The sequence below is a fragment of the Rhizobium sp. IY2 genome, assembly GCF_047532935.1.
Classification (GTDB): Bacteria; Pseudomonadota; Alphaproteobacteria; order Rhizobiales; family Rhizobiaceae; genus Rhizobium; species Rhizobium anhuiense.
Map to the genome: position 1 here is coordinate 228,861 of NZ_JBLKNU010000001.1, position 110,986 is coordinate 339,846.

The following is a 110,986-nucleotide window of genomic DNA, read 5'->3' on the forward strand; positions in this document are numbered from 1 at the left end:
GGTACAAGCTGTTCTACTGGCTGTTCGTGATCAATGCGATCATCCTCGGCTGGCTCGGTTCGCAGCCGGCGGAAGGGCTGTTCACCACGATCTCGCAGATCTGCACACTCCTCTACTTCGCTTTCTTCCTGGTCGCGATGCCAGTTCTAGGCCTGGTGGAAACGCCGCGCCGTATCCCGAACTCGATCACCGAAGCGGTGCTCGAAAAGCGCAACAAGACAGCTGCCGCCAGTGCAGCGGCCAATGCGTAAGCGCGCGACGGAAGGGAATAGAAATATGAAAACGCTTGTTGCAAGCATTCTGCCGCTCGCCGTCGCTGTCGTTCTCGGCAGCGCAGCTTTCGCCGAGGAAGCGGCGCCCGCGAATGGAGCAGCACCTGCCCATCACGAGGAAGGCGCGACGCCGCACTATCCGCTGAAGGAGCCGAAAGAGGAAGAATGGAGCTTTGCCGGACCGTTCGGTCATTACGACAAGGCTCAGCTTCAGCGCGGCCTCAAAGTTTATACCGAAGTCTGTTCCGCCTGCCATTCGATGAACCTTGTGCCTTTCCGCATGCTCGACGAGCTCGGTTATTCCGAGGCGCAGGTGAAGGCTTTCGCCGCGAATTACGAGGTCCAGGATGGCCCGAACGCCGCCGGCGAGATGTTTACCCGCAAGGCGGTCCCTTCCGATCACTTCCCGTCGCCTTTCCCCAATGCGGAAGCGGCGGCTGCTTCCAACAATGGCGCGGCTCCGCCCGACTTTTCGTTGATCGCAAAGGCCCGCGAGGTCGAGCGCGGTTTCCCGCAATTCGTCTTCGATATCTTCACCCAATATCAGGAAAGCGGACCGGACTACATCCACTCGCTGCTGACCGGCTATGAAGAGCCGCCGGCCGGTTTCCAGGTGCCTCAGGGTGGACATTATAACCCTTATTTCCATGCCGCCGCCGTCCTCGCCATGCCGAAGCCGCTCTCCGACGGCCAGGTGACCTATGACGACGGCGCGCCGGCGACCGTCGAGCAGTATTCCAGGGACGTTTCCGCCTTCCTGATGTGGGCCGCCGAGCCGCATCTCGAAGAGCGCAAGCGCACCGGCTTCATGGTCATGATCTTCCTGGCGATCTTCACGGTGCTGATCTACCTGACGAAGCGCTCGGTTTACGCCAACAAGGAACACTGAGCGTTCCCTACCGGAATTCGAAAGGCGGCTTGCAGGCCGCCTTTTTTGTTGGTTCCATTCCTGTCAATTGATAGGGTGCGGCCAGTTTCATGCGCTCGCAGATATGGATTTTCCATGGACAATACGACTTCGGAGCTCGCAGCCAGCATCCGCTCCATTCCCGACTATCCCAAGCCGGGCATCATCTTCCGTGACATTACCACGCTGCTCGGCAACCCCCGCGCTTTCCGCCGAGCAGTCGACGAACTCGTGCAGCCCTATGCGGGCATGAAGATCGACAAGATCGCCGGCATGGAGGCGCGCGGCTTCATCCTCGGCGGCGCGGTGGCGCACCAGCTTTCCTCGGGCTTTGTGCCGATCCGCAAGAAGGGCAAGCTGCCGCACGAGACCGTGCGCATCGCCTACAGCCTGGAATATGGCGTCGACGAGATGGAGATGCATCGCGATGCGGTGCAGCCCGGCGAGAAGGTGATCCTGGTCGACGACCTTATCGCTACCGGCGGCACGGCGGTGGGTGCCACGAAGCTGCTGCGCCAAATCGGCGCCGAAGTGGTCGGCGCCTGCTTCGTCATCGATCTGCCGGATCTCGGCGGCCGCAAGAAGCTGGAAGAGCTCGGCGTCGTCGTGCACACGCTGGTCGAATTCTCCGGTCACTGAGTCCGTGGCTACTATGCGGCAGCGTTAGTCGAATTCGAGCACACTGCTTTCGAAGCGGATGACGGCATCGCCGTTTTGATTGACGCCCTCGCAGAGGATGGTGTTGAGGTGCCAGCCCGGCCGCGACGCGAGCGGCCGGCTGGCGAGGAAGGCGACGGAATAGGTGACGACGTCGCCTGCGAAGACCGGCCGCAGCCATTGCAACTTCTGGAAGCCGGGCGAGGGGCCGAGGTTCGGCGACGTCAGGCCCTTTTGCGCGAGTGCAGCGCTCTGCCTTTCCCAAAAGGCGAGGAAGGTCCGCATCCAGGCGGCCGTGGTGTGCCAGCCCGAAGCGCAGAGGCCGCCGAAGAGCGTGTCTTTGGCGGCTTCCTTGTCGATGTGGAAACGCTGCGGATCGTAGCGCGTCGCGAATCGGATGATGGTTTCTTCGGTAAATGCGTAGCTGCCGATCTCGACCTTCTCGCCGACGGCGTAAAGTTCCGACATTCTCATGCTGACAGCTCCGAGGTGGGACGCATACGGATCATCACCGAATTCTCCGAGACGCAGACGAGTTCGCCGCTCTGGTTTCCGACCTCATGACGAAACTTGACGATGCCCATGCCGAGGCGCGAGCGCATCGGCCGGGCTTCGAGGACGATCGAATGGCCAGACAGCGTGTCGCCGGCAAGCACCGGCTTGCGCCATTCCATCAGATCGACGCCCGGTGCACCCTCGCAGAGCGAATGCAGCACATAGCTGTCGGCCATCATGCGCATGAACATCGAAGAGGTGTGCCATCCGGACGCGGCGAGCCCCCCGAGAATGCTGGCGCGGCCGGCCGCCTCATCGAGATGCATCGGCTGCGGGTCGAATTCGCTTGCGAACTCAATGATTTCCTCGGCGATTACCAGCTTCGGACCGAGCGCGAAGCGGCGGCCGGGCTGGAAATCCTCGAAGGAAAGCTTTTCTGCCGACATTCGCTCCTCCCGCCATATGCAGCGCACAATGCTTACAATAGCATCCGCGCGGGCTCAATGATTCCGGGGAGATAAACCGGCATGACGGAACTGAGGTCGATACTCGATGAAGCGGTGCGCCAGGGACTGATTTCGCCGGAGGCCGGAGAGCGGCTTCTGCCGTTTCTGATCGCGCACGGTGTGGCCGTCGCCGAGGCGCAGCCGGCAATGGCGGCTGAAGGACAGGCCTGGTCGGATACGGAGACGCCGCGTTTCGTGCGCGGCTTCCACGACGTGCTGATCACCATCGGCGTCGTCGTGGCGCTCGGCGGCCTCTGGGGGCTTGCGCCGCTTTACGCGGTGCCGCCCGCTATCCTCGTGCTTTCGGAAATTCTCGTGCGGCGTCAGCGGCTCGCCCTGCCGGCCGTCGGCTTGACGATCGCGCTGTTCTGCTGGACATTTTTGCTGATGTCCCGTGTCTTTACGCCGTGGACCTTCGAGATAGGGGCGGACCTCACGCAGTTCATTGCCGGCTTCCCGATCCTTCTCGGCATCTACTATGCCCGCTATCGCGTGCCCTTGACGCTGGCGCTCGCCATCATGTCGATACTTGCCCTGGTGCTCACCCTGCTTTTACGTTTAGCGCAATGGCTAAGCGGCAATCCCGCATTTTTCGTCGACCATCTTGCCCTGCTGGCTGCGGTGTCCCTCGTCTGCGCGCTCGGCCTCTTCGCGATGGCGCTCTGTTTCGATCTCGGCGACCGGCTGCGCCGGACGACGCGCTCGGATATTGCTTTCTGGCTGCATCTAGGTGCGGCGCCGGCGCTGCTCTACAGCACCGTTTCTCTGCTGTCTCTAGGAGAAGGCGGCCGTATCTTCGACCTGGCGAACATGTCGGCCCGGACCCCCGTGGTCGTCGCGACCGTGGCGGCGCTGATGCTGATCGGTCTGATCATCGATCGCCGCGCTTTCGTCACCTCGGGGCTGCTATCACTCGGTGTTGCGATCTTCAGCGTCTTCCGGCACGGAAGCGCGACTGTCGACACCTACATCTTCACGACGCTGATCGTCGTGGGCGCGATCGTTCTCATTATCGGAACAGGCTGGATGCCACTGCGACGGCTGGTGCTGCGGGCACTGCCCCCTGCAATCGCAAACAGGCTGCCGCCTGGTTAGGGCGGCAGCATTTCTTATTTAGGTGTTGAAGCGGAAATGGATGACGTCGCCGTCCTGGACGACGTATTCCTTGCCTTCGTCACGCGCCTTGCCGGCATCCTTGGCGCCGACTTCGCCGTTGTATTTGATGTAATCGTCATAGGCGATGGTGTTGGCGCGGATGAAGCCGCGTTCGAAATCCGAATGGATAACGCCGGCGGCCTGCGGCGCCTTGGTGCCGCGCTCGATCGTCCAGGCCCGCGTTTCCTTCGGGCCGACGGTGAAATAGGTGATGAGGTGGAGCAGCTTGTAGCCGGCGCGGATCAGCCGGTCGAGGCCCGCCTCGTCAAGGTCGAGGGCGGAGAGGAATTCCTTGGCTTCATCCTCGGGAAGCTGGGCGACCTCGGCCTCGATCGCCGCCGAGATGACGACGGTTTCGGCACCCTGTTCCCGAGCCATAACGGCGACAGCCTCGGTGAATTCATTGCCTGTCGAAGCCTCGGCCTCAGCGACGTTGCAGACATAGAGGACCGGATGCGAGGTCAGAAGGTTGAGGCCCTTGAGGATGGCGATTTCCTCGGCATCGAGCGTCGACAGCAGCGTGCGTACCGGCTTGCCCTCGTTGAGCAGTTTCAGCGAGGCTTCCATGATCGGCAGCATCGCCATCGAATCCTTGTCCTTGCTGGTGGCGCGCTTGCGCGTCTGCTCGGTGCGGCGCTCCAGGCTTTCGAGATCGGCGAGCATCAGCTCCGTCTCGATCGTCTCGGCATCGGCGACGGGATTGATGCGGCCTTCGACATGGGTGATGTCGCTGTCTTCGAAGCAGCGCAGCACGTGGACGATGGCATCGACCTCGCGGATATTGGCGAGGAACTGGTTGCCGAGACCTTCACCCTTCGAGGCGCCGCGCACAAGGCCGGCAATGTCGACGAAGGAGATGCGGGTCGGGATCAGTTCCTTCGACTTGGCGATGTCGGCAAGCTTGCGCATGCGCGGATCGGGCACGGCGACTTCGCCGGTGTTCGGCTCGATGGTGCAGAAGGGATAGTTTGCCGCTTGCGCAGCCGCCGTCTTGGTGAGCGCGTTGAAGAGGGTCGATTTGCCGACGTTCGGCAGACCGACGATGCCGCATTTGAAGCCCATGGCTAAAACCTGCTGTTCTTGAATTCCTTGCTGGTGCCTATGGGATAAAGGAGCAATATGGTCAAGTCTTAGAGAGCTTTTACCGCTGCTCACTTGCCGATGGACCGGTGCTGGCCTATTTTTGAATGCGACTGAGATTTTCGACGCATTGCGGATTTCACCAGAATGCCAGGTCACTCCCACGCAGATGCAATTGCTTCTCTCTGCGCCGAAGCCGGGGACTAGATCCTGCCTGTTTGAGGCCGGGAGCTGTGGCGGCTGACCGTCGAAAATTCGTCATCGACACTGATTAGCTGGTTTGAACATTCCTGACCCCATGTCATCAACGGCTGGATTTTTCCGATGAGTGACAATGACATTGCCCTGAAACCGAAGACCAAGGTGAGGCCGAAGCTGGATAAGCCGAAGCTCTACAAGGTCATTCTCGTTAATGACGATTATACGCCGCGCGAATTCGTCATCGTGATCTTGAAGGCCGTGTTCCGCATGAGCGAGGAGACGGGCTACCGGGTGATGATAACAGCGCACAAGCTCGGTTCCTGCGTGGTCGTGGTCTGCGCCAGGGATATCGCCGAGACCAAGGCCAAGGAGGGCATCGACCTTGCCAAGGGCATGGGCTTTCCACTGATGTTCACAACGGAGCCGGAAGAATAGATGCTGCGGATTCAGGTTCTGCGGATCTGATAGCCGGTCTTGTCCTGCACGAAGCCGCAATTCTCGTAGAAGCGCAGGGTCGCCGGGTTTTTCGAGCCGGTGAGCAGCATCACCTTGTAGCAGCCAGCTTTCCAGGCCTCCGTCACGGCATGGCCGATGACGGCGCCGGCATAACCGCGCCGACGGTGATCGGCGTGGGTGACGACGTTTTCAATCAGGGCATAGGAGGCGCCGTTCCGCGTCAGGTTCGGCACGACGATCAGCGTGACGGTGGCCGCAGCGAGATCGCCGGCAAAGCCGATGAAGAGGGTCATGCCGGGTTGGGCGAGGATGGCGGAGAAGCGCTCTTCGGCCATGGCCTTGTCGAGAACCGGATCGGTCGAATTCAAATGCTGGTAGAGGGTGATCAGCCCGGGAAGATCGCCGACGGCGGCCGGGCGGATGGCGAAATCCTGGTCCTGGTCGTGATCCGTCACCGGCCTCATTCCCCCTTGTTGCCGAACATCTTCTTCAACATGTCGGCCATCGGGCCGCTGGCCGGCAGCTTCGGCTGATTGTGGTTGCGAGCCTGATGGATATGCGACTGGCCGGCCGGCTTCTTTTCGGTATTCTTGTTTTCCTTCCGCGGCTTCTCTTCCTCGGCCTTGCTGCCGAGCGCCAGCGCGATCTTGTTCATCAGCTGCGAATCCTCGTTTCGCACCAGCATGTCGGCATTGTCGGCGAGGGTGTCGAGAAGCGGCTCCAGCCAGACCTTGTCGGCCTTGGCGAAATCGCCGAGCACGTGGTTCTGCACCATTTCCTTGACGCCCGGATGGCCGATGCCGAGGCGCAGCCGCCGGTACTCCCGGCCGCAATGGGCGTCCAGCGACCTGATGCCGTTATGGCCGCCATGGCCGCCGCCGGTCTTAAGCCGCGCCTTGCCCGGGGCAAGATCGAGTTCGTCGTAGATCGCGACGAGGTCGGCGGGCTGGAGCTTGTAGAAGCGCATCGCCTCGCCGACGGATTCGCCGGAGAGATTCATGAAGGTCTGCGGCTTGATCAGCAGCACCTTCTTGCCGCCGATCTCGCCCTCGGCGATCTCGGCCCTGAATTTCTTCGACCAGGGCGAGAAGCTGTGGCGCCGATGAATGGCGTCGACGGCCATGAAGCCGATATTGTGGCGGTTGCCGGCGTATTTGCCGCCAGGATTGCCGAGACCCGCGATGATCAGCATGGTCTGTTTTTCCTTGCTAGAATTTCCCGCCGTTCACCACCTGTAAATGACCGCAAAGTCAAGCGGAAAGGGCAATATCCGTCGCAGTCACTGCGACAGATTCATGCCGTATTTCAGGAAGATCTGCTTCTGGTCGCCATCGGCGATCAGCTTGTCGAGGGCAGCTTGCATCTTGACGAGCAGATCGTCCGGAAAGCTCTTCTCGCAGGCGATGCTCATCGGCTGGGCGGAGAGCACGGTCACCATCTCCACCGGCTGGTCGGCCTTCAGCTTTTCGAAATAGAGTTCGGAGATCGGCATCATGTCGATGCGTCCGCCGAGCAGCTTGCGCAGCGTCGCGTTGAAGTCGCTGGCGACATCGAGCTTGGTGAAGCCTTTCTCTTTCAGGATCGTCTCGGTGTAATCCTCACGCTGAGTGCCGACCGTATATTTCTTTGCCTCTTCCAGATTGTTGGCGATGACGCCCGAGCCCTTGCGGGTGATCAGGATGTTGCGGTCGATGAGCAGCGGCTCGACCCATTTGAACAGCGGGTCGCGTGCGCCGTTGTGGGCGGTTGCGAAGACACAGGTCATCGGCGCCGTGCGGGCAAGGCCGAAAGCGCGCGCCCAGGGCATGATCTCGATCGTGTAGTCGACGCCGATCGCGGCCATCACCTTTTCGACCTGCTCGACGGTGGCGCCCTTGATCTCCTTGCCTTCGCGATAATTGAAGGGGGCATAGTCCTCAGTCGTGAAGGTCACGGTTTGCGCATGAGCGGCGCAGGGCAGCGCCAGGCATGCGAGAAGCAGGAGCTTTTTCATCATATCATCTCCTTCGTTCTTCATTCACGAGGCGCGTGCCACGGCCGATTGTGAGCCTACCAGTTGCTCGATGAGCGCGGTTGCATGCTGCGGACGATGGAAGAGGTAGCCCTGGCCGTAGTCAAGCCCCATCTGATGGAGCGTGCGGCATTCCTCTTCGGTCTCGATGCCCTCGGCAATGACGGTGCAGTTCATTTTGTGCGAAAGCGTGGTGATGCCTTCGATCAGCATGCGGCTCTTCTGGCGTACGTCGTCGTCGCCGTCGTTGATCGCACGGGTGAAGGACTGGTCGATCTTGATGATGTCGACGGGGAAGCGGTTGAGGTAGCTCAGCGACGAATAGCCGGTCCCGAAGTCGTCGAGCGCGATGCGGCAGCCGAAGCGACGGAGTTCCGTGACGATCATGCGGATCTGCGGGTTGTCGTGCATCAGCACGGCTTCGGTGATTTCGACGACAATGCGCTCAGGACGGATGCCGTGGCGGCCGACAATGGCGGCAAGACGGGCCGGCAGCGCCGGCTCGAACTGCAGCGGCGAGAAGTTGATGGCGAGATAGGTATCCTGCATGCCCGATATGCGGGAAATCTTCGCGAGGTTGGCGATCGCCTTTTCCATGATGACGTTGCCGACCCGGACGATCTTTGCCGTCTCCTCGGCGACGCTGATGATCTCGGCCGGCGGCATCAAGCCCTTCTGCGGATGGTTGAGGCGCATCAGCGCCTCGAAACCGGCAATGCCGCGGCCGTTCAGGTTGACGATCGGTTGCAGGAAGGCCTCGAACCAGTTGTCGACGAGGCCGGCTTCGATATTGGCCTCGATCTCGGCGCGGCTGCGGGCCCGGTCGAGCATGGCGTTGTCGAAGAGCTGCGCGCCGTTCTTGCCGTCGCGTTTCTTGGCATACATCGCCATGTCGGATTTCTGCAGCAGTTCGGCCGCGGTCGCCGCATGGTGCGGATAGATGGCGATGCCGACGGAAGCGCTCAGATGCATGTCCGGGGTGAAGGGCGTTTCGAAGATCGAGGCGATCTGTTCGCACATCACCTTGGCGCGTTTTGCGGCGTCCTTGGCCGGCAGCAGGATGGCAAATTCGTCGCCGCCGAGACGGGCCGCTTCGTCGGAGGGGGCAAGATGGGTCTTCAGACGCTCGACGAGTTCGATCAGCGCCATGTCGCCGGCGGCATGGCCCATATTGTCGTTGATCCACTTGAAGCGGTCGAGATCGACGAAGAGACAGGCGAGTTCCTGGCCGGCGGCGTCGGCGGCGGCGATCTTGTTGTCGAGGACGGCTTCGAAGCCCTGGCGATTGAGAAGGCCAGTCAGGTGATCGGTGATTGCCTGGCGGTGGTTGCGGTCCTCGGAGGCCTTGAGTTCGGTCACATCGGTCATGACCGAGAGCGACAGGCGGTCATGAGCGCCGGCTCCCGCTTCCGATTCCATGATGAGGACGTCCATAGTGCGGCCGTCCAGGCAGACAAACTTGACGGTGACGGTCATGCCGCTTTCGGCCAGCCGGCGCTTGACGAATTTGTCGCGGGTGTTTGATGTGACGAGATCGGCGAAGTTGCGGCCGATAACGGCGGCGCGGTTATACCCAGTGGCCAGCAACCAGTAATCGCTGACGGCGGTGATGCGATCCTCCTCGTCGAGCGAGAAGAGCATGGCGGGCGTCAGATTGTAGATGTCGGTGGCGCGGCGGTGGGCAAGCTTCAGCTCCTTTTCCTCGCTTTCAAGCTTGGTCTGCATCTCGTTGAAGCTGCGGGCCAACCGTCCCATCTCATCATTCGACTGCCAGTCGACATGATGGCGGGAGCCCAGCTGGCGGGTGGCCTCGATCGCCGCCGTCAGCCGCATCAGCGGCTGGATCACGAAGAAACGGTTGCCGATCAGCGCCGTGCCGAAAACGGTCAGGACCGCGAAAATGAAGATCGAGATGAAGACGACTTCTTCCTGCTTCAGGCCGGAAAACAGGCCGAGTGCGGGATAATAGACGCTGATGCTGCCGAGATTCTTCGGACCGTCGACGGTGTTGTAGATGATGGCGCGCGACACCTGCACGAGCTGGCCGTCGAAGGAGCGCGGAATGGTGGACTGGCTGACGTCGAGCTGGCCTGACTGATCCCGCACCTCGACCTTGACGATGGCGCCCTGGGAAACGACCGTCGCGCTGATCTGGGTGACGCTGTCCTCATCGAGGTCCCACAGGGGTTTGGCCAGCGCCTGGGCATTGGCGACAAGAAGAACGGAGATATGGTCGCGTATTTCCTTATCGGCCCGTTCCGAGGAAAGAAAAAGGAAGAGAACAAAAAGCGGAGCGACAAAAACAAGCAGCGCACCGCAAACTATCGCAAAAAATCTGTTCTCAACGGAATTGTTCATGGTTCCGTTTACTCCCCCAGGCCGGCCATATTTCCTGTCGCGCGTCAAGGCGGGCTTCTTCGCAGCTGACGAAGCATGCTTTCACGAATTTGTTAAATGTTGCTGAAACGGGGCAGTTGCCGGCAATGAAAAGCCCGCTTTCCAGGGGAAAGCGGGCCATATGCTTTACAAATTGGTCGAAGCGATCAGGCTTCGGCTTCGCCTTCGGCAGCAGTCTCGTCGATGCCGGCAGCCGGGGCAATGATGGTCGCGATCGTGAAGTCGCGGTCGATGACCGGGGTGACGCCCTTCGGCAGGGTGACTTCCGAAATATGGATGCTGTCGCCGATCTTCTTGCCGCTGAGGTCGACATTGAAGAATTCCGGGATCGCATCGGCCGGGCAATGAACTTCGACTTCATGGCGAACGATGTTCAGAACGCCGCCGACCTTGATGCCCGGGGATTTCGCTTCGTTGACGAAGTGAACCGGGATTTCGACGCTCACCTGGGTGTTACCGGAGACGCGCAGGAAATCGACATGCATCGTGAAGTCGCGGACCGGATCGAGCTGATAGTCCTTCGGCAGAACCTTGTACTTCTTGCCGCCGACTTCGATCGTCGCCACGGTGGTCATGAAACCACCGGCATGAATGCGCTTCGTCACCTCATTGGTGTTGAGAGCGATGGCAATGGGGGCCTGCTTGTCACCATAGATGACAGCGGGAATCAAACCGTTGCGGCGAAGTTCACGGGCGGACCCCTTACCAACCCGTTCGCGCGCCTCGGCCTTGAGCTCGTAAGTTTCCTGGCTCATGGCTATTCCTTTCGAGGTTATTTGGAGAGTTCGGCGGGCGGGCAATGCCTTGCTCCGTCGAACCGGAGGCGGGTATAACCCAACCTCATCCGCGTTGCCTCCAAGGGTGTCTACGCGGACCGGTGGCCTATATTATAAGTCGATCGGAAACGCAAGTTGCGGTTTCAGGCTGTTTTCCGGCGAAATACGCGCTTCGGCAAGCCGAAACCGCAGCCGACTTCGCAGCGATCGTATTCCCGGTCCAGCAAGCGGCAAAATTCAGCATTCCCGCTGCGGCCGAGGTTGACATCGGCGCGCTTCACCTCTTTGGATGCCGCATTCAAAAAGCGGCTGAGGAGAAATCGGACTATGCGTCTTAAACTTGTCACGGCAACGAGCTTGCTGGCACTTTGCCTTGTCACTACGGCCCAGGGTGTCGAGATCAATCAGGGCGGCGCCGACGCGCTCAAAGGTACCCTGACGAAGCTGCTTCCGGAGGATCTGGCAAAGAGCGGCCTGATCACCGTCAATCCGGCAGGCACGCGCTACGAGATCATCTACGATCTGGCGAAGCTGCTTGCCAAGGCCGATCCCGCGACATTCGCGATCAACGGGCTGGCGCCGTTCTCGACGTTCGCTACACCGCTCGATAGCGGGCTTTGGAATATCGAAGGCGACAACAAGTTCAACGTCTCCGGCCATTTCAAAGGCAAGGACGAGAAGCCGACGGATTTCTCCTATTCTATCGCATCGCTTGTTTACAGCGGCGTCTTCGATCCCGCGATCAGCTATCTGCGCTCCGCCACTTCTACGGCCAAGGACATCAAGCTCACCAGCAAGTCCGAGACTGAGGAAGTCAGCGCCAGCATCGCCAGCATGGATCAAAAGCTGAGTTCGACGGACAGCGCAGACGGCAACGGGCGTATCGATCTTACGGGCAGCGGTTCGATGTCGGCTTTCGTCGAGCAGATTTCCGGCGCGCAAATGCCGCCCGTTGAAATCCGTGCCGACTCGGTCGATGTCGAGGCCAAGGTGAACGGCCTGCCGGCGAAGCAGATCCGCGAGATGGTTTTCTTCATTCTCGATCATGTCGAGGAGAAGGAGTTGAGCCCCGAAAACAGCGACAGGATCAAGGGAATCCTCAAGGAAGCCTTCCCGCTTCTGGCCTCGTTCAGCGAGACGATCGGGGTCAACAATTTGACCGTCAGCACCCAGGTGGGCAGCGGCGGCGTCAAGGCCTTCGGTTATAACGTCGCCATCGATGGGCCGACCAACGCGATGCGCTTCGGCTTCGGCATGAATGCGCAGGAGATCAGCTTCGACAGCCCGCTGATGCCGGCAAGCTATTCGCCTTTCCTGCCGACCAGCTTCGATCTGCAGCTCGCCATGCCGAATCTAGACTTCGCAAGTTTCGGCGACGCCTTGATGGCGATGGATTTCAATGAGAAGGCGCCGGAGACGAGCGGTGAGGAGATGGGCAAGAAGCTCTTCCGCGATGGCCGGCTCGCCGTCGAGTTTCCGAAGATCAGCGCCAAGTCGGATGTCTATGACATCGACATGACGGGCAAGATCGAGGGGCGCGTCGATACCCAGAAGGACTATTCGATGGAGGCGACGATCCTCGCCCGCGATCTCGACAAGACGATCGCCGCAGTTCAGGAGCTTGCCAAGACCGATCCCGATCTCAACCAGGTCTCCTTCGGCATCATGATGGTGAAGGGCTTCGCCAAGACCGATGCGGATGGACGCTCGCGGTGGGACATCAGTGTCAGCCGCGATGGTGCGGTCGCCGTCAACGGCCAGCAGATCAAGGGGCCGGATGGTCCGGATCAGGATCAAGATCAAGGGCTGGAGCCAGATCAGGAGCAGGAACCGGATCAGGGTCAGGATGCGGTACCTGCGCCGCCGCAGCAGCCTTGAGCGTTATCAATTGGGATCAGACATGAAGAGGCCGGCCTTGTGCCGGCCTCTTTGTTTTAAGTCACACGCTTCACCGAGGCCAACGATCGGGACGACGATTTATTCTGGGCTTTCGCTGTCAACGAAGGCGGCTCCGCGACGATCAACGGCCAGCAGTTGACGCGGCTCGGAGGGCCTGCCCGGCAATAGCTTGGTCCATCTGATGCAGAAATTAAAAAGAGCCGGTCGATGCCGGCTCTTTTTTATTGAAGAGGCTGGTCAATCGAAGCGGCCGGTCAATCGAAGAGGCTGGAGACGGACTCTTCCTGGGCCGTTCGGCTGATGGCTTCGCCGATCAGCGGCGCCGTCGTCACGATGCGGATATTGTGGGCCGAGAGCACGGCGGTGGTCGGCTGGATCGAATCCGTGATGACGAGTTCGCGCAGCTTCGAGGAGGTCACGCGGGTGACTGCGCCGCCCGAGAGAACGCCGTGGGTGATATAGGCGGTGACGCTGGATGCGCCCTTGGCCAGCATCGCGTCGGCCGCGTTGCAGAGCGTTCCGCCGGAATCGACGATGTCGTCGATCAGCAGGCAGTCCTTGCCGGCAATGTCGCCGATGATGTTCATGACTTCGGATTCACCCGGCCGATCGCGACGCTTGTCGACGATGGCCAGAAGACAGTCCAGCCGTTTGGCGAGCGCGCGGGCGCGAACCACGCCGCCGACGTCAGGCGAGACGACCACGACGTTGCTGAGATCATAGTGGCTCTTGATGTCGCGGGTCAGCACCGGCAGCGCAAAGAGGTTGTCTGTGGGTATATCGAAGAAGCCCTGGATCTGACCTGCGTGGAGATCGAGCGTCATGACGCGGTCGGCGCCGGCTTCGGTGATCAGGTTTGCCACCAGCTTGGCGGAGATCGGCGTACGGCCGGAAGCGCGGCGGTCCTGACGCGCATAACCGAAATAGGGAAGCACGGCAGTGATGCGACGGGCTGACGAACGACGCATCGCATCGATCATGATCAGCAGTTCCATCAGGTGGTCGTTGGCCGGGAAGGCAGTCGGCTGCACGAGGAAAACGTCCTCACCGCGGACATTTTCCTGGATTTCCACAAAGATTTCCTGATCGGCAAACCTTCGGACGCTGGCTCTCCCCAAGGGAACATTGAGATAGGTGCAGATCGCTTCGGCGAGTTGCCGGTTCGAATTGCCTGCGAAAACCTTCATTTTGGTCCGCCTGTTATGCGCTGATAGCCGCGCTTTTTAGTCAGCTTCCCGATGAATGCAAGGGCAAAGGTGCCACAGGCTTTCATATTTGCAAAAAGTTTGTGACTAACCGCCCCGAGTCTGCCGCCAGGAGGAGAATTCCGCGATGGTTTTCGAGGCGATCTGCTGCATGACCGAGGCTGGAACGCCTGCCCAGGGATCGGCCGCGGCCGCCGGCACGCTTTCCTGTCCCTGGATGCGGTGCAGGCGGCCGCCGGCGCTGTCGAGAATGTCCCAGACATAGACCACGGTGACCTTGCCGTCGTCGCTGAAGGCCGAGAGATAGCCTTTGAGGATGTAATCACTGCTCGCATCGGTCGAGCTCTTGATGGAAAGGCCGTGTGCGCGCGCCTCGGCGCCGAGCTGGCGTGAGAGCGGTGTCACGGCCTGCACCGGCGCGCCGATGATCGGCAGGAAGCGCACGGTATTGCCGCGGGCGGAGGAGGAACTGGGCGGCAGGGCCGCGGTCTGCTGCGGCTGTTGCGCCTCGGCCGGCTGAGCCGGCTGTGCGGGAAGTCCACCACCGGCCGTCGGCGGTGGCAGCGATTGTCCCTCGATCGGGGTGGAGGCGGCCGGCGAGGCGCCGCTCCGCGACAGGGCGTCCGCCTGCTGTTGCATCGTCGTCGGCGGCGCGCCGCTGCCGGGCCGATAGGCCTGCTGCGACTGATCATAGGCTGGATGGTAGCCGCCTTGCTGCGAGCTTCCCGAGAAAGCCGGCTGCTGGGCACCCGCCAAACGCTCGGCTTCGCTCTGCGTCACCGGGCTCGACGATGTCGCCCCGGAGGAATCGTCGATGTCGACCTGCGGCGTCAGCGCATCGGTGGTATTGCAAGCGGCCAGCAGAGCCATGACGAACAGGAGCGTGGGCACAATCGCAGCTCGCGTCATCCCTTGAACCGTCCTTCCCACAATCGCAATCAGCCCCACCCGAATTTATGCGGGCGGGGACTGTCGTCTGTCAATTCCGGATTCTCACCGGTCAGAGCCCGATGAAATCGAGCGGATGCCGGGACAGCGCGCGGGGTGCATCCGCTGTCGTCAGATAGGTCTGGCCGAGCGTCATGGCCGTGCCCGTATCGGAATCGGCGATGATCATGTGAACGAAGAGCGACATGTTCGGCTCGATCGGCTGCGGATTGCCGACATGGAACATCTGGTGCTCCATCCAGGACGGCGAGAAGCGGGCGCCGAGCGAATAACCGCAGGCATTCAGCCGGTGGCGGGCGAGGCCGCGCTCATCGATGATCCTGGCATGCATGTCGAAGACATCGCCGAAGGTATGGCCGGGCTTCAGCACGGTCTCGATCGCCTCGATGGTTTCGCGGCAGGCGTTGTAAAGCTCACGGTGGCGGTGCGTCGGCTCGCCGACGACGATCGTGCGCATCATGGCGGCGTGGTAGTGCGCATAGGCGCCGGCCCATTCGAGCGTCAGTTGGTCGTTGGCGTCGAGCTTGCGCCGGCCGGCCTTATAGCGGCAGAGCAAGGCGTCGGCGCCGGAACCGATGATGAACTCGTTGGCGGGATAGTCGCCGCCGCCGGAAAAGATTGCGCCCTGCATGGCGGCGAGGATATCGGCCTCGTCGGCGCCGGGCTTCGTCAGCCGGATTGCGGCATCGAGCGCATCGTCGGCCAGAACGGCAGCGCGCTCGACATAGGCGACCTCGGTCGGGCTCTTGATCAGGCGCAGGCGGCTGACGAGGTAGGAGGCGTCGACGATCTGGCCGAAGGTGGTCAGTTGCGCGTCGAGCAGGCGGGCGACGCGGCCGGTCATGCCGTGCGTATCATATTCGACGCCGATGCGGGTGCCGAGCAGATCCATCTCGACCAGCAGGTTCTTCAGGTCGAGCGTCGGATCGGCATTGACCCGGTCGACCCAGATATGGATGTCCTCGAGGATCGAGGTGTGCCTGGCCTGGCGAAGATCGGCCGAGCGGGTGATCAGCGCCATGGTGCCGTCACTCTTGACGACCAGCGTCTGGAAGAAGCAGTAGCCGAAGGTGTCGTAGCCGGTCAGCCAGTACATGCTTTCCTGGGCGAAGAGCAGCAGGGCGTCGAGCTTTTCTTCCTTCATCTTCTCGGTGAGGCGCGCAAGCCGGCTTGCGAATTCGGCCTTTTCGAAATGCAGTGCCATTCTGCTCAAGTCTCCCTGATTGATATCGCGGAAATCTGGCGGCCGTAATCCGGCTCCTTGCGATGTGTCATTCTGCGATAGGAAAAGAAGCGCTCGCTGTCCGGATAGGTGCACAGGCCAAGGCTTTCAGCGCGCACGCCGGCTTTCGTCAGTCGATCGACGGTCAGCCCCGGCAGGTCGAACATGGCGTGGCCTGATGTTGCGGAAGGCACGAAAAAGCGCTCGTCGTCCGGGTTTTCGGCGACGAAACGCTCGACGAACTCGGGACCGACTTCATAACTTGACTGGCTGATCGAGGGGCCAAGGCAGGCGACGATGCTGCCGCGGTCCGCCCCCAGCGCCTCCATGGCGGCGATGGTATTTTCGAGCACGCCCGTCAGCGTGCCCTTCCAGCCGGCATGGGCGGCGCCGATGACGCGGTTGTCGGGGTCGGCGAAGAGGATCGGCCCGCAATCGGCAGCGAGGACGCCAAGCGCAATGCCAGGGGCTGCCGTCACCATCGCATCGGCGTCGGGACGGGCGCCGTCATAGTCGGCGCGGATCGTCACGACATCGGGGGAATGAACCTGATGCACGGTTGCCAGCCGCTCGACCGGCAGGTCGAACCAGGCGGCGACACGGCGGCGGTTCTCCAGGACCTTGTCGCGTTCGTCGCTGGAGCTGAGGCCGACATTGAGGCCGCGATACAGCCCTTCGGAAACGCCGCCGGCCCGAGTGAAATAACCGTGGCGGATGGTGCTGCCCGCCGCTTCGTTCAGCAGCGTGCTTTCGATCGGTGCGGGAGAGGCCGCGTCCTGCATCTGTGATTCCGGGGTTTTTAAGGGGTTTGTTATTATCCCAAGCGCATCGCATATGCGGCGCGCTTCAAGTTCTTGTTTCGCTGGGATGTTGAACCAGCCGCGTGCGCCCTGTCAATCCACCGGACGAAAGGGCATGAGATCGACGGCGGGATGGGAGACCGCCATCACCTTGAAGAGTTCGCCCATCCGGCCTTCACCGGCGCCGGCGAGCCTTTCGACCGCCGTCTGGATGACTTGCTGGGTTTGCGGCTCGCGGTCGCGGCCGAGGGCGGCCGCGCGCTCAAGGATGCCGAGGCCGGTCAGAAAATCACCCTGATGCAGGGCGCCGTTCAAATGGACGCCGGATGCAAGCGCCGTTTCGGCGAGCTGCTGGAAGTCGACATGGCTCGTCAGATCGGCTTCACCGGGATGGGCGAGCGGCGGGTCGAATTCATGCATGCGCACGGCTTGCAGCGTATCGCCGAAGCCGGTGACGAGATGACCGTAGTCGATCGCGAGCGCCGTGCCGCCGAAGGCGCGCAGCCGCTCGCAGATCGCCATCATCACCGCCTGGCGGGCCGGCGAGATCTCGAAGAGCGTACCGACCGGCACGTTCTGCACCGGTTCGGGAAGAAGCGCGGGATCGAGGCCGGCGACGCCGGCGGCGAAGGTCAGTTCGCCATCGGCGTCGATGCCGACCATGCGTTCGCGGAAACCCGTCGGCATGCGGACGAACTGGCGGATCGGGATGGCGTCGAAGAGTTCGTTGGCGGCAATCAAGGTGAAGCCTGATGGTACTTCGTCGAAGCCATCGTGCCAGGAAATCTTCTCGCCGTGGGGTTCGAGCGTCTGGCTCTGGACGTCGCGCAGGCGCTCACTGGTTTCGACGAGATGCACGGTCATGGCGTCGAAAAGCGGTGGAGCGATGCGGGAGATGACGCGCAGCATGTCTGCCATCATCGTGCCGCGGCCAGGGCCGATCTCGACGAGGCGGACGTCGGCCGGCGTGCCGTGACGCTGCCACGCATGGACGATGAAGACGCCGATCATCTCGCCGAAAATCTGGCTGACCTCGGGCGCGGTGACGAAGTCGCCGGAACGGCCGAAGGGCTCGCGGGTGCGGTAATAGCCGTGTTCGGGATCGGCGAGGCACAGCGAGAAATAATCGGTGACGCTGATCGGGCCGTTCGCCTGGATGATCGCCTTGATCTTTTCGCCTAGAGCGGTGGTCATGTCGCGCGTCCTGCCGTTTCAGAGCTGCAGCGCAGCCTGGCGGCGGGCCCGCAGCATCGCCCAGAGGCCAAGCAGGATCATCGGGAAAGAGAGCACCATGCCCATGGTCAGCCAGTTCGTGCCGATGAGGTAACCGATCTGGGCGTCAGGCTCGCGGAAGAATTCGACGAAAATGCGCGACAGCGCATAACCGCAGACAAAGACACCCGTGATGAAACCGGGGCTTTTCAGCGCCCGCATGAAATAGACGAGGGCGGCCAGCACCAGCAGCAGAACGATGCCTTCGAGGCCGGCTTCGTAAAGCTGGCTCGGATGGCGGGCGAACGGGCCGCCGGTCGGGAAGACCACGGCCCAGGGCACGTCGGTCAATCGACCCCAGAGCTCGCCATTGATGAAATTGGCGATGCGGCCGAAAAACAGCCCGAAGGGAACGACAGCAGCGACGATGTCGAACAGGCTCCAGATAGGGATGGCGTTGCGGCGGGCAAAGAGGATCATGGCAATCGTCGTGCCGGTCAGGCCGCCATGGAAGGACATGCCGCCGTTCCAGATCTCGAGCGCACGGACGGGACTGCGCATGACGGCGGGGAGATCATAGAAGAAAATATAGCCGAGACGACCGCCAAGCACGACTCCAAGCGCTGCCCAGACGATGAAATCGTCGAGCTGCGTCCTTGATATCGGCGAGACGTTGCCGGGCCAGAGACGGTCATTGGCGGCGATGCGGCGCGCATAGGCCCAGCCGAGCAGGATGCCGGCGACATAGGCAAGACCATACCAGTGAATCGCCACCGGACCGATCGAAAAGGCGATCGGATCGATATCCGGGAAAGGCATGATGGCAAGGAGATTGGCTGCTGTCGGCAAGGTTTTCCCACCTGTTTGGTTGCGCGGAACATGCCGCTGCGATCCCGGACGGTCAAGTCCATTGTTCGTGATGGCCCGTTTGCGGCCGCTTCCCGAGGCCTGTCCCGTGCAAAGCGCTTGCATCGTCGATGGTGAAGCCCTACCTCAATCCTCGAGGCCCCGAAGGGCTGAATTCACCTCATGCGAAGGGAGAAAAACGCCATGACGACCGGAACGAACCGCATCATGGACGAATTCGCCAAGCTGATGACCGATGCGGCCGGTGCCGCCCAGGGCGTCCGCAAGGAGATCGAAACCGCGTTCAACGCCCAGGCCGAGCGTTGGCTGAACAGTATGGACGTCGTCAAGCGCGAGGAGTTCGAGGCCGTGCGCGAGATGGCGATCAAGGCACGCGACGAGAACGAGGCGCTCGCCGCCCGCATCGCGGCACTCGAGGCGAAGCTTGCCGGCGAGGGGCACTGAAGTCCCGATATGACGCAGGTGCGGCACGTCTTCCTGGCAGATGCCGCATCTGTCACAAAAAATTCAGGTGAGTTTTCCACCTGTGGACACTGCCAAAAAAGCCAATTCGCAGAGTCGCTTATTCTCCCTTCTGAATTGAATTTCGAAGAGCCTTTCCACAGTGGCCGGTCCTATTTTCCGTTCGGGGGGCTGGCAGGGGGCAAGGGGCGCTATACACTGATTTTAAATGATGATTCGAAGCGACTTGGTAAGCTCCGGGCAGGTTATCTGCGTTAAGTCTGGCAGCGGTTCAACGATCATCCGAGTGGTGGTTTCCGGTATTTGCGTGTGTCTTTCTTGTGTTCGTACACCAAGTTAAGTCGCATTCGTTCCGGTCAAGAAGGTGCTGCATGAACCTGATGGAATTGGAAGTCGAGCGTCAGTCGAACCCGGTCGATATGATCGAGTACGTTGCCTCCAACAACGACTGGTCGTTCGAGCGGTCCGGCGAGGACGAGATCGCGATGACGGTCGAGGGTCGCTGGACCGACTATCACGTCTCCTTCTCCTGGATGGAGGAGTTCGAGGCGCTGCACCTTGGCTGCGCCTTCGATATCAAAGTTCCCGACATCAGGGTCAACGAGGTGGTCAAGCTGCTCTCGGCGATCAACGGGCAGGTGCTGATGGGTCATTTCGATCTCTGGCGCCAGGAAGATGTCGTCATTTTCCGCCAGTCGCTGCTGCTCGCCGGCGGTGCAGAGCCCACCAACCGCCAGGTGGAGGTGCTGCTTTCCAGCGCGCTCGATACCTGCGAAGCCTATTTCCAGGCATTCCAGTTCGTCGTCTGGTCCGGCATGGAAGCGACGAAGGCGATGGAAGCCGTGCTGTTCGAAACGGTCGGCGAGGCATAAGATGCCGACGAAGCGTTTCTCCTCGACAAATCCCGTCCTTTTGATCGGCGCCGGAAACATGGGCGGGGCGATGCTCTCCGGCTGGCTGAAAAGCGGCGTCCCGGGCTCGGCCGTCATTATCGTCGATCCCGGTCCGTCGCCGGCGATGCTGGCGACGATCAACGAAGCTGGCGCCACCCATGTGACCGCGCTCCCGGCGGATTTGAAGGCAAGCGTGCTGTTCCTCGCGGTCAAGCCACAGGTGATGGAGACGGTGCTGCCGGCGGTGAAGAGTGCGATCGGGCCGGACACGGTCGTCGTCTCGGTCGCGGCCGGCAAGACGCTCGGTTTCCTCGAGAAGCATCTGGGTAAAGCCGCCATGGTGCGCGCCATGCCGAACACGCCTGCCATGGTTGGGCGCGGCGTCACCGGTGCCGTTGCCAATTCAGCGGTCAGCGACCAGCAGCGTGAGCGCGTCCATTCCCTTCTGCGCGTCTCGGGGCCTGTCGAGTGGGTGCCCGCGGAAGCCGATATCGATGCCGTGACGGCGCTTTCGGGCAGTGGTCCGGCCTATGTCTTCTATCTCGTCGAATGTATGGCGGAGGCAGGCCGTAAACTCGGTCTGCAGGCGGACCTCGCCATGCGTCTTGCGCGGGAAACAGTCGCGGGGGCTGGTGAACTTTTGCACCAGTCCCCCGACGGCGCTTCGCGGCTGCGCGAGAATGTGACCTCTCCCGGCGGCACGACGGCGGCGGCGCTCGCCGTGCTGATGGCAGAGGACGGCATGCAGCCTCTGTTCGACGCGGCACTCGCGGCGGCGCGCAAGCGGGCCGAGGAACTGGCCGGCTGACGGAGACGACATGGCCGAAGAGATCACCTATGCCGATTTCGAGCGTGTCGATATTCGTGTCGGCACGATCATCGAGGCCAGCCCCTTTCCGGAAGCGCGCAAGCCGGCGATCAAGCTGGTGATCGATTTCGGCCCTGAGATCGGCACGAAGAAATCCTCAGCGCAGATCACCGTGCATTATATGCCGGAAAGCCTGATCGGCCGGCAGGTGCTCGGCGTCGTCAATTTCCCGCCGCGCCAGATCGGGCCGTTCCGCTCGGAAGTGCTGACGCTGGGATTCGAGGACGAGAACGGCGCGATCGTGCTTGCGGCCGTCGAGCAGCCGGTGCCGAACGGCCGGAAGATGATGTGAGCGGGCGGAGCGCAGCTTCGCCGCCCATTCTCCACTAGGTCAGATTTCCCGCAAAAACGGATTGCTTCGCCGCTCATCGCCGATGCGGCTGCCGGGACCGTGGCCGCAGATGAAGCCGACGTCGTCGCCGAGCGGCAGCACCTTGTCGCGGATCGAATCAAGAAGCTGCTGATGATCGCCGCCCGGCAGGTCGGTGCGGCCGATCGAGCCGTTGAAGAGCACGTCGCCGAGATGGGCGAAATTCTGCGCGCGGTTGAAATAGATGACGTGGCCGGGGGCATGGCCGGGCGTGTGATAGACCTCGAATTCGTGGGCGCCGAAGGAGATCTTGTCGCCATCCTTCACCCAGCGGTCGGGCACGACGTTACGCAATCCTGATATGCCGTATTTCGCAGCCTGGCTCTCGACCCGCTGCAGCAGCGGCAGATCGTCCTGATGCGGGCCGACCACATCGACCCCGAGGGCCTCCTTCAGTTCGCTGGCGCCGCCCGCATGGTCGAGATGGCCATGCGTCAGCCAGATTTCCTTGATGGTCAACCCGTTTTCCGCGATCGCCTGCAGGATGAGCGGCACGTCGCCGCCCGGATCGATGACGACGCCTTCCTTGGTATCTGGATCGAAGAAGATCGTGCAGTTCTGCTGGAAGGGTGTCACCGGAATAATGCCGGCCTGGAGCATGCCCATAGGTGCCTCGCTTGGTGTCTCGGATATCCAGGGTATAGTCCGAAACCACGGCGAGGACAGCCGGAATCTTCTCCCATTTACGGTCGGCCTCACGGCAAAAAGACAGACTGCAACAAGAGTTTATACCTGCTTTTGTCATCGTCATCAGGCGAAGAAATCGGGTTTTATTCAATTTTTCAAGGCACTTGCAGGAATTCTCATAGAGGCGATGTTCCGCCGGGCTGAGCGCATGGGAACATCGTGGAACCCCGCACGTTGTCAGCCCATCGAAACCAAGGAGACGCTCACATGACCTTAAAGAGAAACATTCTGCTGGCAGGCGCGGTGCTGATAGCGAGCGCCGGTCTTGCGCAGGCGGAGATGATGGCGACGACGGTCGATGATCTCAACGTCCGCGCTGGCCCCGGCCCGCAATATCCCTCGGTCGGTCTTGCCACCCGCGGCTCCACCGCAGTCCTCGACGGCTGCATCGAAGGCAGCCGATGGTGCCGTGTCGACGTCAACGGCATGCGCGGCTGGGTCTATGCCGATTATCTGCAGGTCGATCATGGCGGCAGCCGCGTTATCGTCGAGGAGCATCGTGCCGAGATCGGCGTTCCCGCCGTCACCTACGAGTCGACCGCAAGCGTCGTTCCGGCCGAGCCGCAGCCGGCGCCGGGCGACGAACTGCTCGGCCCCGTCGGGTCGGTCGAGACCATCACTCCGCCGGAGACGGTTCGCACCTATATCGACACCAATCCGGGTGAGACGGTGCGACTTGGCGGCGATGTCGTCGTCGGCGCGGAAGTGCCTGCCGATGTCACCTTCCAGACGATCCCCGACTATGAGTACCGCTATACGAGGATCAACGACCGGCCGGTGCTGGTCGATCCCGGTACGCGCCGGATCGTCTACGTCTATCAATGACGTGAATCGGCAAGAACTGAGGCGAGGCGGAACGTCGGGCCGCCTCGTTCCAGGGCAGTTCTCCTGCCTTAATCCCGCATCGGTTGATTTTCTTAACGCTGTCTTCCGAAATATGATAAAATCCTAATATGCCGAAGGTTCGGCATGGATCGGCGATCGGGGAGATCGCCAGAGGAGGAAATCATGGAAGCGCTACTTCCGCTCATCACACAATTGATAGCCGGTGCAATCGGCGGCAATGCCGCGAGCGCCGCTTTGAAGCAGCACGCGATCAATGTCGTCGCTCGTACGATCGCAGGCGCGATCGGCGGCGTCGGCGGCGGCATGCTGCTCAGCATGGTCGGCGGGGAAGCGGCTATGACCGGCCTGCTCGCCGACGGCATCGGCGGCCTGATCGGCGGCGGTATTCTCTCGACGCTCGCCGGACTGGTCATGGCACGGGCGCACAGGTAAAGAAGGCCCGGCAGACGTTTACCGACAGCGCCGCGCCTGTTTTGGGACGCGGAAAGGCTGCTGGAGCACGTTGAATGGCTGCGTAATTTTATCCTTAAATCGGTTCCGATTTGAGGAATTATGCAGTGGCCGGACCGATCGCGTGAGGCTCTTATCCGGCGGCGACTGCGGCCGGATAGACCTCCTTCATACAGTCGTTCGTCAGCGCTTCGGAGATCATCGACGGCGTGAAGCGATACGGACCGCTTTCCGAAACCGGGGTAACTTCCGGTTGATGCGATTGGCCTGCGCCGAAACGTTCATCATCTTGCTGTCTCGCGCCAGGCAATCGGACCGAGGCATGCCTAAACCCCTGGCGCTTCGGGAGCTCGACGGTCGCCGCGGGCGCCATGCCTGTTGATTGTTGTCCCCATTACGTTTTATCCACAGACGGAAGGGGAACTCGCGTATTGCGTCGGTGTGCCGGACGGCCTTGGTTTCCAGAAATGCCAGGGACATGAGAGGCCGTGCGGGGCTCCCGCAGAGTTCGGGGAAGCTGGCCGCGATTCAAATTTATGTCAATAAAGCTGACATATCCTCGCGAAGGTTTCCCTATGCGCGGAAACAGAAAGGAAATGCCGAGTGTCACGACAGACCGGCCCGAAAGCAGGCAAACCAGAGCCGCTGGCCACGCCGATGGAAGATACCGATATTATAGATTTCGAGATCATCGAGTTGTTCTTCTTCGCCTATCGCGACTTCGTTTCCGATCCCGACGCCATCCTAGAAAAGAGCGGTTTCGGCCGGGCGCATCACCGCGTCGTGCATTTCGTCAACCGCAATCCCGGCATGACGGTCGCCGATCTTCTCGATACGCTGAAGATCACCAAGCAGAGCCTCGCAAGGGTGCTGAAACAGCTGATCGATTCAGGCTATATTCGCCAGGTCGCAGGCCCCGAAGACCGGCGACAGCGCAAGCTCTATCCGACGAAATCGGGACGAGAGCTGGCGCTTGCCCTTGCCGAGCCGCAATCGCGCCGCATTGAGCGGGCATTCGAAGGGGCTTCTGCGGAGGTGCGGGAGGGCGTAAAAGCTTTCCTCAGAGGGATGCGGGACAGACAGAGGGCGGAGTGAATGGCGGTCAAGACAGGTATTTCAGACGATGCGGCGCATTTGCTGGTGGTCGATGACGACTCCCGCATCCGGGCGCTGCTCAATCGTTATCTCGCCGAGAACGGCTTCCGCGTCACCGTCGCTGCCGATGGCGCCGAGGCGCAGCGCAAGCTCACCGGTCTCGATTTCGACCTGATCATCATGGATGTGATGATGCCCGGCGAATCCGGCATCGACGTCACCCGGGGGCTTCGCGCCATCAAGAACGTACCGATCATCATGCTGACGGCGCTGGCGGAATCGGGCAATCGCATCGAAGGCCTCGAGGCAGGCGCCGACGATTATCTTTCCAAGCCCTTCGACCCACGCGAACTGGTGCTGCGCATCAACAACATCTTGCGCCGAAATGCCGGCGGCGAGGGACCGAAGATCGAACAGGTGATGTTCGGCCCCTACACCTTCTCGCTGACCCGCAAGGAGCTGAAGAAGGCCAGCGAGGTGATCCGGCTCACCGACCGCGAGCAGGAGATCATGCTGCTCTTTGCACGGCGCGCCGGCGACACGATCCCGCGCCACGAACTGATCGGCAACGACACCGAAGTCGGCGAGCGGACGATCGACGTGCAGATCAACCGGCTGCGGCGCAAGATCGAGGACGATCCCGCCAATCCGGTCTGGCTGCAGACGGTGCGCGGCATCGGATACAGGCTGAGCATCGACTAAACTCAAGGTTCGGGACCGGCGCTGATGGTGACGATCGACAGCTTGCGGCGGGAAGACCGCACTCCTGCGCAGGGTTGGCGCTGGATCGTCCGCTGGCTGCGCCGCCGGCTGCCGACCGGACTTTACGCGCGCTCGCTGCTGATCATCATCATTCCGATGGTGCTCCTGCAATCCGTCGTCGCGGCCGTCTTCATGGAGCGCCACTGGCAGATGGTGACCGAGCGGCTGTCGCTTGCCGTCACCCGCGACATTGCCGCGATCATCGAGATCATCGAGACCTATCCGCAGAATTCGGACTACAGCGAGATCATCCGCATCGCCCGCGACCAGCTCAGCCTGCAGATCTCGATCGAGCCGGATGGCGACCTGCCGCCGCCGCGCGTCAAGCCGTTCTTCTCGATCCTCGACGGCATCCTCAGCGACGAGATCACCGACGAGATCCACCGGCCTTTCTGGATCGACACGGTCGGCAATTCGAACCTCGTCGAGATCCGCATCAAGCTGGAAAACAAGATCTTGCGGGTGCTGACCAAGCGCAGTCAGACCTATGCCTCGAACACCCATATCTTCATCGTCTGGATGGTCGGTACGTCGCTGGTGCTGATCGGCATCTCGATCCTTTTCCTGCGCGGGCAGATCCGGCCGATCCTGATGCTGGCGCGAGCGGCCGAAAGCTTCGGCAAGGGGCAGAAACCCGATAATTTCTATCCGCGCGGGGCCGACGAGGTCAGGCGCGCCGGCCTTGCCTTCATCCTGATGCGCGAGCGGATCGAGCGGCAGATCGAGCAGCGCACCGCGATGCTCTCCGGCGTCAGCCATGATCTGCGAACCATCCTCACCCGCTTCAAGCTGCAATTGGCGCTCGCCGGAGACAATCCCGACCTGCACGGGCTGAATGACGACGTCAACGATATGCAGACTATGCTGGAGGCCTACATGGCCTTCGCCCGCGGCGAGGTCGAAGAGGATGTCGGCGAGCTGAAACTCAGCGAGATCTTTGCGAAGCTGGAATCCGATTTCGCCCTGCACGGCAAAAAATTCAGCTATTCGATCGAAGGCGATGACGACATATCGGTCCGGCCGAACGCCTTCATGCGTCTCGTGACCAACCTTGCCTCGAACGCGCGCCGTTATGCCGACCGCCTCGACATCGAGGCCAAGCACAATGCCAAATGGCTGACGGTCATCTTCGACGATGACGGGCCGGGCATTCCCGAAAAGAATCGTGAGGACGTGTTCAAACCATTCTTCCGGCTGGATACGGCGCGCAATCTCGACGCATCGGGGACCGGGCTCGGGCTTGCGATTGCCCGCGACATTGCCCGCAGCCATGGTGGCAACGTCACGCTGAGCGACAGCCCGCTTGGTGGACTAAGGGCAACGATCCGCATCCCGGCCTAACAGACCAGTGCCAAGTGGGCAGCATATCAACTGGGTTGCAGCGATACGTTGAGCGACATGAGCAGCTGTCTTTTTACGGCTTCGAACGAGGCCGATGCCCGATCGCGCTTCCTCGGCAGATCGATGCGGATCTCCTCGAGAATGCGCCCCGGCCACGGTCGCATCACGATAATCCGGTCGGCAAGGACGAGCGCCTCGTCGATATCATGCGTCACCAGCACGAGCGTTGGGCGCGTTTCGGCCCATATGTCGAGCAGGTGATCCTGCAGATCGGCGCGCGTGAAGGCATCGAGCGCGGAAAAAGGCTCATCCAGCAGCAGCACTTCCGGTCGGGTGATCAGCGCGCGGGCGATTGCCACCCTCTGGGCCTGGCCGCCAGACAATTCCTTCGGCCAGCGCCCGCCCAATGTCCCGAGGCCGACCTTTTCCAATGCGGCCTCCACTCGCTGTCTGCGATCGTCACCTTCGAGCTCGGCGAGGCCGAAGCCGACATTGTTTGCAACACTGAGCCAAGGGAAGAGGCGCGGCTCCTGAAAGATGAGATTGATCAGCGGATGCGGCTTGGTGACCAGTTCGCCATTCAGCTCGACCGTTCCCTGCGTGGGAATGTCGAGACCGCTGATCAATCGCAGCAACGTGCTCTTGCCGCAGCCGGATCCGCCGATGACGGCGACGATTTCTCCCGGAGCCAGCCCGAGCGAGAATCCCTCCAGGGCGCGCACCCCATTCGCATAGGTTTTTTCCAAGTTTCGCAGCGTCAGCATCGGCTCATCCCTCCCGCCTGTAACTATCCTGCCAGGTCAGGAAGGGTGCCGTCGCCGCAAGCAACAGGCTGTCCGTCAACTTGCCGACGACCGCGAAGGTGATGATGGCAGCCATGATCTGGTCCGGCTTGCCCATTTGCTGGCCATCAACGAGGAGATAGCCGAGGCCCTCCGAAGCGCCCATGAATTCCGCTGCGACGACGAACATCCAACCGAGGCCGAGGCCGGATCGCAAGGCAGTCACATAGGCCGGAAAGACCGCAGGCAGCATGACCCGCCGCACCAGTGCGAAACCGGAAAGCCGGAAGATGCGGCCGACCTCGACAATCTTGCGATCAACCGACAGGGTCGCGCCGGAGATGCCGAGATAGACCGGAAAAAACACCCCGACGGCGATCAGCGCCACTTTCGATGTCTCGAAGATCCCGAACCAGAGAATGAAGAGCGGCACCCAGGCGATCGATGGGATGGAGCGGAGCGCCTGAAGCGACGGATCGATCAGTCGGCGAGCAAGACCGAAATATCCCGTTATGGCGCCGGCGATCGTGGCCGTGGCGGCGCCGATCGCAAATCCGAAGAACACCCGGACGGTGGTAATGCCGATATGGTCGAGCAATTCGCCGGACCTCAAGAGCGCCCATAGCGTCGCTGCGACCCTGGATGGTGGCGGCATGAGACGGCCTGAGAACCAGCCGGCCGCGACCGCAATCTCCCAGAACAAGAGGCCGAGCGCAGGCAGCAGAACGGCCACCGCCATCCGGTTGCTCACGCCATAAACGATCGAAGCCGCGACCGGGCGCGGCGTCCTTGTTTCCGTCTTGATACCGGTTTCGGCCAAGTCCGTCATCGCGATTGTCGATGCTCTGTTACTGGGTTTTCCCGACGGCAAAACGATCGTCGATCAGTTCGTTCGTGATTTTGGCAATGTCGACGTCGGCGGGCAGGACGCCGGCGCTTTGCAAGGCGATACCCGCTTTCGAGATCGTGTCGCGCTGCAGGTCGCCGATCGTCGGTTGCGAGAGGTCCGTCCGCTCCAGCTGCTTGGCGATGACATTGTCCGGCAGTTTTGCCGCCTCCACCAGCGCCGCCTTGAGCGCTGCAGGATCGGCCAGCGCCTCGGCCCGTGCCTGCTCATAGACGGCGACGACGCGCTTGATGATGTCGGGATGTTCGGCGGCAAATGTCTCGGTCGTATTGAGCACGCCCCAGCTGTTGTTTTCCGGCTTGCGATAGAAGAGCTTCGCCTTGTCGTCCACTTCGGCGGCCGCCATCAGCGGATCGAGGCCTGCCCATGCATCGACATCGCCACGCAGAAGCGCCAGCTTGCCGTCGGCATGCTGCAGCAGCACCAGCTTCACGTCCGATTGTTTCAGGCCGGCATCCGCCAAGGCACGGACGAGAAAGACATGCGGATCGGTGCCGCGCGTCACCGCGATCGTCTTGCCCTTCAGATCCTCGACGGTGGATATCGGACTATCGGCGCGGGTGACCAGAGCCGTCCATTCGGGACGCGAATAAACATAAATGGATTTGATCGGATTGCCGTTGACCCGCGCGATCAGTGCTGCCGCACCCGCTGTCGAGCCGAAATCGATCGATCCGGCGTTCAGGAATTCCAGCGCCTTGTTCGAGCCGGCGGATTGTACCCAGCGAATGCTGATATTGTCCTTGGCGAATTCCTTTTCCAGCAGGCCTTCCTTCTTCAGAAGAACACTGACGGGATTATAGGTCGCCCAGTCGATCCTGATTTCTGAAAGATCGGCCGCGCCAGCCGATGACAGGCCCAGCCCCAAAGCAATCGCGACACCGATCATCGCCGAACGAAACACGCCCATAACTTATTCCTCTCCGTACCATTGCCATCGATAGCTCGAGATAACCTACGAGCACTGGTGAGGGGCGAGAAACCTATAACGTCTATTTCTATGGACTTTGTAGAAATATTTTTCCCCGGCCACGTGGATATGGTGCGGGGTGGGCAATGTCGAGAAAGCGGACGCGGGAGAGGACCAGTTGAGGGATCGACAAAAAGAAAGCGCCGCTGAAGAGCGGCGCTTGGCATCAGGGATGATGGCGAATTCAGCCGGCAGTGCAGAAATGGCTGCGGCCGTCATTGCCGATATAGGTGCCGCTGCGCGGATCGAAAGAGCGGTAGCGGTAAGAGCAGTAACGCTCCCATTGCGGCGACCAGGGTTCCACCGCCGTGCGGACCGGCTCGTAATATTGCGGCTGCTCGGCATAGACTCGGCGCGGGGCGCGATAGACCGGAGCGGGCTCATAATAATCCGGCTCGTAGGCCGGGTCGATGTAGCGGCGCTCTTCGTAGACCGGGCCGTTATTGGCGTTGGCGATGGCCGAACCGACGATCAGGCCGGTTGCGAGGCCGACGGCACCGCCGACGAGCGCGTCGTTGCCGTCATGATGGCGCCAGTGGCGGTCGCGTGCCGATGCTTCGCCAATGGCGGAGAGAGTGAGCGCGGCAGCCGTTGCCGTCAGCAGAAGAGTCTTGGCGAGCCTGTTCATAAGCATAAATCCCAATCCAGGGAACCGAACGCCGGTTCCTTTCTCGATGGTGACAGTCCTATCGATTTGTAGCTGAACGAAGGCTGAACGACAAAACCCGGCATTGCTGCCGGGCTTCAACTCGAATTTGACAGCCGTTAAGGGTTCAGCCCGCAATCTGCAGATTGACGGCCTTCGGGCCCTTGCCGCGGCGATCCGGCTCCGTGTCGAAGCTTACCTTCTGGTTTTCCGTCAGACCGGCCAGCCCGGAGGCCTGAACGGCAGAAATGTGAACGAAGATATCGGCGCCGCCCCGGTCCGGCTTGATGAAGCCGAAGCCTTTGTCGGTATTGAAGAATTTTACAGTGCCAGTCTCTGCCATGCGTCAGGTCCTTTTCTCTCTGCCCGCCATCCACACGGGCAGCATCATAGCATTGCCTCCTTGCGGGAGGTGTTGGCAGGCAATTCTTGAAATGTGAGAAAAAGGTCCCCTCTACCTCGGCCTGTTCCAGGCAGGACTTTCGCCCGCCATTTTTGGAACCGGCTGACCGGAATATTAGCGTTCCCGGCGCGCAAATACTTAAGGACTTCCCATGCTCGCAAAATGCCCGAACGCGCTGAGAGTGCTGCGTTTAAAGGATTTTGGCAAGCAAAAGTTTTTTAGCGTGTCGTTCCTGGCACACCCCTGCCGATAAACAATTTGCGCAAAAACGCAAAATTTCCTTCGCTGATAGGGAATGATTAACGTTTTATATCGTCTGCAATATAAGTTCCGAGCAGATTTTCCCAAAAATGCAACGTGAACGCGTCTTTCCGCCCCCAGTAAATTTTTTTTCCGCTGTGGGACTCACCCATATTTGGACGCGTGTTCACGTGGCTGGCAGCCGCCGTCGGGCGAATCCAGGGACGAGTTCGACTACAAGCATAGCGATCAACATGAGCGCGCAACCTGCATAACCTGTCGCCGGCATCGTTTCGCCGAGCAGCAGGGCTCCGAGCGATGCGCCGAAGATCGCTTCGGAAGAAAGGAAGATCGCGGCCTGCGAGGGCGTCGTATAGCGCTGGGCTATCACCTGCAGGACGAAAGCCAGGCCAGAGGAGAAAATTCCGACGTAAAGGATCTCCGGCGCCGCCGCCCAAATCGCCGCAAGGCTGACAGGTTCGACGGCTGCGGCAACGGCCAGCGCACAGGTCGCGGTTACGGCGAATTGCACGGCGGAGAGCGCGAGCGGCCTTCCGATCGCCGAAACGGTCGTGCCGGCGAGGGTGATCTGGATCGCCCAGAAGACGGCGCAGACGACGGTCAGCAGATCGCCCGGCGTCAGCGCCGAAAGATGGCCACCGGACAGGAGGTAGATGCCGGTGATCGCCAGCAGCGCGCCGGGCCAGATGATCCAATGCGGGGCGCGGCGCAGGAAGAACACGGCAATCAGCGGCACAAAGACGACATAGAGGCCGGTGATGAAGCTGGAATTCGTCACCGTCGTCGTCTGCAGTCCGACCTGCTGCGTGGCTGCACCGCCGAAAAGGGCAAGGCCGGTCAGGATGTAGAGCTTCGCATGGCGCGCGCTGGTCTTCTCTTTGGCCTTGCGCGCCTCAAAAAGGACGAAAGGCAGCACCGCCAGCGTGGCGACGGCAAAACGCAGGCAGATGAACCAGAAGGGACCGATCGCCTTCATCGCCGTCGACTGCGCGACGAAGCCGCCGCCCCAGATGGCGGCTGCAAGCAACAGGAGGAGGTTCGCCTGAACGCGCGTCATGTCGTCCTCGATGGGGAAGGGAGGTGTGGTCAAGCGGTTAGCAGTTGCGTTTACTTCCGGCAAGGGTGAAGACTTTGGGCGGCGTGAACGGAGGTGAAGGCATGCGACGTGAAGAACGGCCAGCCGGCGACACCGCAGTGTCCAAGACGGCAGGCTATTCCGGCACGCCGCTTGCCCGGAAGCTCGGCCTGGCTGATGGGCAGGCCGCGGCTCTTCTCGGCGTTCCCGAGACGATCGGCGAGATCAATGGTTTCGACGGTTTTGCTTCGGTCGTCCGCGCGCTTCCCGAGACGCCTCAGCGCGCCTTCGACTATGTGCATTTGTTTACAACAGAACGGGCGGCGCTGGAGGCTGTTGCGCCCACGCTTTTTTCTGTCCTGATGCCGAGCGGCATGGTCTGGATCTCCTGGCCGAAGAAGAGTTCACGCGTGCCGACCGACATCACCGAGGACGTGTTGCGGGAGGTTCTGCTCCCGACGGGCCTCGTCGACGTCAAGGTCTGCGCCGTCGACGAGATCTGGTCCGGGCTGAAATTCGTCATCCGCAAGGAACTGCGCGGCCCGTTGTGATCTTTCAGCCGTTGCGGGCTTGCGCCCTGGAGACCCTGAGCAGCGCGCCGTCGTCCTCGTCCGTCACCATCAGCAGCGCTCCGTCGGGTGCGACGACGACGTCGCGGATGCGGCCGTATTCGCCCTCGAACAGGCGCTCTTCGGCGACGAAGGCGCCGTTGTCGTCACGTTGCATGCGCGACAGCAACTGGAACTTCAGCGCTGCGACGATGAAATTGCCGTCCCATTCCGGAAACATGGCGCCGCGATAGACGACGAGCGCGCCGGGTGCGATCGAAGGATCCCAATAATGCAGCGGCTGTTCCAGCCCTTCCTTGGCTGTGCCTTCGCCGATCTCGGCGCCGGAATAGTCGCGTCCATAGGTGATGATCGGCCAGCCGTAATTCTTGCCGGCCTGGGGCTGGTTGATCTCGTCGCCGCCGCGGGCGCCGTGTTCGACGGTATAGAGCTTGCCATCCCTGGCGTCGAAGTTGATGCCCTGCGGGTTGCGGTGGCCTTTCGACCAGATTTCCGGCAGCGCCTTGCCGCCGTCCTTGAACGGATTGTCGGCGGGGATGCTGCCGTCGGCATTGATATGGATGATCGAGCCGGCGTCGTCCTGCCAGTCCTGCGAGCGGTCGCGGTCGCCGCGGTCGCCGACGCTGATGAACAGCGAGCCGTCGCCGGATATCGCGATACGCGAGCCGTACTGGATATTGCCTGATGTGAAGCGCCGCATGGTGAAAACCGGCTTTACTGCGTCCAGGGTCTTTTCATCGGCCGAAAGTGTGGCGCTGAAGGCTTCGGTGCCGGAGCCCTGCCTGTCGGCGATGGCGGCGGTGAAATAGAGTTTTCGGCTCGTCGCAAAGTCCGGGGCGAGCGCCACGTCCATCAGGCCGCCCTGGCCACGGGCGCTGACTTTCGGCACGCCGCCGATCGGGTCGGAGACCTTGCCCTCTCGGATGATGCGCATGCGGCCCGGCCGCTCGGTGACGAGATAGGCGCCGTCGGGCAACACCTCGACCGCCCAGGGATGTTCGAGACCGTCGGCGAGCTTGTCGACTCGCACTGTAAGATCCTGCGCTTTGATGGTATCAGCCGCATCCGCGGATATAGCCCCGAACAGGACCAGCGCTGCGGCCAAATGGAGGGCGGATATTCTCTTCATCGTGTTTTCCCTGTCGTCTCTCCAGGCTGAACGTGGAGCGGACAGGAAACAGCTTCAACCCTCATTCGACCTGATATAACGGCTTTGTGTTTGGCGGTTGAACCGAGCCGGTCGCCTGAGGGTCGACCAGTTCCGTCTCGAGGATGTAGCGCAAGGGCCCGCGCTCCGTCGCGTCGAAGGGCCAGCAGGTGGTCAGCACGAGACGGCGGCCGTCGGAGGAGGGATCGATGCCGCTTGCATCCCACGGAGCGATGCGGCTTTCGCCCGCCTTGAAAGTCAATAGTTTGCCGTCGCGGCGCGTGACTTCGATCGTATCGCCGGGCTTTATATATTGCAGCCAGCGGAAGTGTGTGTCGCGATGGGCTGCGATCACGGAGGTGCCTTCCTCGCCCGGCTGTGGGGTGTTGACGAGCCAGGCCGGACCGAAGGCGAGAGCCTCGCCGGAGGCGCCGGAAAGCACGATCGCCTCCTTGCCGAGGCGCGGGGCGCGCACCTTGGCCTCGGTGGTGAAATCCGCCCAGGGCCAGGGCTTTGTCTCGTTCCCCCGCAGCTCCGCGGCGAAAGCGCGTTTCAGCAGGATCTGGGAGAGCTCCGCCTTCGCTTTCAGCAGGAAGCCGTCGCCGATCAGCGCCAGGCCATAGAGGGCAAGACCGGCAATGGCGAAGGCGATTGCCTTTTCGATCGAGGAAAGACGCCAGAGGAAAAAGCCCTTGCTCGGGCGCGCCTTCGGCCTGTCATAGGCCGTGGCGGCCGCCATGGCGAGTTCCAGATAGGTCGGAAGCGGCTCGAATTCGGCCGCTTCCTCGTCGTGGCTTGCGGAGAGCCTAGAGACCATAACGCTTGGCCCCGACCGCGATCATCCGTTTGATGCGCCGGCGCCAGATGGCCAGCCCGCTTGCCGCCGTCAGCGCCAGGAGCAGCATGGTAAGCCCGCGGATGATCTGCTCGTCGGCGCGCGTTGCCGTCTGCGGCAGGTTCACGGTCGAGCTCTTCTGCGCGATCATAGTGGCGGCCTTGGCGGTCGGGGCTGCTGCCATCATGTTTGCGATCCCGGGCGATGCGGCGAGATCCTGTGTTTCGGCTGCCGCCTGTTCCGGTCCGGCGTTTCCTGCCGGCGTCGCCGAGCCATGGCGTTCTCCGCCGGCAGGAGGGACAGGGTTTTCGCCGAAGACCTTATCGAAGTCCCAACCTTCAGGCAGATTGAGCGGCAGCTTGGTTGAGCCGAGCGGCTGATCGGCCGGGCGTGACGGGGTAACGTCGACGGCAACGAGGCTGGTGAGGCGGGAGACGAGATGGTGGGCGAGAGCGACCGTCTCGATATCCTTGTCGAGCGCGGCCCGATCCTGACGTTCATAGGCACGGGCTTCGAAATCGTCGATCTTGCGGCGGGCCCAGAGCTTGGAAATGCCTTTGCCGTCGGCGGCATTGGCGATATCCATGTCGACGCGCCAGGGCTGCTCGCCTGTCTTGCCGAAGATCTGCAGCTTGCCGGCGGGTTTGTCCTCAGGCAGTTCGGCGGTCAGCACGACGGGTTCGCCACTGTAGAGGTCCGGCATCGGGTTCGGCGTGATATCCTCGGCTTTTATGCCTTCAAAGGTCGCGGCGATATCGGTCATGGCTGGGTTCTGCAGCTTGGCGAAAAGCTCGGCCATGCGGCTTGCCACCTGATCGGTCGAGCCGATCGCCGTGAAGGTGCCACGGCCGACTTCGGCGGCCTTGGTCATGAAATAGGTATTCGGCGCCGAGCCGATACCGACGGTGAAGACGCGGGCATCGCCGCGGTTTGCAGTGATTTCCTGGAAGAGCTGTTGCTCGTTGCCGATTGCGCCATCCGTCAGGAACACGACCTGGCGCAACGCTCCGCTTGCGACCGGTCCCTGGTTGCGCAATGCAGCCTCCAGGGCGGGCAGCATTTCCGTGCTGCCGTCGGCTGTCAGGCCCCTGACATAGGCAATGGCCTTTTCGCGATTGTCCGGGGTGGCAGCAACGAGACCCTTGAAGTAATCCGTCATCGTATCGTCGAAACGGATGACGTTGAAACGGTCGTCGGGGTTCAGCTTGGAAATGGCAAGCGCCAGGCTCTGCCTTGCCTGCTCGATCGACGGACCGGACATGGAGCCGGAATTGTCGATGACGAAGACTACCTCGCGTTTTGCCGGCGGCGCTGCCGCATCCGGAGCCGTGGGCGGGGTGACGAAGGCGAGCAGATAGGTCTTGCCGTTCATGACTTCCCGGAAGAGGCCGGCACTCGGCATCTTGCCGGGGGCGGCCTTCCAGGTGAGCTCGAAATCCTTGTCGGCGGGAACGGTGTCCGCCTTCAGGCCGATCGTCCTCGCCTGGTCGCCATCCTGCCTGATATCGACCGCGTGGAAGGACGATTTGACGTCGCCAAGCGGGAAGCCTGCCTTGAGGTCGACGGTCAGCGAAACCGGATTGATCCTGGCGTTCTCACGCGGATCAAGTACGGGGGCTTCGATCTTGTCGCGGTTTTCCACCGGGTCGCGTGGTGTGGCGAAACCGGCGCCGTTATTGAACTCGACGGTCTGGACGATCGGCGCCGGATTGTAGCGCGGGGCGACGACCATCGGAAAACGCAGCGAGAACTCGCCGCCCGACTGGTGGACCGTCTGCTGATATTCGATCTGGACGACGACGGTTTCGCCGGGACCGATATTGGCGACCTGGTTGGTGAAAATGTTCGGCCGCTGTTGTTCGAGCAGCGCCGTCTTCTTGCCCTCGGCCTTGGCCTGCTCGTAGATTTCACGGGCTTCCTGGCGAGGCTTGATCTGGCCTTCGATGAAGCGTTCGCCGATCTGCATTTTCAGGGCGTCAACGGCGGAATTGTCCGGCAGCGGGAAGACGTAGGTGCCTTCTACCCAACCCTGGCTTGGATTCTGAAAGCGCTGCGTCACCTTCACCCTGGCGATCGGGCCGGAGACGTCGATGGCGACATCGGTCTTCAGCCGCGGCGCTTCGACATAAAAGCCCGGCTCCTTCGACGGAAAGAGCAGCGAGCCGCTGTTGACGTCATTCGGCCGGACAAGCGCCGCCAGTTGGTTGGATGCCTGCGGCGCCTGCTCGGCGCGGACTGTGGAGGCAAACCCCAGCATCGCCGCTATGCAGGCGGCAAGAGCGGTGACGGCAACAAGGACTGAAACGGAAATTCGGCGGGCGCGAATGCGCCCTATGGCAAACTCATCTTCCAGAAACATTGGCATACCCTCAATAACCAATTTCGGATGCCGGATGATGCGGCTTCGATCTCGGCGCGCTCACGACCGAATTGCGGCGTGGCTCGGCATTTGTTGCGGCTTATTCGTGGCGATGGTCGAATCCGGCGATGCCACTGATTTCAGGGTATAAATCCGGATGACTTCAGAGTTTGATTCAAGATCCGCGCAGCACGATTCAACCTCGTGACGCCGGCCAGTCCGAAGGCGTGGACAGGCCGGGCGGGCGGCGCGGCGAAATGATCAATAAGAATCATGCCGCCATGACGCCTTTCCGCTTGAAATGCCGTCATACATTGGACATAGAGCTAACCGCAGAACTCCGGTCCCGGCTTTCTGCCCGTTTCAACCAATAGGACCGTTATCATGGCCTTCCTTGCCGATGCTCTTTCCCGTGTGAAGCCTTCAGCCACCATCGCCGTCTCCCAGAAAGCGCGCGAGCTGAAAGCAAAAGGACGTGACGTCATTGGCCTCGGTGCGGGTGAACCGGATTTCGATACGCCCGACAATATCAAGAAGGCCGCCATCGACGCGATCAACCGCGGCGAGACGAAGTACACGCCGGTTTCCGGCATTCCTGAGCTGCGCAAGGCAATTGCCGCCAAGTTCAAGCGCGAGAACGGCCTGGACTATACAGCGGAGCAGACGATCGTCGGCACCGGCGGCAAGCAGATCCTTTTCAACGCTTTCATGGCAACGATGAACCCCGGCGACGAAGTCGTCATCCCGGCGCCTTACTGGGTTTCCTATCCCGAGATGGTGGCGCTGTGCGGCGGCACGCCGGTTTTCGTTTCGGCCACCCAGGAGCATAATTTCAAGCTCCAGCCGGCCGATCTCGAAAAGGCGATCACCGAGAAGACAAAGTGGTTCATCTTCAACTCGCCGTCCAACCCGACGGGTGCGGCCTATACGCATGACGAGTTGAAGGCGTTGACGGATGTGCTGATGAAACATCCGCATGTCTGGGTGCTGACCGACGACATGTACGAGCACCTGACCTATGGCGACTTCAAGTTCGTCACGCCTGTCGAAGTCGAGCCGAAGCTCTACGACCGGACGCTGACGATGAACGGCGTCTCCAAGGCCTATGCAATGACCGGCTGGCGTATCGGCTACGCGGCAGGCCCGCTGCAGCTCATCAAGGCCATGGACATGATCCAGGGCCAGCAGACCTCGGGTGCGACATCGATCGCCCAGTGGGCTGCTGTCGAAGCGTTGAACGGCACGCAGGACTTCATCCCGGAGAACAAGAAGATCTTCGAAGGCCGTCGCGATCTCGTCGTTTCCATGCTGAACCAGGCCAAGGGCATTGTCTGCCCGGTGCCGGAAGGCGCCTTCTACGTCTATCCCTCCTGCAAGGGTCTGATCGGCAAGACGGCTCCGTCGGGCAAGGTCATCGAGACGGACGAGGATTTTGTTTCCGAACTGCTGGAATCGGAAGGCGTTGCCGTCGTTCACGGTTCGGCCTTCGGTCTCGGCCCGAACTTCCGCATCTCCTATGCAACTTCCGAAGCACAGCTCGAGGAAGCCTGCCGCCGTATCCAGCGCTTCTGCGGCGCCTGCAAGTAAGCCGGTTGGCACAGCATCGATCAAAGGCCCGCCGCGACGGCGGGCCTTTTTCTTTGTGGCGAGGTCGGGCTGGCGCTGTGATTGTCGTTCACGTCCCGATTCAACATGCTGCAGAGTTGATTCCACTTTGCCTCGCAAGTCGTTGAATTCCGATTCAAAACGTGACGCAGGGTGACGGCTCGGCGGGTGATCGGCGGTTGCGGGTTGGCATCAAACCAACTAGATATCCGGCATCAAGTTTACGTTGCCGCTTCGGGAGGCCGGGATTTTGCAGCAGAGTGCGGTGATCGTCTGTTCGGATGTCAACATGCTGCCGGCCGCCTGCTGCACCCTGCTTTCCGTCAAGCGCAATCTCGGCGGTTCTGCCGTGGAGTTCCTGCTTCTCGGCATCGACCTTACGCCGAATGAAAGCGCCGAGGTCGGAAATTTCGCGCGGATGCACGGCATGGCGATCACTGTGCTGCCCTACAATACGCCGGATACGGCAAAGCAGGCGCGGGGCCGCTGGTCGGGTGCGACGCTGGCGCGGCTCTACATGGATCTGCACATACCCGCTCATATCGAGCGTCTGCTTTACCTCGACGCCGATGTGCTGGCAGTTGCGCCAGTTGACGAACTCTTCAGCAGGGATTTTCAAGGCAAGGCGCTTGCCGCCGTCGACGACTATGTCATGGCCTTTCCCGAGAAGGCCGGCGCACGGCAGCGGAAGATCGGCATGCACGAGGGTGGCCGCTATTTCAATGCCGGTGTGCTGCTGTTCGATTGGGCGGCCTGCCGGGAGAGGGAGCTTTTTGCCAGGACACGGGAGATCTTCGAGGAGCGGTCGCATCTTTTCGAGAATAACGATCAGGATGCGCTGAACGTCACCTTCGACGGCGACTGGCTGGTGCTCGATCCGCGCTGGAATACGCAGACCGGCCTTCTGCCCTTTGTCGGCCGGCCGGCGATCATTCATTTTACCGGCCGGAAAAAACCGTGGCAGGCCACCGTACCCTGGGTGCACCGCCGGATGGCCAAGCGTTATATCGAGGATCTCAGCAATACGCCGTGGGCCTCGTTCTGCAGGCAGCCGTCGATGATGGGCCGGGTCGCGGGTTTCCTTTCGCATGTGGGAAAGCGTATCGGCGGGCTGACGCGGCTGGCACGGACGCGCGCCTATTTCAGCAACAGCTAGTAAGGCGGGCAGTGCGCATCGTCCTTGGAAAGTGCATGTGAGCCGATATGGAAGCAATCCCCAGTGACACGCAGAGGGCCGCCGCGGATGGCGGCTTCAACTTCCTGACGCCGGAGGCGTGGAAGGCACTGTTGTCACCTTATTCCCACGTCGTGCTGGTGGCAAACAGCGAAGCAGTCGATTTCGAGCGGCTGCGAAGCGAATTTCCGGAGACGACGCTCTACGTCTTCTTCAACAATGTCTATAAGGTGCTCGACGAAGCCTTCACCGGCCATGCGGTGCTGATTGCCCGCAGCGGCGTGATGGGCGCCAATATCGTCCACCGGCGGGAGGCGGCGGATGTTCTGCGTTTCTTTGCCGGCGACGATTTTTTGGGTGTCGTCAATATTCGCGCCTCCCCGGAGGAAAACTTCAGTGAGGAGAGCGGCTTCAAAGGCGCCAGAACCCGCCATCTCGATCTGACGCAAATGCTCGGCGATCTCTATCCGACAGGCAAAATCGCGACGAGCGGCTTTGCGATGGCGCTTTGGCTGGCCGACCTGCAACTGCCGGGCAAGATCCTGCTTGCCGGTTTTTCGGCAAAGAGAAGCGAGAAGTGGAAGGTCTTCGACGTGCACGACTGGACGTTCGAGCAGATCTTCCTGCGTCTCTTTGCCAGGATGGGCTCGATCTCGATGATGGGCGGCGTCGATGCCAGCCCCTATTCGGCGCTGGCCAAACGGTTTCCGCAGGTGCCGCCGATCGAGATTGCGATGACGGCGGCCGAAGTTCTGTCGGAACGGCTCCACAATGCGAACGGCCAGATCGACCGGCTGATGTCCGTCACCAAATCGATCCGCGCCATTGAGGGTTTCTTCCGGCGCTTCAAGCCGAAAACCCGCAAGCAGCGCTTCCTCGAAAAGTCGAAGGAATGACTGCCGCAGGGACCTGCCAACAAGGGTGAACTGCCAAGAAGGCGGTCAGCCGCCACCGTCAAAGTCCCAGCGCCGTCAGCATGATGAAAGTGGCAAAGAGGATGAAATGCGTCATGCCCTCGATGGCGTTGGTCTCGCCGTCGTTGAGGTTGATCGCCGCTGCAATCAGCGTGATCGTCACCATTACCGTCTGCACCGGGGTCATGGCCATGATGAAGGGCTGGCCGGTGTAGAGCGCGATCGCCTCCATGACGGGTACCGTCAGGATCACCGTCGACAGTGAAGCGCCCATGGCGATGTTGACCGTCGCCTGCATGCGGTTCCTGAGGGCTGCCCTCAATGCCGTCAGGATCTCGGGGGCGGCCGAAATCGCCGCGACGACGACGGCGGTCACCGCGATCGGCGCGCCGCTGTCGCGCAGCCCCTCGGCCATGAAGGCCGACATGAACTCCGCCAGCAGGCCGATGATGACCACGCCGACGAGAATGGTGGCGATCGAGATCGCGGCCGACTCGTCGGGGGCGTGCTCGTCCGGACTTTCTTTCTTCCGCTCAGAGCGCGGATAGCTATAGCTGAAGAAATAGCTGTGCTGGCCGACTTGCATGCGCAGGAAGAGGCCGTAGAGCGCGATCATCGCGACGATAGTGAAGGCGGAATAATAGTGCCATTTGTCGCGGGGCACGAATTCCGGCACGATCATCGAGATGCCCATGGCGGTGAGGATCATCACGCCGTAAGTCTTGCCGGAGTTATCGTTATAGGGCTGTTCGCCGTGCTTGAGGCCGCCGAGCAGGGCGGCGAGGCCAAGAATGCCGTTGATATCGAGCATTAGGGCGGAATAGATCGTGTCGCGCACCAGCGTCGGCGAACTCTCGCCACTCATCATGATGGCGAGGATGATGACTTCGACGGCGACGGCCGAAAGGGTCAGGATCATCGTGCCGTAGGGATCGCCGACTTTGACGGCGAGCAGTTCGGCATGATGGGCGACGCGGATCGAGGCGAGCACGATGGTGCCGACCAGGGCGACGGCTGCGATCAGCGCGACGCCGCGCCCCATCTCGATCACCGCGTGTTCCATGAGATAGGCGATCACTGCAACGACAAGTGCGACGACCAGAAACTTTTCTTCTTTAAAGCGTGACGCGATCCCCAAGCCTGAGCTCCTGTCCCGATTCATGCGTTTTATCTAAGTCACTGATTTCGCCTATCAAGCAGGCCCAAGGCCAGTCCCGTTTGCAGTCTTCGGCGTTTAATGGAATACTGAACGTCATCGGGGCCGGAAAGCAGATCGCGGCGTCCTCGAATTCTCGTCAAGCGGCCGCGATGATCCGGATCCTGTCCGGAAGCGTGCGAATGCGCAACAAGAAGATGAGGAGACGGATGCATGATCAAGGTGGTCTACGAAGTCGTGCCGCATGACGGCGGCTGGGCCTACAGGCTGGGAGGTGTCTATTCCGAGGCATTTCCGACCCATGCCGAGGCCCTCGAAGCTGCGCGCATCGTCGCGGCCGAACAGCAGGTCGGCGGCGATTCCGCCGAGATCAGCTGGCAAGACGAGAACGGCAAGTGGCATGAGGAATATGCCGAAGGCGGCGACCGGCCGGAAACCGAGGTGGTGGATGGTCTCTGGAAAGGTCACGCGGCCGGGGCCTCGCCAGGCATTTGAAATTACCGATTGCCCGTCAATGCCCGCGCGACGATCGCGTCGACGAATTCACGCTTATGCGCGGTATAGCGATCGCCGTCCATCCTGAATTCGGCTGCCAGCCTGCGTTTGAGCGCGGCATACTCCGCCGCCGCTTGCGGATGCGCGATGAGATAATCCCGGAAAGCCAGCCTGTTTCGATGGGTGCTGTTGCCGGGCGGGCAAAGATAGACCCGCTCCGCCGGCACTGAACCTCTCGACAAAAACGCCCAGACATCGTCGTCATAGCGGTTGCCGCGCGGCTCGTAGCCTTCTGCCAGAAGCACGCGGGTGGCGCCTTCGATATGCCCGAGGCCGGGAAGGATGATGTCGATATCGATAAGCGGCTTGGCGGTCATGCCCGGTATGGACGTGCTGCCGATGTGATCGATGGAGAGCGCCTGCGGCAGCAAGCCCAGCAACCTGTCGCGGATGCGCCGGAAGGCTTGGGGCCATTGCGGATCGTGGGGCACGAGTTCAACCGGGTTGTGCGTCGTCATTTTCCCATCCCGCCGGAGCGCCCGTCCGACAGGACGGGCCAAGGAGCCTATTGCTTTGAAATTTGCGCATGATTCTTTCCGAAAATCGATTCCGATTTTCGCACTTATGCGCTGGTCGAATATCGGTAATAGTCCTTCAGACCGTTGACCAGGGCGTCGAACGTGGCGCGGCAGCGCGGCGAGGTCTTCAGGCTCGCATGCATCGCCACCCACGTACCGAGCGGGATTTTGAAGGCATCGGGCAGGATGTGCACCAGGTCAGGATTTTCCCGCGCAAGCCCGGTCTGGCAGATGCCAATGCCGACGCCGGCGCGGATTGCGGAAAGCTGGGCAAGGTTGCTGTCGGTCCTGTAGGAGAATTCGATGCCGGGCACGGCATAGCGTTTCATCACCATGCGGACATAGGCCGTCTGCCGGTCGAAGCCGATCAGCCGGTGGTTTGCGAGGTCAGCCAAGGTTTGCGGAATGCCGTATCGGCTGAGATAGCGGCGATGGGCGTGAAAGCCGAGCGGGATATCGCCGATGCGGCGCACGAGGAGCGCATCCTGCTGCGGCTCGGCCATGCGCACGGCGATGTCGGCCTCGCGGTTCACCAGGTCCTCGATGATATCGGAAGCTGAGAGCTCGATCTGGAGGTCGGGATAGGTCTCCTGCAGCGGTCCGAGAATCCCAGGCAGCACCTCGACGGCGATGACTTCGCTGGCGCTGACCCTGACCGTTCCAGCCACGCGTTCGCGCTCACCGGATGCGGTGCGCAACAGGGCGGCAGCGGTTGCCGCCAGTGTTTCGGCATAGGGCTTGAGCGCCAGTGCGGCGTCGGTCGGCAGCAATCCATTCGGCGAGCGGGTGAAGAGTTCGGCGCCGATCGCCAGTTCCAGTGCATCGACATGGCGGCCTATGGTCGGCTGGGTCAGCCCCAGTTCTCGGGCGGCGGCTGAAAGCGATCCCTGCTGGAGCACGGTGAGGAAACTGCGGTAGAAATCCCAGCTTGGTTCAACGCTCATATATTTCTGTATAGCAGATGCAACTATTTCGTCAATTTTGTTTATGTCTTGCTGATGGCATGATCCTCTCATCCAACCGAAGGAGATGAGTGTCATGAACAGCGAAATGCAGATGACGGCCCTCGTCCTCGGCGCGACCGGCGGTATCGGCGGCGCGGTTGCCCGCAAGCTGCTTGGGCGCGGCTGGCGCATCCGGGCGCTCAACCGTGATGCAGCCAAGGCGTCGAGGCGCGAGCCGGCTTTCGAATGGCTGCAGGGCGATGCGATGAATGCCGGTGACGTGCTGAGGGCGGCTGAAGGCGTCGGCCTGATCGTCCACGCCGTCAATCCGCCCGGCTACCGCGACTGGGAAAGGCTGGTGCTGCCGATGCTCGACAATACAATCGCCGCCGCTCGCGCCGTCGGTGCGCGCATCGTGCTGCCGGGCAACGTCTATAATTTCGGCCCCGATGCCTTGCCGGCGCCGACGGAGGAAAGCCCGCAGCATCCGGTGACGAAGAAAGGGGCGATCCGCGTCGACATGGAGAAGCAGCTGAAGGCCGCCTCGCAGTCCGGTGCCGGCGTCATCATCGTCAGGGCGGGGGATTTCTTCGGTCCGGGCACGACTGGTAACAGCTGGTTTTCGTCTGGCCTCGTAACCCCCGGTAAGCCGGTCGGCACGATCAGGAATCCCGCACGGCGCGGCATCGGCCATCAATGGGCCTATCTGCCCGACATGGCGGAAACCATCGCCCAGCTCGTCGAGCGGGCCGATCGGCTGCCGCCTTTCGCCGTCTATCATATGGAGGGCTTCTGGGATGCGGACGGCATGCAGATGGCCGAAGCGATCAAGCGCGTCGCCGGCGGCAAGGCGAAGATCGCCGGCTTTCCCTGGTGGATCGTGCCGCTGGCAGCACCCTTCGTTCCTGTGATGCGGGAGATCAAGGAGATGCGTTATCTCTGGAAGGTGCCGGCGCGGATGCGGAACACCAGGCTCACGGCCGAGCTCGGAAGGGAGCCGCAGACGCCGATCGACGAGGCCGTCAGGGCTTCGCTCGCGGCGCTTGGCTGCCTGCCTGAACCGCATCGCGACATGACGACCGCCTTTATCGGGCATTCGCCTGAAAAGATGCGTTAGGTCCGAAGTTCGGCCAGCGCAATCCGGGCGACCGTCAGGGCTTTTTCTGCCTGCTCGATGTTCGGATCGCCGAGGAACCAGGCGGCGGAAAGGCCGGAATAGGCAGATATCCATTGCAGCAGCCGTTTCGGCTCGAGCCCAGCCGCTGCTGAGACGACTGCGAGCTGGCGGCGGAAGCGAGCCGGATCGGTGATCGTTGGCAATTCCTCATTGGCGAAGATGTTGGCGAAATCGAAGCCGCGTTCGCCGTGGAGCCGCTTCGGATCGATCGCCAGCCAGCCGCGCGACTCGAAATCGAGGATATTGCCGTGGTGGATGTCGCCGTGAAGGATGGCGACGTCACGCGGATCGGCAAGGAGGGCGTTGGCGATCGCCGAACAATCGGCAAGCGTGCCGCCATGCTTGGCTGCTGCCGGCTCCAGATCGCGGAACCAGCGGGTGAGGGGCACGGGATCGGGAAGCGGTTTTTCGCGCGGCGCATGCAGCCGTGCCGCTGTCTGACAGAGAATGCGGCTTGCCTCGTCGTCCTCACCATTCATCGCCATGGCAAGCAGCGAGCGTTTCCCCATCGCCCTTTCCAGCAGCACGGCGTCGTCCTCACGGGCGAAGACATAGGCTGCGCCGTCACCATCCCACCATTGCATCAGCAGTGCGCCATATCGCTCGTCGATATCGGCAGCCACTTTCAACATGGCGGGCCCATCCTGCCAGAGGACCGGCAGCAACAGGCTCGAATGGGTGATGATCGGCTCGCCGTCTTGTATGAGCGACCAGCGATGGAGATAAGAATCGAACATGGCGACACGCTACAAAGATGCATCGAAAATGGAAATCCCGCCTTTCGGCGGGATTTCGCGGTTTGCATTGCAAAAGGCTCAGGCGACTTTTTCGAGGATAGGATAGTCGATATAGCCCTTGCCGGTGCCGCCGTAGAAAGTCGACTGGTCGGGCGTGTTGAGCGGCAGATGGTGTTCCAGGCGCTCGACGAGGTCGGGATTGGCAATGAAGGGCTTGCCGAAGGCGACGAGATCGGCGCGGCCGCTTTCGACGGTGTCGATCGCCAGATCACGGTCGTAGCCGTTGTTGACCATCCAGTCGGCCTTGCCGCCGGCCCTTTCGTAAGCTTGGCGCAGCGCCTTGTATTCGAAGGAAGGATTATCGCCCTGCTTGTAGTCACGGTCGCCGCCGGTCTGGCCTTCGATGACATGGAGATAGGCGAGGTCGTATTTGGCCAGGCCTTCGACGATGTGTGTAAAGGTCGCCTGCGGATTGGAATCGTAGCTTTCGCCGGACGGCGTCACCGGCGAGATACGGATCGCGGTGCGGCCGGCGCCGATTTCCTTGACCACGGCATCGACGACTTCGAAGGTCAGGCGGGCACGGTTTTCGATCGAGCCGCCATATGCATCGCTACGGTCGTTGACGCCGTCGCGGATGAACTGGTCGAGCAGGTAGCCGTTGGCGCCGTGGATCTCGACACCATCGAAGCCGGCATCGATCGCGGCCCGGGCGGCCTTGCGGTAATCCTCGATAATGCCGGGAATTTCGGCGGTTTCAAGCGCGCGCGGCTCGGAGGTGTCGGCGAAGCTGCCGGTGCCGTCGGCATTGACCAGATAGGTCTTGGCCTTGGCGACGCGGTTGGTCGAGGAAACCGGCTTGCCGTCGTTCGGCTGCAGCGTCGTGTGCGAGATGCGTCCGACATGCCACATCTGCACGACGATCTTGCCGCCAGCAGCATGGACCGCGTCGGTGACGCGCTTCCAGCCGTCGAGAGCCTCCTTGGTATAGAGACCCGGCACATTGGCATAACCCTGGCCTTGATGTGTGATGGCTGTCGCTTCGGTGATGATCAGGCCGGCGCTGGCGCGCTGGCGGTAATATTCGACGTTGAGGTCGTTGGGGATTGCGCCCGGCGAGCGGTTGCGGGTCAGCGGCGCCATGACGATGCGGTTCTTGACGGGGATGTCGCCGACTTTCGTGGGTTCGAAAAGCTTGGCCATGATGGTCCTTTCTTTTGCGGGAGGATCACTCGGCAGGAGCGAGGGCGGCTCGGCCCCTGGCGGAGAGATAGGTGAGCACCGTCGCGCCGAGGCCGATTAGGGCCATCAAGGCTGCGGCGAGTGGAACGCGGGTGAGATCGAAGCCCGCGTCGATGACCAGGCCGCCGACCCAGGCGCCGAGCGCATTGCCGGTGTTGAAGGCGCCGATGTTGATCGTCGAAACAAGATTCGGGGCGTCCTTGCCGAAGCCGACGACGCCGACCTGAAGCGCCGGCACGGCGGCAAAGCTTGCCAGTGCCCAAAGGAAGAGGGTGATTTCGGCCGGGATGAAGAAGCGGCTCGTATAGCTGAAGGCGATCGAGGTGATGGCGATCGCGGCAAAGACGCCGGCAAGCGTCGCGCCGAGCCGCCAGTCGGCAAGCTTGCCGCCGACGAGGTTGCCGACGGTCAGCCCGAGGCCGATCAGGAACAGCGTCCAGGTGACGCCTTCGGGCGACACGCCGGTGACGTCGCGCAGCAGCGGCGCGATATAGGTGAAGAGGGCGAACATCGAGGCGGCGAAGAAGACGGTGGTGGAGAGCGCCAGCCACAGGCCGCCATTCCGGAGTGCCGCGATCTCGCGCAGGATGCTGCTGTTTTCCTGGTGCTTGTCCCTCGGCAAAATGGCGATCAGGCCTGATATAGTGACGATGCCGATGACGGTGACGACACCGAAGGTGGCGCGCCAGCCATAGGCCTGGCCGATCGCGGTGCCGAGCGGCACGCCGAGAACATTGGCAAGCGTCAGGCCGGTGAACATCAGCGCGACGGCGCGAGCCTTGCGGTCTTCGGCGACCAGTCCGGCGGCGACGACCGAGCCGATGCCGAAGAAGGCGCCGTGGCAAAGCGCGGTCACGATGCGGGCGATCATCAGCACCCAGTAGCCGCTCGCCAGAGCGCACAGCAGGTTGCCGGCGATGAAGAAGGCCATCAGCGCAATCAGGGCGGTGCGGCGCTTCAGCTTCGCAGTCGAAACGGCCATCACGGGTGCGCCGATCGCGACCGCCAGCGCATAGCCGGTTACCAGCCATCCGGCCTGCGGGATCGTCACCGACAGATCGGCGGCGACCTCAGGCAGCAAACCCATGATGACGAATTCGGTGGTGCCTATCGCAAACGAGCTCAAGGCGAGAACGAGGAGGGCGAGGGGCATTCTAAAGGTCCTGCGTCAGTTGCTTGAGAAAAGCGGCGATCGTTTCTTCGTTTCGCTTGTAGAAGATCCACTGGCCGACGCGTTTGGTGGTGACGAGGCCGGCGCGATGCAGCGTCCCGAGATGAGCCGAGACCGTCGACTGCGACAGGCCGCAGCGCTCGAACTGACTGGCGCAGACACCCATTTCGAAAGGGTGCTCCTGCGAGGGGAAATGTTGCTCGGGGTTTTTCAGCCAGTTCAGAATGTCCATCCGGGCGGGATGAGCGAGTGCCTTGATAATCTCGTCTTTGTCCATCGTCGTTCGCCGAACTATAAATCGTGTTTGACCGATATATTGATCGTCGGAACTCGATATGCAAATCACGGAGGCGTGAGGTGGCGGCTTTTAGTGGGTGCGCAATTTTTGGGCAAAAAAAGAGGGCCACCGGAAAACCAGGGCCCTTGTAATTGTGAAGGTCAAAAACCTCCAGAGGGGAACAGCTAATGCGGTGGTACTGGGAGAGAAACCACAAGATGCATCAGCTGAGATGGATATGGTGCTTCCTTGAGCAGGTTTCAATGCTTTTTTGTGCATGTCTGCTATGCGCCGCACAATTTTTTTGCGGTGCGGCATTTCCCTGGGCAAGCAAGGCAAAAAAAGAGGGCCACTGGAAAACCAGGGCCCTTATAAGTGTGAAGGTCAAAAACCTCCAGAGGGGAACAGCTAATGCGGTGGAACTGGGAGGAAAAGCCACCATGTGCATCAGCTATGTGCGATATGGTGGTTTAATGGGCAAACGGCAACCCTCATTTGTGCATGCCAGTCATGCGCCTTCTGCATAGTATGCAAAACGTCGACAAAATCGGGCTTAAAAGTTCCAGTTTCTAGCCTTGCTGACGATGAAATCGCGGAAGGCCTTCAGCTTGGCGGCGTTCTTGATTTCATCGGGATAGCAGAAATACGTATCGAAGGAGGGGACGTCGGCATTGATCGCCAGCTGAATCAGGCCGGGGTCGCGACCGACGATGTAATCCGGCAGGCAGGCGACGCCGATGCCGAGCAGGGCGGCTCGCTTGATCGAGGTCTGGCTGTTGATCTGCAGATGCGGGATGCGCTTGTTGTCGGACGAGCGGCCAGCGACCTCCAGCCAGTTGACGTCGAGCAGGTAGCTCGGCGCCGGCTCGCCGAAGGTGATGATGCGGTGATTGTCGAGATCCTCGATCTTCTGCGGCTCGCCATGGCGGTTGATATAGGACGGAGCCGCATAGACGTGCATGTGCACGGTGAAGAGCTTGCGCTGGATGAGGTCGGATTGCTGCGGCTGGCGCAGGCGAATCGCGCAGTCGGCATGGCGCATGTTCACATCCACTTCCTCGTTGTCGAGGATCAGCTGGATCTGCACATCGGGATAGAGCTGCAGGAATTCCTGGATCTTGTCGGTCAGCCAGCCCTGGCCGAGACCGACCGTCGTCGTGACGCGCAGCTTGCCGGACGGCGTCTCGGTCGTCTCGGTGAGCTGCATCTTCACGGTTTCGAGCTTCAGCAGCACGTCGTGGGCGGTGCGATAAAGCAGTTCGCCCTGCTCCGTCAGAATCAGGCCGCGCGCATGGCGGTGAAACAGCTTGGTGCCGACATCCTGCTCCAGCGCGCTTACCTGGCGGCTGATGGCGGATTGGGACAGATGCAGTTTATCCGCCGCATGCGTGAACGAACCCGCCTCGGCAGCTGCGTGGAAAATACGCAGCTTGTCCCAATCCAATGGCATTCCCCCACCCCTCATGCCGATCTTACTCCGCGGCCACGGCGACGGGCATGTGGCCCGTCAGATATCGCTCGGCTTCCAGTGCTGCCATGCAGCCCAGGCCGGCGGCGGTGATCGCCTGGCGGAACGTGTCGTCGGTCACGTCGCCCGCAGCATACACCCCCTCCAGGCTGGTCGCGGTCGAATCCGGTGCGGTCCAGAGATAGCCATTGTCCTTCAGCTTCAGTTTGTCCTTGAAGAGCTCGGTTGCCGGCGCGTGGCCGATGGCGACGAAGACGCCGTCGATCGTAACCTCGGTGATCGCCCCGGTACGCGTGTCGCGCAGGCGGGCGCCGGATACGGATTGCGGCATCGGCGGCTTGGCCGGCGTGCCGGTGATCTCTGCCACTTCGGTGTTCCACAGCACCTTGACATTGTCCTTGGAGAACAGACGCTCCTGCAGGATCTTCTCGGCCCGGAAGAAATCGCGGCGGTGCACTACGGTGACCGACTTGGCGATGTTGGAGAGATAGAGCGCCTCTTCGACGGCGCTGTTGCCGCCGCCGACAACGATCACATCCTTGTTGCGATAGAAGAAGCCGTCGCAGGTGGCGCAAGCCGAAACGCCGAATCCCTGGAAATGCTGTTCGCTCTCGATGCCGAGCCATTTGGCCTTGGCGCCGGTGGCGATGATCAGTGTATCCGCGGTCCAGACCTGGCCGCTGTCGGTGCGGGCGACGAAGGGACGCTGGTTCATGTCGACTTCGGTCACGAGATCGTTGACGATCTCGGCGCCGACATGTTTTGCCTGCTGCAGCATCTGTTCCATCAGCCAGGGACCCTGGATCGGATCGGCAAAGCCCGGATAATTCTCCACATCGGTGGTGATCATCAGCTGGCCGCCCTGTTCGAGACCGGCGATCAAAACCGGTTTCAGCATGGCGCGCGCGGCATAGACCGCGGCAGTATAGCCTGCGGGTCCGGAACCGATGATGAGCACCTTGGTATGGCGGGCGGGCATGTCATTTCCTTTCGACTGGCAGGAGGGCGGCGGCTAAGTGGTGATTGCGGCCGTTTCGCGGTCCATGGGCCATTTATGAACGTCCAATGCTTTTATTCAAGGGCAGCCTTGCGTTACCAACAAGGCAAATCGCCAGGATGTGCAAGAATCCGTCATCGGCGTGAAACATTCTTGCGTATTCCGCCGCTTTATATAGAAGCTCCCCGCGGAGAATTAAAGAAAGGCAATGATGTGGGTCGCGCCGAACTCGACGTCATCGACATAAAGATACTCCGGGAGCTGCAGGCCGACGGCCGCATGACCAATGTGGAGCTCGCCGATCGCGTCGGCATCTCGGCGCCGCCCTGCCTGCGCCGGGTGCGCAAGCTCGAGGAAGCCGGCATCATCGAGGGCTATCACGCGATGCTGAACAGCCCGAAGCTCGGCTTCGACCTCGTCGCTTTCTGCATGGTTGGCCTCAAGCACCAGTCGGAAGGCAATCTCAAGGCCTTTGCCGCCGCCACCACCGAATGGCCGCTGGTGCGCCAGGCGTGGATGGTCTCCGGCGACAGCGATTTCCTGCTGCATTGCGTGGCGGAGAACCTCACCCGCTTCCAGGATTTCGTCATCGAGGTGCTGACGGCGAACGAACATGTCGATACCGTGCGCACCATGCTGACGATCCGGCAGGTGAAGAAGCTGGGACTGGTGGAAGTCTAGACTCCCAATTGCTCCCGTCCATTACTTGCGCGAGATATAGCCGCCCCGGTTGATGCCGTGGCGCTGGAGCTTGTCGTAGAACGTCTTTCTCGGAATACCGAGCGCTTCGATGGTGCGGCGCACGTCGCCGTCATTGGCCGACAGCGTGTCGCGGATGATCTCCGCCTCGTAGCGTTCCAGTCGTTCGGGAAGCGTGGAGCCCGCCGGCTGCGCAGGGACCACTGCCGCTCCACCGCCTTCCACACCAAGCACCACGCGTTCGGCATAATGCGAGAGTTCGCGGACATTGCCGGGCCATGTATGCGAGGCGAGATGCTGCCGCACACCGGGCGAAAGCGGCGGGACCTCGCGGCGAAACCGCTCCGCGGCACGGGCGGCGAAATGGGAGAACAGCAGCGGAATATCGTCGCGGCGTTCTCGCAGCGGCGGAATGGAGATCGTCACAACATTCAGCCTGTAATAGAGATCCTCGCGAAAATCGCCGCGCACCGAGGGATCCCCGAGGTCGATCTTGGCAGCCGCGACAACGCGAAGATCGACCGGGCGCACCTCGTTGGTGCCGAGCGGCGTGATCTCGCGCATCTCCAGCACTCGCAGCATCTTGACCTGCGTGGCGGCCGGCATGCTCTCGATCTCGTCGAGGAAAAGCGTGCCGCCGCTTGCATGTTCGATGCGGCCCGTGCGGCGCTTCTGAGCGCCGGTAAAGGCGCCGGCTTCGTGGCCGAACAGTTCGCTTTCGATGACGGTTTCGGGCAGAGCGCCACAGTTGAGCGCCACGAAATTGCCCTTCCGGCGGTGGCTCCACTGATGCAGGATCTGGGCAACCACTTCCTTGCCGCTGCCCGTTTCGCCGGCGACCAGCACGTCCACATCGGTATCGGCGATATGGCGAAGAATGTTTCTCAAGTTTTCCATGACAGGCGTCTGGCCGATCAGCGGCAAGTTCTCCTGCGCATCCTCGGCTGCTTTGCGCAGCATGCGGTTCTCCAGAACAAGCCGCCGCTTCTCGCTGGCGCGACGCACGCTTTGGACGAGCCGATCGGCCGCGAAGGGTTTGGCGATGAAATCATAGGCGCCGTCCTGGATCGCCTGAACGGCCATCGGAATATCGCCGTGGCCGGTCATCAGGATCACCGGCAGGTCGGCATCCATGCCCTGCAGCGTGGCGAAGAGTTGCAGTCCATCGATCTCCGGCATGCGGATATCGGTGACGACGGGGCCGGCGAAGTCGGCCGGCAGGTCCGCCAATGCGGCTTTCGCCCCGTCATAGGCGGACACGGTGAAACCGGCGAGTTCGAGCGTCTGGGCGGTGGCGCGGCGCAAATCCTTGTCGTCGTCGATCAGCGCAACGGGGCTCAGTGTGTCCATGAGCTCAAGCCTTCCTCAGATGAACGATGAAGCGGCTTCCCCCGCTGTCGCTGACGACCTCCATCCGGCCGCCGTAATCGCCGACGATATCCTTGGAGATGACCAGCCCGAGACCGAGACCGCTCTCTTTCGAGGTGTTGAACGGGGTGAACAGGCCTTTGCGAATGTCAGGCGGAATGCCGGGGCCGTTGTCGGCGACCGTCACCGTTATCATCTCCGCATCGGCTGACGTTCTGACCTCGACGCGGCCCTCTCCGGCCTTCGGCGCCACCGCCTCCAGGGCATTCTGAAGCAAGTTGATCAGCACCTGTTCGAGACGGATCCGGTTTCCCATCACCTGCAGCTCAGGCGGCGGCAAGTCGATGTCGAGCAAATCCATTCGCCCGGCAAACCGGCTGCGCAACAGCATCACAGCACCCTCGATGACGTCCTTCAATCCTGTCGGTTCGGCGCTGCCTCGGCCTTTGCGGGCAAAGGTCTTCAGCTCTTCGGTGATCGCACCTATGCGCTCCGTCAGCGCCGCAATGCTTTCGAGATTTTCGCCGGCTGGCGCCGCCTGGCCGCGATCGAGGAAGGTGCGGGCATTGTCTGCATAGGCACGGATGGTCGCCACCGGCTGATTGATCTCATGAGCGACGCCGGCCGCCACCTGGCCCAGGATGGCCAGCCGGTTGGCCTGCACCAGATCCTGCTGCACCGCCTGCAGCTTCTGCTCTGTGCTCTTATGGCCGATGATTTCGGCCTGCAGCCGGTCCCGCGCCTGGCTGAGATCCAGCGTCCGCTCGACTACCCGCCGTTCCAGTTCCTCCCGCGCCTGCTGTTCTCTGGATATCCGCAGGGTGATCGCATGCCGGCGGCGCAACAGGAAGGCTGCTGCGGCCAACAGCGGCAAGAGGATGAGCAAGGCCAGCATGCGGGCTTCGCGAATTCCCGCATCGACGGACGGCCCGAGCGTCACGAGATGCTGCAGCTGCCATCCGGTGGCCGGAACCGGCATCCCGACATCGAGAAACCTGGTTTTTCCGGCATCGCCGGGCATGACGATCTCAACGACGTCAAGGCCGTCCCCGAGGTTCCTGATAAGATCGAGCGGCAGGGGCTGAAGCGGCGCAGCGCCGAATTGAAGGCTTTCGCGGATCGCAGTCAGCCGGTCTTCGGCGATCCGGCCGATCGTCATGAACCGCCATGATGGAAGACTGGTGATGAGGACGATGCCGCGCTCGTCAACGACATAGGACGGGGTGCCCGAGGCATTCCAATCCGCCTCGACGTCGTCGAATTCGACCTTGACCACGACGACACCCAGCAGGCCATTGCTGCCCGAAATCCGCTGGGAGATATAGAGGCCCGGCTTCTTGCTGACCGTGCCAAGTGCGAAGTGCTCGGCCTGTCCTCGTTCGACTGCCCCTTGGAAATACTCGCGGAAGCGGTAGTCATTGCCGACGAAGCTCGTCGGTTCGCGCCAGTTGCTGGCCGAAACCGCCATGCCGTCCTTGTCGATGACATAGATGACGGCAGCCTTCGTGCCCGCCGCCAAATTTTCCAGCTTCTGACTGAGCCGCTCGAACGCGCCGGCATCCTTTCCGGCCAGCGCCGCGGCGAGCGCTGCGTCCTGCGACAGAACGAAGGGAAGCGCCCGGTATTTTTCGAGAACCGTGCGCAGCAAAGCCGCATTCAGTCTCGCATCCATGCGGGCCTGTTCCTCAAGGGCGGCCTCCGCCCGGTGCCGGCCGATCTCGCCGCCAGCCCAGAGGCTTGCGACGACGGCGAGGAGGGCGAACACGGCATAGGTCCACCACATCCGGCGGATGCGGTGCTGCAGGGGCAGGGAAGGCCACAATTTCGGCGACACGGACATGGCGGATTTGTGCATTTTTCTGCACGAAACGCAAATGGATTTGTGCGGATTTCCGCATTGCTTAATTAGCTGTCAGCAGCCCCGTAAATTTTTCATTAATAAATTCAATCTGTTGGTTGGTCGGCGTGAAACTGGCACGGTGATTGCGAAGGAGATGGCAACAACGGCTGAGCTGTTGGACTTGAAGCGAACGGCTCGGGAGGCCGGAGTTCGTTCCGGACGAGCCATTAGGAGGACATCATGATCGCAGCACCACTCGATGCAGTCGCAGGCAGCAAGGGCAAGAAGCCCTTTTATAGCCATCTTTACGTTCAGGTTCTCGTGGCCATTGCTGCGGGTATCCTTCTCGGCCATTTCTACCCCGAACTCGGCACCCAGCTGAAGCCGCTCGGCGATGCCTTCATCAAGCTCGTCAAGATGATCATCGCCCCGGTCATCTTCCTGACCGTCGCGACCGGCATTGCCGGCATGAGCGATCTGCAGAAGGTTGGCCGTGTCGCCGGCAAGGCGATGCTGTACTTCCTGACCTTCTCGACATTGGCGCTCATCATCGGCCTGATCGTCGCCAACGTCGTCCAGCCTGGCGCCGGCATGAACATCGATCCGGCCTCGCTGGATCCGGCCGCCGTCGCCACCTTTGCCGCCAAGGCGCATGAGCAGAGCATCGTCGGCTTCCTCACCAATATCATCCCGACGACGATTGTCGGCGCCTTTGCCGATGGCGATATTCTGCAGGTCCTGTTCTTCTCGGTGCTCTTCGGCATCGCGCTCGCCATGGTCGGCGAAAAGGGCGAGCAGGTCGTCAATTTCCTGAATTCCCTGACGGCTCCCGTCTTCAAGCTCGTCGCCATCCTCATGAAGGCTGCCCCGATCGGCGCCTTCGGCGCCATGGCATTCACCATCGGCAAGTACGGCGTCGGATCGATCGCCAACCTCGCCATGCTGATCGGCACCTTCTACGTCACCTCTCTGCTCTTCGTCTTCATCGTTCTCGGCGCCGTCGCCCGCTACAACGGCTTCTCGATCGTGGCGCTGCTGCGCTACATCAAGGAAGAGCTGCTGCTGGTTCTCGGCACCTCGTCTTCGGAGGCGGCGCTTCCGGGCCTGATGAACAAGATGGAAAAGGCCGGCTGCAAGCGCTCGGTCGTCGGCCTCGTCATCCCCACAGGCTATTCCTTCAATCTCGACGGCACCAACATCTACATGACGCTGGCTGCACTCTTCATTGCCCAGGCAACCGGCATCCATCTCTCCTGGGGTGACCAGATCCTGCTGCTCCTGGTGGCGATGCTGAGCTCCAAGGGTGCCGCAGGCATCACCGGCGCCGGCTTCATCACCCTGGCAGCGACGCTCTCCGTCGTCCCCTCCGTACCGGTCGCCGGCATGGCGCTCATCCTCGGCATCGATCGTTTCATGTCGGAATGCCGGGCGCTGACCAACCTTGTCGGCAATGCGGTTGCAACGATCGTCGTGGCACGCTGGGAAAATGAGCTGGATACGGCGCAGCTGGCCGCGGCGCTGGACGGCCAGACAAGCGAGGACGCTCCGGCTGCCGGGCTCCAGCCGGCCGAGTAATCGGCCAGGACGTTCACAGTCTTGAAAATCCTGCAGCGGCCCGTTCTTCAGCGGGCCGTTTCTCTTTTCTGCTTCAGCCGCGGTTGTCGCCGAGCAGGCTGTTGTAAACGGCGGCGATCGCGCCTGCTTCCTTCTCCAGCGCGAAATTCGCCCTGACATGCCGCAGCGCATTTTCGCCATGCGCAATCGCCAAGGCGGGATCGGTGATATAGGGCGCGATTGCCCGCGTCAGCGCCTCGCCATCGCCGGCGGCAACGACCGAACCCGTCTCGCCCTCAACGATGAGCTCGGCGTAGGCGCCCGCATCCGATGCCACCACCGCGGTGCGCGAAGCCATGGCTTCAAGCGGCGTCAGGCCGAAGCCCTCGTTGCGGGAGGGGGCGACGTAAAGCGTCAGGCGGCGATACCAGATCTTGATATCGGGCACTTCGCCGAGAAAGAGGATACGGTCGCTAAGCCCGGCGGCGGCGACATCGGCCTTGAGCTTGTCACCGAATGCCGCATGCTCCGCCGTCACGCGGCCGGAGACGATCGCTGTCCATTCCGGATTCTGCGGCAGCAGTTCGATCATCGCTTTGACGAAAAGATCGGTGCCCTTCTGGTGGCGCACGCGGCCGAAACAGCCGATAAGATGGCGTCCGGGCAGGCCGGTGGCGGCGATGCCGTCCTCTGCCGTTTCCGGCGGATGAAAGAGGGCAAGGTCGACGCCGTGCTGGATGACGGTGTGCGGCACCTCGAGGAACGAGCCGGAACGGTCGCTGGTCGCGATGACGGCGTCCATGCGGCGGATCAGCCATTTCGTATAGGCGGTGTGGCGGCGTTGGGCAGCCGAGGTGAAGAGCAGCTTCAGCGGCATGCGCATGAGATGGCGAAGCAGGATGCCGACGGCCATCTCGTTGTTGCGGCGCGCGTGCCAGACACGCTGGCGCCGGCGTGCCGGCGGGCGCCAGAGGCCAAGAAGCTGGCGCCACCTCAGTTTCGGCAGGCCTTCCGGCAGGCCGGGGCCAAGGGTTGCGATCTTTATGCCGAGCCGCATCTGGCAGGGGATGAGCTGAACAATGGTCGACGTGACGCCGGAGAGCCGGCGCTTGAAATTGGGCGCGATGATCTCGACGTCACGCATATCGGGCAAGGGATAGGTCTCGCGGCTGGCGGGCGATCAGCCCCAGGAAACCTGGAGGATTTCGTAGGCCTTGGAGCCGCCCGGCGCATTGACCTCGATGGAGTCGCCGACTTCCTTGCCGATCAGCGCACGGGCGATCGGCGAAGAGATGGAGATGCGGCCGGCCTTGACGTCGGCTTCCTGGTCGCCAACGATCTGATAGGTCTTTTCTTCCTCGGTGTCCTCGTCGACGAGCTTCACCTTGGCGCCGAACTTGATCTTGTCGCCCGACATCTTCGTGAGGTCGATGACCTCGGCACGCGCCGTCAGGTCTTCCAGTTCGCTGATGCGGCCTTCATTATGGCTCTGGGCTTCCTTGGCGGCGTGATATTCGGCGTTTTCGGAAAGGTCGCCATGAGCACGGGCTTCGGCGATCGCCTCGATGATTCGGGGGCGCTCCTCCTGCTGACGCCAGCGCAGCTCTTCCTGCAGCTTGACGAAACCACCCTGTGTCATCGGTACCTTTTCAACCATTTTTCTGTCCTTCACTCCTTGTATCCGCTCGTCCGTGCTTTTCGAGCAATCAGCCGCAGACACAAAAGAAAACAGGTCCCGAAGGGGAGCTTCGGAACCGTGCCACAATCCTAGTTAAGTGCTTATAGCAGATCGCCAAGGCCGATTTCCAGAAAATTCGCATAAACGAAACGCAACCCACCGCGGCAGCCGGTGGCGCGCCTGAAAAATGGGCAAAGGTGACGTCGCTCCCATTGACTTTGCATATAAGAACATATAGTGAACATACTAATGAGGAAGTCGCTAACAGAACGCTTGGCCATCCTTTCCGATGCTGCGAAATATGACGCTTCCTGCGCTTCCAGCGGCACGGTGAAACGTGATTCTCACGCAAGCGGCGGCCTCGGTTCGACCGAGGGATCCGGCATTTGTCATGCCTATGCGCCGGATGGACGGTGCATTTCGCTGCTGAAAATACTGCTGACCAATTTCTGCATCTACGACTGCGCCTATTGCGTCAATCGCTCGTCGAGCAATGTCGAACGGGCGCGCTTTACGCCTGAAGAGGTCATCTGGCTGACACTGGAATTCTATCGCCGCAATTATATCGAGGGCCTGTTTCTTTCCTCCGGCATCATTCGTTCGTCCGATTACACGATGGAACAGATGGTTCGCGTCGTCCGCGAACTGCGTGTGACGCATAATTTTCGCGGCTATATCCATCTGAAGTCGATCCCTGAAGCATCGCCGCATCTGATCGAGGAGGCGGGGCTTCATGCCGACAGGCTGTCCCTCAATATCGAGTTGCCAACGGATAGCGGCATCACCCGTTTCGCGCCGGAAAAGAAGCCCGCCAATATAAGGCGATCGATGGGGGATCTGAGGCTGAAGATCGAGGCCGCCGGCGAGCCGACGATGCGGACGAAGAAGCGTCAGCGTTTTGTGCCGGCCGGTCAGAGCACGCAGATGATCGTCGGCGCCGATGGCGCCAACGACGCGACGATCCTTGCCACCAGCGGCCGGCTTTATAGCAGCTATGGCCTGAAGCGCGTCTATTATTCCGCCTTCAGCCCGATCCCGGATTCGTCGAAAAACCTGCCGCTGATCAAGCCGCCGCTGATGCGTGAACACCGGCTTTATCAGGCCGACTGGCTCTACCGATTCTACGGTTTCGGCATCGATGAGATCACCGCGAACCAGGCGGGAGGCATGCTCGATCTCACCCTCGACCCGAAACTTGCCTGGGCGCTCGCCAACAGGGCCGAATTTCCTGTCGATATCAACAAAGCCGAGCGCGAGCGGTTGCTGCGCGTGCCCGGTCTCGGCACCAAGACCGTCAAAGCGATCGTTTCGGCTCGCCGTTTTCGCCGCCTGCGGATCGACGATCTCCAGCGGCTCGGCATTTCGATCAAGAAGGTCCAGTCCTTTATTTCAGCGGAAGGCTGGTCGCCGCGCCGTCTGATCGACCGCCCCGACCTTCGCGCCATGTTCGAGCCGCAACCTGAACAATTGTCGTTGCTGTGATGCGCCGGGTCGTGCTGGCAGGACGCGGGGATCTTGCCGAATGGCGTGATGCCGCGCGGGCCTTTGCTGCCGCCGGCATATTGCCTGAAGAGATCGATTGGCGCGAAAAAGATGAAGAGGCCGATCTCGCTTTTCAGCGCGACGCCATGCCGCCGGCGCCGATCATGGCACGCAAGCCGATGACGGTGCCGACCGCCTTCATCGATCTTGCCGAGACCGTTCTCTGCCATTCCGATCCGGTGCGGTTTACCCTGCTTTACCGGCTGCTCTGGCGGCTGCAGCTGGACCGGCAGCTACTCGAAGTGGCCTCCGACGAGGACGTTGTCCGTGCCAGGCTGATGGCGAAAAACGTTCGACGCGACGCGCACAAGATGACGGCTTTCGTCCGCTTCAAGGAATTGGGTGCGGTATCGGCAGACCGTCGGAAATTCCTCGCCTGGTTCGAGCCGGACCACCATATCGTCAGGCGCACAGCGCCCTTCTTCCAACGACGCTTCACCGACATGGACTGGCTGATCGCCACGCCCAAAGGGTCAGCCGCCTGGGACGGCAAGCGGCTGATGCTAAACGACGCGCCGTGTGAAAAGCCCAATCTCACCGATGCCACCGATGAACTATGGCGCACCTATTACGCCAGTATCTTCAACCCAGCGCGATTGAAGCTGAAGGCGATGCAGTCGGAGATGCCGAAAAAATACTGGAAGAACCTGCCGGAAGCCGATCTCATCCCCGGGCTGATCGCCTCGGCGGAGAGCAAGGTGCGGGCCATGGCCGCACGGGAGGCGACGCAGTCACTGCCCTTCCACGATCGCTTGCAGGAGGCCGCGCGCAATATTCCTGTCGTGCCCGAAGCGCCGGCGGGCACGCTGGAAGCGCTGCGCGCGGACGCTGCCGTCTGTACCCGCTGTCCGCTGCATGCGACGGCGACGCAAACCGTATTTGGGGAGGGGCCACGCGATGCCGAGGTGATGTTCGTCGCCGAGCAGCCAGGCGACCAGGAGGATATATCAGGGCGTCCCTTCGTCGGTCCGGCCGGCCGGCTGCTGGATCAGGTGATCGCAGAAGCGGGCATCGACCGCTCGCGGCTCTATGTCACCAATGCCGTCAAGCATTTCAAATATGAGCCGCGCGGCAAGCGTCGTATCCACCAGAAGCCCAATATGGGCGAGGTGAAGCATTGCCGCTGGTGGCTCGATCTGGAGATGGCGCTGGTCAAACCGAAGCTCATCGTTGCCATGGGAGCGACGGCGCTGGCGGCGCTGACCGATGCGAAGCAGCGGTTGCAGGATGTCAGGGGGAAAGCCATTGCGATCGACGACAGGCGAACGCTCTTCGTGACGGTGCATCCTTCCTATCTGCTGCGTATTCCCGACGAGCGGCTGAAAGCCGAGGAGCTGGCGCGGTTTCGCGAAGATATGGCGAAAATCCAGCGGCTTATGGCAGCGGCTGGATAAATCGATTCCGGAGCTTCGAGGTGTGCATCACCGCTCATCGAGCGGTGATGCTGCCCTATCTCAGGCGAAGTAGCTCTGCAGCGGCCGCACTTCGAGATTGCCGGCCTTCAGCGCCTTGATCGCCTGGGCGGCGGCCTCGGCACCTGCCATCGTCGTATAATAGGGCACCTTCTGCATCAGCGTTGCACGGCGCAGCGACTTGGAGTCCGAGATCGCCTTGTTGCCGTCGGTGGTGTTGATGACAAGCTGGACCTGCCGGTTGCGGATTGCGTCCTCGATGTGCGGACGGCCTTCCAGCACCTTGTTGATCTTGGTGGCGGTGATGCCGTTTTCGCCGAGGAAGCGGGCGGTGCCGCCGGTCGCCAGCACCTTGAAGCCCTGCTCGACAAGGATGCGGATCGCCGGCAGCACGCGCGGCTTGTCCTCGTCGCGCACTGAGACGAAGACCGTCCCGTCACGCGGCAGCTCTACGCCGGCGCCGAGCTGCGACTTGGCGAAGGCAAGGGCGAAATCGGTGTCGAGGCCGATGACTTCGCCGGTCGAGCGCATTTCCGGGCCGAGCAGGGTGTCGACGCCGGGGAAACGAGCGAAGGGGAAGACGGCTTCCTTGACGGCGATGTGCTTCAGCTTGCGCGGATCGGGCTTTTCGCCGTAGGCGGCGAAGGTCGCGTCGAGTTTCTCGCCGGCCATGACGCGGGCGGCGATCTTGGCGATCGGCGCGCCGATGGTCTTGGCGACGAAGGGCACGGTACGCGAGGCGCGCGGATTGACCTCGAGAACGTAGACGATGCCGTCCTTGATGGCGAACTGGACGTTCATCAGGCCGCCGACATTGAGCGCCTTGGCCATCGCCTTGGCTTGGCGCTCCAGCTCGTCGATCAGTTCGACGGGCAGCGAGCGCGGCGGCAGCGAGCAGGCGCTGTCGCCGGAATGGATGCCGGCTTCCTCGATATGCTCCATAATACCGGCGACATAGACGTCGGTGCCGTCGGAGAGGCAGTCGACGTCGACTTCGATCGCATGAGAGAGATAGCTGTCGAAGAGCAGCGGGTTCTTGCCGAGCAGGGTGTTGATCTGGCCGGTCTTGTCGTTGGGATAGCGCTGCTTGATATCTTCAGGCACCAGTTCCGGAACCGTGTCGAGCAAGTAGCTCTGCAACTGGCCCTCAGAATGCAGGATCTGCATGGCGCGGCCGCCGAGCACGTAGGACGGGCGCACGACCAGCGGGAAGCCGATTTCGGCCGCGACCAGGCGGGCCTGCTCGACCGAATAGGCGATGCCGTTGTTCGGCTGGTTGAGATCGAGCTTCATCAGGAGCTTCTGGAAGCGGTCGCGGTCTTCGGCAAGGTCGATCATGTCAGGCGCGGTGCCGAGGATCGGAATGCCGTTCTTTTCCAGCGCCTCGGCAAGCTTCAGCGGCGTCTGGCCGCCGAACTGGACGATGACGCCGACGACTTCGCCCTTTTCCTGCTCGGCGCGCAGGATCTCGATCACGTCCTCGGCGGTCAGCGGCTCGAAATAGAGGCGGTCCGACGTGTCGTAATCGGTCGAGACGGTTTCGGGATTGCAGTTGATCATGATCGCTTCATAACCGGCATCCTTCAGCGCGAAGGCGGCATGGCAGCAGCAATAGTCGAACTCGATGCCCTGGCCGATACGGTTCGGGCCACCGCCGAGAATGACGACCTTCTTGCGGTCGGAGACTTCGGCCTCGGAGCGGGCGGCGCCGGCGAAGGGCGTCTCGTAGGTTGAATACATATAGGCGGTCGGCGAAGCGAATTCGGCGGCACAAGTATCGATGCGCTTGAAGACCGGCCGGACGTTCAGGCCGTTGCGCAGTTCGGCGACTTCCTTCGGGCGTTTGCCGGTCAGCGTCGCCAGGCGGGCGTCGGAGAAGCCCATGGCCTTCAGCATGCGCAGGTTGGTGGCATCCTCCGGCAGGCCGTGCTCGCGGATGCGGGCTTCCATGTCGACGATGTTCTTGAGCTCAGCGAGGAACCACGGGTCGATCTTGCAGCCTTCATGCACCTCTTCGATGCTGAGGCCCTGGCGCAGCGCCTGGGCGACCATGCGCAGACGGTCCGGCGTCGGCGTGCCGATGGCGGCGCGGATGGCGTTCTGGCTGGATTCACCTTCCTCGAAATCAGGAATTTCGATTTCGTCGAGGCCGGTCAGGCCGGTTTCGAGGCCGCGCAGCGCCTTCTGCAGTGATTCGGCGAAGGTGCGGCCGATCGCCATGACTTCGCCGACCGACTTCATCGCCGTCGTCAGCACCGGCGAAGCGCCGGGGAATTTCTCGAAGGCGAAACGCGGGATCTTGGTGACGACGTAGTCGATCGACGGTTCGAATGAGGCAGGCGTTGCGCCGCCGGTGATGTCGTTTTCCAGCTCGTCGAGTGTATAGCCGATCGCGAGCTTGGCGGCAATCTTGGCGATCGGGAAGCCGGTGGCCTTGGAGGCGAGCGCCGACGAGCGCGAGACGCGCGGGTTCATTTCGATGACGACGAGACGGCCGTCCTTCGGATTGACGGCGAACTGGACGTTCGAGCCGCCGGTTTCGACGCCGATCTCGCGCAGCACCGCAATCGAGGCGTTGCGCATGATCTGGTATTCCTTGTCGGTCAGCGTCAGCGCCGGCGCGACGGTGATCGAATCGCCGGTATGGACGCCCATCGGATCGATGTTTTCGATCGAGCAGATGATGATGCAGTTGTCCGCCTTGTCGCGGACGACCTCCATTTCATATTCCTTCCAGCCAAGCACCGATTCCTCGACCAGCACTTCGGTGGTCGGCGAGGCGTCGAGGCCGCCGCCGACGATCTCGAAGAATTCCGAGCGGTTGTAGGCGATGCCGCCGCCGGTGCCGCCGAGCGTGAAGGAGGGGCGGATGATGGCGGGCAGGCCGACATGATCGATGGCCTGGGCGGCGATCGCCATGGCATGGCTCATGTAACGCTGCTTGCGGTCGCTCTCGCCGAGGTTCCACTGGTTTTCCAGTTCGTCCAGCGCCTTGTCGAGCTCGGATCCGGACAGGCTTTCGCGCAGCTTGTTGCGCTCGGCCTCGTGCGTCTTGCGGTCGAGGTCCTTGATGTCGGTGGCGTTGGCCAGCATCGAACGCGGCGTTTCCAGGCCGATACGGGCCATCGCCTCGCGAAACAGCGCGCGGTCTTCGGCCATGTCGATGGCGGCGGGCTTGGCGCCGATCATCTCGACATTGTAGCGATCGAGCACGCCCATGCGCTTCAGCGAAAGCGCGGTGTTCAGCGCCGTCTGGCCGCCCATGGTCGGCAGCAGCGCATCCGGGCGCTCCTTGGCAATGATCTTGGCGACGACCTCGGGGGTAATCGGTTCGACATAGGTGGCGTCGGCAAGGCCCGGATCGGTCATGATCGTCGCCGGGTTGGAGTTGACGAGGATGACGCGGTAGCCTTCCTCCTTCAGCGCCTTGCAGGCCTGGGTGCCGGAATAGTCGAACTCGCAAGCCTGGCCAATGACGATCGGTCCCGCGCCGATGATGAGGATCGATTTGATGTCTTGGCGCTTCGGCATGGGCGATATCCATTTCTAGCTGCGCAAAAAGCCGGCCAGGGTGGGAGATCACCGGGTCGGGTCGCGCATTGAGGGTCTTTTCAGGCTAGAAGCGGCTTATAGGCAAATGTATTTGCAAACGGAACCCCATAAATCGCGGAATCGACAGGAATCCAACACGGCGCGAACGGCTATTTAGCGTCCGGCCCGACGAGCAGCCGGAATCCCTAGCCTTGCTTCGGGACGAGCGAAAGCGGGAGTCCCGCCAAGGGCCTGCGGCGCGGTGCGTCTTCTTTAGGTGAAGCGGCGGCGCACGTCCTCGGCATAACTGCGGCTGACCGGGATTTGCGTGCCGTCACGGGTGAGGATCAGCAGCCTGCCATTGTCGCGTTTCAGGCTTTCGACATGGGCGTCGGCCACCCAATGCGAGCGATGGACACGAAGACCAGGCGTCGCGGCGGTTTCCTTCAGCGCGTCGGCGAAACGCAGGAGCAGCAGTTCGCGCCCGCGGCTGGTCACCACCTCGGTATAGTGATCCTGGACGGAAAGGCGCAGCAGAGGGCCACGATTCTCAGGCTTCAGCCGATCGAGGATCGAGAGGCGGGGGCTGGTTTCCTCAGGAACTGCCGCTTCGGCGATTTTCTGGCTCATCGCCATGTAAGTCAGAAGGCAGAAAAGAGCGCAGAGAGGGATGGCGAAGAGCGCGCGGTAGAGGCCGCTTTCCAGCGTCGTCGCTTCACCGGTGAAGGCGTAGTCGACGAGGCCGATGGCAAAACCGATTGGCAGGGCGGCTATGAGCGAACCCGCCATCATGCGGGCAAACATCGAAGCGACCACCTCCCGCAAGAGTCTTTCGGCGATGACTGCGCAGAGAATGGCGATCGCCCAGGCAAGGGCATGCAGGGTCAGCCAGTAGACGAGGCGTTCGCCGAAGGCCATGCTTTCCATCGTGCCGTAGGGGCCGGTGACGGCAAAGAGCAGGACGATCGCGGCAAAGGTTCCCCAGAAGCGCCGGGAATGGAGAAAGACCTGCAATTCGCGAAGCGTGGATTGCAAGAAGGGGTGAATCACGAAGTTTTCCTGCCGTTCGCGCGGTTCAGATTGAGGCAGATGCAGTCTTGGCGGAAAGACGGATCGAATTCAACCGGACGCCGCCCATGACCCTCGAACCGCTCCTCGACGCCCCGCTTGCCGTCCAGATCCATGTCGCCGCCGTTACGCCGGCAGCCGCTCTCGGCGCCTATATCCTGCTGCGCCCCAAGGGCACGCCGCGCCATCGGCTGTTCGGCAGGATCTGGATGGCGCTGATGGTCGTGACGGCGATATCGAGCTTCTTCATTCATGAGCTCGATCTTATCTACGGGTTCAGCCCGATCCATCTTCTGTCCATCGCAACATTGTTCGGCAGCTGGAATGCGATCGCGGCGGCTCGTCGCGGCGATATCCGTCTGCACAGGCGCATCGTCGCCGGTCTTTATTTCGGCGGCATCGTTCTTGCCGGCCTGTTTACCTTCCTGCCCGGCCGGATCATGCATGCGGTCGTCTTCACCGGCGGGCAATGGCCGGCGGCCCTTGCCGCGGCGGTGATCGGCTCGATCCTGGCTGCAATCGCGCTGCGTCGCCGGCGCGGGCGCCTGATGGCTCGATGAAGCCGCTGGAATTCCGGCCGCTGACGGATATATAGATTCCTTGAGTGCAAGCACGGGGCATTGCCGGGGAGAGCGAAGATGGAATGGAGAGGCCGGCGTCAGTCCGACAATGTCGAGGATCGCCGCGGTGATCCGGGCGGCGGAGGTTTCGGCCGCGGGGGCGGCTTCAATTTTCCGTCCGGCGGTGGCGTTCGCCGCGCCGGCGGCGGCCTCAGTATCGGCACGATCATCTTCCTCGTCGTCATCTATTTCATCTTCAAGATGATGGGCATCGACCTGTTGCAGGTGCTCGACACCGGCGGCGTGACGACCGGCCCCGGCTACGAGCAGAGCCAGTCGGGCGGAACGCGCACGCCTGCCAATGACGAGATGACCGCTTTCATGCGCACCGTTCTTGCCGAGACCGAGGATACCTGGCAGGGCATCTTCCAGGCGCAGGGCCAGAATTACGAGGAGCCGCGCCTCGTGCTGTTTTCGGGTTCGACCGCATCGGCCTGCGGCTCCGCATCATCGGCTACCGGGCCGTTCTACTGCCCTGGCGATCACAAGGTCTATCTCGACACCGAATTCTTCCAGGAGCTTTCCGACCGGTTCGGCGCGTCGGGCGATTTTGCCGAGGCCTATGTCGTTGCCCACGAGGTGGGCCATCATGTGCAGAACCTGCTCGGCATCCTGCCGAAATTCAATCAGGTCCGCCAGCGCATGAGCGAGGAGGAAGCCAACAAGATGTCGGTGCGCGTCGAGTTGCAGGCCGATTGCTTTGCCGGCATCTGGGGCAAATATACCCAGCAGAAGGGCCTCTTGGAGTCCGGCGACCTGGAGGAAGCGCTGAACGCTGCCCAGCAGATCGGCGACGACACGCTGCAGAAACGGTCGCAGGGCTACGTCGTCCCGGAAAGCTTCAACCACGGCACCTCGGCGCAGCGCGTCAAATGGTTCAAGCGCGGTTTCGACAGCGGCCAGCTGTCGGCCTGCGATACGTTTTCCGGGCCGATCTGAGAGGGTGAGAGGTAGAGGCGCGTAGCACGCGCCCACGCAGCCGTTTCAATCCTTTTGCTTACTTCTCGCTGTCCATATCCTGCAGCATATGTTCGGGATAACGCCCACCTGCAGCCGCATCCTTCGGCACGGCGCGTTCGATGGCGGCGAAATCGTCTGGTGACAGGTCGACCGCGCGTGAGCCGAGCGCCTCGCTCAGCCGGTCGCGGCGGCGGGCGCCGATGATCGGGACGATATCCTTGCCCTTGGCGGCGACCCAGGCGATGGCGATCTGGACGACCGAGACGCTCTTTGCCTCGGCGATCTCGCGCAGCTTCTCCACCAGAGCGAGGTTTTGTTCGATATTGCCTTCCTGGAAGCGCGGGCTGTAGGCACGGAAATCGCCGGCCGTCGCACCCTGGCCCTTCTGCCAGTGGCCGCTGATCAGGCCGCGCGAGAGCACGCCGTAGGCGGTGATCGAGATGCCGAGTTCGCGTGTCGTCGGCAGGATCTTCTCCTCGATGCCGCGCGAGATCAGCGAATATTCGATCTGCAGGTCGATGATCGGGGCAACAGTGGCGGCGCGGCGGATCGTATCGGCACCGACCTCCGACAGGCCGATATGCCTGACGTAACCTGCCTTGACCATGTCGGCGATGGCGCCGACCGTGTCCTCGATCGGCACGTTCGGATCGAGGCGGGCCGGGCGGTAGATGTCGATATAGTCGACACCGAGGCGCTGCAGCGTGTAGCTGAGGAAGTTCTTCACCGCGACCGGGCGGGCATCGATGCCGTTCCAGCCGCCGACGGGATCGCGCAGGCCGCCGAACTTGACGCTGATGACGGCGCTCTCGCGCCTACGGCCTTTCAATGCCTCGCCGATCAGCATTTCATTGTGGCCCATGCCGTAGAAATCGCCGGTGTCGAGCAGGTTGATGCCGGCATCGAGCGCGGCATGGATCGTCGCGATGCTTTCTGCGCGATCCGAGGGACCGTACATGCCCGACATGCCCATGCAGCCGAGACCGATGGCCGAGACATCGGGTCCGGTCTTTCCCAAACGATAAGTCTGCATTTGTCTTCTCCATCAGTTTGCGCCACGCGGCGCAATCGGGTATCCGCGCCGGGGTGTCCTCGATGCCGTTCTACCGCTTTCGCATGCGGGCGATAATCGGGCGGCACAGGACGGGCTGTGCGGCGAAATGCACAATGACCAGTCTTTTTACCGGTGTTCTCTGGTGATCTGGAAGCCGTCGCAGCGATTGCAAGGGAACGTGTCGCCCGGCGATCGGCTGGGCGGCTCTCGATCTCCTGAAGCTGGAACGGCAGCGCGCGCCCTCCGGTTGAGGCATCTCATGAACTTCCCGCCTAGCATTATCAAAAACTTTGAAATGTTCACGGATTGTTTCGGTTTCTTTTCTGAGCTATGTCACTTTCTCGGCGATGAGATCGTCTTTTCAGAACCAACCGCTGTAGAGATGCCTCATGCTGGACCCCAAATTCGTTCGCCGCGGCCTTTTCCTGGTCTTCATCATCCTCTTCCTCGACATTATCGGCATCGCCATCATCATGCCGGTGCTGCCCGCCTATCTGGAGCAGTTGACCGGCGGCAGCGTCAGCGATGCGGCGATCGACGGCGGCTGGCTGATGCTCGTCTACGCCGGTATGCAATTCCTGTTCGCGCCGCTGCTCGGAAACCTGTCCGACCGTTTCGGCCGTCGTCCGATTCTTTTGCTTTCGGTGCTGACCTTTGCGATCGACAATTTCATCTGCGGCATCGCCACCAGTTTCTGGATGCTGTTCGTCGGCCGCGTGCTTGCCGGCATCAGCGGCGGCAGCTTCGCCACCTGCTCGGCCTATATCGCCGATATCAGCACCGAGGAGAACCGGGCGAAGAATTTCGGGCTGATCGGCATTGCGTTCGGCGTCGGCTTCACCATCGGCCCCGTCGTCGGCGGCTTCCTCGGCGAATTCGGCCCGCGTGTGCCGTTCCTCGGCGCGGCCGCGCTATCGCTCATCAATTTCATCGCCGCCTGCTTCCTGCTGCCGGAAACGCTGGCGGCGAAGAACCGCCGCCGGTTCGAATGGAAACGCGCCAATCCGCTCGGCGCGTTGCGCCAGATGCGCCATTATCCCGGCATCGGCTGGGTCAGCCTCGTCATGTTCCTGTTTTTCCTGGCGCATGCCGTCTATCCCTCGGTCTGGTCGTTCGTCTCGACCTATCGTTACGGCTGGAGCGAGGGACAGATCGGCCTGTCGCTCGGCATTTATGGCATCGGCGCGGTGATCGTCATGGGGCTGGTTCTGCCGCGGATCGTGCCGGTACTCGGCGAGTGGAAGACCGCTCTTCTCGGCCTCTGCTTCTCGGCCGTCGGGCTCACCGGCTATGCCTTCGCCTGGGAGGGCTGGGTCGTCTATGTCATCATCGTTGCGACCGTCATGGAAAACGTCGCCGATCCGCCGCTGCGCAGCATCGCCGCCGGCAAGGTGCCGCCCTCGGCGCAAGGCGAGTTGCAAGGCGCGCTGACCAGCCTCAGCAGCATCACCACCATCCTTGGGCCACTGATCTTCACGCAGATGTTCGGTTATTTCACGCGGCCCGAGGCGCCGGTCACCTTCGCCGGGGCACCCTATCTGACCGCTGCCCTGTTCATCCTGGTGGCCGCCGGCGTGTTCCTCATGCGGGTTCGGGTCCGTGAACCGGCCGAGGCACTGGAAGCGGCAGGTTGATTGATCAGAAACGCTGATGCGATGATGAATTTTTCATCATCTGCCTCATCTGGGGTAGTTCTTTGCGGGGCTTTGCTCTAAGTCCGGATGTTATTTCGCCGCAACCTGCGGCGACGCATATTTCAATCACAGGACTGGTGTCATGGACACGCCGATCGACGCGCGCAGGCTTGCGCCGACAACCGATAATCGTTGGGGCGCACATTTCCGTGCAACGCTGGCGCTCGGCATTCCGCTGATCGGCGCGCAGCTTGCCCAGCTCGGCATCAACACCACCGACGTGATGATCGTCGGCCGGCTCGGCGCCGAGCATCTGGCGGCGATGGTGCTTGCGGCGCAGTTCCTGTTCACGATCCTGATCTTCGGCTCGGGCTTTGCCATCGCCGTCATTCCGATGGTGGCGCAGGCCTACGGCCGCGGCGACGTTGTCTCGGTGCGCCGGTCGCTGCGCATGGGTCTGTGGGTGGTGATCGGGTACTGGGTAATCATGCAGCCGGCCTTCTTCAATTCGGAGCAGGTCCTTCTCTTCGCACAGCAGAAGCCCGAGGTGGCCAAACTCGCCCACGGCTACATCATGATCGGCCAGTTCGGCGTGCTGCCGGCGCTGCTCTTCAACGTCATGCGGGCGCTGGTCAGCGCCATCGGCAAGGCGGGCATCATCCTCAACGTCACCATCGCCACGCTGGTGATGAATGCGATCTTCGCCTATATGCTCGTGCTCGGCCATTTCGGCTTTCCGGCAATGGGGCTCGAGGGCGCGGCGATCGTTTCGGTCGTCGTGCAGACGGCAGGCTTCCTCTTCATCCTGGCTTTCGTGCAGCGGCGGGAAGAGACCCGGCGCTACGAGATCTTCGTGCGGTTCTGGAAACCCGACTGGCATGCGCTGCTGGAGGTCATCCGGCTTGGTTTCCCGATCAGCGTCACCATCCTTGCCGAAGTCAGCCTGTTCACGGTGGCCTCGCTGCTGATGGGTTATATCGGCACCATCGAGCTTGCGGCTCACGGCATTGCCCTGCAATGGGCGTCGATCGCATTCATGATCCCGCTCGGCCTCAGCCAGGCGGCGACGGTGCGCGTCGGCGTCGCGCACGGGCAGGGCGACCATCAGGGGCTGGTGCGGGCTTCGATCATGGTGCTCATCCTCGCCTGCGCCATTTCGGCGGTGGGCTCGGTACTCTTTGCGACCATGCCGCAATTCCTCGGCAGCTGGTTCCTCGACGTCAACTCGCCCGAAGCGCCGGAGGTGCTTGCCTATGCCGGGCCGCTGATCGTCATTGCCGGGCTTTTCCAGCTCGTCGACGGGCTGCAGGTGATCGCCAATGGATTGCTGCGCGGTCTCAAGGACGCGCGCGTACCGATGATCATGGCGTTGATCGCTTACTGGCCGATCGGCTTCTTCCTGGCCTGGGCCTTTGCCTTCCCGCTGGGTTTCGGCGGTATCGGCATCTGGTTCGGCTTCCTCGTCGGGCTGGCAGCCGCCGCCGTCATGCTCTGTGCGCGCTTCTACCTTCTCCTTCGCCGGGAGGCGGAACTGGCCCACGCCTGAGCCGTCCGCCTCTGCCGTCAGGCCGCGACGGGCTTGTAACTGGCGATATCGGCGCGAATGCCGAGACGTGCAAACATTTCCTGCGGATCGAAATGGGCGGCCCTATGGGCCGCTGCAACGGCCGCCCGCGCGCGCTCGACGACCTCCGTATTTTCCCGTTCGGCGATCGTGACGAAATTGAATTCGCCTGGGCCGGCGACCTGTTCCAGTACCCTGTGATCGATGAAACCGTCCTGCGCCTCCAACAGCTTGTGGGTCATCATCACTTTGACGAGAAATTCTTCTCGCGCCGCTGCCGGCACGACGAACTTGTCTATCCTGTAGAAAGCTCCGCTCATCCAGTTTTCTCCTGCATCAGATGTTTGCAGGCAGATCTGTAATTCCTCAACTTAAGCTGAGGTCAAGGGGCGGATAAAGAAAAAGGCCCGCCTGGGCGAGCCTTCATCGGAAATCGCTGTGGCTTGAAATCAGCGTTCGGCGAGTGCCGGTTCGCCCTTCTTTTCGCGCACCATGTTGATGAAGCGGCGGAAGAGATAGTGGCTGTCCTGCGGGCCGGGAGAGGCTTCCGGATGATGCTGGACGGAAAAGACCTGCTTGCCGAGCACGCGCAGGCCGCAATTGGTGCCGTCAAAAAGCGAAATGTGAGTCTCTTCAACGCCATCAGGCAGCGACTTCGAGTCGACCGCGAAGCCATGGTTCATCGAGACGATCTCGACCTTGCCCGTCGTATGGTCCTTGACGGGGTGGTTGGCGCCGTGATGGCCCTGATGCATCTTCTCGGTCTTTGCGCCGAGTGCGAGACCCAGCATCTGGTGGCCGAGGCAGATGCCGAAAACCGGGATGTCGGTCTTGATCAGCGTCTTGATGACAGGCACGGCATATTCGCCGGTTGCCGCCGGATCGCCCGGGCCGTTCGACAGGAAGATGCCGTCCGGCTGCATGGCGAGGACGTCTTCGGCGCTCGTTGTGGCCGGCATGACGGTCACCTTGCAGTCGAGGCCGGCAAACAGGCGCAGGATGTTGCGCTTGACGCCGTAATCGAGGCAGACGACGTGGAATTTGGCGTCCGTAGCCTTGAGTTCACCGTAACCTTCGTTCCAGACCCACGGCGTTTCGGTCCACTGCGAGGACTGGCCCGACGAGGCGATCTTGGCAAGGTCGAGACCTTCGAGGCCGCTCCAGGCTTTGGCTTCGGCCTTCAGCGTCTCGATGTCGAAGACGCCGTTCGAATCGTGGGCGATCATCGCGTTCGGGGCGCCGTTCTCGCGGATCCAGGCTGTCAGCGCGCGCGTGTCGATGCCGCAGAGGCCGATGACGCCGCGTGCCTTCAGCCATTGGTCGAGGTGCTTGGCGGCGCGGTAGTTCGAAGGGTCGGTGATGTCGGCCTTGAAGATGACGCCGACGGCGCCGTGCCGGGCGGCCGGCGTCAGATCCTCGATGTCTTCCTCGTTGGTGCCGATATTGCCGATATGCGGGAAGGTGAAGGTGACGATCTGGCCGAGATAGGAGGGGTCCGTCAGGATCTCCTCATAGCCGGTCAGCGCCGTGTTGAAGACCACTTCGGCCGGCACTTTGCCGGTGGCGCCGATGCCCTTGCCTTCGATGACCGTGCCGTCGGCAAGAACGAGCAGGGCGGTCGGCTTTTCGATTGTCCAGGGTGCTGTCGCGGTCATCTTCATCCCGTTTCCGGCAGGTGGGCGCGTTGCCGCGCTCGTCGCCATTTGATCTCGCAGGCGTGTGGACACGGCAATGCCGCGCGCTTCAGGCCTGATCACGAATTTTGGTGCAGGTGGCGGTAAATAGCCACGCAATCGCTTAGCGTCAATCTTTGTAGCCGAGATTGCCGCTGTTTTCCTGCGCTTTGTCGCAACGACCGCGCAATTTATTTGATCCGCCGCATCAGCGTGGTTTATGAAGCGGCATCAAAACAGGAGTGAAGACCATGCTGCGCGATCAACTCGCCACCCAGCTGAAAGAGGCGATGAAGGCCAAGAATGCGGAGCGGCTTTCCACCGTCCGGCTGATTCAGGCCGCGGTCAAGGACCGCGATATCGCCAATCGCGGCACCGGCAAGGAGCAGGCGAGCGACGACGAGATCCTGCAGATTCTCGCCAAGATGGTGAAGCAGCGCGACGAATCGGCAAAGATCTACGAGGAGAATTCCCGACCGGAGCTTGCCGCCAAGGAGCGCGCCGAAATCACCGTCATCCAGGATTTCATGCCGAAGCAGCTTTCCGACAGCGAAGTGCGCGCCAACGTCTCGGCGATCATCGCCGAGACGGGTGCCGCAGGCGCCAAGGATATGGGCAAGGTGATGGCAGCGCTGAAGGAGCGTTATGCCGGCCAGATGGATTTCGCCAAGGCCTCGGCGACCGTCAAGGAACTGTTGAACGGATAAGTTTCAGATAACGCGTCTTGCCTGCGGTTCGTCACGGACCGCAGGCCCGAGCACCGCTTCGGCGGCGGCATCGACGATGGCGAATTTCGCCGCCTGATAATTCCAATATTCGCGGATGAAGTGGCCCGACAGCCAGAAGTCGCCCTTGCGGGAGAGTTCTGTCCAGCCGACGCTTTCCATGGTCGCCGCCTGCGTCAGTAGCCGCTTGAGATGGGTGTTGGAGATCATGAACTGTTCGCGCAGTTCCCTGAGCGATAGAGGGCCGAGAACGACGCGGTCGGCCGTCCGGGGAAATTCCGGAAGGCGCGAGATCAGGTAGTCCATCACCAGTCCGCCGGAATTTGCCCAGTTGAAGAGGTTGAAGGTCGGGCCTGGATTGCGCACCGCTTCACTCCCGATGATCGCCTTGGCGATCAGCGGCTGGATCGCTGCCATCATCGCCGAGGGATCGGCAGTGATCTTGTCGGCGCGCTCACCGCCGTCGAGGCTATCGAGGATCATCATATGGGTGACGAGCCAACGGGTGAAATGCTGCTCGGCGATTTCGGTCGGCTCCAGGTAGCGTGTGCGCTTGTCGGGGCCGGGAACCGGTCGCAGGAAGCGATAGGCCAGCATTTCCTGCATGAAGGCTGCGGCCGTGTTGCGGCTGGCGATATCGTTCTTGACCGCGAAATCGATGAAGCGGCCGGAATAGAGGCCGCTCTTGCCGCCGTCGGGATGACCGTAGTGAAGGGCGAAACCGGCATGGGCCATCAGCCAGCGCTGCTGCGCGGCGAAGATCGAGGCGATGCGCGGGCTCTCGCGATAGATGGCGAGCATCTGATCGGCGCACTGCAGGATCGCAGCGAAAAATCGATCGTCTGCTGCAAGATTTTCCGCGGTAAAAGCCATTGGAGAGGTCCAGGAGTTCGGCGCATACATCTTTCATGCCAGCGCCGCCTGTCAACGGTTTTGTCAATAAGCGGTTAATTTCAAAGGGAGAGTTGTCGCAAGGCGAGCCAAGATTTAAGAAGGCAGGAGCTGGGGGCGCTCCTGCCTTCTTGCTCTTTGCTTCCGCCGGCAACGCAGGGCCGAGGCCCAAGCCGGAGGGTATTTGCAAAGGCACCCTTGCGAAGCGGCGCCGGGGGTAGGGATGGTGCTTCGCTCGGGGATCGCTTTGTTGAGATCGAACCTATTGCGGGCTGGCTGCTTATTCAAATTACAAAAAAATAATGATTGGCGAAAACGGCGGTTTGGGGGGCATCAAAGCGGAGGTCGGGCAGTAGGCTGTAAGACGGGGGTGTCCGAGCGTCGGAATTGATATGTCACTGTTTTTAAAGGATTTAATATGGGAATTCGGCAGGCTTTGGCTCTTTGTGGAGCACTCACGACGGTGCCGTTCCGGATCTGCGAGGACAATAATGTCGCACCCCTGTCGCAGGGGCGATAACGTGTTGTTGATTGGAAAACCGACATCGCAAGCAACCGGTGCACTTGCCTGTGAATAGCGGGTTTTCATGACAAGTTTCGTGGCATGGAGCGGCAAAGCAGCTTATATGGAGCTTGGCCAAGAGGTATAGATGCGCTTTTCCAACACCTTTCTCGATGAGATCCGCGACCGCGTTCCGATTTCGAACGTGATTGCGCGCCGCGTCAGCTGGGACAAGCGCAAGACCAACGTATCGCGCGGCGATTATTGGGCCTGCTGCCCGTTCCACGGCGAGAAATCGCCGAGCTTCCACTGCGAGGACCGAAAGGGCCGCTATCACTGCTTCGGTTGTGGGGTCACCGGCGACCATTTCCGCTTCCTGACCGAACTCGAGGGCCTGAGTTTTCCCGAGGCGGTGCAGCAGATCGCCGATATGGCCGGCATGCCGATGCCGCTGGCCGATCCTGTCATGGAGAAGCGTGAGAAAGAGCGCGGCTCGCTGATCGACGTCATGGAAATGGCGACGCAATTTTTCCAGGACCAGTTGCAGACGGCGAATGGGGCGAGGGCACGCGCCTATCTGCGCGACCGCGGGCTGACGGGACGCACCATCGAGACCTTCCGTCTCGGCTATGCGCCCGACAGCCGCAATGCGCTGAAGGAATTTCTTGCCGGCAAGGGCGTGCTCAAGGAGCAGATCGAGGCCTGTGGCTTGGTCGTCCATGAAAACGTGCCGGTTTCCTACGATCGCTTCCGCGACCGCATTATGTTCCCGATCCTTTCGTCGCGAGAGAAGGTCATCGCTTTCGGCGGCCGCGCCATGTCTGCGGATGCGCCGGCGAAATATCTGAACTCGAACGAGACGGAGCTCTTCCACAAGGGCAATGTTCTTTATAATTTCGCCCGTGCGCGGCGCGCGATCCAGGGACCGGGCCGCGGCGACCCTCAGGATGACAATGCGACAGGCACCATCATCGCCGTCGAAGGTTATATGGACGTGATCGCGCTCTATCAGGCCGGCGTCGAGAATGCCGTTGCGCCGCTTGGCACGGCGCTTACCGAAAACCAGCTCGAACTGCTCTGGAAGATGGTACCGCAACCGGTGCTCTGCTTCGACGGCGACGGGGCCGGTATCCGCGCCGCCAATCGCGCCGCCGAACTGGCGCTGCCGCATCTGAAGCCCGGCCGTTCCGTCCGCTTCGCGCTTCTGCCCGACGGCAAGGACCCCGACGATCTGGTGCGCGACGAGGGCCGCGCGCCCTTCGACAAGGTGATGAGCCAGGCAAAGCCGCTTTCCGAGATGCTGTGGAGCCGGGAGATCAATACCGACAAGTTCGATACGCCCGAGGCGCGCGCCGAACTCGAGGCGCGGCTGAAACAGCTCGTCGCCGTCATCGCCGACGAGAATGTGCGCCGCCACTACCAGCAGGATATTCGCGACCGGCTGAACGCCTTCTTCCAGCCGCAGTTCCAGAACCGCAACAATGGCGAGCGCCGCGGCGGCTTCGCGGGCAATGGCAATTACCGCCCGGGCCGCGACAATGCCGGCAAGGCGGGGCCGAAAAGCCCCAGCATCATTTCCGACCGGCTCGCCCGCTCGGGCCCCGTGCGTGGCCACCGGGACAATACGGCGTTGCGCGAAAGCGTGTTGGCGCTGACCGTCATCAATCATCCCTCGCTGATGATCGACGATTATGACGAAATCGCCGCGATCGACTATGACAGCCGCGAGCTGCAGCGGCTCTGGTCGGCGATGCTCGGGGCTGCCGCTGCCGTCGCCGGCCCGCATCTGACACGCGAATATCTGACCGAACGGTTGGAATTCGAGGGTTTCGGTCCGCTCATCAAGAGCCTCGATCAGCAGGTGCGCAATGCCCGGCTCTGGACGGCGACCGAGGAGGCGGCGATGGAGGATGCGCGCGAAGGCTACCGCCAGGCGCTGGCCTTCCACAAGCGGGCGAAGGCGCTGCGCCGGCAGAAGATCGAACTCGAGCGAGAGATTGCGCTGGCGACCGAAGCCGGCGACGGCGAGGCGATCGTTCAATTGATGCGCGCGCAGCAGGAAGTGCATTTCGAAGGGGTGCGCCTTGAGAACCAGGAGGCGATCATCGATGGCTTCGGGGTGCTTTCCGGCCGCGTCAAAGGGGCGGCGAACCACTGATGTCGCTGACCGAACGCAATGAACCGGGCTTTTCCGCTTCCGGCGCGCTGTTTTCTTCCGGCCGCTCGCCACTCGCTATCCTCAAGCAGGTCTATGGCTATTCCTCCTTCCGCGGCAAGCAGCAGCAGGTGGTCGAACATGTGGTTTCCGGCGGCGACGCCGTCGTGCTCTTTCCCACAGGTGCCGGCAAATCGCTGTGTTTTCAGATCCCGGCGCTTTGCCGCGATGGCGTCGGCATCGTCGTTTCGCCGCTGATTGCGCTGATGCGCGATCAGGTGGAGGCGATGAAGCAGCTCGGCATCCGTGCCGCAGCGCTCAATTCGTCGCTGTCGCGCGAGGAATTCGTCGAGGTTCGTCGCGCGCTCTCGGCAGGCCAGCTCGACCTTCTCTACGTGACGCCCGAGCGCATTCTGACCGACGGGTTCCGCGAGCTGATCGCCAACGAGAAGATCGCGCTCTTTGCCATCGACGAGGCCCACTGCGTCTCGCAATGGGGCCATGATTTCCGGCCGGAATATCGTGCCCTCGGCCGGCTCGGTGAACAATATCCCGGCGTGCCGCGCGTGGCGCTGACGGCGACGGCCGATCCGCATACGCGCGACGACATCATCGAGCGGTTGGGGCTCGATGCCGCGGAGATCTTCACCACCAGTTTCGACCGGCCGAACATTGCCTACGAGATCGTCGAGCGTGACCAGCCGCGCCAGCAGCTCTTGCGGTTCCTCTCCGGACATAAGGGCGACAGCGGCATCGTCTATTGCCTGTCGCGCGCCAAGGTCGAGGATACGGCCGACTGGCTGAACGGGCAGGGCATCCGCGCGCTCCCCTATCATGCCGGCATGGACAGGGCGGTTCGCGACGCCAATCAGGATGCCTTCCTGAAAGAAGAGAATCTTTGCCTGGTCGCCACCGTCGCCTTCGGCATGGGCATCGATAAGCCGAATGTGCGGTATGTCGCCCATCTCGACCTGCCGGGCTCGGTGGAAGCCTATTATCAGGAGACCGGGCGCGCCGGGCGCGACGGCCTGCCGTCGGACGTCTGGATGGCCTATGGCATGGCCGACGTCATCCAGCGCGGCCGGATGATCGACGAGGGCAGTGCCGCCGCCGAGATCAAGCGGGTCGAACGCGCCAAACTCAACGCATTGCTGGCCATCTGCGAGACGGCTTCCTGCCGGCGCCAGGCGATCCTTGCTCATTTCGGCGAAGCGCATGCCGGCCATTGCGGCAATTGCGACACCTGCCTGAAGCCGGTCGAAACCTGGGAGGGCACAGAGGCGGCGATCAAGGCGCTGGCCGCCATCTATCGCACCGGCGAGCGTTTCGGCGCCGGCCATGTCGTCGACGTGCTCCTCGGCAACGTCAACGAAAAGACCGAGCGTTTCGGTCACGCCGAGATGCCGGTCTTCGGTGCCGGCAAGGATATTCCGGCGCGTGTCTGGCAATCCGTGTTCCGTCAGCTGCTCGCCATGGGTCTGATCCGCGTCGATCACGAAGCTTTCGGCGCGCTGAAGCTGGAGCCGGAGGCGCGGGCCGTCTTCAAGCACGAGCGGCAGGTGTTCTTTCGCAAGGACCGCCCGGCCTCGGAGCGGCGTACGAAGAAGGCGGAGCGCGGCGAGCGCAAATCCGGCTTGTCGGGCGCCGATGGCGCTCTCTTCGAAGCGCTGCGGGCCGAGCGCATGGCGATCGCGAAATCGCTCGGCGTGCCGCCCTATGTCGTCTTTCCCGATACGACACTCATCGCCTTCGCCACGGAGAAGCCGCGCAGCCGCAAGGAATTGCTCGCCATATCGGGCGTCGGGCAGGCGAAGCTCGAACGCTACGGCGATGCCTTTCTCGAGATCATTCTCTCGCACGACAAGGGCTGAACGGCTCACGGCTGATCTCGGTCCAGCGCTGAAGAAGACAAGCCGGCGGCGATATGCTAACCCGGCTGGCACGGAAATCTTCACGAAGGGCCGCCCCATGACCTCGCAATTTCTCTCCCACCTCCGCAACGAGATTTCGGTGCTGAAGGATGCCGGCCTCTATAAATCCGAGCGGGTCATCACTTCCAAGCAGGCGGGCGAGATCGGCATTTCCACCGGCGAGCGGGTGCTGAATTTCTGCGCCAACAACTATCTCGGCCTTGCCGACAACGAGGAACTGGCCGAGGCCGGCAAGCAGGCGCTCGACCGCTACGGTTATGGCATGGCTTCGGTGCGCTTCATCTGCGGCACGCAGGAGGAGCATAAGCAACTCGAGGCGCGCATCTCCGCCTTCCTCGGCATGGAAGACACGATCCTCTATTCCTCCTGCTTCGATGCCAATGGCGGCCTGTTCGAAACGCTGCTGTCCGAAGAGGACGCGATCATCTCGGACGCGCTGAACCACGCCTCGATCATCGACGGCGTCAGGCTTTCGAAGGCCAAGCGTTTCCGCTACGCCAACAACGACATGGCAGCACTCGAAGAGGAATTGAAAAAGGCCGAAGGCAGCCGCTTCAAGCTGGTCGCCACCGACGGCGTCTTCTCGATGGATGGCATCATCGCCAATCTCGGCGGTGTCTGCGATCTCGCCGAAAAATACGGCGCGATGGTCATGGTCGATGACAGCCACGCCGTCGGCTTCGTCGGCAAGAACGGCCGCGGTTCGGCCGAACATTGCGGTGTCGAGGGCCGGATCGACGTCATCACCGGCACGCTTGGTAAAGCGCTCGGCGGCGCCTCGGGCGGTTACACTTCGGCCAAGGCTGAAGTCGTCGAATGGCTGCGGCAGCGCTCGCGGCCCTATCTGTTCTCGAACACGCTGGCGCCAGTCATCGCCGCGGCCTCGCTCAAGGTGTTCGATCTCATCGAAAACGGCGATATCTTGCGCAAGCGTCTTTCCGATAATGCCGATCTCTTCCGCACAGAGATGACCAAGCTCGGTTTCACGCTTGCCGGCGAAGGCCATCCGATCATCCCCGTCATGCTGGGTGACGCCAAGCTCGCCCAGGACATGGCGGGCCTGATGCTGAAGAAGGGGATCTATGTGATCGGCTTCTCCTTCCCCGTGGTGCCGAAAGGCCAGGCCCGCATTCGCACGCAGATGTCGGCGGCGCATTCGCGGGCGGATGTGGAGCGGGCGATCGCGGCTTTTGCCGAGGCAGGGCGGGAATTGGGTGTGATTTGAGAATAGGCGATGCTGCCCCTCACCCTAACCCTCTCCCCGCTTGCGGGGAGAGGGGACGTGCCCAACGGACCGCTTGAGAATGCGGAAACGGTGCGGCATATCCCTTCGCCCCGCTTGCGGGGAGAAGGGGCCGGCAGGCGGATGAGGGGCTGCGACAGATACGGGGCCAAGGAATACAGATATGTCGAACATGATGAAGGCACTGGTCAAAGCGAAACCGGAAGTCGGGCTCTGGATGGAGAATGTGCCGGTGCCCGAGGTCGGGCCGAACGATGTGCTGATCCGGGTGAAGAAATCGGCGATCTGCGGCACCGACGTCCATATCTGGAACTGGGACCAGTGGGCGCAGAAGACCATTCCGGTGCCGATGGTGGTTGGCCATGAATTTTCCGGCGAGATCGCCGAGATCGGTTCGGCGGTCACCCGCTATCATGTCGGCGAGCGCGTCTCCGGCGAGGGGCATATCGTCTGCGGCAAGTGCCGCAACTGCCGGGCGGGCAGGGGGCACCTCTGCCGCAACACGCTTGGCGTCGGCGTCAACCGCCCGGGTTCCTTCGGCGAATTCGTCTGCATTCCCGAAAGCAATGTCGTGCCGATCCCGGACGATATATCAGACGAGATCGCGGCAATCTTCGACCCGTTCGGCAATGCCGTGCATACCGCACTCTCCTTCGATCTTGTCGGCGAGGACGTGCTCGTCACCGGCGCCGGCCCGATCGGCATCATGGGCGCGCTCGTCGCCAAGCGATCCGGCGCCCGCAAGGTCGTCATCACCGATATCAATCCGCACCGGCTGGATCTCGCCCGCAAACTCGGCATTGACCACGTCGTCGATGCTTCCAAGGAAAACCTCGCCGATGTGATGAAGGCGATCGGCATGACGGAGGGTTTCGACGTCGGGCTTGAAATGTCGGGAGCGGCCCCCGCCTTCCGCGACATGATCGACAAGATGAACAATGGCGGCAAGATCGCCATTCTCGGCATCGCGCCTGCTGGTTTCGAGATCGACTGGAACAAGGTGATCTTCAAGATGCTCAATCTCAAGGGCATCTATGGCCGCGAGATGTTCGAGACCTGGTACAAGATGATCGCCTTCGTCCAGGGCGGCCTCGACCTTGCGCCCATCATCACCCATCGGATCGGCATCGACGATTTCCGCGATGGCTTCGAGGCGATGCGGTCGGGCAACTCCGGCAAGGTCGTCATGGATTGGATGTGAGGAGGACGACATGATTTATGAAGGAAGCTGCCATTGCGGCAACGTTGCTTTCGAGGTCGAAGGCGAATTCACCGAGGCGCTGGATTGCAACTGCTCGCTCTGCCGCAGGCGGGGCGGGCTTCTCGCCTTCGTGCCGCGTGACAAGCTGGTGCTGAAGACGCCGGAGGCCAATCTCTCGACCTATACTTTCAACAGCCATGTCATCCGGCATCACTTCTGCGCCAATTGCGGCATCGCGCCGTTTGGTGAAGCCGTGACCCCGGATGGCGCGGCGATGGCCTCGATCAATCTGCGCTGCATTCCCGCGGTCGATCTCGGGGCGCTGACGGTGAAGGCCTATGACGGCGCGGCGCGTTAGATTCTTCAGGCTGAAGGCGCATATATCATCGGTACAACTGCAAAAATGGTGGAAATAACGGGTATGGCGGGCAAAATATTTGCTGCCCTTGTCTTTTGTTCGCCGCATCTTAAATAAGGCTTCGCAATCGCTGCCGCGGTTCAAAGCCTGTGGATAAGGCTTTTTCCGATATTTCGTGAGCTTTTTTTCTGGAAAAGCTTGACGAGAACAAAAAATGTGGGAATCACCGTTCGACTTGTTGAAACGGTGAACTGGGTCAAGGCGGATCGCGCAACCATGGCCGGAAATCCAAAAGCAAGAAAGCTTTGCTGTCCGGTGCCGGCGATCGTGGTTAATCAGGCTTTAAATGTCATCCCGTTAGGTGGGCAAAGGTGATTCGAGGGCGGCGCGAGCGACGCGTCAGGCCCTGAGACGGCCCATTCACCGTAGCGAGATTGGATAGCGTCAGGAAGGCGACGATATAAATGGCAACCAAGGTCAAAGAGAACGAAGACGCGGAAGTCGAACGCGACGGCGCAAGCGACGGCCCTCTTCTCGATCTTTCCGACGACGCGGTCAAGAAGATGATCAAGGCCGCCAAGAAGCGCGGCTATGTGACGATGGACGAGCTCAACGCGGTCCTGCCGTCCGAGGAAGTGACGTCCGAGCAGATCGAAGACACGATGTCGATGCTGTCGGACATGGGCATCAATGTCATCGAAGACGAAGAAGCCGAGGAAGCCGGTGCTTCCGGCGGCGGCGATGACGACGACGCCGGTGGCGACGAAGACAGCGAAGGCGGCGAGCTCGCACCTTCGAGCGGCACGGCGCTTGCGACCGCCAAGAAGAAAGAACCGACAGACCGGACAGACGATCCTGTTCGTATGTACCTGCGCGAGATGGGCTCGGTGGAGCTTCTCTCCCGCGAGGGCGAAATCGCGATCGCCAAGCGCATCGAGGCCGGCCGCGAAACGATGATCGCAGGCCTCTGCGAGAGCCCGCTGACCTTCCAGGCGCTGATCATCTGGCGTGACGAACTCAACGAAGGCACGACGCTGCTGCGCGAGATCATCGATCTCGAAACGACCTATTCAGGTCCTGAAGCCAAGGCTGCGCCGCAGTTCCAGAGCCCGGAGAAGATCGAGGCCGACCGCAAGCTCGCCGAGGAAAAGGAAAAGACCCGCCGCGCCCGCTCCGGCGACGACGACATTACCGATGTCGGCGGCGAAGGCCTGCCTCCCGAAGAGGAGGAAGAGGACGAGGACGAATCCAACCTTTCGCTGGCGGCGATGGAAGCCGAGCTTCGCCCGCAGGTGATGGAGACGCTGGATACGATCGCCGAGACCTACAAGAAGCTGCGCAAGCTGCAGGACCAGCAGGTCGAGCAGCGGCTGTCGGCTTCCGGCACGCTGTCTACCGCCCAGGAGCGCCGCTACAAGGAACTCAAGGATGAGCTCATCAAGGCCGTCAAGTCTCTGTCCCTGAACCAGAACCGCATCGATGCTCTGGTCGAGCAGCTCTACGACATCAACAAGCGCCTCGTTTCCAACGAAGGCCGCCTGCTGCGTCTGGCCGAATCCTATGGCGTCAAGCGCGACTCCTTCCTGGAGCAGTACCAGGGCGCCGAGCTCGACCCGAACTGGATGAAGTCGATCGGCAATCTGGCTGCTCGCGGCTGGAAGGAATTCGCCAGGGGCGAAAACACGACGATCCGCGACATCCGCCAGGAAATCCAGAATCTGGCGACCGAGACCGGGATCTCGATCTCGGAATTCCGCCGCATCGTGCATATGGTGCAGAAGGGCGAGCGCGAAGCGCGCATCGCCAAGAAGGAAATGGTCGAAGCAAACCTTCGCCTCGTCATCTCCATCGCCAAGAAGTACACGAACCGCGGCCTGCAGTTCCTCGACCTCATTCAGGAAGGCAATATCGGCCTGATGAAGGCGGTCGACAAGTTCGAATACCGCCGCGGCTACAAGTTCTCGACCTATGCGACATGGTGGATCCGTCAGGCGATCACCCGTTCGATCGCCGACCAGGCCCGCACGATCCGCATTCCGGTGCACATGATCGAGACGATCAACAAGATCGTCCGCACGTCGCGCCAGATGCTGCACGAGATCGGCCGCGAGCCGACGCCGGAAGAACTGGCCGAAAAGCTTGCGATGCCGCTCGAAAAGGTCCGCAAGGTCCTGAAGATCGCCAAGGAGCCGATCTCGCTCGAAACCCCGGTGGGCGACGAAGAAGATTCGCATCTCGGCGATTTCATCGAGGACAAGAACGCGCTGCTGCCGATCGACGCCGCCATCCAGGCGAACCTGCGCGAAACGACGACCCGCGTTTTGGCCTCGCTGACGCCGCGCGAGGAACGCGTCCTGCGCATGCGCTTCGGCATCGGCATGAACACCGACCACACGCTCGAAGAAGTCGGCCAGCAGTTCTCGGTCACCCGAGAACGTATCCGCCAGATCGAGGCTAAGGCGCTGCGCAAGCTGAAGCATCCGAGCCGCTCCAGAAAGCTGCGCTCGTTCCTCGACAGCTGAGCGACGACAAGATCTCTACGATTGCGAAAGCCGGGCTTCATGTCCGGCTTTTTGCTTTCCGTCTTTGTGTCATCCAGTCGTTATCTCGCAACCGGTGTTTCGGTCCCACATTGCTCGCCTCGTCTCAATCTGTGATCTGCTGCCATGTCGAACGTTTAGAGGTCCGCTTTTAGGTGCCACGCGAGCGCGCACTGACGCTCTGTGTACGAAGAAATTTTGTACGCATTCCCAGACGCGGGGTTATCTCGACTTTCTGCACACTTTTGGGCGACATGCCTAATACCAATGATCCCGGCGGCTTTCTTGTCGCTGGGTGGTGACAAGATTATAGTCCGGCCACGGGGGGAGAAATCGATCGCGATGCGCGAGCGAGGACCGGTGCATGCCCGCGTCGGGCGAATCCTCCGTTGGGAGGTGCGAAATGACCACTTACATTGTGTTGATCAACTGGACGGACCAAGGTGTGCGCAACGTTCGCGACTCGTCAAAACGGCTGGATGCGGCGAAGAAATTGCTCGGCGACATGGGCGGCTCCTTCAATCAGTTCTTTCTGACGATGGGCGGCCACGACATGGTGGCTGTCTGCGAAGCGCCTGACGATGCCGTGATGGCGCGGTTTGGCCTCTCGCTCGCGATGGGCGGCAATGTCCGCACCCAGACACTGAAGGCATTCCCGGAGGCCGCCTATCGAGAGATCATCGGCTCACTTGGTTGATCGGGACAAAGGACCGCTATCGGCGGTCATAAGCGTTGCGCAACTCGCGTCAGACTGGCACTGTCGCCCTGTCCTTAATTCCTCGTGGCGTATCGGCAGGGCTCTTGATGAAAGCGTTCCCAGGTTTTATGGCCGCCTTCGATTGTCCGACAGCTGCTTCCTGAGCGATGGCACTGGTGTGGGAAAATCGGGGCGAAGGCATCGAGTGGGGCGCTTTCGCCTCGTTCGCTCTGCATGCCGTCATGCTTGCACTGCTGCTCCTGCTGCTTCCGAGACCTGAGCCGCCGGCACCGTTGCCGGACGACGGCATTACGGTTGATATCGTTCCCGAAGTCGCCAAACCTTCTGCGATAGCGCAGCGGGTCGCGACGCCTGCACCCGCTACGGCAAAGCCGGATGCGAGTGCGCCGGTCCAGGAGATCGCTCCGCCGCATCAGGAGGAGGCGCCGGCGGCCGCGAGGTCGCCTGAAGTGGCTTCCGCCCCTCCGGTGCCGCCGAAGCCTGGTGTATTCGTCCAGGCGGGCCAGCTGTTTTCGGAGACGGTGTTGTCAGATCCGCGCAGCCGCGGCGCCCGCGAGGCGTTGCGCGGCCTTGCCGGCAGCGAGCGCAATCTGCAGCTCTGTGACCTGGAGGCGATGGAGCAGGTCCGCCGCGCGCAGCCGGCGATGGCGCCGGATGCGCTCGCGCCGTATGCGATGGCGGCGGAAAAGGTCAGCGGCAACAGCGTCGAGGTGAAGGGCGGCGCCTTCCGCAGCAAACGGAAGTGGTACAATATTCAGTTCAAATGCGAGCTCAATGCCGCCTCCGGCAAGGTCGCGTCCTTCGCCTTTCTCATCGGCGATGCCATTCCGCAAAGCGAATGGCAGGCGCATGATCTGGTGGCCGACGATGGAGCCGCCGACCAATGACACTATAGCGCCGCGCGTCTTTTCGGACGCGCAAAGGACGCTGTAGCACGTTAGATGGCTGCTGCGATCACGCGGTTTTTTTCTTTTGTGGCTTGATGCTGCCGGCTTTAGAGGCCACATCGCTGCTGTGACAGAAGAAGACGTGGAACCAGCGGAAACGCAGCATGAAACGGGAAAACAGCGGCCTGAAATCCGCTGGGGCATCGTCGCGTCCGTTGTCGCGCATATTCCCATCATTGCTCTTCTGATTTTCGGGCTGCCGAAGATCGATCCGAAGCCCGCGGAAGACGAGAGCGTGAAGGTGGAACTCGTTCCGCCACCGGAGGAAAAGAAGCCGGAGCCCAAGCCCGAGGAAAAACCACCGGAGCCGAAGCCGCCGGAAGAGGCCAAGAAGCAGCCACCACCGCCACCACCGCCACCACCACCACCACCACCACCGCCACCGCCACCGGCGACTAAGAAAGTGCCTCAGCAAGGGAGGCCGATGCCGACCCTGAACCCTGTCATCGAGTTTGGTGATAAGAACAGCGGCCCTGAAAAATCGTTGGAGGGAAAATCTTCTCAAGGCGAAGCCAAACCGGCATCAATTCCACCGGAGCGTGATGCGGAACCGGAGCAGAGGCCGGCACAGGCTGCTGCGGAAAAACCTGAAACCGAGACGCCTGCTTCAAAGCCCGTCCCGGATGATGTGAAGCTTCCAGAGGTTGCGACAACGGAGGTTTCTCCGAAGCCCAATGGGCCGCCGACAGATGTGTCTGGCGAAGCCACGACGAGTATCGAGCAGGCCAAACCACCGGAGCAGACGACCGCTGAAAAGTCGAAAACGGTCGCTAAAAACAACGATCTGCCCAAGGCAAAAACGCTGTTTTCGCGCATGGGAGATGGCAATTTGCTTGCTCAGACTGCGATCGATGGCCTCCCGCGCAAAGAGCGGGTGGCCACGCTCTGCACTACCGAGCTTCAGGCCCAACTCGTTCATGGTTCGCCGAGTTACTTCCCGTCCGCATTGCCCAGTTTCGGGTTGCGAAGCGGGACCGTCCTTGATGTGCCGGATGCAGCCTTTGGCACAGCTAGAGGCTGGTACCATGTTCGCTTCCGTTGCGAGTTGGATGAGGGAGCGACGAAAATCGTGTCGTTTGCCCACGAAGTTGGCGGATTGATCCCCCGCAGTCAGTATGCGAAATATGAAATTCGTGACTAGTCCTCGCGATCCTGGATTGCGGTCTTATCAGGAACAAGCCACGCGCAAGGAACCGCACCTAGCCTCTTCTCATGGCCGTGATGGTTACGGTGAAGAAGGGACAATGATATGTCGAACGAGATCGAGCGTTTTCTTGAGCGTCAGGACGAAGCCGTGAGCGCGCTGTTCCTGGAAAACAAAGGCGACGAGCTGACCGATATTCTGGTGGCTGCTCTGGAAGAGGCTTTTGAAATCCTTCTCGAAGCCGCGCCCCCCGAAACTGTTCATTGAGGTCGCAGAGGGCGTCCAGCGCCGATATGCGCTGACCGATCGTGCCGCTTGCAGTGCATCGCCCTGTCGGGATAATGCGGCAGTGTCAATGGCACGGATATCATGTCGAATTCCCAAGACGATCAACCGCTGGCAGCGGGCGCGCTTGATGCCCGCCTGGCCGGATACCGGTTCGAGCGCGATGCGCTCGGACGTTCTGCGGCGAGCGTCTTCCGGCTCGAAGCTCCCGGATTGCCGACGCTTTATCTGAAGGTCGAACAGGCCGCTCCTTTCGGCGAGTTCGCCGCCGAGGCAGCCAGGCTTCGTTGGCTCAAGGCGTCCGGTCTGCCCTGTCCCGATGTCATAACAGAGGATAGCGACGGTGCGCACAACCGGCTGCTGATCAGCGCGCTGCCGGGTCGTGACCTCGCCAGCGCGTCGGCGCTGACGCCGTTTGCGCGGGTCGAACTGCTGGCGGTAGCCCTTCTCGACCTGCATCGGCTGCCGATCGCATCCTGCCCTTTCGACCATCGGCTGGAGAGACGCATTGCGGCGGCGAAAGCGCGGATGCAGGCCGGCATCGTCGACGAGACCGATTTCGATGAGACGCGGCTTGGAAAGAGTGCCGAAGCCCTGTTTGCCGAACTCGAAAGCAGAAGGCCGGGCCGCGAGGATCTCGTCGTCACCCATGGCGATGCCTGCCTGCCGAATTTCATCGCCTCCGAAAAGGGATTTTCCGGCTATATCGACTGCAGTCGCCTTGGCGTCGCCGACCGCTATCAGGATATCGCGCTTGCCTGCCGCAGCATCGCCTATAATTTCGGCGAGGCGCTGGTGCGGCCCTTCCTCGACCGCTACGGCCTGCCGGCCACGGATCCGGCGAGGCTCGGCTACTATCAACTGCTCGACGAGTTCTTCTAGGCGTTGCCTCCTCTCCCTCCGACTGGCAGAGTGGCCCGTGATCGGACCTGCGGACAGACGATGGCGAAAAACCAGTTCAGGATGTTGCGCTCGGCGCTGATAGGCGTCGAAGCGGTAGAAGCGGAAACGCATCACAGCTTCGCGCGCCACACGCATGAGCAGTTCGGCATCGGCCTGATGTCCGCCGGGGCACAGTCGTCGCTGAGCGGCCGCGGCATGGTGGAGGCTGAGGCCGGCGACATCATCACCGTCAATCCCAATGAAGTGCATGACGGCGCGCCGATCGGCCAGCGACGATCCTGGCGCATCCTCTATTTTGATCCCGCCATCGTCACCGGTCTGGCGCAAGAGATCGGCCAAGACGGGGCAGGGCGATCGGAAATCCCGCATCCCGTCATCCGTAACCGCGCGATCGCCGGCCGCTTCGAAACGCTGTTCCGTGCGGCAACCGACGCCGCGGCGGACGGGCTGCTCTGCGAGCAACTGCTTCTGCAACTCGTCGCCGACGTCATGCGCGAGCGCGGCGGTGCCGAACAGAGGCCGCCGGTGCCGGCGTCGATCCGTGCGGCGCGAGAGCTGATCGATGACGATCCGGTTGCCGCCGTCTCGCTTGCCGATCTCTCCCGGGAAAGTGGGCTCAGCCGCTTCCAGGTGCTGCGTGGTTTTGCCAAGGCGACCGGACTGACACCGCATGCCTATCTCGTCCAGGCCCGCATCCATATCGCGCGGCGGCTGATTGCTCAGGGCATGCCGCTGGCGGAAGCGGCTTTTGCCAGCGGCTTTGCCGATCAGAGCCATATGACGCGCGTCTTCGTGCGCAAATACGGCCTGTCGCCGCGCCTCTATGCCGGCGGCTTTCTCTGAACCTCAGGCTAGGCCTGCAATTTCGTTCAAGACCTTTGACGGGCTCCTGCTGTTTTCTCGGCGCGTCCAACAGGAGACGCTGAATGTCGAGACAGGTTCAAGGTTATCTCTATCTGGCGCTGGCCATGCTGACTGTGGGAAGCACGGTTGTATCAAGCAAACTCATCGCATCAGGCCTGCCGCCGTTCAGCGCCACCGCGTTGCGTTTCGCCATCGCCTTTCCCATCTTTCTCGTGCTGATGCGGGCGACCGGCGCGCGGCTGCCGAAGCTCTCCGGAAAAGACCGCCTCATCCTCGTCATTCAAGCCGGGGCCGGTAGCGTCGGCTATACGACGCTGCTAATTTCTGGCCTCAGCCTGACCTCGGCGGCCGATGCCGGTGTCATCATCGGCACGCTGCCGGTGGTGTCGGCCGCAATCTCCATCCTGCTGCTTGGCGAACGGCCGCAGCGTGGCCTGCTTCTCGCCGTGGCGCTGGCGACGGCAGGCGTGCTGTCGATCGCCGCCACGCCGGAGGCCGCAGGAGGCTCGCTTGCCGGCAATGCGCTGATCTTCCTGGCGGTGGTCTGCGAAGGAGTGTTCATCCTGCTGAACAAAAAACTGAAAACGGAAATCGCGCCGCTTGCCCAGTCGGCGCTGATGACCGGTATTGGCTTCATCGTCGCCGTCATCCCGGCTGTTTTCGAAGCGCCTCTCGCAGAAGGCATGTCGGGAAGCGCGGTCGCCGCCGTCGTCTATTATGCGCTGGTGCCGACCGTCGGCGGATTTCTATTGTGGTATGCGGGGGCGGAGAGGGTGAGCGGCACGGAAGCTGCGCTCTTCACCGCGCTTGCTCCGGTTTCCGCCGTCATGCTTGCCTTCATCATTCTTGGCGAGCCGGTCGGGCTTGGCCAGATCGCCGGCATCGCCTGCGTGCTGGCCGCTGTGCTCGGGCTGGCCTTTGCCGGGAGCCGTGTCGCGGTGAAGCGCGTCGAGGGGAGATAGACCATGCAGTTCAGCCATTCCGATACCATATGGCAGGTCTTTCCGGAGCTTCTCGCCGGTGCGCTCCATGCGGGAGGCATCGATGCGGATGCCAATGTCGAGGAGGCGATCGCAGGTTTCAGTGCGATCGCAGAGGCCCGGCTGGCCGAAACGCAGGAAGGCGAATTCCCCGAAATCCAGGCCTGGCGGCGTGGCTTTTCCCGTATGGGGTTGAAGCCGACGCAATATCGCTGCGCTTCCGAGGCGCTGCTGCGCCGCTTCCGTCAGGACCATGCGCTGCCGCGCCTGCATCCGCTCATCGATCTCTGCAATGCGATTTCGCTCGCTTTTGCCATCCCGATCGCCGTCTTCGACGCCGAAATGATCGTCGGCGATCTCGAGGTTCGGCGGGCTGGGGGTGACGAGACCTATTTGACCTTCGGCGGCGTGAGCGAACATCCGGAGCCGAATGAGGTGATCTTCGCAGACGGGGCGGGGAACGCGCATGCGCGGCGCTGGACGAACCGGCAGAGTGGGCTTTCGGCCGTGCGGCCGGCGACGCGCTCGGTGCTGATCGTTGCCGAGGCCTTGCATGCTTCGGCCGGTGAGGACTTGGAGAGGTTGGTCGCCACGGTGGCCGATGCGCTCGCGCACCATTGGCCGGCGGCGCCGAAAACGGCGATGCTGAGCGTAGAATCGCGGCATTTTGAATTCTAAGGGAGCGACACTTCAGCAAAGGCGGCATTCCAGGCCTTGGGCCGGCAGCGTGCCCGCCCTATCTCCAAGGGGCCGATATCTCCTGGAGACGAACCACCATGTCAGACAAGACGATCAAGATCCCGGGGCCGGACCACCCGATCACCGTCGAGCACAATCCCTCCCGCGTCGTCGTCACGCTCGGCGGCAAGATCATCGCCGATACACACGATGCGCTGACGCTGCGCGAGGCCTCCTATCCGCCGGTGCAGTATATTCCGCGGAGGGATGTGGACATGTCGCTGCTGCAGCGCACCGACCACACCAGCCATTGCCCCTATAAGGGCGATGCCTCCTATTACAGCATCATTGCAGGCGGCGAGCGGTCGAAGAATGCCGTCTGGACCTATGAGGCGCCGAATGCCGCGGTCAGCAATATCAAGGACCATCTCGCCTTCTACCCCGACCGTGTCGACGGTATCGAGGAAATGGCCTCTCCGGAAGCCGGCACCTTCTGACGACGCCCATTGCAGCCGTTCCGGCGGAACATGTTTGCCGCCGGCCCGTTAGGCTCATCTAGCGGGGGATGTGTCGTGCCGAAATTCTACTTTCAGCTTTTCGATCGGGATGGCGTCGGGGCGACCGAGACGGGATATGATTTCGACTCCATCGAGGCTGCCAAAGCGGAGGCGCGGCGCGTGCTCGCGGAGATGGCGGCCGAAGGCCTGCCGGCTGCGCCTTTGAATATGCTGTCGGTGGAACTCTTCGATGAAAGCCGGCGGCCGCTGGCGGAAATCCGGCTGGTTCTCGAAGAAATTTCGAAAGAGCCGCGATCGGCGCGCCGGCCTTGAATAGCTGTCGATCGAGCCGAAGCAATCGAAAGACTATGTCAAATTTAATTGTCGGCTATGAAGACGGGTCTTAGCGTCGCGTCACAATCGACCGAGTCGGATTGATGCGTATGTGTGACCGGCGGCAGCCCTTGAACGGCGGCCGCTATCGCAAGATGTCGAGCCATTCATTGTTGAAGACGAGGCTGGCAACCGTGACCGGATCGCCTTTCTCGTTGCGAACGGTGACGGCGATCGTCATGCGGTCACCCGCAGGCAGTTCGTCCCGGGCCACATCCAGCAGGATGCGGGTCACTTCCTTCGGAATGTCTTCACGAGATCTGAGCTCGGTGCCGTGCTCATCGCGCGTGGGACCTTCCCCGTTGTGTAGATCGAAATAGTAGCGAGCCATGGTTTTTCCCTACGCGTTAGAGGGGAAATCACAGATGAAGACAATTGTTCCCGAGGCTAGGCATTGATTCTTATAGAAAAACTGGGTTGCATCGAAATCGGTCGGGCCCCTCGCGATATCGGGGGGCAGGCCCTTGATTGAATCCCTGCTGCTCAACCTTGGAAGCCGCGATGTGCTGTCGGATGAAGAGGAAAGCCATCTCAGGGCGATCATCGTCAAAGACAGGTATTTTGCTGCCGGGGAGGATCTCGTCTCCGAAGGAAGCAGGCCTGGCTACAGCACGCTACTGCTCGACGGTTTTGCGGCGCGCTACAAGGTGATGGCCGACGGCAGCCGCCAGATCACGGCGCTGCATGTCGCCGGCGATTTCGTCGATCTGCACGCTTTCCCGATCAAGAAGATGGATCACGGCATCGTTGCGCTGTCGTCCTGCCATGTCGCCTTTGCCGATCACGCCGACCTCAGGGCGATCACCGAGCGCATGCCGCACCTGACCCGGCTGCTCTGGCTCGACACGCTGGTCGATGGCGCCATTCACCGGGAATGGATCGTCGCCATGGGCCGGCGCTCCAAACGCGCCCATATCGCTCACCTCGTCTGCGAACTCTTCGTGCGGCTGCAGGTGGTGAAGCGGACGCGCGGCGCAAGCTTCCAGTTTCCGTTGACGCAGATCGAGATGGCCGACGTACTCGGCGTTTCCGTCGTCCATCTGAACAAGACGCTGCAGGCGTTGAGGCGCGAGGGGGTGTTCACCTGGGAGAACCGGACGATCACCATCGTCGACTGGGAACGCCTGCAGGAAATCGCCGAATTCGACCCCGGCTATCTCAGCATCTCCAGGGAACCGCGCTAACTTTGTGAGGCCGAGCATTGCACAATCCGGTGACAACAGCTCATTGCAATTGACAAACCATTTATTGGGGCAGAACACGTGCCAATATTTTTGAAAACCCCATGAAGGCCACGGCTTCGCCGCGTCGGCCGGTGATATCGCAATGGACATATCCCAAAGCCCGGGGAGCGTTCTTCGCCACCCCGGCTATCTGAACTTCGCCGCCTCCCGCGTCTTTTCCTCGCTTTCCTTCCAATCCATCGGCATCGCCATGGGCTGGATGATTTACGATCAGACGCACAGCGCCTTTGCGCTCGGCCTCGTCGGCTTCTGCCAGTTCCTGCCGATGGCGGTGCTGACCTTTGTCGTCGGCCATGTCGCCGACCGGTTCGACCGGCGGCGCATCGGGCTTGTCTGCCAGTTGATCGAGGCGGTGACGGCGCTGGTGCTGGCGATCGCCACCTGGCAGCAATGGCTGACGCCGGCCGGCATCCTTGCCGCCGTCACCGTGCTTGGCGCCGTCGTCGCCTTCGAGCGGCCGACCATGGCGGCGCTGCTGCCGAATATCGTGCCGGCCTCGATGCTGCAGAAGGCGGTCGCCACCTCCACCTCGATGATGCAGACGGCGCTGATCATCGGCCCCTCGCTCGGCGGCCTGCTCTATGGCCTTCATCCCGTGGCGCCCTTTGCCATCGCGGCGCTGCTGTTTGCCGTTGCGAGCTTCAATGTCATTTCGATCCGCATGCAATGGAGCCCTGCCAGGCGCGAGCCGGTGACGCTTGCTTCCGTCTTTGCCGGCGTCTCCTTCATCCGCAGCCGGCCTGTCATGCTCGGCACGATCTCGCTCGATCTCTTCGCGGTGCTGCTCGGCGGCGCCACCGCGCTGTTGCCGATGTTTGCCCGCGATATCCTGCATGCCGGCCCCTGGGGCCTCGGCCTGCTGCGCGCAGCGCCGGCAATCGGCGCGCTCGCCATGTCGATCGTGCTTGCCCGCCGGCCGCTCGAAAGCAATGTCGGGCGCAAGATGCTGGCCGCCGTCGCGGTGTTCGGCGTCGCCACCATCGTCTTCTCGCTCTCCACCAATATTGCGCTTTCCGTCGCGGCGCTGCTTGTCGTCGGCGCCTCCGATACGGTGAGCGTTGTCGTGCGCAGCTCGCTGGTACAGCTTCTGACGCCGGACGAGATGCGTGGCCGTGTCAGCGCCGTCAACTCGCTGTTCATCGGTACCTCCAACCAGCTCGGCGAATTCGAATCCGGCATGATGGCTGCAGCCCTCGGGCCGGTCGCCACCGGCGTCGTCGGCGGGCTCGGCACGATCGTCGTCGTCGTCCTGTGGATGCGGCTCTTCCCCGATCTCACCAGGGTCAAGACGCTGCAGGGCTGATGCTTGCGCCTCGTTTAACCGCGTTGAAAGACGGGAGCGGTCCCATTAGGTTCGGCGGCGGGAATCATTTGGCGGGGCGGCGCGTGACGAGACATTTCCTATCTTCTGCGCTGACGGCGTTTTTCGCGTTGGCGCCGGCGGCAGCGCTGGCCGAATGGCAGGCGGTCGAGGAGGTGCGGCCCTATTCGATATCGGGCAAGACCGGGGCCGAACTCTACGAATCGATCGGGGCGCGGGGACCGAAGGCCGGGGTCACGGGCCGGGTGATCGCGCATACGACATTCAAGCTGACCTGGACGAGGAAATACGAACCGCAGGGCAATGCGTGTGTGATCGTGACCAACCGGCCGAAGCTCATCATCACCTACACGCTGCCGAAGCCGGCGAGCGAGCTGCCGGCGGCCGTCGACAGCAGCTGGCAGGCCTTCATATCGGGTGTTGCGGCCCATGAACGGGTGCATGGCGTGACCATCAAGGAAATGGTCAAGGAAATCGAGGCGACGAGCATCGGCCTCACCGTTGCCGATGACCCCGATTGCAAGAAGATCCGGGTCGAGCTGACCCGGCGCCTCGGCGAGATCTCGATGCGCCAGCGCCAGCGCGGCCGCGACTTCGACAAGATCGAAATGGGTGACGGCGGCAATATCCAGCAACTGATCTTGACGCTGGTGAATGGTCCCTGATCGGGCCGAAGCTGATAGCGCGGCGCGGTCAACCACTCGCCACCGGGCTGGACCCGCTCGGCAAGGCTCCTATCTCCCCCGCAATAACAGACACATGAGAGGAGGAGTGCAATGTCCTATGTCGATGGTTTCATCGTCGCGGTGCCGAAGGAGAATGTCGGGGCCTACAAGAAGTTCTCGACCTTTGCCGGCACGATCTGGAAGGAATATGGCGCCCTCGAATATGTCGAGTGTATCGGCGACGACGTGCCCTATGGCGAACTGACCTCCTTTCCCCGCGCCGTGCAGGCGAAGGCGGATGAGGTGGTGGTGTTTTCCTGGATCGTCTACGGCTCGCGCCGGGAGCGCGACGATATCAATGCCAAGGTGATGGAGGATCCGAGGCTCAAGGGCGACCAATGGCAGATGCCGTTCGACGGCAAGCGGATGATCTATGGCGGCTTCGAGATGCTGCTCAAGCTCTGATGGCGCCAGGCAACCTTTGACTTCCCCCGGCAAGCTTGACTCGCCGCCAGCGGTGCGCCAACTCGCGGGGAATGTCATTGCGAGATGGGAGAGCGCCTTGCCCCAGACGATCCTTAGCCTGTCCACACGCGGACAGGGCCTTTACGAATTCACCGACCAGGCGAGCGCTTTCGTCAACGCCTCGGGGCGGGAGGAGGGGCTTCTGACCGTCTTCGTGCGCCACACATCCTGTTCGCTGCTGATCCAGGAAAATGCCGATCCCGATGTGCGCACCGATCTTCTCTCCTTCTTCCGCCGCCTCGTGCCGCCGGCCTCCGATCCTCAGATGAGCTGGATCGTGCACAGGGCCGAGGGGCCGGATGATATGCCGGCGCATATCAAGGCGGCGCTGACGCAGGTCTCCATCGGCATTCCCGTCGCCAGGGGGCGGCTGATGCTCGGCACCTGGCAGGGGCTCTATCTCTTCGAACATCGAGACCGGCCGCACCGGCGCGAGATCGTGCTGCATCTCAGCCCCTGAACATCGAAAGAGAGAGTCGATAGTGCCGGAAACCGCCGACGTTTTCGGCATCATGCTGTTGTGAATGCAAACTGAATGCCCGGTTCGAACACCATTCATTTTGCAACGTTTACTGTCGACACAATCCCTGAAGGGAGAGCCTGGAATTCAATCGACGGAGACATCCATGACGCATTTCCTCACCAAGGCTTCGCTTGCCGCTCTGCTCGCCCTCTGCACCATTCCGGCCACTGTTTCCACGGCCGCCGCCGCGGGGCCGCAGACGAGCTTCGTCGTCGAGGCACAATACCATCGGCCGATCCGCGGCTGCTCGCCGATACACGCCGTGAATAAGGCGCGCGATTTCGGCCTGCGGAGAGCCCATGTCACCCGCCTGTCGCCGCGCGTCGTCGTCGTCGCAGGGCGCGACCGTCGCGGCTGGGACAGAATGGTCTTCGCGAATGTCCGCGGCTGCCCGCTGATCCGGCGCTGAGGACTGCGGTCGGAGGCGCCGAAGCGGCGCTTCCGGTCCGTTTTGCCTTGACGGCGACACTTTCAGCCGTCTCTTCTCTGATCTGTATGAGTGATTCTCAAATGACGCTTCGGCGTAATGTGGAGAGTGGGGAGGGCGGCTCGACCGCTCCGACTTTCAAACGAAAGGTTTTTCGATGATGCAGTTTTTGGCAAAGGCGGGTCTTGCCGTCATGCTGACAGCCGGCACTCTTGCCGGCACGGTGGCCCCGGCCGCCGCCCAGTTGAATATCATTATCGGCGAGCCGGACCGTGGTCCGCCACAGGATTACCGCCGTCCGCCTCCGGGCTATGACCGTCCGCCTCCGGGCTACGGCCGCCCGTCGCGCGGCTGCAATCCGCAGCTCGCCGAAAATCTCGCCCGGGATTACGGCTTCCGCCGCGCCCGCGTCGTCGACATCACCCCGCGCCGCGTGATCGTCCAGGGCTGGACGCGTCGTGGTCCCGATGAAATGAGCTTCGGCAACGTGCGCGGCTGCCCCGCCCTGCGCCGCTGATATCAAGTAGAATACCGCCTCGTCTCCCCGATGCGGCGGCCAGAACCGCCTTTGCCAGTCTTCCCGGATCGGCAAGGGCGGTTTTCTTTTTGAAAGACTTTTTACAGCGCTGCGGGTCTGAAAAGACGCCGAGCGCTCCGTTTAATGACAAATCTCGCTCGCCCCGCCTCATCCTCGGAATTGTGCCACTGCTGTCCGGTTTACGCGGATAGAGGGCTGCCTCTCGTCGATCTCCAAGCGGTGGGAGGTCGTGTCACGCTGAACCCTTGCTCGTGTATTGTCGGCAGCCTGAGCACCGCACGTTTCTTCAAACGCGCGGTGCTCTCCTTTTACTGCTCGATGGCGAAAGTCACGGTGACGCTGACATTGTAATTATTCTCGCCGCCCTGGACGGGAACGGCAGTGTCGGAGGTCTCTTTCATCATCGTGGCGCGATAGACCGGCTGCGGCATGGCGCGCGGCACATTCTCGTTGATCTCGAGGATGCGGCCGAGCTTGACGCCGGCGGCTTCGCTCAGCGTCTTCGCCTTCTTGACGGCATCGGCGACGGCATCCTTGCGTGCCTCTTCGAGAGTGGCTTCCGGTTTGTCGTTGGTGAACTGGATGTCACCGCCTTGGTTGATGCCGAGGGTGACGGCCTGATCGATCACCTGGCCGAGCTTGGCGAGATCGCGCAGCCTGACGGTGACCGAATTGATGGTCTGGTAGCCGACCAGTTGCGGCTGTTGCTGCTGGCCGTCGACGGGCTGCGGATAATTGTATTGTGGTTGGATGGAAAAGCCGGAGGTCTGCAGATCGCGCTCGGCGATGCCGCCGCTCTTCAGCGCGGTCAGCACGTCGTTCATCGCCTTGTTGTTCTCGTCGAGCGCTTCGCGGGCGGTTTTCGCCTGTTTGACGACGGCAAGATTGAGGACGGCCATATCGGGCGCTGCGGACGATTCGCCGTCGCCCGTCACCGAGATCACCGGCTCGCGCGGCTTTACCTCCTGCGCGAATGCCGGCGCTGCGGCGGTCAGCGGCAGGGCCAGAAGGGCAGTCATCAGAACAGTTCTGGTGTAGATCGGCGCCATGTTTTCATTCCTTGGTTGTCGTTTCCCTGAACAGCTTTCTGTCGGTTGATTGTGAAGCTATTGCGGCGGAAAAGACAGGCGCATGCGCATCGCGAGAAAAATGTGGAGTAACGAGGAGAGGATATGCCGCGGTCACCCTCTCTGCCCTGCCGGGCAGAGGGGCTCACACGGCACACCGGTAAAGCGCAGGCAAACGATACTTCGCCTCGCATCAACCGACGTGACGACGCCACCGCTTCCCAAATTCCGCAAACCTGATAGCAAATATGGCGGGTTAAGGAACAAGCGGCGGCCGCACAGCACATCGTGCGGCCGGCAAGGGGGCAGCATGCGATTCTTGGCAATTCTTTCGATCAGCCTCGCCGTCGATCTGGCGGGCTGCTCTCAGGTGGCGGAAAAGGCGGAGAATGCCGCCAACCGCTCTTACACCAGCTATGCGCTGGGCAAGCCCTATGCGGAGGTCGCCAATCTCGGCCAGTCGCCGATGGCGCGGCTTTCCGGCTCGGAAGCGACCTTCGGGCCGATGATCGGTGCGACGTCATTGACGAACGGCATGACGATCTACCGGCACATGGCGCCCGGCGCCAAGACCGAAACCGGCACGAATTTCGTCGGTCTGGTCGGCAGCTCCACCGTTTCGCAGAACAACCGACTTTCCTATTTCCTGGTGGGCGCCGACGGGGTCGTCAAGGATTGGGCGACTGGCTCGGTACAGGGCAACGCCAGCGACTGCGTGCAATATATCGGAGGCATCATCAACCGCTGCACCGACATGCGGCAGCTCCAGGCTTCGCTGGCGCTCTACGACATGCGCGTGGCGACCAAGGCCGGCCAAGCCATTTCCAGCTGGGGTGAACCGGCTGCACCCGCAGTGAACTAAGGACGCGCGCCGGCGAGGGTAGGGGCGTTTCCCTACCCGTTGGCCGGGGAATGTATTGGACGCTTAGGCGCCGAAATCGTCCATGAAGGATGGATGGATGGCGGGCTGGCGCTCTTCGCGTGCGGCGCGAATGCGCTGGGGAACCGCACCGAGACCGGAGACGAAGCGGGTCAGGAGATTGCGGTGGAAAAGTCTCTGTATGGCACTCATGGCAATTCACTCATTCTTTTTTTTGTTAGCCGACAGCATATATTTTGCCCAGACTGCCGGAACAATGGGCAATTTCACATGACAGTTATGCGACAGTGCATGGCTTGAGGAGATGGCCTGCACGCTGATCACATTGGCGTTAGATCGGGCCGCTAAGGCCGGTCGGCCACGATAAATCCTCGTCTGTCGTCGCCGTGGCGTGGTAGATTGCCCGCTTGGGGTAAAACGATACCCCTCCGAAGGAGAAGCTCAGATGAACCGATTTTTCGCATTTATCGCGACCGGAACGCTGATCAGCCTTGCCTCGATCATCTCGGCCTGCACTTCGTCCGGAAGCGTCGACCAAACCTCCTCGATCGGCTACTACCACGAGGATCTGCCGCTCAACCCAGCCTGCGGTGGTGGGTTCAGGCCGAGCGATGGGCGTTCTTGCAGCTATTAGAAATCTGCGCCGATCGGGCATGATGCCACCGGATGAAGTCGTCTGACTGGCAATCGCTGGAGGCGAACTATCGCTGCAATCAGACTTCCAATTTTTCCCGCGCTAATAGCTGCACGGACGATCATTGCCGAATCCATCGCGGCAGGCAGGCCGGAGGTCAAAGTCAGCGCTCCGGGCGGTATACCCGACCGAGCCCGTTTGCATCGAGTCGTTTGGGCTCGTGGTGCAGGCCGATGCCGACATGGCAATGACGAAGACGGCTGTCATGGCCCCCGATAGTTTGCGAGTTTGAAGCATCTCCCCACCCTTCACTGTCCAACGTGTCCGTATACTCGTGGCAAGTAGGGCCGAAGAGGCGTCCTGATAACTGTCGTTGCCGATCAAGATTTTGTTATTTGTTGAAAACCCCTTCGCAAGCGCTTGCTGCCACGATCAAGGTTGTTTGGCCATGCCTGCAGAAGGGATCCACGGCTACGTCGGCTTCACCTAAAGAACTAGGCTTGGCGAAACGGCCACGCAAGGCATCAACTATCGATGATCTAGCCACTGGTTGCCAATTCACGGAAGGTGAAGAAACAGGGGCACGCCGCTCGACGAGTGGATAGCACATGCTTTCGAGTTACCGGGAGCCTACATGCTTCATATTGCTAAGATTGCGCCACCTCGGTTCAGGCTATGGACGCGCGCTTCACGAGAATGGCGCCATGGTGAGCCCGAGCTTCGGATCCTCGATCGATTATGCAGTCGGAGCCAGACTGCCATCGATATAGGTGCGAACTACGGTGTCTATTCTTGGTTCTTGACCAAGTATGCGCGCAATGTCGTCGCCTTCGAGCCTCAACCTAACATGGTAGCTTTTCTGAAGGCCGCGCTTGGTTCGTCGGTTCGGGTGGAGCAGGTCGCACTTTCCGACAGCGCTGGCGTTGCAACGATGCGGATCCCCAGTGATCAGCGCATGGATGGCTGCGCCACGATTGAGGAGCAGAATAGGCTTTCGACGCAAAATGTCGAAGAAATTTCCGTTCCAACCCGGCGCCTGGATAGCTATCAGTTCGACACTGTAGGCTTCATCAAGATCGACGTTGAAGGGCACGAACTAAAAGTACTCGAAGGCGCGGAGGCTATATTGCACCGGGATCGCCCAAATCTGCTTATCGAAGCGGAAGACCGACATCGACCCAACGCTGTCGGCAGTGTGATCGACTATCTTAAGCCGTTTGGATATTCTGTATATTGCCTGAAAGATCGAAAATTTCGTTCCCTGTCGATCGACGAGGTCCGGAAAGGCTCTTCCGGAACGCCTTACAACTACGTTTTTTCTATCCGCGACGATCTATAAGCGCACTTAGTGTGCCCACCCCCCGCCGGCCGACCTTCAGCGGCAATGACCGCTGGCGCGTCGCGGCAAAGCGCTCGGAAATCGGACGGGATTGGACCTCGGGCGGGAGGATATTTTGCCGGCCCTTTGAGAACGGTTTAAACGCTCCTTGAGCCGTCCTTAAGACCTGATTGGGCTTTTCAAAAATTCGGGAACCTCGTGTCAAAATTCCAAAAAATCACGTCCGCCGAGCCGAAGGAAGTTCAACGGCCGGTGTTTTTCTGAGAAGCGCGCGTTCATCGGAGGTTAATCCTTGTTAACCCAGAATCGAAGCCTGAAAGGATGATCCGATGAAGATGCTTTTTTCGTCACTTGCAGCCATTGTCTTGTCTGCATCGTTCGCCCTGCCGCTAAACGCCACGCCGATTGTCGTGCCGAACGCAGCACAACTGCACACCCCAGACGTCGAGCAGGTCAAACACCGGAAACATGGGAAATGGCATGCAAATCGCCACTGGAAACAGCGATACGCCCACCGCGACTGCAGGTATTATGGCTCGTGCTACCGTCCGCGGTATTACGGTCATCGCGACTATTACGGCTATCGCGACGATTACTCCTATCGTCGTCGGTCAGGAGTGACTGTGTATTTCGATTTTTAGTCGGCACTGCCACGGGCGCCAACCTATAAAAAGAAAGGTCGGGCGAATGCTCGCGCCGACCTTTCTTTGATTGCATCGCACGGTGCCAGTACATCCGTGGTCACCAGCAAAAGCTATCCGATAGATTGAATTTATGCGCCTCGTGAATTTTCGCAAGGATTAGGGGGCTGCTGATTTAGAGCTAGGCAGGGGGCGCAATAACCGCGGTACGACGAGAAGTACGACACGCGCTCTGAAGTGCGCTAGTTGCTCGGCCGATCCGTCCAGTCGATCATCGCGGCGGCAGCAAAACGGAAGCCCTACCATAGCGCGCCGTCAGCCTTACCAACCGGCGGCTATTGACCAACATGCCCTGTTTGCGTGGCCGCCGCGGCTTGTGTCGGCATAGGCGCCACTCTGCTCGATCATATGGTTGGACAAGGTGCTATGCCCTGTCCGCGAAAGGCCGGAGCCTCGATCGCCGCAAAAAAACGGTGCGACTAGCGATCAGCTCAAGGCAATATTCAGATGGTTACACCCGCGCAGCACGTCGCAAGAAGCTAGCCGGAGACGGCGCCAAGCTCCTCTTGCCGGATCGGAACGAGAACTAAAATGTCTAACTCGGTGGGTCTAAGCTTGAAAGCTGGGACCTTGAACGCAAATATATGCAGGAAAAATAGGATCTTAGAGAGTTGAATGGTGGGCCCGGAGGGCCTGCCGAATTCGAGGAAAATCAGCAGCTTAACCCCGTGTGGGACGAAGACCCCATTTTATAAAAATCAATGGCTTAGTAAAGCCGCCGTCCCACTTTTTCCGGCGGTTTCTGTCCGTTCTTTCCCGGTCGTATTGCAGCCAGGGAGGCGCGCATGAGCGGGGCGCGGCCATTCCGGGACGTGAAGCTGCAATGGCTTCAGCAGTTGAGCTGCGACAAGGATTTGAGCGACAACGCGCGATCCGTGGCCCTCTATATCGTCACCACGCATTTGAACGGCCACACCGAGAAGGCGTGGCCGTCCTATCAAACGATTGCCGACGCGACCGGCAAGAGCGTCAAGACCATTCAGCGCGCCGTCCGTGAACTTGAGGTCAATGGATGGTTCGAGGTCCAGCGCGGAAATGGCGTCGGGCACAACACGGAATATCGTCCCTCAGCGGCGTCTATTTTACGCGCATCGGACGCCCGCGAAAAGACGGACAAAGTTGTCACCCTTTACCCTGACAAAGGCGGTCAAAATCGTCCGGAAAGGCGGTCAGATGTGTCCGGCGAAGGGGGACAAATATGTCCGCCAAACTTAGAGAAAGAAAAAATATATAAACCTAACCCGCGCGAGGACGCCCCGCCCCGCGTCGAGACGCGGCGAGCCGTTCCGCTCGTTTTCGTGGCCGAAAGCAAAGCGGATCAGGTCGAGCAATGGGGCGATTGGCTGCGTCGTCACGGTTTTCCGTCGATCGACGCTTTGGGCATGCGGACGGTGAAAGCCGGGAAACCAGGCTATGCCTTGCCCAGCTATTGGCCGCCGGACGAAGCAAGGCCGAGCGCGCTCGATTGGATTGCTTTCTTCAGCCGCCGCCGTGACCACATCGCCGATGAAACCGCCCGACAAACCGACCTTCGGAGGGCGTCATGACGCCTAGTGATTTGAAGGGAGCAAGGCGACCCCTGTCATACGGCAAGCCGTCCGACAGGGGGCCTTGTGAGGGGAGGCAGGCCTCCCCTTCAAACCCCACCAAGAGCACGCGGCGAACGCCCAAAGGCGACCTCAATGCCGTCGTGGTTTTCCGCTGCACCGCATCGGAAAAGCAAGCGCTGACCGCACGCGCGGCGCGGGCCGGACTGCCCTTCGCCACGCTGATGCGGGAAGCGCTTGGCCTCACCGAGGCCCGCCGCCGCCGTCCGCTCCCCAAGGTGGACCCGGAGCTGGTGCGCGCCGTCGCGCGGATCGGCGGCAACCTCAACCAGGTCGCGCGATGGCTGAACACGGCCCAAGCTCAGGGCCAGCTGTCCGCCATCGACGCAATCACGGTTGCCGCGCGCCTGGTCGCGATCGAGCGAGCGCTTTCGGAAACGCTTGCGCAGTTCACGGCCAAGGATGGCGCGCCGTGCTGATCAAGTTCTTCCGAAACGGCCAGGGCGGCGGATCGGGACCGGTTGACTATCTGGTCGAGCGCGACGTCGTCGCTTACGACCAGAACCGCAACGCGATCCGCGATGAGCGCGGCGAGGTCATGCTGTTTGCCCGTGAACCTCTGCCGGAGGTGCTGCAGGGCGACACAGAGCGCATGCGCGCGCTGATCGACGCCTGCCCGCACCAGTGGACCTATCGCGCCGGCGTCATCGCCTTCACGGCGGAAGACGCGCCGAACCCTGCCCAGCAACGGCAGGTGATGGACGCCTTCGAGAACCTTGCCTTTGCCGGCCTCGAAGCCGACCAGCGCGATATGCTTTGGGTGCGCCACACACACGAGGGACGCGTCGAACTGCATTTCGTGACGCCGCGCATGGAGCTTGCGAGCGGGCGCAGCCTCAACATCGCGCCGCCTGGCTACCAGAAGCACTACGATGCCTTGCGCGATGTTTTGAATAAGGAACACGGCTGGAATGACCCGATGGCGCCGGAGCGCGCCCGCGAGACCGTCAGCCTCATCGAGAGCGTCAGGCGCGGCGATGCCCGCGAGCTGATTCATGACTGGATCGTCCAGCGCATCGAGACCGGCGAAATCCGTGACCGCCCGAGCATGACCGAGGCTTTGACGGCGGCAGGTTTCGATCTGCCGCGCGCCGGCAAAAATTACATCACCGTGCGCGATCCGCAGACGGCCGAGCGCTGGCGCTTGAAAGGAGACCTGTTCCGTGAAGACTGGACCCGAGAGAGTACCCTTGAGCGAGCGCTTGAAAGATCGGCTGGCGAGCCCAGCCGTTCCGGAAGCCGGCTTGACGCCATCGCCCTCGACGAGCTTCGAGACCGATTGGAGCGAAACCTTGAAGCGCGCGCAAGCTACAATCGAGACCGATATCCGCAGCTTCACGGACGCGAACCGCCAGCACTTGAGCGAGGCACTGGCGACGACCGAGGCGGACGTGAACCGGCTTCGGTCGATGGTGCAGCCGTTCTTCCTGACCATGGGCGCGGTGGCGTTACTGATCGTCCTGTTGAGCTTCACCGCGAGCTGGTTCTGGGCGGGCCTGATGATCGACCGCGCCCAGAGCGCCAGCCTTTGGCAGATGGGCTTGCAGATCAACCAGACCAGCAACGGCAAAGTCCTGACATGGGACGTCAACCGCCTTCAGCTGATCACCTGTCAGGCCGGCACCGCCAAAACGCCATGCCTGAAGATCGTCCAGGGAGATTGACCAATGACCACACCCGCCAGACCACCGATGCCGGAGAGCCTGTCGCCGCTGGAGCGCGAATTGCTGGGTTACGTCGAGACATTGATGAACGCCTTGCAGAGCGGAACCGCGCAGTTCGAGGCGCTGGAGAAACGCTCGACCGACATGATCGAAAATCGGCAAGCCGCTTTGGAAGGATCGCTGAAATCGCTCATCGCGTCACAGGCTACCTTCATGAACGCTTGGCTCGCCTCCGGCAATCGTTCCAGCGGCACGGCCTCGACCGAGCTGACGGAAGCGTTCGCCCTGCTGGAGCAAGCCGAAGCGATGCTGGAGGCGGTCGCGCCGCCGACGTGACAGCCCGATCGCCTGCGTCCGGTCGCGGCCGCGTCTGATTATCATTTCTATTTGGAGTTTCGATCTATGAATTTGATCATTCAGCCCTACCGCTATGCCCTTTCCATTGCCGTCATTGCCGCCGGCTTCCTGCTGATGGAGACAGCGCCGTTGTTCTGGCCGCCCATCTACCAAAACGCGCGCGCCGCGATCCTGGTCATCTTTCTTGGGTTTGCGCTGCTGACGTTGGCGGGAGACACCCAGGGCCGCATCCGCAGCGCGTCGGGCTTAGCTGTGGTGGCTGCCCTCCTTGCCGCGTCTGCTCTCGCCCTTACCGACCCCACCATTGCGGCAGGCGTCCTGCTCGACAGCTTCAAGGCTTGGCGAAATGCCGGTTATTCCGGAATCGAGAGCATCCGGGGGATGGTTTCGACATGGGATCGCTTCACAGAGGGGCAGAAGCTTGGTGTGCAAACCAGCCTCGCCATCGGCCTGCCTGTGCCCCTGTTCCTCATTCTGCGGGCGATCTCGATTGCCGCCCCGGCATCATCGAGCCGAATTTCCAAACAAGGCCCATGGCGTGCCCGGTGGATGAATCAGAGCGAGCTGCGCCAGCTCCGACACAACGATACAGGCTTGCCACTCGGTCTCTCCGGCAGGGCAATGCTGCGCTACCGCCCCAACCCGAAGACCGGATGGCGTGCCGGCCATCATGTCGCCATCGCCGGCACGCGCGCGGGGAAAGGCGTATCCGTCGTCATTCCCGCGATCATCGACCATGACGGCCCGGTCGCCGTCCTCGACATCAAGGGCGAAAACTTCGCCGTCACCCGCCGATATCGGCAGTCGCTTGGCCGCCAGGTCGTGGTTCTCAATCCATTCGGTGTCATCGAGCCGTCGAAGGATCGCTTCAACCCGCTCGACTATATCCGGCAAGCGCACCTGGTCCGCGACATCGAGGTCATCGCCGAGGGGCTTGTTCGACCGGAAAGCGGAAACGGCGCGCACTTTGCCGAAATGGCGAAGTCCATGATCGCCGCCGTGATCGAGGTCGTCATAACCAAGCGCGCGGAAGCAGACCGCACCCTGATCACCGCCATGGACCTGCTGTTTTCCGCAGGCTTTGAAAAGACACTGACTGAATGGGCAGGAGCACCGGAGACATTCGGCACCCGCCCGGCCGCCGCCGCTGCCACCTTCCTTGCAGCCGGCGAGAACGAGCGCGGCGCGATCAAGACGACGATCAAGAAGGCCTTCGATTGGGCGCGTTCCGACGAACTGCGCAGTTTCCTCAGCGCCTCCACATGCTCGCTCGAAAACCTGTTCGAGGGCCGCGCCGACCTCTTCATGGTCGTGCCACTCGACCAGGTGGACGCCCAGGCCGTCTTTCTCCGGCTGCTGACGAACATCATTCTCGGCATGGCCGTACGCCTTGAAGGCGCGAAGAAGCCTAAAAAGAACGTACTCCTGGTGCTTGACGAGTTTGTCCGCCTCGGCCGTATGGAAAAGCTGATCAACATCGCCAACGTCGCCGCAGGCTGCGGCATCGAGGCGTTGTTCATCACCCAGGACAAAGGCCAGATTGAAAGCGTCTATGGCAAGGGCGACACCGCCAGCATTCTCGGCTCCTGCGTCACCACCCGCATTTTCGGTCTCGGCCGCGCCGAATTCGAAACCGCCAATTGGGCCGCGAACGCGCTCGGCGATCAGACGGTGCTAACCCGCACGAAGCAAGCGTCCGCCAAATTCGGCGAGAGCCGCAAGACGTCCACCGCTGAGCAGCGCCAGAAGCTCATGACCGCCGATCAGATTCTGGAATTGAAGACCGGCAAGATGCTACTGCTGGCGGGGTCAAAGCCGCCAGCGTTGGTTGAGGCCATCGTGTCGCACAGGCATCCGACATATCGGGGTAAGCTGGACCGGAATCCGATGGTGTGAGTTGATCCGCAAGGCCTCCTCGGATCCGCTACCATTTCCAATCAGCAGAGCCTTCACTCCCAATCTGCCGAAATCCGGCACTTGAGTGCTCCGGCTTCAACGGACAGATCGTCTAGCCTACTGCAGTCTAGGTCTCAGCTTCACCGGCATACCTGGTGATGATGTCCTGGATCTCGGCTGGCTTGAAGGCTACAGCGGCCGTCCAGAGGCCGAAGCCGCCGGCGCTGTTGATAGCCTTGATCCATTCGTCCAAGGCGTCGCGCTTGGCCTGGTTCTGCGGGCTGTCGATACCCTTGATTTCCAGCACCAACGTCCTGCCGTTTGCAAACCTGACAAGGAAATCTGGCAGATAACGGCGACGCGAGCCGCCCCACATGTAGTGGATCTGCAGGCCCAAATGATCGTTCTTGGCGTAGCTTACAACTTCCTCGCGGGTCTCGAAGAGGTTCGCCGCATAGCCTTCCCAGGAGGCGTCGCCGACCAGATGACTGATATGGGAGCGCATCGCCGGAAAACAGGGCTTTGTCGTATACCAGGTCCGCATATTGGCGGTACTGCCGATCGGGTTTTCCTCGTCGAAGACCGGTGCTAGCCGTTCGACATTCTGTTCGGTCACATGGCGCATGACGTGCTGGACCACGAGATCGATGTTGAGCGCTATCAGGATGCGGCGGCGCAACTCGTCGGAGTGGAAGAGCGAGGGGATCTCCAGGCGGTCAGATTGCAGGAAAGTCTCGACGATGCGGACGAGCTGGGCGCCTAAATACTCCTGAGTGCCGGAAAAGCCGTGGCGCATCTGCGCAAAGGCCTTGCGGGCGGCCTGGAAGACCAGACGCTGCAGGCGAAAACCGTCAGGCAGCTTCTGCAGATCGATCGCCGAGATCTGGCCCATGTCGGCTGCGCCGCCCAGCGCCGGCGCCAGTTCGGCGGTGATCGGCGTTGCTGCGGGATCGAGGAACAGGGTCGGCACATTGGTCCAGTCGACCGTCAGCTGCGGCCGGACGACCGTTTCGACACGCAAAATATTGGGCCAGCGGATTTCCAGGTTGCTCCTTTCGGGCAGGACCTCGATCTGCGTGCTGGCCCTGGGCGGTGGTGGGGCTTCACCGCCTTCGCCGGTCTCGGCGATGGTCAGTGGTACGCCGAAGACGTTGACATATTCGGGCAAAAAGAGGCCGTTCTCGTCGGTGTCGTAGGAGACCCGGCGGAGACCACGGCCGACGACCTGCTCGCAAAGCAATTGCGAGGTGAATGCACGCAGGCCCATGATGTGGGTGACGTTCTTTGCGTCCCACCCTTCGGACAACATGGCGACCGAGATGACGTTCTGCAGATCCTGGCCGGCTGCACCGCGCTTGCCGACATTGTCGATGATGTCGCGGAGCAATTCTTCCTTCTTCAGGTCCTTGAAGCGCTGTTTCCTGGTTTCCGGGAGATCGGTCGCCTCGACGATCGCCTTCAGCCTTGCCTCATAATCCTTGTCGGAGGTGGCGGTCTCGCCAAGCTCTGCCTTTTCCAAAACCCTGGAATCGACCCGCAGGGTCCTTTGCGGTGCGTGCAGCTCCGGCCAGTGGGCATCGCCCTTGTTGAAATAGTTCTCGATGCGGGCCGCGGTTTCGGTTCGGTTGCAGACCGTCAACATCACGGGTGGCGAATGGTGGCCGGCGTCGCGCCATGCCCGTCTCGTTTCGCGCCAGTCTGCGCCCAGAAGCGTGTAGGCGTCCTGGACGAGCTTTGGCAGCGGCTCATGGGGCTCGGCCTTGGCGCGGTTCAAGTCTTCCGAGACGGAAGGGTCTCGGTAGAGATGATAGAGCTTCGAGCGCAGCGTCTTTGCGTCGGGGAGCGCGTCGTCGCGGACGACGATGCGGGGGGTCTTGACCAGGCCTGCCTCAATTGCATCGTTCAAACCAAAATCCGAGACGATCCAGTCGAACAAGGCGGTTTCGGTGCTCTTCTTGCCTGTCGGGGCGAAGGGGGTGGCAGAGAGGTCGAAACAGCGCTTGATCCGGCGTGTCTTGTGGATGCGATCCAGGCCTTCGATCCAGCGGGTCGCCTCGTCAAGGTCTATGCCCTGTTCGGCGGCCTGCTTCTTGCTGATCTTGGCTTCCGGGGGCTTGCGATAGGCGTGATGGGCCTCGTCGTTGATGACGATGATGTCCTTGTGGCCAGCCAACTTACCCAGGACGCGGCGGGTGAAGGCCTCGTCGGATTCGCGGCCTTTCCTTACCACCGACCGGTCCTGATCCTTCAAGGGCATCAGGCTGTGCCAGTTCTCGATCAGAACCTCGGCCTGGTTCAGCTTTTGGCGCAAAGCTTCAGAGGGGCAGAGGTCAAATTCGTCATAATAGCTGCCTTCGGTCGGGATCAGGACCTGTAGGCGTTCCTTGACGGTCAGACCCGGGGCTACGATGAAGATGGCGCGGCTGAAGTCGCCGGTGCGCTTCGGATAGGTCAAAGCGTTCAGGACCTGCCAGGTGATGATCATCGCCATGACCGTGGTCTTGCCGGCGCCGGTTGCCATCTTGTTGCAGAGCCGTTCCCAGGGACCGCCATCGCCGGGAATGGCGATGCCCTGCTTATAGGCTTCAGCACCTTCGACCCACCAGATCAGCGTTTCGATCGCTTCCAGCTGGCAGAAATAAAACGGATAGGGTGGCTCGGGCCTCTTGTCCTCCGACTCCAGAAGGCGGCTGGTGCGGCCATGCCAGTGTTCCAGCAGCTTTCGGGTGATGATGGTGATGCCGGGCCAGCCGGCTTCACGCCAGGCCTCGACACGAGCGCGGATGAGGTTGACGAGATCCAGGGTTTCCGTGCGTTTGGTGTTGTTGCGCGCGTCGAAGATCTCGTAACTTGCCGGACGGCGCTCGGCCCTAATTTCGAGGCGGCCGCCCTTGCCGTCGACCCAATGCTGCTGCGGGCAGACGAAGGGGGTGTTGATGATCAGCGACATTGTTTTCAGCCTTCCAGCGTCATGATCTTCAAGGATTCGATCCCTCGATCATCAACAATCTTGACGGCGATGCGGCGGTTTTCGCCGGCGGCGAAGGGCAGCGAGATCGTCTTGTGGAACTGGCTTAAGAGGTCGGTGTCCAATTCGGCGCGAACTGTCGCTTTCAGGCGATTCCAGCCGCCCTTGGCGTCGGCCATGGGGAAAAAGACCTGGTGGGGCATCAGCGAGCGATTGTCATAGTCGGTGTCGAGCGACCACATGGCGATCTGGTTCTTGCCGCCGGAGACGAGATCGCCCTTTTTCGGGTCGAAATAGTCGAAGCCGTTGACCTCGACCTCGAAGAAGCCATCCTTTCGCTTGCGCAGCTCGATGTCCGGCTGGCCCATCAGCCAGAAGGACTGGTTGGAAGATCGGTGCTTTTTCAAGTCCTCTGTCAGCAGGTCGGTGTTCATCTGGGCTTTCAGAAGCGTCACGCCTGGCCAGTTGATCTCGTCGATGTCCTTGGCGGCTTCCGGATCGAAGGTGAAGGCGCAAAATAGAATGAATTTTGGAGCCGGGCGCAGGGTCTCCGCTTCCGACAAAGCGAGCTCCACCTGTCGTTGTTCCAGCGCTGCGTGTTCCGGTCCGAAACTGACGATGACACGTTCGCCGGTGTCTGCGAGCGAGCCACTTGCATGGATATACTTCAAACCGGGAAGCGTCTCGAATTCGGCAAAACGCAGGATTGCCCCGCCCTTCGCCCTGATGCCGGTCTTCAACAACTCGTC

112 protein-coding genes (2 of these 112 only partly in view) are annotated in these 110,986 nt (G+C 61.5%); 62 read left to right on the forward strand and 50 right to left on the reverse strand.

Annotated elements, in window-relative coordinates; translation table 11 throughout:
* The 3 genes from ACMUVN_RS01040 to ACMUVN_RS01050 all read left to right on the forward strand — a co-directional run.
* A protein-coding gene (locus tag ACMUVN_RS01040) for a cytochrome b (RefSeq protein WP_047611266.1) crosses the window boundary here: on the forward strand, window positions 1-251 show its 3' end. 1,030 nt of this gene lie to the left of the window's left edge; only the last 251 of its 1,281 coding nucleotides appear in the window; its start codon lies off the left edge, out of view; the stop codon is at window positions 249-251.
* 25 nt (window positions 252-276) lie between these two features.
* The gene (locus ACMUVN_RS01045; RefSeq protein ID WP_047611264.1) at window positions 277-1,161 is read left to right on the forward strand and encodes a cytochrome c1; all 885 of its coding nucleotides are present in this window, start codon (window positions 277-279) and stop codon (window positions 1,159-1,161) included.
* A 114-nt stretch (window positions 1,162-1,275) separates the two neighbouring features.
* Window positions 1,276-1,818 (forward strand): adenine phosphoribosyltransferase, encoded by a 543-nt coding sequence (locus ACMUVN_RS01050; RefSeq protein WP_018243044.1) that lies wholly within the window; start codon window positions 1,276-1,278, stop codon window positions 1,816-1,818.
* 24 nt (window positions 1,819-1,842) lie between these two features.
* Here the strand turns inward: ACMUVN_RS01050 and ACMUVN_RS01055 are convergent, their stop codons facing one another.
* Both ACMUVN_RS01055 and ACMUVN_RS01060 read right to left on the reverse strand, forming a co-directional pair.
* Window positions 1,843-2,310: a MaoC family dehydratase gene (locus ACMUVN_RS01055; RefSeq protein WP_414814795.1), complete on the reverse strand. Its 468-nt coding sequence runs from the start codon at window positions 2,308-2,310 to the stop codon at window positions 1,843-1,845.
* On the reverse strand, window positions 2,307-2,777 hold the full coding sequence (locus ACMUVN_RS01060; protein WP_414814796.1) for a MaoC family dehydratase: 471 nt from the start codon (window positions 2,775-2,777) through the stop codon (window positions 2,307-2,309). Before ACMUVN_RS01060 ends, ACMUVN_RS01055 begins: the two co-directional genes overlap by 4 nt.
* A gap of 81 nt (window positions 2,778-2,858) precedes the next feature.
* Here ACMUVN_RS01060 and ACMUVN_RS01065 point away from each other — a divergent pair, with 81 nt between their 5' ends.
* On the forward strand, window positions 2,859-3,932 hold the full coding sequence (locus ACMUVN_RS01065) for a hypothetical protein (protein ID WP_414814797.1): 1,074 nt from the start codon (window positions 2,859-2,861) through the stop codon (window positions 3,930-3,932).
* Between the two features lie 18 nt (window positions 3,933-3,950).
* Here ACMUVN_RS01065 and ychF read toward each other — a convergent pair whose 3' ends face one another.
* Window positions 3,951-5,054, reverse strand: a complete 1,104-nt coding sequence (ychF, locus tag ACMUVN_RS01070) for a redox-regulated ATPase YchF (protein WP_097542081.1) — start codon at window positions 5,052-5,054, stop codon at window positions 3,951-3,953.
* A gap of 342 nt (window positions 5,055-5,396) precedes the next feature.
* Here ychF and clpS point away from each other — a divergent pair, with 342 nt between their 5' ends.
* Complete coding sequence (gene clpS, locus ACMUVN_RS01075) at window positions 5,397-5,708, forward strand: ATP-dependent Clp protease adapter ClpS (RefSeq protein WP_047611252.1); 312 nt, start codon at window positions 5,397-5,399, stop codon at window positions 5,706-5,708.
* Between the two features lie 11 nt (window positions 5,709-5,719).
* Here the strand turns inward: clpS and ACMUVN_RS01080 are convergent, their stop codons facing one another.
* The 5 genes from ACMUVN_RS01080 to ACMUVN_RS01100 form a co-directional block, all read right to left on the reverse strand.
* Window positions 5,720-6,184 (reverse strand): N-acetyltransferase family protein, encoded by a 465-nt coding sequence (locus tag ACMUVN_RS01080; protein ID WP_409527522.1) that lies wholly within the window; start codon window positions 6,182-6,184, stop codon window positions 5,720-5,722.
* Window positions 6,185-6,189: 5 nt separating this feature from the next.
* Window positions 6,190-6,921, reverse strand: coding sequence for an aminoacyl-tRNA hydrolase (pth, locus tag ACMUVN_RS01085; RefSeq protein ID WP_414814798.1), 732 nt, complete (start codon window positions 6,919-6,921; stop codon window positions 6,190-6,192).
* A gap of 87 nt (window positions 6,922-7,008) precedes the next feature.
* Complete coding sequence (locus ACMUVN_RS01090; RefSeq protein ID WP_047611786.1) at window positions 7,009-7,722, reverse strand: substrate-binding periplasmic protein; 714 nt, start codon at window positions 7,720-7,722, stop codon at window positions 7,009-7,011.
* Window positions 7,723-7,746: 24 nt separating this feature from the next.
* Complete coding sequence (locus ACMUVN_RS01095) at window positions 7,747-10,098, reverse strand: EAL domain-containing protein (protein ID WP_047611242.1); 2,352 nt, start codon at window positions 10,096-10,098, stop codon at window positions 7,747-7,749.
* 185 nt (window positions 10,099-10,283) lie between these two features.
* Complete coding sequence (locus ACMUVN_RS01100; protein ID WP_047611239.1) at window positions 10,284-10,892, reverse strand: 50S ribosomal protein L25/general stress protein Ctc; 609 nt, start codon at window positions 10,890-10,892, stop codon at window positions 10,284-10,286.
* A 348-nt stretch (window positions 10,893-11,240) separates the two neighbouring features.
* Here ACMUVN_RS01100 and ACMUVN_RS01105 point away from each other — a divergent pair, with 348 nt between their 5' ends.
* A complete protein-coding gene (locus ACMUVN_RS01105) occupies window positions 11,241-12,791 on the forward strand; it encodes a hypothetical protein (RefSeq protein ID WP_414814799.1) in 1,551 nt (516 codons plus the stop codon).
* 275 nt (window positions 12,792-13,066) lie between these two features.
* On the opposite strand, the gene ACMUVN_RS01110 is transcribed toward ACMUVN_RS01105, so the two are convergent.
* From ACMUVN_RS01110 to lgt, 6 genes are all read right to left on the reverse strand, one after another.
* Window positions 13,067-13,999, reverse strand: coding sequence for a ribose-phosphate pyrophosphokinase (locus ACMUVN_RS01110; RefSeq protein WP_047611235.1), 933 nt, complete (start codon window positions 13,997-13,999; stop codon window positions 13,067-13,069).
* Between the two features lie 105 nt (window positions 14,000-14,104).
* Window positions 14,105-14,926, reverse strand: coding sequence for a hypothetical protein (locus ACMUVN_RS01115; RefSeq protein ID WP_414814800.1), 822 nt, complete (start codon window positions 14,924-14,926; stop codon window positions 14,105-14,107).
* 91 nt (window positions 14,927-15,017) lie between these two features.
* The gene (locus tag ACMUVN_RS01120) at window positions 15,018-16,169 is read right to left on the reverse strand and encodes a M24 family metallopeptidase (RefSeq protein ID WP_414814801.1); all 1,152 of its coding nucleotides are present in this window, start codon (window positions 16,167-16,169) and stop codon (window positions 15,018-15,020) included.
* Between the two features lie 5 nt (window positions 16,170-16,174).
* Window positions 16,175-16,969 (reverse strand): peptidoglycan editing factor PgeF, encoded by a 795-nt coding sequence (gene pgeF / locus ACMUVN_RS01125; protein ID WP_414814802.1) that lies wholly within the window; start codon window positions 16,967-16,969, stop codon window positions 16,175-16,177.
* 111 nt (window positions 16,970-17,080) lie between these two features.
* Window positions 17,081-18,181: a class I SAM-dependent methyltransferase gene (locus tag ACMUVN_RS01130; RefSeq protein WP_414814803.1), complete on the reverse strand. Its 1,101-nt coding sequence runs from the start codon at window positions 18,179-18,181 to the stop codon at window positions 17,081-17,083.
* Between the two features lie 18 nt (window positions 18,182-18,199).
* Window positions 18,200-19,048: a prolipoprotein diacylglyceryl transferase gene (lgt, locus tag ACMUVN_RS01135; protein ID WP_414814804.1), complete on the reverse strand. Its 849-nt coding sequence runs from the start codon at window positions 19,046-19,048 to the stop codon at window positions 18,200-18,202.
* 201 nt (window positions 19,049-19,249) lie between these two features.
* Between lgt and ACMUVN_RS01140 the strand changes: the two genes are divergently transcribed.
* The 4 genes from ACMUVN_RS01140 (at window position 19,250) to ACMUVN_RS01155 (ending at window position 21,581) form a co-directional block, all read left to right on the forward strand.
* A complete protein-coding gene (locus tag ACMUVN_RS01140) occupies window positions 19,250-19,510 on the forward strand; it encodes an accessory factor UbiK family protein (RefSeq protein WP_009997186.1) in 261 nt (86 codons plus the stop codon).
* 389 nt (window positions 19,511-19,899) lie between these two features.
* Complete coding sequence (locus ACMUVN_RS01145; RefSeq protein WP_003541709.1) at window positions 19,900-20,400, forward strand: YbjN domain-containing protein; 501 nt, start codon at window positions 19,900-19,902, stop codon at window positions 20,398-20,400.
* Between the two features lies 1 nt (window position 20,401).
* Window positions 20,402-21,229 carry a pyrroline-5-carboxylate reductase gene (gene proC, locus ACMUVN_RS01150; RefSeq protein WP_414814805.1) on the forward strand — a complete coding sequence of 276 codons (828 nt, stop codon included), beginning with the start codon at window positions 20,402-20,404 and terminating at the stop codon, window positions 21,227-21,229.
* 10 nt (window positions 21,230-21,239) lie between these two features.
* On the forward strand, window positions 21,240-21,581 hold the full coding sequence (locus tag ACMUVN_RS01155) for a tRNA-binding protein (RefSeq protein WP_063474537.1): 342 nt from the start codon (window positions 21,240-21,242) through the stop codon (window positions 21,579-21,581).
* Between the two features lie 39 nt (window positions 21,582-21,620).
* Here ACMUVN_RS01155 and ACMUVN_RS01160 read toward each other — a convergent pair whose 3' ends face one another.
* Window positions 21,621-22,265, reverse strand: coding sequence for an MBL fold metallo-hydrolase (locus ACMUVN_RS01160; protein WP_414814806.1), 645 nt, complete (start codon window positions 22,263-22,265; stop codon window positions 21,621-21,623).
* A 288-nt stretch (window positions 22,266-22,553) separates the two neighbouring features.
* On the opposite strand from ACMUVN_RS01160, the gene ACMUVN_RS01165 reads away from it, so the two are divergent.
* The 5 genes from ACMUVN_RS01165 to ACMUVN_RS01185 all read left to right on the forward strand — a co-directional run bounded on the left by ACMUVN_RS01165 (window position 22,554) and on the right by ACMUVN_RS01185 (window position 26,840).
* Complete coding sequence (locus ACMUVN_RS01165) at window positions 22,554-23,171, forward strand: DUF1236 domain-containing protein (RefSeq protein ID WP_047611204.1); 618 nt, start codon at window positions 22,554-22,556, stop codon at window positions 23,169-23,171.
* Between the two features lie 183 nt (window positions 23,172-23,354).
* A complete protein-coding gene (locus ACMUVN_RS01170) occupies window positions 23,355-23,624 on the forward strand; it encodes a hypothetical protein (protein WP_047611201.1) in 270 nt (89 codons plus the stop codon).
* A gap of 621 nt (window positions 23,625-24,245) precedes the next feature.
* Window positions 24,246-24,737, forward strand: coding sequence for a MarR family winged helix-turn-helix transcriptional regulator (locus ACMUVN_RS01175; RefSeq protein ID WP_047611199.1), 492 nt, complete (start codon window positions 24,246-24,248; stop codon window positions 24,735-24,737).
* On the forward strand, window positions 24,738-25,439 hold the full coding sequence (locus ACMUVN_RS01180) for a response regulator (RefSeq protein ID WP_018073989.1): 702 nt from the start codon (window positions 24,738-24,740) through the stop codon (window positions 25,437-25,439). It abuts the gene before it with no gap.
* Between the two features lie 24 nt (window positions 25,440-25,463).
* Complete coding sequence (locus tag ACMUVN_RS01185) at window positions 25,464-26,840, forward strand: ATP-binding protein (protein ID WP_063474541.1); 1,377 nt, start codon at window positions 25,464-25,466, stop codon at window positions 26,838-26,840.
* Window positions 26,841-26,866: 26 nt separating this feature from the next.
* Here ACMUVN_RS01185 and ACMUVN_RS01190 read toward each other — a convergent pair whose 3' ends face one another.
* The 6 genes from ACMUVN_RS01190 to ACMUVN_RS01215 form a co-directional block, all read right to left on the reverse strand.
* Window positions 26,867-27,604 (reverse strand): ABC transporter ATP-binding protein, encoded by a 738-nt coding sequence (locus ACMUVN_RS01190; protein WP_183904854.1) that lies wholly within the window; start codon window positions 27,602-27,604, stop codon window positions 26,867-26,869.
* Between the two features lie 4 nt (window positions 27,605-27,608).
* Window positions 27,609-28,451 (reverse strand): ABC transporter permease, encoded by an 843-nt coding sequence (locus ACMUVN_RS01195; RefSeq protein ID WP_254959000.1) that lies wholly within the window; start codon window positions 28,449-28,451, stop codon window positions 27,609-27,611.
* A 19-nt stretch (window positions 28,452-28,470) separates the two neighbouring features.
* Window positions 28,471-29,439, reverse strand: a complete 969-nt coding sequence (locus ACMUVN_RS01200; RefSeq protein ID WP_183904856.1) for an aliphatic sulfonate ABC transporter substrate-binding protein — start codon at window positions 29,437-29,439, stop codon at window positions 28,471-28,473.
* A gap of 244 nt (window positions 29,440-29,683) precedes the next feature.
* On the reverse strand, window positions 29,684-30,133 hold the full coding sequence (locus tag ACMUVN_RS01205) for a BA14K family protein (RefSeq protein WP_174824439.1): 450 nt from the start codon (window positions 30,131-30,133) through the stop codon (window positions 29,684-29,686).
* Window positions 30,134-30,272: 139 nt separating this feature from the next.
* Window positions 30,273-30,488 (reverse strand): cold-shock protein, encoded by a 216-nt coding sequence (locus ACMUVN_RS01210; protein WP_003561293.1) that lies wholly within the window; start codon window positions 30,486-30,488, stop codon window positions 30,273-30,275.
* A 487-nt stretch (window positions 30,489-30,975) separates the two neighbouring features.
* Entirely contained in the window at window positions 30,976-31,866 is an 891-nt protein-coding gene (locus ACMUVN_RS01215) for a DMT family transporter (RefSeq protein WP_183904858.1), read from the reverse strand.
* A gap of 101 nt (window positions 31,867-31,967) precedes the next feature.
* On the opposite strand from ACMUVN_RS01215, the gene ACMUVN_RS01220 reads away from it, so the two are divergent.
* Window positions 31,968-32,435 carry a hypothetical protein gene (locus ACMUVN_RS01220; RefSeq protein ID WP_047614475.1) on the forward strand — a complete coding sequence of 156 codons (468 nt, stop codon included), beginning with the start codon at window positions 31,968-31,970 and terminating at the stop codon, window positions 32,433-32,435.
* 4 nt (window positions 32,436-32,439) lie between these two features.
* On the opposite strand, the gene ACMUVN_RS01225 is transcribed toward ACMUVN_RS01220, so the two are convergent.
* From ACMUVN_RS01225 to ACMUVN_RS01235, 3 genes are all read right to left on the reverse strand, one after another.
* A complete protein-coding gene (locus ACMUVN_RS01225; RefSeq protein WP_414814807.1) occupies window positions 32,440-33,582 on the reverse strand; it encodes a PQQ-dependent sugar dehydrogenase in 1,143 nt (380 codons plus the stop codon).
* 61 nt (window positions 33,583-33,643) lie between these two features.
* The gene (locus ACMUVN_RS01230) at window positions 33,644-34,417 is read right to left on the reverse strand and encodes a class GN sortase (RefSeq protein ID WP_047614264.1); all 774 of its coding nucleotides are present in this window, start codon (window positions 34,415-34,417) and stop codon (window positions 33,644-33,646) included.
* Complete coding sequence (locus ACMUVN_RS01235; RefSeq protein ID WP_414814808.1) at window positions 34,407-36,794, reverse strand: marine proteobacterial sortase target protein; 2,388 nt, start codon at window positions 36,792-36,794, stop codon at window positions 34,407-34,409. Before ACMUVN_RS01235 ends, ACMUVN_RS01230 begins: the two co-directional genes overlap by 11 nt.
* 384 nt (window positions 36,795-37,178) lie before the next feature.
* Between ACMUVN_RS01235 and ACMUVN_RS01240 the strand changes: the two genes are divergently transcribed.
* The 3 genes from ACMUVN_RS01240 to ACMUVN_RS01250 all read left to right on the forward strand — a co-directional run bounded on the left by ACMUVN_RS01240 (window position 37,179) and on the right by ACMUVN_RS01250 (window position 40,469).
* A complete protein-coding gene (locus ACMUVN_RS01240) occupies window positions 37,179-38,381 on the forward strand; it encodes a pyridoxal phosphate-dependent aminotransferase (protein ID WP_028758400.1) in 1,203 nt (400 codons plus the stop codon).
* Window positions 38,382-38,649: 268 nt separating this feature from the next.
* Window positions 38,650-39,555, forward strand: coding sequence for a glycosyltransferase family 8 protein (locus ACMUVN_RS01245; protein ID WP_028758401.1), 906 nt, complete (start codon window positions 38,650-38,652; stop codon window positions 39,553-39,555).
* Window positions 39,556-39,602: 47 nt separating this feature from the next.
* The gene (locus ACMUVN_RS01250) at window positions 39,603-40,469 is read left to right on the forward strand and encodes a 3-deoxy-manno-octulosonate cytidylyltransferase (RefSeq protein ID WP_168332751.1); all 867 of its coding nucleotides are present in this window, start codon (window positions 39,603-39,605) and stop codon (window positions 40,467-40,469) included.
* Between the two features lie 58 nt (window positions 40,470-40,527).
* Here the strand turns inward: ACMUVN_RS01250 and ACMUVN_RS01255 are convergent, their stop codons facing one another.
* Window positions 40,528-41,625, reverse strand: a complete 1,098-nt coding sequence (locus ACMUVN_RS01255) for a calcium:proton antiporter (RefSeq protein ID WP_097542099.1) — start codon at window positions 41,623-41,625, stop codon at window positions 40,528-40,530.
* 231 nt (window positions 41,626-41,856) lie between these two features.
* Here ACMUVN_RS01255 and ACMUVN_RS01260 point away from each other — a divergent pair, with 231 nt between their 5' ends.
* Window positions 41,857-42,138, forward strand: coding sequence for a DUF2188 domain-containing protein (locus tag ACMUVN_RS01260; RefSeq protein WP_028758403.1), 282 nt, complete (start codon window positions 41,857-41,859; stop codon window positions 42,136-42,138).
* 2 nt (window positions 42,139-42,140) lie between these two features.
* On the opposite strand, the gene ACMUVN_RS01265 is transcribed toward ACMUVN_RS01260, so the two are convergent.
* Both ACMUVN_RS01265 and ACMUVN_RS01270 read right to left on the reverse strand, forming a co-directional pair.
* Window positions 42,141-42,656, reverse strand: coding sequence for a GrpB family protein (locus ACMUVN_RS01265; protein WP_028758404.1), 516 nt, complete (start codon window positions 42,654-42,656; stop codon window positions 42,141-42,143).
* 104 nt (window positions 42,657-42,760) lie between these two features.
* Window positions 42,761-43,660 carry a LysR family transcriptional regulator gene (locus tag ACMUVN_RS01270; RefSeq protein ID WP_414814809.1) on the reverse strand — a complete coding sequence of 300 codons (900 nt, stop codon included), beginning with the start codon at window positions 43,658-43,660 and terminating at the stop codon, window positions 42,761-42,763.
* A gap of 94 nt (window positions 43,661-43,754) precedes the next feature.
* Between ACMUVN_RS01270 and ACMUVN_RS01275 the strand changes: the two genes are divergently transcribed.
* Window positions 43,755-44,777, forward strand: coding sequence for an NAD(P)H-binding protein (locus ACMUVN_RS01275; protein ID WP_414814810.1), 1,023 nt, complete (start codon window positions 43,755-43,757; stop codon window positions 44,775-44,777).
* Here the strand turns inward: ACMUVN_RS01275 and ACMUVN_RS01280 are convergent.
* From ACMUVN_RS01280 to trxB, 6 genes are all read right to left on the reverse strand, one after another.
* Window positions 44,774-45,574, reverse strand: a complete 801-nt coding sequence (locus tag ACMUVN_RS01280) for an aminoglycoside phosphotransferase family protein (protein WP_127430188.1) — start codon at window positions 45,572-45,574, stop codon at window positions 44,774-44,776. The genes ACMUVN_RS01275 and ACMUVN_RS01280 overlap by 4 nt on opposite strands.
* A gap of 78 nt (window positions 45,575-45,652) precedes the next feature.
* A complete protein-coding gene (locus tag ACMUVN_RS01285; RefSeq protein WP_047611133.1) occupies window positions 45,653-46,777 on the reverse strand; it encodes an alkene reductase in 1,125 nt (374 codons plus the stop codon).
* Window positions 46,778-46,802: 25 nt separating this feature from the next.
* Complete coding sequence (locus ACMUVN_RS01290; protein WP_047614249.1) at window positions 46,803-47,969, reverse strand: MFS transporter; 1,167 nt, start codon at window positions 47,967-47,969, stop codon at window positions 46,803-46,805.
* Window position 47,970: 1 nt separating this feature from the next.
* Window positions 47,971-48,264 (reverse strand): ArsR/SmtB family transcription factor, encoded by a 294-nt coding sequence (locus ACMUVN_RS01295; RefSeq protein ID WP_028758410.1) that lies wholly within the window; start codon window positions 48,262-48,264, stop codon window positions 47,971-47,973.
* Window positions 48,265-48,817: 553 nt separating this feature from the next.
* Window positions 48,818-49,714, reverse strand: a complete 897-nt coding sequence (locus tag ACMUVN_RS01300; RefSeq protein WP_003581089.1) for a LysR family transcriptional regulator VtlR — start codon at window positions 49,712-49,714, stop codon at window positions 48,818-48,820.
* Window positions 49,715-49,736: 22 nt separating this feature from the next.
* Window positions 49,737-50,711, reverse strand: a complete 975-nt coding sequence (trxB, locus tag ACMUVN_RS01305; RefSeq protein ID WP_028758411.1) for a thioredoxin-disulfide reductase — start codon at window positions 50,709-50,711, stop codon at window positions 49,737-49,739.
* 231 nt (window positions 50,712-50,942) lie between these two features.
* Between trxB and ACMUVN_RS01310 the strand changes: the two genes are divergently transcribed.
* Entirely contained in the window at window positions 50,943-51,410 is a 468-nt protein-coding gene (locus tag ACMUVN_RS01310; protein ID WP_017994786.1) for an Lrp/AsnC family transcriptional regulator, read from the forward strand.
* Window positions 51,411-51,431: 21 nt separating this feature from the next.
* Here ACMUVN_RS01310 and ACMUVN_RS01315 read toward each other — a convergent pair whose 3' ends face one another.
* Window positions 51,432-52,778: a sigma-54-dependent transcriptional regulator gene (locus ACMUVN_RS01315; RefSeq protein ID WP_047611123.1), complete on the reverse strand. Its 1,347-nt coding sequence runs from the start codon at window positions 52,776-52,778 to the stop codon at window positions 51,432-51,434.
* Between the two features lie 4 nt (window positions 52,779-52,782).
* A complete protein-coding gene (locus tag ACMUVN_RS01320; protein ID WP_414814811.1) occupies window positions 52,783-54,651 on the reverse strand; it encodes an ATP-binding protein in 1,869 nt (622 codons plus the stop codon).
* A gap of 225 nt (window positions 54,652-54,876) precedes the next feature.
* Here ACMUVN_RS01320 and ACMUVN_RS01325 point away from each other — a divergent pair, with 225 nt between their 5' ends.
* Window positions 54,877-56,211, forward strand: a complete 1,335-nt coding sequence (locus ACMUVN_RS01325; RefSeq protein WP_047611120.1) for a dicarboxylate/amino acid:cation symporter — start codon at window positions 54,877-54,879, stop codon at window positions 56,209-56,211.
* Window positions 56,212-56,284: 73 nt separating this feature from the next.
* Here ACMUVN_RS01325 and ACMUVN_RS01330 read toward each other — a convergent pair whose 3' ends face one another.
* On the reverse strand, window positions 56,285-57,343 hold the full coding sequence (locus tag ACMUVN_RS01330) for a glycosyltransferase family 4 protein (protein ID WP_414814812.1): 1,059 nt from the start codon (window positions 57,341-57,343) through the stop codon (window positions 56,285-56,287).
* A gap of 27 nt (window positions 57,344-57,370) precedes the next feature.
* On the reverse strand, window positions 57,371-57,847 hold the full coding sequence (gene greA, locus ACMUVN_RS01335) for a transcription elongation factor GreA (RefSeq protein ID WP_017965278.1): 477 nt from the start codon (window positions 57,845-57,847) through the stop codon (window positions 57,371-57,373).
* 270 nt (window positions 57,848-58,117) lie between these two features.
* Here greA and ACMUVN_RS01340 point away from each other — a divergent pair, with 270 nt between their 5' ends.
* Window positions 58,118-59,350 (forward strand): putative DNA modification/repair radical SAM protein, encoded by a 1,233-nt coding sequence (locus ACMUVN_RS01340; protein WP_414815009.1) that lies wholly within the window; start codon window positions 58,118-58,120, stop codon window positions 59,348-59,350.
* Window positions 59,350-60,804: a UdgX family uracil-DNA binding protein gene (locus tag ACMUVN_RS01345; RefSeq protein ID WP_414814813.1), complete on the forward strand. Its 1,455-nt coding sequence runs from the start codon at window positions 59,350-59,352 to the stop codon at window positions 60,802-60,804. The genes ACMUVN_RS01340 and ACMUVN_RS01345 overlap by 1 nt, the downstream gene beginning before the upstream one ends.
* Before the next feature lie 60 nt (window positions 60,805-60,864).
* On the opposite strand, the gene carB is transcribed toward ACMUVN_RS01345, so the two are convergent.
* Window positions 60,865-64,353, reverse strand: a complete 3,489-nt coding sequence (carB, locus tag ACMUVN_RS01350; protein WP_047614239.1) for a carbamoyl-phosphate synthase large subunit — start codon at window positions 64,351-64,353, stop codon at window positions 60,865-60,867.
* Window positions 64,354-64,626: 273 nt separating this feature from the next.
* Window positions 64,627-65,403, reverse strand: coding sequence for a LytTR family DNA-binding domain-containing protein (locus tag ACMUVN_RS01355; RefSeq protein WP_414814814.1), 777 nt, complete (start codon window positions 65,401-65,403; stop codon window positions 64,627-64,629).
* 47 nt (window positions 65,404-65,450) lie between these two features.
* On the opposite strand from ACMUVN_RS01355, the gene ACMUVN_RS01360 reads away from it, so the two are divergent.
* Both ACMUVN_RS01360 and ACMUVN_RS01365 read left to right on the forward strand, forming a co-directional pair.
* Window positions 65,451-65,981 (forward strand): DUF2306 domain-containing protein, encoded by a 531-nt coding sequence (locus ACMUVN_RS01360; protein WP_047614238.1) that lies wholly within the window; start codon window positions 65,451-65,453, stop codon window positions 65,979-65,981.
* A 78-nt stretch (window positions 65,982-66,059) separates the two neighbouring features.
* A complete protein-coding gene (locus tag ACMUVN_RS01365; protein ID WP_414814815.1) occupies window positions 66,060-66,980 on the forward strand; it encodes a neutral zinc metallopeptidase in 921 nt (306 codons plus the stop codon).
* A 58-nt stretch (window positions 66,981-67,038) separates the two neighbouring features.
* Here the strand turns inward: ACMUVN_RS01365 and ACMUVN_RS01370 are convergent, their stop codons facing one another.
* Entirely contained in the window at window positions 67,039-68,034 is a 996-nt protein-coding gene (locus ACMUVN_RS01370; protein ID WP_414814816.1) for an aldo/keto reductase, read from the reverse strand.
* 410 nt (window positions 68,035-68,444) lie between these two features.
* Here ACMUVN_RS01370 and ACMUVN_RS01375 point away from each other — a divergent pair, with 410 nt between their 5' ends.
* Together ACMUVN_RS01375 and ACMUVN_RS01380 are read left to right on the forward strand one after the other, a co-directional pair.
* Window positions 68,445-69,689, forward strand: a complete 1,245-nt coding sequence (locus ACMUVN_RS01375) for a TCR/Tet family MFS transporter (RefSeq protein WP_063474554.1) — start codon at window positions 68,445-68,447, stop codon at window positions 69,687-69,689.
* 142 nt (window positions 69,690-69,831) lie between these two features.
* Entirely contained in the window at window positions 69,832-71,235 is a 1,404-nt protein-coding gene (locus ACMUVN_RS01380) for an MATE family efflux transporter (protein ID WP_414814817.1), read from the forward strand.
* Between the two features lie 17 nt (window positions 71,236-71,252).
* Here the strand turns inward: ACMUVN_RS01380 and ACMUVN_RS01385 are convergent, their stop codons facing one another.
* Together ACMUVN_RS01385 and carA are read right to left on the reverse strand one after the other, a co-directional pair.
* Window positions 71,253-71,573: an antibiotic biosynthesis monooxygenase gene (locus tag ACMUVN_RS01385; RefSeq protein ID WP_414814818.1), complete on the reverse strand. Its 321-nt coding sequence runs from the start codon at window positions 71,571-71,573 to the stop codon at window positions 71,253-71,255.
* A gap of 129 nt (window positions 71,574-71,702) precedes the next feature.
* Window positions 71,703-72,908 (reverse strand): glutamine-hydrolyzing carbamoyl-phosphate synthase small subunit, encoded by a 1,206-nt coding sequence (gene carA, locus ACMUVN_RS01390; protein ID WP_414815010.1) that lies wholly within the window; start codon window positions 72,906-72,908, stop codon window positions 71,703-71,705.
* Between the two features lie 269 nt (window positions 72,909-73,177).
* On the opposite strand from carA, the gene ACMUVN_RS01395 reads away from it, so the two are divergent.
* Window positions 73,178-73,633: a GatB/YqeY domain-containing protein gene (locus ACMUVN_RS01395; RefSeq protein WP_028758328.1), complete on the forward strand. Its 456-nt coding sequence runs from the start codon at window positions 73,178-73,180 to the stop codon at window positions 73,631-73,633.
* Between the two features lie 3 nt (window positions 73,634-73,636).
* On the opposite strand, the gene ACMUVN_RS01400 is transcribed toward ACMUVN_RS01395, so the two are convergent.
* Entirely contained in the window at window positions 73,637-74,524 is an 888-nt protein-coding gene (locus tag ACMUVN_RS01400) for a hypothetical protein (protein WP_063474556.1), read from the reverse strand.
* Window positions 74,525-75,192: 668 nt separating this feature from the next.
* Between ACMUVN_RS01400 and dnaG the strand changes: the two genes are divergently transcribed.
* From dnaG to ACMUVN_RS01480, 16 genes are all read left to right on the forward strand, one after another.
* The gene (gene dnaG, locus ACMUVN_RS01405; protein WP_414814819.1) at window positions 75,193-77,202 is read left to right on the forward strand and encodes a DNA primase; all 2,010 of its coding nucleotides are present in this window, start codon (window positions 75,193-75,195) and stop codon (window positions 77,200-77,202) included.
* On the forward strand, window positions 77,202-79,070 hold the full coding sequence (gene recQ, locus ACMUVN_RS01410; RefSeq protein WP_132572674.1) for a DNA helicase RecQ: 1,869 nt from the start codon (window positions 77,202-77,204) through the stop codon (window positions 79,068-79,070). The genes dnaG and recQ overlap by 1 nt, the downstream gene beginning before the upstream one ends.
* A gap of 97 nt (window positions 79,071-79,167) precedes the next feature.
* Window positions 79,168-80,355, forward strand: coding sequence for a glycine C-acetyltransferase (locus ACMUVN_RS01415; RefSeq protein WP_097594202.1), 1,188 nt, complete (start codon window positions 79,168-79,170; stop codon window positions 80,353-80,355).
* 181 nt (window positions 80,356-80,536) lie between these two features.
* Window positions 80,537-81,574 carry an L-threonine 3-dehydrogenase gene (gene tdh, locus ACMUVN_RS01420; protein ID WP_028758333.1) on the forward strand — a complete coding sequence of 346 codons (1,038 nt, stop codon included), beginning with the start codon at window positions 80,537-80,539 and terminating at the stop codon, window positions 81,572-81,574.
* A 10-nt stretch (window positions 81,575-81,584) separates the two neighbouring features.
* On the forward strand, window positions 81,585-81,932 hold the full coding sequence (locus tag ACMUVN_RS01425) for a GFA family protein (RefSeq protein WP_063474559.1): 348 nt from the start codon (window positions 81,585-81,587) through the stop codon (window positions 81,930-81,932).
* Window positions 81,933-82,396: 464 nt separating this feature from the next.
* Window positions 82,397-84,454 carry an RNA polymerase sigma factor RpoD gene (gene rpoD, locus ACMUVN_RS01430; RefSeq protein ID WP_047611085.1) on the forward strand — a complete coding sequence of 686 codons (2,058 nt, stop codon included), beginning with the start codon at window positions 82,397-82,399 and terminating at the stop codon, window positions 84,452-84,454.
* 421 nt (window positions 84,455-84,875) lie between these two features.
* Window positions 84,876-85,169 carry a GYD domain-containing protein gene (locus ACMUVN_RS01435; RefSeq protein WP_018242976.1) on the forward strand — a complete coding sequence of 98 codons (294 nt, stop codon included), beginning with the start codon at window positions 84,876-84,878 and terminating at the stop codon, window positions 85,167-85,169.
* Between the two features lie 167 nt (window positions 85,170-85,336).
* Window positions 85,337-86,077: a DUF930 domain-containing protein gene (locus ACMUVN_RS01440; protein WP_047611083.1), complete on the forward strand. Its 741-nt coding sequence runs from the start codon at window positions 85,337-85,339 to the stop codon at window positions 86,075-86,077.
* Window positions 86,078-86,162: 85 nt separating this feature from the next.
* A complete protein-coding gene (locus ACMUVN_RS01445; protein WP_414814820.1) occupies window positions 86,163-87,278 on the forward strand; it encodes a DUF930 domain-containing protein in 1,116 nt (371 codons plus the stop codon).
* Window positions 87,279-87,386: 108 nt separating this feature from the next.
* The gene (locus ACMUVN_RS01450; RefSeq protein ID WP_165932205.1) at window positions 87,387-87,548 is read left to right on the forward strand and encodes a hypothetical protein; all 162 of its coding nucleotides are present in this window, start codon (window positions 87,387-87,389) and stop codon (window positions 87,546-87,548) included.
* Window positions 87,549-87,650: 102 nt separating this feature from the next.
* Window positions 87,651-88,448, forward strand: coding sequence for an APH(3')-II family aminoglycoside O-phosphotransferase (locus ACMUVN_RS01455; protein WP_127430200.1), 798 nt, complete (start codon window positions 87,651-87,653; stop codon window positions 88,446-88,448).
* 60 nt (window positions 88,449-88,508) lie between these two features.
* Window positions 88,509-89,312 (forward strand): helix-turn-helix transcriptional regulator, encoded by an 804-nt coding sequence (locus ACMUVN_RS01460; protein ID WP_132572662.1) that lies wholly within the window; start codon window positions 88,509-88,511, stop codon window positions 89,310-89,312.
* A gap of 83 nt (window positions 89,313-89,395) precedes the next feature.
* Window positions 89,396-90,295, forward strand: a complete 900-nt coding sequence (locus ACMUVN_RS01465) for a DMT family transporter (protein WP_028758341.1) — start codon at window positions 89,396-89,398, stop codon at window positions 90,293-90,295.
* Window positions 90,296-90,298: 3 nt separating this feature from the next.
* On the forward strand, window positions 90,299-90,991 hold the full coding sequence (locus ACMUVN_RS01470) for a B3/4 domain-containing protein (RefSeq protein WP_097542117.1): 693 nt from the start codon (window positions 90,299-90,301) through the stop codon (window positions 90,989-90,991).
* Window positions 90,992-91,089: 98 nt separating this feature from the next.
* Window positions 91,090-91,488: a DUF427 domain-containing protein gene (locus ACMUVN_RS01475; RefSeq protein ID WP_063474565.1), complete on the forward strand. Its 399-nt coding sequence runs from the start codon at window positions 91,090-91,092 to the stop codon at window positions 91,486-91,488.
* 75 nt (window positions 91,489-91,563) lie between these two features.
* Entirely contained in the window at window positions 91,564-91,821 is a 258-nt protein-coding gene (locus ACMUVN_RS01480) for a DUF6894 family protein (RefSeq protein ID WP_184389061.1), read from the forward strand.
* 145 nt (window positions 91,822-91,966) lie between these two features.
* On the opposite strand, the gene ACMUVN_RS01485 is transcribed toward ACMUVN_RS01480, so the two are convergent.
* Window positions 91,967-92,212 (reverse strand): DUF6894 family protein, encoded by a 246-nt coding sequence (locus ACMUVN_RS01485; RefSeq protein WP_028756014.1) that lies wholly within the window; start codon window positions 92,210-92,212, stop codon window positions 91,967-91,969.
* A gap of 133 nt (window positions 92,213-92,345) precedes the next feature.
* Between ACMUVN_RS01485 and ACMUVN_RS01490 the strand changes: the two genes are divergently transcribed.
* The 7 genes from ACMUVN_RS01490 to ACMUVN_RS01520 all read left to right on the forward strand — a co-directional run bounded on the left by ACMUVN_RS01490 (window position 92,346) and on the right by ACMUVN_RS01520 (window position 97,103).
* On the forward strand, window positions 92,346-93,065 hold the full coding sequence (locus tag ACMUVN_RS01490; RefSeq protein ID WP_028756013.1) for a Crp/Fnr family transcriptional regulator: 720 nt from the start codon (window positions 92,346-92,348) through the stop codon (window positions 93,063-93,065).
* 142 nt (window positions 93,066-93,207) lie between these two features.
* Window positions 93,208-94,428 carry an MFS transporter gene (locus ACMUVN_RS01495; RefSeq protein WP_028756012.1) on the forward strand — a complete coding sequence of 407 codons (1,221 nt, stop codon included), beginning with the start codon at window positions 93,208-93,210 and terminating at the stop codon, window positions 94,426-94,428.
* Window positions 94,429-94,511: 83 nt separating this feature from the next.
* Window positions 94,512-95,111 carry a DUF922 domain-containing Zn-dependent protease gene (locus tag ACMUVN_RS01500; RefSeq protein ID WP_184389064.1) on the forward strand — a complete coding sequence of 200 codons (600 nt, stop codon included), beginning with the start codon at window positions 94,512-94,514 and terminating at the stop codon, window positions 95,109-95,111.
* A 111-nt stretch (window positions 95,112-95,222) separates the two neighbouring features.
* On the forward strand, window positions 95,223-95,576 hold the full coding sequence (locus tag ACMUVN_RS01505; protein WP_028756010.1) for a DUF1428 domain-containing protein: 354 nt from the start codon (window positions 95,223-95,225) through the stop codon (window positions 95,574-95,576).
* 97 nt (window positions 95,577-95,673) lie between these two features.
* On the forward strand, window positions 95,674-96,096 hold the full coding sequence (locus ACMUVN_RS01510) for a secondary thiamine-phosphate synthase enzyme YjbQ (protein WP_063474569.1): 423 nt from the start codon (window positions 95,674-95,676) through the stop codon (window positions 96,094-96,096).
* A 166-nt stretch (window positions 96,097-96,262) separates the two neighbouring features.
* Entirely contained in the window at window positions 96,263-96,568 is a 306-nt protein-coding gene (locus ACMUVN_RS01515) for a hypothetical protein (protein ID WP_097542121.1), read from the forward strand.
* A 175-nt stretch (window positions 96,569-96,743) separates the two neighbouring features.
* Window positions 96,744-97,103 (forward strand): hypothetical protein, encoded by a 360-nt coding sequence (locus ACMUVN_RS01520; protein WP_018242957.1) that lies wholly within the window; start codon window positions 96,744-96,746, stop codon window positions 97,101-97,103.
* A gap of 329 nt (window positions 97,104-97,432) precedes the next feature.
* Here ACMUVN_RS01520 and ACMUVN_RS01525 read toward each other — a convergent pair whose 3' ends face one another.
* The gene (locus tag ACMUVN_RS01525) at window positions 97,433-98,173 is read right to left on the reverse strand and encodes an SIMPL domain-containing protein (protein ID WP_028756007.1); all 741 of its coding nucleotides are present in this window, start codon (window positions 98,171-98,173) and stop codon (window positions 97,433-97,435) included.
* Window positions 98,174-98,501: 328 nt separating this feature from the next.
* On the opposite strand from ACMUVN_RS01525, the gene ACMUVN_RS01530 reads away from it, so the two are divergent.
* Window positions 98,502-99,053 carry a hypothetical protein gene (locus ACMUVN_RS01530; protein ID WP_097542122.1) on the forward strand — a complete coding sequence of 184 codons (552 nt, stop codon included), beginning with the start codon at window positions 98,502-98,504 and terminating at the stop codon, window positions 99,051-99,053.
* A 63-nt stretch (window positions 99,054-99,116) separates the two neighbouring features.
* Here ACMUVN_RS01530 and ACMUVN_RS01535 read toward each other — a convergent pair whose 3' ends face one another.
* Window positions 99,117-99,263: a hypothetical protein gene (locus ACMUVN_RS01535; RefSeq protein ID WP_164735911.1), complete on the reverse strand. Its 147-nt coding sequence runs from the start codon at window positions 99,261-99,263 to the stop codon at window positions 99,117-99,119.
* A gap of 253 nt (window positions 99,264-99,516) precedes the next feature.
* On the opposite strand from ACMUVN_RS01535, the gene ACMUVN_RS01540 reads away from it, so the two are divergent.
* Window positions 99,517-99,705, forward strand: a complete 189-nt coding sequence (locus ACMUVN_RS01540) for a hypothetical protein (protein ID WP_028756005.1) — start codon at window positions 99,517-99,519, stop codon at window positions 99,703-99,705.
* Between the two features lie 102 nt (window positions 99,706-99,807).
* On the opposite strand, the gene ACMUVN_RS01545 is transcribed toward ACMUVN_RS01540, so the two are convergent.
* Window positions 99,808-100,002 (reverse strand): hypothetical protein, encoded by a 195-nt coding sequence (locus ACMUVN_RS01545; RefSeq protein WP_080759842.1) that lies wholly within the window; start codon window positions 100,000-100,002, stop codon window positions 99,808-99,810.
* Window positions 100,003-100,339: 337 nt separating this feature from the next.
* Between ACMUVN_RS01545 and ACMUVN_RS01550 the strand changes: the two genes are divergently transcribed.
* The 4 genes from ACMUVN_RS01550 (at window position 100,340) to ACMUVN_RS01565 (ending at window position 103,771) form a co-directional block, all read left to right on the forward strand.
* Window positions 100,340-101,044, forward strand: coding sequence for an FkbM family methyltransferase (locus ACMUVN_RS01550; protein WP_414814821.1), 705 nt, complete (start codon window positions 100,340-100,342; stop codon window positions 101,042-101,044).
* A gap of 329 nt (window positions 101,045-101,373) precedes the next feature.
* On the forward strand, window positions 101,374-101,685 hold the full coding sequence (locus ACMUVN_RS01555) for a hypothetical protein (RefSeq protein ID WP_082849686.1): 312 nt from the start codon (window positions 101,374-101,376) through the stop codon (window positions 101,683-101,685).
* 845 nt (window positions 101,686-102,530) lie between these two features.
* Entirely contained in the window at window positions 102,531-103,292 is a 762-nt protein-coding gene (locus tag ACMUVN_RS01560; protein WP_414814822.1) for a helix-turn-helix domain-containing protein, read from the forward strand.
* Window positions 103,289-103,771 carry a MobC family plasmid mobilization relaxosome protein gene (locus ACMUVN_RS01565; protein ID WP_414814823.1) on the forward strand — a complete coding sequence of 161 codons (483 nt, stop codon included), beginning with the start codon at window positions 103,289-103,291 and terminating at the stop codon, window positions 103,769-103,771. Before ACMUVN_RS01560 ends, ACMUVN_RS01565 begins: the two co-directional genes overlap by 4 nt.
* On the opposite strand, the gene ACMUVN_RS01570 is transcribed toward ACMUVN_RS01565, so the two are convergent.
* Entirely contained in the window at window positions 103,654-104,691 is a 1,038-nt protein-coding gene (locus ACMUVN_RS01570) for a hypothetical protein (protein WP_414814824.1), read from the reverse strand. The two genes, ACMUVN_RS01565 and ACMUVN_RS01570, sit on opposite strands and share 118 nt — an antisense overlap.
* Before the next feature lie 19 nt (window positions 104,692-104,710).
* Here ACMUVN_RS01570 and ACMUVN_RS01575 point away from each other — a divergent pair, with 19 nt between their 5' ends.
* The 3 genes from ACMUVN_RS01575 to ACMUVN_RS01585 all read left to right on the forward strand — a co-directional run bounded on the left by ACMUVN_RS01575 (window position 104,711) and on the right by ACMUVN_RS01585 (window position 107,269).
* Entirely contained in the window at window positions 104,711-105,016 is a 306-nt protein-coding gene (locus ACMUVN_RS01575) for a hypothetical protein (RefSeq protein ID WP_414814825.1), read from the forward strand.
* Between the two features lie 3 nt (window positions 105,017-105,019).
* Window positions 105,020-105,352 (forward strand): hypothetical protein, encoded by a 333-nt coding sequence (locus ACMUVN_RS01580; protein ID WP_414814826.1) that lies wholly within the window; start codon window positions 105,020-105,022, stop codon window positions 105,350-105,352.
* Window positions 105,353-105,418: 66 nt separating this feature from the next.
* Window positions 105,419-107,269, forward strand: coding sequence for a type IV secretory system conjugative DNA transfer family protein (locus tag ACMUVN_RS01585; RefSeq protein ID WP_414814827.1), 1,851 nt, complete (start codon window positions 105,419-105,421; stop codon window positions 107,267-107,269).
* 127 nt (window positions 107,270-107,396) lie between these two features.
* Here ACMUVN_RS01585 and ACMUVN_RS01590 read toward each other — a convergent pair whose 3' ends face one another.
* Complete coding sequence (locus tag ACMUVN_RS01590) at window positions 107,397-110,219, reverse strand: BPTD_3080 family restriction endonuclease (RefSeq protein ID WP_414814828.1); 2,823 nt, start codon at window positions 110,217-110,219, stop codon at window positions 107,397-107,399.
* 5 nt (window positions 110,220-110,224) lie between these two features.
* Window positions 110,225-110,986, reverse strand: the final stretch of a protein-coding gene (locus tag ACMUVN_RS01595; protein WP_414814829.1) for a site-specific DNA-methyltransferase. Its footprint extends 2,454 nt past the window's final position; 762 of the gene's 3,216 nt are visible here — the last part of the coding sequence; its start codon lies beyond the right edge, outside the window; the stop codon is at window positions 110,225-110,227.

What these genes read in the sequence shown, in the direction of transcription:
- ACMUVN_RS01290 (WP_047614249.1), bottom strand. Translation starts at nt 47,969, where the DNA reads ATGCCCCTCGCCCTCCTCGTTCTCGCCTTGAGCTCGTTTGCGATAGGC.
- ACMUVN_RS01160 (WP_414814806.1), bottom strand. Translation starts at nt 22,265, where the DNA reads ATGGGCATGCTCCAGGCCGGCATTATTCCGGTGACACCCTTCCAGCAG.
- ACMUVN_RS01530 (WP_097542122.1), top strand. Translation starts at nt 98,502, where the DNA reads ATGCGATTCTTGGCAATTCTTTCGATCAGCCTCGCCGTCGATCTGGCG.
- ACMUVN_RS01180 (WP_018073989.1), top strand. Translation starts at nt 24,738, where the DNA reads ATGGCGGTCAAGACAGGTATTTCAGACGATGCGGCGCATTTGCTGGTG.
- ACMUVN_RS01375 (WP_063474554.1), top strand. Translation starts at nt 68,445, where the DNA reads ATGCTGGACCCCAAATTCGTTCGCCGCGGCCTTTTCCTGGTCTTCATC.
- trxB (WP_028758411.1), bottom strand. Translation starts at nt 50,711, where the DNA reads ATGCCCGCCCGCCATACCAAGGTGCTCATCATCGGTTCCGGACCCGCA.
- ACMUVN_RS01190 (WP_183904854.1), bottom strand. Translation starts at nt 27,604, where the DNA reads ATGCTGACGCTGCGAAACTTGGAAAAAACCTATGCGAATGGGGTGCGC.
- ACMUVN_RS01155 (WP_063474537.1), top strand. Translation starts at nt 21,240, where the DNA reads ATGGCCGAAGAGATCACCTATGCCGATTTCGAGCGTGTCGATATTCGT.
- ACMUVN_RS01095 (WP_047611242.1), bottom strand. Translation starts at nt 10,098, where the DNA reads ATGAACAATTCCGTTGAGAACAGATTTTTTGCGATAGTTTGCGGTGCG.
- ACMUVN_RS01315 (WP_047611123.1), bottom strand. Translation starts at nt 52,778, where the DNA reads ATGGACACACTGAGCCCCGTTGCGCTGATCGACGACGACAAGGATTTG.
- ACMUVN_RS01415 (WP_097594202.1), top strand. Translation starts at nt 79,168, where the DNA reads ATGACCTCGCAATTTCTCTCCCACCTCCGCAACGAGATTTCGGTGCTG.
- ACMUVN_RS01050 (WP_018243044.1), top strand. Translation starts at nt 1,276, where the DNA reads ATGGACAATACGACTTCGGAGCTCGCAGCCAGCATCCGCTCCATTCCC.
- ACMUVN_RS01185 (WP_063474541.1), top strand. Translation starts at nt 25,464, where the DNA reads ATGGTGACGATCGACAGCTTGCGGCGGGAAGACCGCACTCCTGCGCAG.
- ACMUVN_RS01515 (WP_097542121.1), top strand. Translation starts at nt 96,263, where the DNA reads ATGACGCATTTCCTCACCAAGGCTTCGCTTGCCGCTCTGCTCGCCCTC.
- ACMUVN_RS01250 (WP_168332751.1), top strand. Translation starts at nt 39,603, where the DNA reads ATGGAAGCAATCCCCAGTGACACGCAGAGGGCCGCCGCGGATGGCGGC.
- ACMUVN_RS01170 (WP_047611201.1), top strand. Translation starts at nt 23,355, where the DNA reads ATGGAAGCGCTACTTCCGCTCATCACACAATTGATAGCCGGTGCAATC.
- ACMUVN_RS01455 (WP_127430200.1), top strand. Translation starts at nt 87,651, where the DNA reads ATGTCGAATTCCCAAGACGATCAACCGCTGGCAGCGGGCGCGCTTGAT.
- ACMUVN_RS01215 (WP_183904858.1), bottom strand. Translation starts at nt 31,866, where the DNA reads ATGACGCGCGTTCAGGCGAACCTCCTCCTGTTGCTTGCAGCCGCCATC.
- dnaG (WP_414814819.1), top strand. Translation starts at nt 75,193, where the DNA reads ATGCGCTTTTCCAACACCTTTCTCGATGAGATCCGCGACCGCGTTCCG.
- ACMUVN_RS01235 (WP_414814808.1), bottom strand. Translation starts at nt 36,794, where the DNA reads ATGTTTCTGGAAGATGAGTTTGCCATAGGGCGCATTCGCGCCCGCCGA.
- ACMUVN_RS01525 (WP_028756007.1), bottom strand. Translation starts at nt 98,173, where the DNA reads ATGGCGCCGATCTACACCAGAACTGTTCTGATGACTGCCCTTCTGGCC.
- ACMUVN_RS01585 (WP_414814827.1), top strand. Translation starts at nt 105,419, where the DNA reads ATGAATTTGATCATTCAGCCCTACCGCTATGCCCTTTCCATTGCCGTC.
- ACMUVN_RS01325 (WP_047611120.1), top strand. Translation starts at nt 54,877, where the DNA reads ATGATCGCAGCACCACTCGATGCAGTCGCAGGCAGCAAGGGCAAGAAG.
- ACMUVN_RS01385 (WP_414814818.1), bottom strand. Translation starts at nt 71,573, where the DNA reads ATGAGCGGAGCTTTCTACAGGATAGACAAGTTCGTCGTGCCGGCAGCG.
- ACMUVN_RS01045 (WP_047611264.1), top strand. Translation starts at nt 277, where the DNA reads ATGAAAACGCTTGTTGCAAGCATTCTGCCGCTCGCCGTCGCTGTCGTT.
- ACMUVN_RS01130 (WP_414814803.1), bottom strand. Translation starts at nt 18,181, where the DNA reads ATGACCACCGCTCTAGGCGAAAAGATCAAGGCGATCATCCAGGCGAAC.
- ACMUVN_RS01265 (WP_028758404.1), bottom strand. Translation starts at nt 42,656, where the DNA reads ATGACGACGCACAACCCGGTTGAACTCGTGCCCCACGATCCGCAATGG.
- ACMUVN_RS01460 (WP_132572662.1), top strand. Translation starts at nt 88,509, where the DNA reads ATGGCGAAAAACCAGTTCAGGATGTTGCGCTCGGCGCTGATAGGCGTC.
- ACMUVN_RS01340 (WP_414815009.1), top strand. Translation starts at nt 58,118, where the DNA reads ATGAGGAAGTCGCTAACAGAACGCTTGGCCATCCTTTCCGATGCTGCG.
- ACMUVN_RS01165 (WP_047611204.1), top strand. Translation starts at nt 22,554, where the DNA reads ATGACCTTAAAGAGAAACATTCTGCTGGCAGGCGCGGTGCTGATAGCG.
- ACMUVN_RS01365 (WP_414814815.1), top strand. Translation starts at nt 66,060, where the DNA reads ATGGAATGGAGAGGCCGGCGTCAGTCCGACAATGTCGAGGATCGCCGC.
- pth (WP_414814798.1), bottom strand. Translation starts at nt 6,921, where the DNA reads ATGCTGATCATCGCGGGTCTCGGCAATCCTGGCGGCAAATACGCCGGC.
- ACMUVN_RS01225 (WP_414814807.1), bottom strand. Translation starts at nt 33,582, where the DNA reads ATGAAGAGAATATCCGCCCTCCATTTGGCCGCAGCGCTGGTCCTGTTC.
- ACMUVN_RS01260 (WP_028758403.1), top strand. Translation starts at nt 41,857, where the DNA reads ATGATCAAGGTGGTCTACGAAGTCGTGCCGCATGACGGCGGCTGGGCC.
- ACMUVN_RS01345 (WP_414814813.1), top strand. Translation starts at nt 59,350, where the DNA reads ATGCGCCGGGTCGTGCTGGCAGGACGCGGGGATCTTGCCGAATGGCGT.
- ACMUVN_RS01285 (WP_047611133.1), bottom strand. Translation starts at nt 46,777, where the DNA reads ATGGCCAAGCTTTTCGAACCCACGAAAGTCGGCGACATCCCCGTCAAG.
- ACMUVN_RS01555 (WP_082849686.1), top strand. Translation starts at nt 101,374, where the DNA reads ATGAAGATGCTTTTTTCGTCACTTGCAGCCATTGTCTTGTCTGCATCG.
- ACMUVN_RS01565 (WP_414814823.1), top strand. Translation starts at nt 103,289, where the DNA reads ATGACGCCTAGTGATTTGAAGGGAGCAAGGCGACCCCTGTCATACGGC.
- ACMUVN_RS01470 (WP_097542117.1), top strand. Translation starts at nt 90,299, where the DNA reads ATGCAGTTCAGCCATTCCGATACCATATGGCAGGTCTTTCCGGAGCTT.
- ACMUVN_RS01435 (WP_018242976.1), top strand. Translation starts at nt 84,876, where the DNA reads ATGACCACTTACATTGTGTTGATCAACTGGACGGACCAAGGTGTGCGC.
- ACMUVN_RS01440 (WP_047611083.1), top strand. Translation starts at nt 85,337, where the DNA reads ATGGCACTGGTGTGGGAAAATCGGGGCGAAGGCATCGAGTGGGGCGCT.
- ACMUVN_RS01450 (WP_165932205.1), top strand. Translation starts at nt 87,387, where the DNA reads ATGTCGAACGAGATCGAGCGTTTTCTTGAGCGTCAGGACGAAGCCGTG.
- carA (WP_414815010.1), bottom strand. Translation starts at nt 72,908, where the DNA reads ATGACCGCGACAGCACCCTGGACAATCGAAAAGCCGACCGCCCTGCTC.
- ACMUVN_RS01590 (WP_414814828.1), bottom strand. Translation starts at nt 110,219, where the DNA reads ATGTCGCTGATCATCAACACCCCCTTCGTCTGCCCGCAGCAGCATTGG.
- rpoD (WP_047611085.1), top strand. Translation starts at nt 82,397, where the DNA reads ATGGCAACCAAGGTCAAAGAGAACGAAGACGCGGAAGTCGAACGCGAC.
- ACMUVN_RS01220 (WP_047614475.1), top strand. Translation starts at nt 31,968, where the DNA reads ATGCGACGTGAAGAACGGCCAGCCGGCGACACCGCAGTGTCCAAGACG.
- proC (WP_414814805.1), top strand. Translation starts at nt 20,402, where the DNA reads ATGCCGACGAAGCGTTTCTCCTCGACAAATCCCGTCCTTTTGATCGGC.
- clpS (WP_047611252.1), top strand. Translation starts at nt 5,397, where the DNA reads ATGAGTGACAATGACATTGCCCTGAAACCGAAGACCAAGGTGAGGCCG.
- ACMUVN_RS01240 (WP_028758400.1), top strand. Translation starts at nt 37,179, where the DNA reads ATGGCCTTCCTTGCCGATGCTCTTTCCCGTGTGAAGCCTTCAGCCACC.
- ACMUVN_RS01540 (WP_028756005.1), top strand. Translation starts at nt 99,517, where the DNA reads ATGAACCGATTTTTCGCATTTATCGCGACCGGAACGCTGATCAGCCTT.
- ACMUVN_RS01205 (WP_174824439.1), bottom strand. Translation starts at nt 30,133, where the DNA reads ATGCTTATGAACAGGCTCGCCAAGACTCTTCTGCTGACGGCAACGGCT.
- ACMUVN_RS01380 (WP_414814817.1), top strand. Translation starts at nt 69,832, where the DNA reads ATGGACACGCCGATCGACGCGCGCAGGCTTGCGCCGACAACCGATAAT.
- ACMUVN_RS01320 (WP_414814811.1), bottom strand. Translation starts at nt 54,651, where the DNA reads ATGCACAAATCCGCCATGTCCGTGTCGCCGAAATTGTGGCCTTCCCTG.
- ACMUVN_RS01520 (WP_018242957.1), top strand. Translation starts at nt 96,744, where the DNA reads ATGATGCAGTTTTTGGCAAAGGCGGGTCTTGCCGTCATGCTGACAGCC.
- ACMUVN_RS01280 (WP_127430188.1), bottom strand. Translation starts at nt 45,574, where the DNA reads ATGTTCGATTCTTATCTCCATCGCTGGTCGCTCATACAAGACGGCGAG.
- ACMUVN_RS01275 (WP_414814810.1), top strand. Translation starts at nt 43,755, where the DNA reads ATGAACAGCGAAATGCAGATGACGGCCCTCGTCCTCGGCGCGACCGGC.
- ACMUVN_RS01400 (WP_063474556.1), bottom strand. Translation starts at nt 74,524, where the DNA reads ATGGCTTTTACCGCGGAAAATCTTGCAGCAGACGATCGATTTTTCGCT.
- ACMUVN_RS01295 (WP_028758410.1), bottom strand. Translation starts at nt 48,264, where the DNA reads ATGGACAAAGACGAGATTATCAAGGCACTCGCTCATCCCGCCCGGATG.
- ACMUVN_RS01425 (WP_063474559.1), top strand. Translation starts at nt 81,585, where the DNA reads ATGATTTATGAAGGAAGCTGCCATTGCGGCAACGTTGCTTTCGAGGTC.
- ACMUVN_RS01120 (WP_414814801.1), bottom strand. Translation starts at nt 16,169, where the DNA reads ATGGCACTGCATTTCGAAAAGGCCGAATTCGCAAGCCGGCTTGCGCGC.
- ACMUVN_RS01395 (WP_028758328.1), top strand. Translation starts at nt 73,178, where the DNA reads ATGCTGCGCGATCAACTCGCCACCCAGCTGAAAGAGGCGATGAAGGCC.
- ACMUVN_RS01550 (WP_414814821.1), top strand. Translation starts at nt 100,340, where the DNA reads ATGCTTCATATTGCTAAGATTGCGCCACCTCGGTTCAGGCTATGGACG.
- ACMUVN_RS01300 (WP_003581089.1), bottom strand. Translation starts at nt 49,714, where the DNA reads ATGCCATTGGATTGGGACAAGCTGCGTATTTTCCACGCAGCTGCCGAG.
- ACMUVN_RS01145 (WP_003541709.1), top strand. Translation starts at nt 19,900, where the DNA reads ATGAACCTGATGGAATTGGAAGTCGAGCGTCAGTCGAACCCGGTCGAT.
- ACMUVN_RS01230 (WP_047614264.1), bottom strand. Translation starts at nt 34,417, where the DNA reads ATGGTCTCTAGGCTCTCCGCAAGCCACGACGAGGAAGCGGCCGAATTC.
- ACMUVN_RS01505 (WP_028756010.1), top strand. Translation starts at nt 95,223, where the DNA reads ATGTCCTATGTCGATGGTTTCATCGTCGCGGTGCCGAAGGAGAATGTC.
- ACMUVN_RS01580 (WP_414814826.1), top strand. Translation starts at nt 105,020, where the DNA reads ATGACCACACCCGCCAGACCACCGATGCCGGAGAGCCTGTCGCCGCTG.
- ACMUVN_RS01485 (WP_028756014.1), bottom strand. Translation starts at nt 92,212, where the DNA reads ATGGCTCGCTACTATTTCGATCTACACAACGGGGAAGGTCCCACGCGC.
- carB (WP_047614239.1), bottom strand. Translation starts at nt 64,353, where the DNA reads ATGCCGAAGCGCCAAGACATCAAATCGATCCTCATCATCGGCGCGGGA.
- ACMUVN_RS01495 (WP_028756012.1), top strand. Translation starts at nt 93,208, where the DNA reads ATGGACATATCCCAAAGCCCGGGGAGCGTTCTTCGCCACCCCGGCTAT.
- ACMUVN_RS01060 (WP_414814796.1), bottom strand. Translation starts at nt 2,777, where the DNA reads ATGTCGGCAGAAAAGCTTTCCTTCGAGGATTTCCAGCCCGGCCGCCGC.
- tdh (WP_028758333.1), top strand. Translation starts at nt 80,537, where the DNA reads ATGTCGAACATGATGAAGGCACTGGTCAAAGCGAAACCGGAAGTCGGG.
- ychF (WP_097542081.1), bottom strand. Translation starts at nt 5,054, where the DNA reads ATGGGCTTCAAATGCGGCATCGTCGGTCTGCCGAACGTCGGCAAATCG.
- ACMUVN_RS01110 (WP_047611235.1), bottom strand. Translation starts at nt 13,999, where the DNA reads ATGAAGGTTTTCGCAGGCAATTCGAACCGGCAACTCGCCGAAGCGATC.
- ACMUVN_RS01140 (WP_009997186.1), top strand. Translation starts at nt 19,250, where the DNA reads ATGACGACCGGAACGAACCGCATCATGGACGAATTCGCCAAGCTGATG.
- ACMUVN_RS01475 (WP_063474565.1), top strand. Translation starts at nt 91,090, where the DNA reads ATGTCAGACAAGACGATCAAGATCCCGGGGCCGGACCACCCGATCACC.
- greA (WP_017965278.1), bottom strand. Translation starts at nt 57,847, where the DNA reads ATGGTTGAAAAGGTACCGATGACACAGGGTGGTTTCGTCAAGCTGCAG.
- ACMUVN_RS01105 (WP_414814799.1), top strand. Translation starts at nt 11,241, where the DNA reads ATGCGTCTTAAACTTGTCACGGCAACGAGCTTGCTGGCACTTTGCCTT.
- ACMUVN_RS01535 (WP_164735911.1), bottom strand. Translation starts at nt 99,263, where the DNA reads ATGAGTGCCATACAGAGACTTTTCCACCGCAATCTCCTGACCCGCTTC.
- ACMUVN_RS01065 (WP_414814797.1), top strand. Translation starts at nt 2,859, where the DNA reads ATGACGGAACTGAGGTCGATACTCGATGAAGCGGTGCGCCAGGGACTG.
- pgeF (WP_414814802.1), bottom strand. Translation starts at nt 16,969, where the DNA reads ATGCAGGACGCGGCCTCTCCCGCACCGATCGAAAGCACGCTGCTGAAC.
- ACMUVN_RS01195 (WP_254959000.1), bottom strand. Translation starts at nt 28,451, where the DNA reads ATGACGGACTTGGCCGAAACCGGTATCAAGACGGAAACAAGGACGCCG.
- ACMUVN_RS01210 (WP_003561293.1), bottom strand. Translation starts at nt 30,488, where the DNA reads ATGGCAGAGACTGGCACTGTAAAATTCTTCAATACCGACAAAGGCTTC.
- ACMUVN_RS01370 (WP_414814816.1), bottom strand. Translation starts at nt 68,034, where the DNA reads ATGCAGACTTATCGTTTGGGAAAGACCGGACCCGATGTCTCGGCCATC.
- ACMUVN_RS01560 (WP_414814822.1), top strand. Translation starts at nt 102,531, where the DNA reads ATGAGCGGGGCGCGGCCATTCCGGGACGTGAAGCTGCAATGGCTTCAG.
- ACMUVN_RS01200 (WP_183904856.1), bottom strand. Translation starts at nt 29,439, where the DNA reads ATGGGCGTGTTTCGTTCGGCGATGATCGGTGTCGCGATTGCTTTGGGG.
- ACMUVN_RS01090 (WP_047611786.1), bottom strand. Translation starts at nt 7,722, where the DNA reads ATGAAAAAGCTCCTGCTTCTCGCATGCCTGGCGCTGCCCTGCGCCGCT.
- recQ (WP_132572674.1), top strand. Translation starts at nt 77,202, where the DNA reads ATGTCGCTGACCGAACGCAATGAACCGGGCTTTTCCGCTTCCGGCGCG.
- ACMUVN_RS01270 (WP_414814809.1), bottom strand. Translation starts at nt 43,660, where the DNA reads ATGAGCGTTGAACCAAGCTGGGATTTCTACCGCAGTTTCCTCACCGTG.
- ACMUVN_RS01115 (WP_414814800.1), bottom strand. Translation starts at nt 14,926, where the DNA reads ATGACGCGAGCTGCGATTGTGCCCACGCTCCTGTTCGTCATGGCTCTG.
- ACMUVN_RS01545 (WP_080759842.1), bottom strand. Translation starts at nt 100,002, where the DNA reads ATGCTTCAAACTCGCAAACTATCGGGGGCCATGACAGCCGTCTTCGTC.
- ACMUVN_RS01100 (WP_047611239.1), bottom strand. Translation starts at nt 10,892, where the DNA reads ATGAGCCAGGAAACTTACGAGCTCAAGGCCGAGGCGCGCGAACGGGTT.
- ACMUVN_RS01055 (WP_414814795.1), bottom strand. Translation starts at nt 2,310, where the DNA reads ATGAGAATGTCGGAACTTTACGCCGTCGGCGAGAAGGTCGAGATCGGC.
- ACMUVN_RS01465 (WP_028758341.1), top strand. Translation starts at nt 89,396, where the DNA reads ATGTCGAGACAGGTTCAAGGTTATCTCTATCTGGCGCTGGCCATGCTG.